The sequence below is a fragment of the Streptomyces sp. Wb2n-11 genome, assembly GCF_001049855.1.
In the GTDB taxonomy this organism is placed as follows: Bacteria; Actinomycetota; Actinomycetes; order Streptomycetales; family Streptomycetaceae; genus Streptomyces; species Streptomyces altiplanensis.
On the sequence record NZ_CVPB01000001.1, the window covers coordinates 6,557,446 to 6,672,788 of the forward strand.

The 115,343-nt window shown below is 72.6% G+C and carries 84 protein-coding genes and 13 pseudogenes (2 of these 97 only partly in view); 50 read left to right on the plus strand and 47 right to left on the minus strand.

Going from position 1 to position 115,343, the window contains the following annotated elements; genetic code table 11:
* From BN1555_RS30050 to BN1555_RS30075, 6 genes and pseudogenes are all read left to right on the plus strand, one after another.
* Positions 1–3,996 (plus strand): annotated as a pseudogene (locus BN1555_RS30050) (alpha-(1->3)-arabinofuranosyltransferase family protein); it begins 290 nt to the left of the window's first position.
* Between the two features lie 80 nt (positions 3,997–4,076).
* Positions 4,077–5,597 (plus strand): condensation protein, encoded by a 1,521-nt coding sequence (locus BN1555_RS30055; RefSeq protein WP_255306250.1) that lies wholly within the window; start codon positions 4,077–4,079, stop codon positions 5,595–5,597.
* Positions 5,594–6,388 (plus strand): class I SAM-dependent methyltransferase, encoded by a 795-nt coding sequence (locus BN1555_RS30060; RefSeq protein ID WP_255306251.1) that lies wholly within the window; start codon positions 5,594–5,596, stop codon positions 6,386–6,388. The genes BN1555_RS30055 and BN1555_RS30060 overlap by 4 nt, the downstream gene beginning before the upstream one ends.
* A 3-nt stretch (positions 6,389–6,391) precedes the next feature.
* Entirely contained in the window at positions 6,392–7,297 is a 906-nt protein-coding gene (locus tag BN1555_RS30065) for a DMT family transporter (protein ID WP_255306252.1), read from the plus strand.
* Positions 7,294–7,539 carry a Trm112 family protein gene (locus BN1555_RS40770; protein WP_255306253.1) on the plus strand — a complete coding sequence of 82 codons (246 nt, stop codon included), beginning with the start codon at positions 7,294–7,296 and terminating at the stop codon, positions 7,537–7,539. Before BN1555_RS30065 ends, BN1555_RS40770 begins: the two co-directional genes overlap by 4 nt.
* A gap of 750 nt (positions 7,540–8,289) precedes the next feature.
* Positions 8,290–10,532: pseudogene (locus BN1555_RS30075) on the plus strand (serine/threonine-protein kinase).
* Positions 10,533–10,673: 141 nt separating this feature from the next.
* Here BN1555_RS30075 and BN1555_RS30080 read toward each other — a convergent pair.
* The 5 genes from BN1555_RS30080 to BN1555_RS30100 form a co-directional block, all read right to left on the minus strand.
* Entirely contained in the window at positions 10,674–12,773 is a 2,100-nt protein-coding gene (locus BN1555_RS30080) for a serine/threonine-protein kinase (protein WP_093802285.1), read from the minus strand.
* Positions 12,770–15,091, minus strand: coding sequence for a protein kinase domain-containing protein (locus BN1555_RS30085; protein ID WP_093802286.1), 2,322 nt, complete (start codon positions 15,089–15,091; stop codon positions 12,770–12,772). Before BN1555_RS30085 ends, BN1555_RS30080 begins: the two co-directional genes overlap by 4 nt.
* 3 nt (positions 15,092–15,094) lie before the next feature.
* Positions 15,095–15,988, minus strand: coding sequence for a protein kinase family protein (locus tag BN1555_RS30090; RefSeq protein WP_255306254.1), 894 nt, complete (start codon positions 15,986–15,988; stop codon positions 15,095–15,097).
* A gap of 275 nt (positions 15,989–16,263) precedes the next feature.
* Positions 16,264–16,833 (minus strand): hypothetical protein, encoded by a 570-nt coding sequence (locus BN1555_RS30095; RefSeq protein WP_093802288.1) that lies wholly within the window; start codon positions 16,831–16,833, stop codon positions 16,264–16,266.
* Between the two features lie 167 nt (positions 16,834–17,000).
* A complete protein-coding gene (locus BN1555_RS30100; protein WP_093802289.1) occupies positions 17,001–19,694 on the minus strand; it encodes a cellulose binding domain-containing protein in 2,694 nt (897 codons plus the stop codon).
* A gap of 577 nt (positions 19,695–20,271) precedes the next feature.
* Here BN1555_RS30100 and BN1555_RS30105 point away from each other — a divergent pair.
* Positions 20,272–21,996, plus strand: coding sequence for a glycoside hydrolase family 6 protein (locus tag BN1555_RS30105; RefSeq protein ID WP_093802290.1), 1,725 nt, complete (start codon positions 20,272–20,274; stop codon positions 21,994–21,996).
* 227 nt (positions 21,997–22,223) lie between these two features.
* Positions 22,224–23,231 (plus strand): LacI family DNA-binding transcriptional regulator, encoded by a 1,008-nt coding sequence (locus BN1555_RS30110; protein WP_093802291.1) that lies wholly within the window; start codon positions 22,224–22,226, stop codon positions 23,229–23,231.
* A 69-nt stretch (positions 23,232–23,300) separates the two neighbouring features.
* On the opposite strand, the gene BN1555_RS30115 is transcribed toward BN1555_RS30110, so the two are convergent.
* From BN1555_RS30115 to BN1555_RS30145, 7 genes and pseudogenes are all read right to left on the minus strand, one after another.
* Entirely contained in the window at positions 23,301–25,241 is a 1,941-nt protein-coding gene (locus BN1555_RS30115; protein WP_093802292.1) for a rhamnogalacturonan lyase, read from the minus strand.
* A gap of 108 nt (positions 25,242–25,349) precedes the next feature.
* Positions 25,350–26,054: a glycoside hydrolase family 12 protein gene (locus BN1555_RS30120; RefSeq protein ID WP_093802293.1), complete on the minus strand. Its 705-nt coding sequence runs from the start codon at positions 26,052–26,054 to the stop codon at positions 25,350–25,352.
* A 107-nt stretch (positions 26,055–26,161) separates the two neighbouring features.
* A complete protein-coding gene (locus BN1555_RS30125; RefSeq protein ID WP_255306255.1) occupies positions 26,162–28,111 on the minus strand; it encodes a beta-galactosidase in 1,950 nt (649 codons plus the stop codon).
* Positions 28,108–30,318 carry a sialidase family protein gene (locus BN1555_RS30130; protein WP_093802294.1) on the minus strand — a complete coding sequence of 737 codons (2,211 nt, stop codon included), beginning with the start codon at positions 30,316–30,318 and terminating at the stop codon, positions 28,108–28,110. The genes BN1555_RS30125 and BN1555_RS30130 overlap by 4 nt, the downstream gene beginning before the upstream one ends.
* A gap of 139 nt (positions 30,319–30,457) precedes the next feature.
* Complete coding sequence (locus BN1555_RS30135) at positions 30,458–31,375, minus strand: carbohydrate ABC transporter permease (RefSeq protein ID WP_255306256.1); 918 nt, start codon at positions 31,373–31,375, stop codon at positions 30,458–30,460.
* A gap of 8 nt (positions 31,376–31,383) precedes the next feature.
* Entirely contained in the window at positions 31,384–32,493 is a 1,110-nt protein-coding gene (locus BN1555_RS30140) for an ABC transporter permease (RefSeq protein ID WP_255306257.1), read from the minus strand.
* A 29-nt stretch (positions 32,494–32,522) separates the two neighbouring features.
* Positions 32,523–34,201: pseudogene (locus tag BN1555_RS30145) on the minus strand (extracellular solute-binding protein).
* A 276-nt stretch (positions 34,202–34,477) separates the two neighbouring features.
* Between BN1555_RS30145 and BN1555_RS30150 the strand changes: the two are divergent.
* The 3 genes from BN1555_RS30150 to BN1555_RS30160 all read left to right on the plus strand — a co-directional run bounded on the left by BN1555_RS30150 (position 34,478) and on the right by BN1555_RS30160 (position 40,557).
* Positions 34,478–37,336: a glycoside hydrolase family 3 C-terminal domain-containing protein gene (locus BN1555_RS30150; RefSeq protein ID WP_093803745.1), complete on the plus strand. Its 2,859-nt coding sequence runs from the start codon at positions 34,478–34,480 to the stop codon at positions 37,334–37,336.
* Positions 37,333–39,591, plus strand: a complete 2,259-nt coding sequence (gene yicI, locus BN1555_RS30155; protein ID WP_093802296.1) for an alpha-xylosidase — start codon at positions 37,333–37,335, stop codon at positions 39,589–39,591. Before BN1555_RS30150 ends, yicI begins: the two co-directional genes overlap by 4 nt.
* A 414-nt stretch (positions 39,592–40,005) precedes the next feature.
* The gene (locus BN1555_RS30160) at positions 40,006–40,557 is read left to right on the plus strand and encodes a DoxX family protein (protein ID WP_093802297.1); all 552 of its coding nucleotides are present in this window, start codon (positions 40,006–40,008) and stop codon (positions 40,555–40,557) included.
* Between the two features lie 116 nt (positions 40,558–40,673).
* Here the strand turns inward: BN1555_RS30160 and BN1555_RS30165 are convergent, their stop codons facing one another.
* A complete protein-coding gene (locus tag BN1555_RS30165; RefSeq protein ID WP_093802298.1) occupies positions 40,674–43,865 on the minus strand; it encodes a cytochrome P450 in 3,192 nt (1,063 codons plus the stop codon).
* A 140-nt stretch (positions 43,866–44,005) separates the two neighbouring features.
* Between BN1555_RS30165 and BN1555_RS30170 the strand changes: the two genes are divergently transcribed.
* Entirely contained in the window at positions 44,006–44,683 is a 678-nt protein-coding gene (locus BN1555_RS30170) for a PAS domain-containing protein (RefSeq protein ID WP_093802299.1), read from the plus strand.
* Positions 44,684–45,024: 341 nt separating this feature from the next.
* Positions 45,025–47,650, plus strand: a pseudogene (locus BN1555_RS30175) (SpoIIE family protein phosphatase).
* Positions 47,651–47,820: 170 nt separating this feature from the next.
* Here the strand turns inward: BN1555_RS30175 and BN1555_RS30180 are convergent.
* A complete protein-coding gene (locus BN1555_RS30180; protein ID WP_093803746.1) occupies positions 47,821–48,102 on the minus strand; it encodes a WhiB family transcriptional regulator in 282 nt (93 codons plus the stop codon).
* Positions 48,103–48,243: 141 nt separating this feature from the next.
* Between BN1555_RS30180 and BN1555_RS30185 the strand changes: the two genes are divergently transcribed.
* Positions 48,244–49,428 carry a zinc-dependent alcohol dehydrogenase gene (locus tag BN1555_RS30185; protein ID WP_093802300.1) on the plus strand — a complete coding sequence of 395 codons (1,185 nt, stop codon included), beginning with the start codon at positions 48,244–48,246 and terminating at the stop codon, positions 49,426–49,428.
* A 172-nt stretch (positions 49,429–49,600) separates the two neighbouring features.
* On the opposite strand, the gene BN1555_RS30190 is transcribed toward BN1555_RS30185, so the two are convergent.
* The 5 genes and pseudogenes from BN1555_RS30190 to BN1555_RS30210 all read right to left on the minus strand — a co-directional run bounded on the left by BN1555_RS30190 (position 49,601) and on the right by BN1555_RS30210 (position 53,506).
* Positions 49,601–50,554, minus strand: coding sequence for an NAD(P)/FAD-dependent oxidoreductase (locus BN1555_RS30190; protein WP_218058210.1), 954 nt, complete (start codon positions 50,552–50,554; stop codon positions 49,601–49,603).
* A gap of 126 nt (positions 50,555–50,680) precedes the next feature.
* The gene (locus BN1555_RS30195; RefSeq protein WP_255306258.1) at positions 50,681–51,526 is read right to left on the minus strand and encodes a D-alanyl-D-alanine carboxypeptidase family protein; all 846 of its coding nucleotides are present in this window, start codon (positions 51,524–51,526) and stop codon (positions 50,681–50,683) included.
* Positions 51,527–51,830: 304 nt separating this feature from the next.
* A pseudogene (locus BN1555_RS30200) lies at positions 51,831–51,965 on the minus strand (biotin carboxylase N-terminal domain-containing protein); the annotation flags it as partial.
* Between the two features lie 299 nt (positions 51,966–52,264).
* Entirely contained in the window at positions 52,265–52,999 is a 735-nt protein-coding gene (locus BN1555_RS30205; RefSeq protein WP_093802302.1) for an HAD family hydrolase, read from the minus strand.
* Between the two features lie 24 nt (positions 53,000–53,023).
* On the minus strand, positions 53,024–53,506 hold the full coding sequence (locus BN1555_RS30210; RefSeq protein WP_093802303.1) for an Lrp/AsnC family transcriptional regulator: 483 nt from the start codon (positions 53,504–53,506) through the stop codon (positions 53,024–53,026).
* A gap of 352 nt (positions 53,507–53,858) precedes the next feature.
* Here BN1555_RS30210 and BN1555_RS30215 point away from each other — a divergent pair, with 352 nt between their 5' ends.
* From BN1555_RS30215 to BN1555_RS30230, 4 genes are all read left to right on the plus strand, one after another.
* Positions 53,859–55,214: an ABC transporter substrate-binding protein gene (locus tag BN1555_RS30215; RefSeq protein WP_093802305.1), complete on the plus strand. Its 1,356-nt coding sequence runs from the start codon at positions 53,859–53,861 to the stop codon at positions 55,212–55,214.
* A 79-nt stretch (positions 55,215–55,293) separates the two neighbouring features.
* Positions 55,294–56,127 (plus strand): rhamnogalacturonan acetylesterase, encoded by an 834-nt coding sequence (locus BN1555_RS30220; protein WP_093802306.1) that lies wholly within the window; start codon positions 55,294–55,296, stop codon positions 56,125–56,127.
* Positions 56,128–56,443: 316 nt separating this feature from the next.
* On the plus strand, positions 56,444–57,964 hold the full coding sequence (locus tag BN1555_RS30225) for an FUSC family protein (RefSeq protein ID WP_093802308.1): 1,521 nt from the start codon (positions 56,444–56,446) through the stop codon (positions 57,962–57,964).
* Between the two features lie 158 nt (positions 57,965–58,122).
* A complete protein-coding gene (locus tag BN1555_RS30230) occupies positions 58,123–59,172 on the plus strand; it encodes a lactonase family protein (RefSeq protein ID WP_093802310.1) in 1,050 nt (349 codons plus the stop codon).
* A 117-nt stretch (positions 59,173–59,289) separates the two neighbouring features.
* Here BN1555_RS30230 and BN1555_RS30235 read toward each other — a convergent pair whose 3' ends face one another.
* A complete protein-coding gene (locus BN1555_RS30235; protein ID WP_093802311.1) occupies positions 59,290–60,216 on the minus strand; it encodes a sirohydrochlorin chelatase in 927 nt (308 codons plus the stop codon).
* Positions 60,217–60,227: 11 nt separating this feature from the next.
* Entirely contained in the window at positions 60,228–61,328 is a 1,101-nt protein-coding gene (locus BN1555_RS30240) for an N-acetylglucosamine kinase (RefSeq protein WP_255306259.1), read from the minus strand.
* Between the two features lie 406 nt (positions 61,329–61,734).
* Here BN1555_RS30240 and BN1555_RS30245 point away from each other — a divergent pair, with 406 nt between their 5' ends.
* Positions 61,735–62,412 (plus strand): uracil-DNA glycosylase, encoded by a 678-nt coding sequence (locus BN1555_RS30245; protein WP_093802313.1) that lies wholly within the window; start codon positions 61,735–61,737, stop codon positions 62,410–62,412.
* A gap of 263 nt (positions 62,413–62,675) precedes the next feature.
* Here BN1555_RS30245 and BN1555_RS30250 read toward each other — a convergent pair whose 3' ends face one another.
* Positions 62,676–63,761, minus strand: coding sequence for a WD40/YVTN/BNR-like repeat-containing protein (locus tag BN1555_RS30250; protein WP_093802314.1), 1,086 nt, complete (start codon positions 63,759–63,761; stop codon positions 62,676–62,678).
* Positions 63,762–63,972: 211 nt separating this feature from the next.
* Here BN1555_RS30250 and BN1555_RS30255 point away from each other — a divergent pair, with 211 nt between their 5' ends.
* The 3 genes from BN1555_RS30255 (at position 63,973) to BN1555_RS30265 (ending at position 68,251) form a co-directional block, all read left to right on the plus strand.
* Positions 63,973–65,043: a hypothetical protein gene (locus BN1555_RS30255; RefSeq protein ID WP_093802316.1), complete on the plus strand. Its 1,071-nt coding sequence runs from the start codon at positions 63,973–63,975 to the stop codon at positions 65,041–65,043.
* 129 nt (positions 65,044–65,172) lie between these two features.
* Complete coding sequence (locus tag BN1555_RS30260; RefSeq protein WP_255306260.1) at positions 65,173–65,574, plus strand: hypothetical protein; 402 nt, start codon at positions 65,173–65,175, stop codon at positions 65,572–65,574.
* A gap of 121 nt (positions 65,575–65,695) precedes the next feature.
* Positions 65,696–68,251 (plus strand): alpha-L-arabinofuranosidase C-terminal domain-containing protein, encoded by a 2,556-nt coding sequence (locus BN1555_RS30265; protein WP_093802318.1) that lies wholly within the window; start codon positions 65,696–65,698, stop codon positions 68,249–68,251.
* A 119-nt stretch (positions 68,252–68,370) separates the two neighbouring features.
* Here BN1555_RS30265 and BN1555_RS30270 read toward each other — a convergent pair whose 3' ends face one another.
* The 3 genes from BN1555_RS30270 to BN1555_RS30280 all read right to left on the minus strand — a co-directional run bounded on the left by BN1555_RS30270 (position 68,371) and on the right by BN1555_RS30280 (position 71,619).
* Positions 68,371–69,345: a hypothetical protein gene (locus BN1555_RS30270; protein ID WP_093802320.1), complete on the minus strand. Its 975-nt coding sequence runs from the start codon at positions 69,343–69,345 to the stop codon at positions 68,371–68,373.
* 112 nt (positions 69,346–69,457) lie between these two features.
* On the minus strand, positions 69,458–70,471 hold the full coding sequence (locus BN1555_RS30275; protein ID WP_093803750.1) for a zinc-dependent alcohol dehydrogenase: 1,014 nt from the start codon (positions 70,469–70,471) through the stop codon (positions 69,458–69,460).
* A complete protein-coding gene (locus tag BN1555_RS30280) occupies positions 70,471–71,619 on the minus strand; it encodes a mandelate racemase/muconate lactonizing enzyme family protein (protein WP_093802321.1) in 1,149 nt (382 codons plus the stop codon). The genes BN1555_RS30275 and BN1555_RS30280 overlap by 1 nt, the downstream gene beginning before the upstream one ends.
* 224 nt (positions 71,620–71,843) lie before the next feature.
* On the opposite strand from BN1555_RS30280, the gene BN1555_RS30285 reads away from it, so the two are divergent.
* The 4 genes and pseudogenes from BN1555_RS30285 (at position 71,844) to BN1555_RS30300 (ending at position 75,144) form a co-directional block, all read left to right on the plus strand.
* Positions 71,844–72,614: an IclR family transcriptional regulator gene (locus tag BN1555_RS30285; protein ID WP_093802322.1), complete on the plus strand. Its 771-nt coding sequence runs from the start codon at positions 71,844–71,846 to the stop codon at positions 72,612–72,614.
* The gene (locus tag BN1555_RS30290) at positions 72,611–73,474 is read left to right on the plus strand and encodes an SMP-30/gluconolactonase/LRE family protein (protein WP_255306261.1); all 864 of its coding nucleotides are present in this window, start codon (positions 72,611–72,613) and stop codon (positions 73,472–73,474) included. The genes BN1555_RS30285 and BN1555_RS30290 overlap by 4 nt, the downstream gene beginning before the upstream one ends.
* Positions 73,475–73,579: 105 nt before the next feature.
* Positions 73,580–74,676 (plus strand): annotated as a pseudogene (locus BN1555_RS30295) (NADH:flavin oxidoreductase/NADH oxidase).
* A 111-nt stretch (positions 74,677–74,787) separates the two neighbouring features.
* Positions 74,788–75,144 carry an ArsR/SmtB family transcription factor gene (locus tag BN1555_RS30300; protein WP_093802324.1) on the plus strand — a complete coding sequence of 119 codons (357 nt, stop codon included), beginning with the start codon at positions 74,788–74,790 and terminating at the stop codon, positions 75,142–75,144.
* Positions 75,145–75,168: 24 nt separating this feature from the next.
* Here the strand turns inward: BN1555_RS30300 and BN1555_RS30305 are convergent, their stop codons facing one another.
* Complete coding sequence (locus BN1555_RS30305) at positions 75,169–76,533, minus strand: FAD-dependent oxidoreductase (protein ID WP_093802325.1); 1,365 nt, start codon at positions 76,531–76,533, stop codon at positions 75,169–75,171.
* On the opposite strand from BN1555_RS30305, the pseudogene BN1555_RS41710 reads away from it, so the two are divergent.
* Positions 76,514–77,227 (plus strand): annotated as a pseudogene (locus BN1555_RS41710) (DUF6214 family protein); the annotation flags it as partial. The gene BN1555_RS30305 and the pseudogene BN1555_RS41710 sit on opposite strands and share 20 nt — an antisense overlap.
* 38 nt (positions 77,228–77,265) lie before the next feature.
* Here the strand turns inward: BN1555_RS41710 and BN1555_RS30315 are convergent.
* On the minus strand, positions 77,266–77,949 hold the full coding sequence (locus tag BN1555_RS30315) for a DUF305 domain-containing protein (protein WP_093802326.1): 684 nt from the start codon (positions 77,947–77,949) through the stop codon (positions 77,266–77,268).
* Between the two features lie 159 nt (positions 77,950–78,108).
* On the opposite strand from BN1555_RS30315, the gene BN1555_RS30320 reads away from it, so the two are divergent.
* Positions 78,109–79,596: an LVIVD repeat-containing protein gene (locus BN1555_RS30320; protein WP_093802327.1), complete on the plus strand. Its 1,488-nt coding sequence runs from the start codon at positions 78,109–78,111 to the stop codon at positions 79,594–79,596.
* On the opposite strand, the pseudogene BN1555_RS30325 reads toward BN1555_RS30320, so the two are convergent.
* The 6 genes and pseudogenes from BN1555_RS30325 to BN1555_RS30350 all read right to left on the minus strand — a co-directional run bounded on the left by BN1555_RS30325 (position 79,584) and on the right by BN1555_RS30350 (position 83,981).
* Positions 79,584–80,224: pseudogene (locus BN1555_RS30325) on the minus strand (TetR/AcrR family transcriptional regulator). The gene BN1555_RS30320 and the pseudogene BN1555_RS30325 sit on opposite strands and share 13 nt — an antisense overlap.
* A gap of 138 nt (positions 80,225–80,362) precedes the next feature.
* Positions 80,363–81,058: pseudogene (locus BN1555_RS30330) on the minus strand (HAD family hydrolase).
* Positions 81,055–81,696 carry a phosphatase PAP2 family protein gene (locus BN1555_RS30335; protein WP_255306262.1) on the minus strand — a complete coding sequence of 214 codons (642 nt, stop codon included), beginning with the start codon at positions 81,694–81,696 and terminating at the stop codon, positions 81,055–81,057. Before BN1555_RS30335 ends, BN1555_RS30330 begins: the two are co-directional and overlap by 4 nt.
* Positions 81,697–81,844: 148 nt before the next feature.
* Complete coding sequence (locus BN1555_RS30340) at positions 81,845–82,786, minus strand: M56 family metallopeptidase (RefSeq protein ID WP_093802329.1); 942 nt, start codon at positions 82,784–82,786, stop codon at positions 81,845–81,847.
* A gap of 83 nt (positions 82,787–82,869) precedes the next feature.
* Entirely contained in the window at positions 82,870–83,490 is a 621-nt protein-coding gene (locus BN1555_RS30345; RefSeq protein WP_093803752.1) for a DUF5134 domain-containing protein, read from the minus strand.
* 104 nt (positions 83,491–83,594) lie between these two features.
* On the minus strand, positions 83,595–83,981 hold the full coding sequence (locus BN1555_RS30350; protein WP_093802331.1) for a VOC family protein: 387 nt from the start codon (positions 83,979–83,981) through the stop codon (positions 83,595–83,597).
* 68 nt (positions 83,982–84,049) lie between these two features.
* On the opposite strand from BN1555_RS30350, the gene BN1555_RS30355 reads away from it, so the two are divergent.
* Entirely contained in the window at positions 84,050–84,601 is a 552-nt protein-coding gene (locus tag BN1555_RS30355; RefSeq protein ID WP_093802332.1) for a GNAT family N-acetyltransferase, read from the plus strand.
* 50 nt (positions 84,602–84,651) lie between these two features.
* On the opposite strand, the gene BN1555_RS30360 is transcribed toward BN1555_RS30355, so the two are convergent.
* Positions 84,652–85,335 (minus strand): glycerophosphodiester phosphodiesterase, encoded by a 684-nt coding sequence (locus BN1555_RS30360; RefSeq protein ID WP_093802333.1) that lies wholly within the window; start codon positions 85,333–85,335, stop codon positions 84,652–84,654.
* A 342-nt stretch (positions 85,336–85,677) separates the two neighbouring features.
* Between BN1555_RS30360 and BN1555_RS30365 the strand changes: the two genes are divergently transcribed.
* From BN1555_RS30365 to BN1555_RS30385, 5 genes and pseudogenes are all read left to right on the plus strand, one after another.
* Entirely contained in the window at positions 85,678–87,075 is a 1,398-nt protein-coding gene (locus BN1555_RS30365) for a DUF6421 family protein (protein ID WP_093802334.1), read from the plus strand.
* Positions 87,076–87,101: 26 nt separating this feature from the next.
* A complete protein-coding gene (locus tag BN1555_RS30370; RefSeq protein WP_093802335.1) occupies positions 87,102–87,869 on the plus strand; it encodes an SDR family NAD(P)-dependent oxidoreductase in 768 nt (255 codons plus the stop codon).
* A complete protein-coding gene (locus tag BN1555_RS30375) occupies positions 87,848–88,951 on the plus strand; it encodes a threonine aldolase family protein (protein ID WP_176710176.1) in 1,104 nt (367 codons plus the stop codon). Before BN1555_RS30370 ends, BN1555_RS30375 begins: the two co-directional genes overlap by 22 nt.
* A gap of 79 nt (positions 88,952–89,030) precedes the next feature.
* The gene (locus BN1555_RS30380) at positions 89,031–89,630 is read left to right on the plus strand and encodes a transglutaminase domain-containing protein (protein WP_093802337.1); all 600 of its coding nucleotides are present in this window, start codon (positions 89,031–89,033) and stop codon (positions 89,628–89,630) included.
* A gap of 21 nt (positions 89,631–89,651) precedes the next feature.
* Positions 89,652–90,222, plus strand: a pseudogene (locus BN1555_RS30385) (B3/4 domain-containing protein).
* 16 nt (positions 90,223–90,238) lie between these two features.
* On the opposite strand, the gene BN1555_RS30390 reads toward BN1555_RS30385, so the two are convergent.
* Positions 90,239–90,961, minus strand: a complete 723-nt coding sequence (locus BN1555_RS30390) for a lysophospholipid acyltransferase family protein (protein WP_093802338.1) — start codon at positions 90,959–90,961, stop codon at positions 90,239–90,241.
* Between the two features lie 226 nt (positions 90,962–91,187).
* On the opposite strand from BN1555_RS30390, the gene BN1555_RS30395 reads away from it, so the two are divergent.
* From BN1555_RS30395 to BN1555_RS40775, 6 genes are all read left to right on the plus strand, one after another.
* Positions 91,188–91,514, plus strand: a complete 327-nt coding sequence (locus tag BN1555_RS30395; RefSeq protein ID WP_093802339.1) for a TlpA family protein disulfide reductase — start codon at positions 91,188–91,190, stop codon at positions 91,512–91,514.
* 47 nt (positions 91,515–91,561) lie between these two features.
* On the plus strand, positions 91,562–92,125 hold the full coding sequence (locus BN1555_RS30400; protein ID WP_093803754.1) for a flavin reductase family protein: 564 nt from the start codon (positions 91,562–91,564) through the stop codon (positions 92,123–92,125).
* A gap of 201 nt (positions 92,126–92,326) precedes the next feature.
* Entirely contained in the window at positions 92,327–93,112 is a 786-nt protein-coding gene (locus BN1555_RS30405) for an electron transfer flavoprotein subunit beta/FixA family protein (protein ID WP_093802340.1), read from the plus strand.
* Positions 93,113–93,175: 63 nt separating this feature from the next.
* Positions 93,176–94,150 carry an electron transfer flavoprotein subunit alpha/FixB family protein gene (locus BN1555_RS30410; protein ID WP_093802342.1) on the plus strand — a complete coding sequence of 325 codons (975 nt, stop codon included), beginning with the start codon at positions 93,176–93,178 and terminating at the stop codon, positions 94,148–94,150.
* A 162-nt stretch (positions 94,151–94,312) separates the two neighbouring features.
* On the plus strand, positions 94,313–95,611 hold the full coding sequence (locus BN1555_RS30415) for a DUF6986 family protein (RefSeq protein ID WP_093802343.1): 1,299 nt from the start codon (positions 94,313–94,315) through the stop codon (positions 95,609–95,611).
* 285 nt (positions 95,612–95,896) lie between these two features.
* Positions 95,897–96,679, plus strand: coding sequence for a hypothetical protein (locus BN1555_RS40775; RefSeq protein ID WP_255306490.1), 783 nt, complete (start codon positions 95,897–95,899; stop codon positions 96,677–96,679).
* Here BN1555_RS40775 and BN1555_RS30425 read toward each other — a convergent pair.
* On the minus strand, positions 96,636–97,679 hold the full coding sequence (locus BN1555_RS30425; protein ID WP_093802345.1) for a LacI family DNA-binding transcriptional regulator: 1,044 nt from the start codon (positions 97,677–97,679) through the stop codon (positions 96,636–96,638). The genes BN1555_RS40775 and BN1555_RS30425 overlap by 44 nt on opposite strands.
* A 164-nt stretch (positions 97,680–97,843) precedes the next feature.
* On the opposite strand from BN1555_RS30425, the gene BN1555_RS30430 reads away from it, so the two are divergent.
* Positions 97,844–98,803: an ROK family protein gene (locus BN1555_RS30430; RefSeq protein ID WP_093802346.1), complete on the plus strand. Its 960-nt coding sequence runs from the start codon at positions 97,844–97,846 to the stop codon at positions 98,801–98,803.
* 83 nt (positions 98,804–98,886) lie between these two features.
* On the plus strand, positions 98,887–99,390 hold the full coding sequence (locus tag BN1555_RS30435) for a tetratricopeptide repeat protein (RefSeq protein WP_218058211.1): 504 nt from the start codon (positions 98,887–98,889) through the stop codon (positions 99,388–99,390).
* Here BN1555_RS30435 and BN1555_RS30440 read toward each other — a convergent pair.
* Positions 99,360–99,569 (minus strand): hypothetical protein, encoded by a 210-nt coding sequence (locus BN1555_RS30440; RefSeq protein WP_093803757.1) that lies wholly within the window; start codon positions 99,567–99,569, stop codon positions 99,360–99,362. The genes BN1555_RS30435 and BN1555_RS30440 overlap by 31 nt on opposite strands.
* A gap of 264 nt (positions 99,570–99,833) precedes the next feature.
* Here BN1555_RS30440 and BN1555_RS30445 point away from each other — a divergent pair, with 264 nt between their 5' ends.
* Positions 99,834–100,871, plus strand: coding sequence for an NUDIX hydrolase (locus tag BN1555_RS30445; protein ID WP_093802348.1), 1,038 nt, complete (start codon positions 99,834–99,836; stop codon positions 100,869–100,871).
* Here BN1555_RS30445 and BN1555_RS30450 read toward each other — a convergent pair.
* A complete protein-coding gene (locus BN1555_RS30450; RefSeq protein WP_093803758.1) occupies positions 100,830–101,543 on the minus strand; it encodes an MBL fold metallo-hydrolase in 714 nt (237 codons plus the stop codon). The two genes, BN1555_RS30445 and BN1555_RS30450, sit on opposite strands and share 42 nt — an antisense overlap.
* Positions 101,544–101,625: 82 nt before the next feature.
* Positions 101,626–102,990: a dipeptidase gene (locus BN1555_RS30455; RefSeq protein ID WP_093802350.1), complete on the minus strand. Its 1,365-nt coding sequence runs from the start codon at positions 102,988–102,990 to the stop codon at positions 101,626–101,628.
* 164 nt (positions 102,991–103,154) lie between these two features.
* On the opposite strand from BN1555_RS30455, the gene BN1555_RS30460 reads away from it, so the two are divergent.
* The 3 genes and pseudogenes from BN1555_RS30460 to BN1555_RS30470 all read left to right on the plus strand — a co-directional run bounded on the left by BN1555_RS30460 (position 103,155) and on the right by BN1555_RS30470 (position 106,055).
* On the plus strand, positions 103,155–104,369 hold the full coding sequence (locus tag BN1555_RS30460) for a geranylgeranyl reductase family protein (protein ID WP_093802351.1): 1,215 nt from the start codon (positions 103,155–103,157) through the stop codon (positions 104,367–104,369).
* Positions 104,370–104,668: 299 nt separating this feature from the next.
* A pseudogene (locus tag BN1555_RS30465) lies at positions 104,669–105,414 on the plus strand (sensor histidine kinase); the annotation flags it as partial.
* Positions 105,415–105,425: 11 nt separating this feature from the next.
* On the plus strand, positions 105,426–106,055 hold the full coding sequence (locus BN1555_RS30470; RefSeq protein ID WP_093803759.1) for a response regulator: 630 nt from the start codon (positions 105,426–105,428) through the stop codon (positions 106,053–106,055).
* On the opposite strand, the gene BN1555_RS30475 is transcribed toward BN1555_RS30470, so the two are convergent.
* The 4 genes from BN1555_RS30475 to BN1555_RS30490 form a co-directional block, all read right to left on the minus strand.
* Positions 105,995–106,273, minus strand: coding sequence for a DUF6332 family protein (locus tag BN1555_RS30475; protein ID WP_369689002.1), 279 nt, complete (start codon positions 106,271–106,273; stop codon positions 105,995–105,997). The two genes, BN1555_RS30470 and BN1555_RS30475, sit on opposite strands and share 61 nt — an antisense overlap.
* A gap of 356 nt (positions 106,274–106,629) precedes the next feature.
* Complete coding sequence (locus BN1555_RS30480; protein WP_093802355.1) at positions 106,630–107,364, minus strand: maleylpyruvate isomerase family mycothiol-dependent enzyme; 735 nt, start codon at positions 107,362–107,364, stop codon at positions 106,630–106,632.
* 31 nt (positions 107,365–107,395) lie between these two features.
* Positions 107,396–107,743 (minus strand): SCO4225 family membrane protein, encoded by a 348-nt coding sequence (locus tag BN1555_RS30485; protein WP_093802357.1) that lies wholly within the window; start codon positions 107,741–107,743, stop codon positions 107,396–107,398.
* Between the two features lie 72 nt (positions 107,744–107,815).
* Positions 107,816–109,042 carry an MFS transporter gene (locus tag BN1555_RS30490; RefSeq protein WP_093802358.1) on the minus strand — a complete coding sequence of 409 codons (1,227 nt, stop codon included), beginning with the start codon at positions 109,040–109,042 and terminating at the stop codon, positions 107,816–107,818.
* A 108-nt stretch (positions 109,043–109,150) separates the two neighbouring features.
* On the opposite strand from BN1555_RS30490, the gene BN1555_RS30495 reads away from it, so the two are divergent.
* Both BN1555_RS30495 and pip read left to right on the plus strand, forming a co-directional pair.
* Entirely contained in the window at positions 109,151–110,383 is a 1,233-nt protein-coding gene (locus BN1555_RS30495; protein ID WP_093802359.1) for an ROK family protein, read from the plus strand.
* Positions 110,380–111,351 carry a prolyl aminopeptidase gene (gene pip / locus BN1555_RS30500; protein WP_093802361.1) on the plus strand — a complete coding sequence of 324 codons (972 nt, stop codon included), beginning with the start codon at positions 110,380–110,382 and terminating at the stop codon, positions 111,349–111,351. Before BN1555_RS30495 ends, pip begins: the two co-directional genes overlap by 4 nt.
* Positions 111,352–111,726: 375 nt before the next feature.
* On the opposite strand, the pseudogene BN1555_RS40780 reads toward pip, so the two are convergent.
* Positions 111,727–112,032: pseudogene (locus tag BN1555_RS40780) on the minus strand (TetR/AcrR family transcriptional regulator); the annotation flags it as partial.
* Positions 112,033–112,129: 97 nt separating this feature from the next.
* Here BN1555_RS40780 and BN1555_RS40785 point away from each other — a divergent pair.
* Positions 112,130–112,402: pseudogene (locus BN1555_RS40785) on the plus strand (SHOCT domain-containing protein); the annotation flags it as partial.
* Between the two features lie 25 nt (positions 112,403–112,427).
* On the opposite strand, the gene BN1555_RS30515 reads toward BN1555_RS40785, so the two are convergent.
* Both BN1555_RS30515 and BN1555_RS30520 read right to left on the minus strand, forming a co-directional pair.
* Positions 112,428–112,955 (minus strand): ATP-binding protein, encoded by a 528-nt coding sequence (locus BN1555_RS30515; protein WP_176710177.1) that lies wholly within the window; start codon positions 112,953–112,955, stop codon positions 112,428–112,430.
* A gap of 166 nt (positions 112,956–113,121) precedes the next feature.
* Complete coding sequence (locus BN1555_RS30520; protein WP_093802364.1) at positions 113,122–113,457, minus strand: hypothetical protein; 336 nt, start codon at positions 113,455–113,457, stop codon at positions 113,122–113,124.
* 271 nt (positions 113,458–113,728) lie between these two features.
* Here BN1555_RS30520 and BN1555_RS30525 point away from each other — a divergent pair, with 271 nt between their 5' ends.
* Entirely contained in the window at positions 113,729–114,862 is a 1,134-nt protein-coding gene (locus BN1555_RS30525; RefSeq protein WP_093802365.1) for an L-cysteine desulfhydrase Cds1, read from the plus strand.
* A gap of 47 nt (positions 114,863–114,909) precedes the next feature.
* Here the strand turns inward: BN1555_RS30525 and BN1555_RS30530 are convergent, their stop codons facing one another.
* A protein-coding gene (locus tag BN1555_RS30530) for a DeoR/GlpR family DNA-binding transcription regulator (RefSeq protein ID WP_093803760.1) crosses the window boundary here: on the minus strand, positions 114,910–115,343 show its 3' portion. The gene runs 406 nt beyond the window's last position; the window shows 434 of its 840 coding nt (coding positions 407–840); the start codon falls outside the window, past its right edge; it ends in the stop codon at positions 114,910–114,912.

The following is a 115,343-nucleotide window of genomic DNA, read 5'->3' on the forward strand; positions in this document are numbered from 1 at the left end:
CGCGTTCATGGACCTGCTGCGGGTTCCGGTGTGGCTGGCCGAGCGGCTCTGGCTGTCGATCATCGTGACCGCCGCCTTCTGGGGTGCGCTCAGACTCGCCGAACGGCTGCGCGTGGGTGCGCCCGCGACCCGGGTCGTCGGTGCCGTGGTCTACGCGCTGTGGCCCACCTTCACGATCGTCATCGGATCGACTTCCGCCGCCGCGCTGCCCGGCGCCCTCCTGCCCTGGGTGCTGCTGCCGCTGACCTCCGCGACGCTGAGCCACCGGATGGCCGCCGCGCGTTCGGCCCTGCTGATCCCCTTCATGGGAGGCGTGAACGCCGCCTCCACGCTGGCCGCGCTGCTGCCCGTGGGGCTGTACCTGCTCGGCCGCCCGCCCGGCCGGCGCCGGCGCGCGCTGCTGGGCTGGTGGATACCGGGCGTTGTGCTGGCCACCGTCTGGTGGGTGGCGCCGCTGCTCCTGCTCGGCATCTACGGCGAGGACTTCATGCCGTACGTCGAGCAGGCCGACACGACCACCGCCACCATGTCCGCGACCGAACTGCTGCGCGGCGCCGGTAACTGGGTGGCCTATCTGAACTTCGGCGAGGCATGGCTGCCGGCCGGCTGGACCGTCGCGACCTCCGTCGTCACCGTCCTCGGTTCGGCGTTCGCCGCGGCGCTGGGGCTGGCGGGCCTGGCCCGGCGGGACCTGCCGGAGCGCCGCTGGCTGCTGCTGACCGTCCTGGCCGCCGTTCCGATCACGCTCGCGGGATACGGCGGAGCCTTCGGCGGTCCGTTCCACGGTGTCGTCCAGGACTGGCTGAACGGGCCGCTCAAGCCGTTCCGCAACATCTACAAGTTCCAGCCGGGACTGGCGCTCGCGCTCGCTCTCGGACTGGCCCATCTGACGGCCGTGCTCTCCGTGGGCAGAGGTTCCCGCGCACCCCGCGGTCGGCGCCGGGTGCCCGCGGCCGCGGCGTTGCTGGTACTGCCCGGCCTGGCGCTCCCGTACGTCAACGGCTCGATCCTGCAGCCGGGGGCGTTCACCAAGCTGCCGACCCACTGGGAGCGGGCCGCCGGCTGGCTCAAGGCCAACGCCCCCGACAGCCGGGCACTGGTCGTTCCGGCGACGGCGCACGGCATCTACACCTGGGGTTCCCCCATCGACCAGCCGTTCGACGTGCTGGCCGAGACCCCCTGGGCCCAGCGTGACTTCGTCCCCTTCGGTACTCCCGGAGCACGCCGTATGACCGACGCCGTCGAGCAGGCGCTGCTGTCCGGCAGCGAGGTTCCGGGCCTCCGGGCGTACCTGGCGCGGGCCGGCATGCACGAGGTGGTCGTCCGCAACGACCTCGACCCCGACCAGATCGGCTACGTCCCGCCGCAGACGGTGAAGCGGACCCTGGAGTCGTCCGGCTACCGCAAGGTCACCGGGTTCGGCCCGCTGGTGACCGGCGGACGCATCGCCGCCGACACCCCGCTCCAGGTGCAGGGGCTCTACCCGCGGCTCCAGGCCGTGGAGATCTACCGGCCGCAGGACCGCGACGCGCGGCCCGGCAGGGTCGGTGTCTCGGCCGTGGCCGACACGGCCGTCGTCAGCGGCGGACCCGAGGCGCTGCTCCAGCTGTCCGCCGACCCCTCGATGGCCGGGCGGCCGGCCGTACTGGCCGGGGACAGGCTTCCCCGGGGAGTCGTCGCGCCGGTGAAGGCGGTCGCGGACGGGCTGCGCCGAGCCGACACCCGGTTCGGCCTGGTGAACAACAACACCTCGTACACCTACACGGCGGACGAGCGCAATCACTCCGGCAGTCTGCAGAACCCCGGGGGAAGCCCCAGCAGATCCTGCCGCGGGAGGGCACCGGTCATCAGACGACGGCGGTGCTGCGCGGCGCCGAGTCCGTGACGGCGTCCAGCAGTGGCAACTGGCTGTTCCACCTGCCGCAGTACGACCCTGTGAACGCCTTCGACGGCAACCCGGACACCGCGTGGGCCGAGGGCAGCCCGGGCAGGCCGGCCGGCCAGTGGCTCAAAGTGGATTTCTCCCGGCCGACCGACATCCCGGCCTCCATCCAGCTGACGCCCCTGCCGGGCGACGCCATGCGCGCGGCGCCCACGCACGTGCGGATCGAGACCGACCGCGGTTCGGCCGAAAGCCCGCTGCAGACGAACGGTCTGCCGCAGACCGTCAAGGCTCCGTCCGGCGAGACGTCCTGGATGAAGATCACCGTCGTTGCCGCGCAACAGGCGCGGCCGGGCCTGTCCGGAGCCGGATTCTCCGAAGTGTCGGTCCCGGACGTGCAGGTGACACGCATGCTGGTGCTGCCTGCCGACGCGGAGCGCACCGACGCGGCGGCGAGCGTGTACTCCCTGCACAGGGGCACCGACGCGGGCGGCTTGTCGCCCGTATCGGCCGAGGCGGGACTGCACCGGCGGTTCAGCACCCAGGAACCGGGCGAGTACAAGGTGTCGGCGCGGGCCGTCGCCGTAGCCGGCGGCCCGTTGGACGAACTCCTGGACCGTTCGGCTCCCGGATCGAAGAACCGGGTGACGGCCTCCGTGGACTCCACCAGCCGCAACGGCACGTCTCTCAGCGCCCGCAACCTGGTCGACGGTGATCTGACGACCGCCTGGACAGCGGGCGACCGGCCGGTCGTCCACCTGAGCTGGCCCGGGAAGAAGAAGATCGACGAGATCATCCTCGTGCCCGCGGGCGGGGTGTCCACCCGGCCCGAGCAGGTAACGATCAGCTCCCCGCACGGCGCCGCCGTGGCTGACGTGGACGAGAACGGACGGGTCCGCTTCCCTGCGGTCAAGACGAACCGGCTGGACATCACCATCAGCAGGGCCGCCCCGCTCACCGTCCACAATCCGGTGGCGAACGCGCAGTTGCAGCTGCCGGTCGGGCTGAGCGAGGTGCATGTTCCCGCACTCGCCGATCTGCGGGTGCCGCGACCCAAGCCGTCCGCGCGCTTCTCGCTGCCGTGCGGTGAGGGCCCGGACCTCGCTGTGGGCGGTGTCCTGCACAAGACGAAGGCCTCCGGACTCGTCCGGGACCTCACCGAGCGGCGTCCCGTCACCGTCGCCCTCTGCGCGGGGGAGGAGAAGGGCGGCACCCTGGAACTTCCGCGCGGCGACCACGAGGTGGAGGCGGGTGACGCGGGGCCGCTGGCGATCACCGACGTCACGCTGACCCGGGGCACTCCACAGGAGACGGCGGGAGCGGCGGGTCGCGAGGCCACTGTCACCAGGTGGACCGACGACAGCCGGACCGTCTCGGTGTCGGCCGGCGCCGGCGAGGCCACGTACCTGCGGACCTACGAGAACGCCAACGACGGCTGGAAGGCCACCCTGGACGGCACGGAGCTGCAGTCGGTGCGTCTTGACGGCTGGCAGCAGGCCTGGGTGATCCCGGCCGGGGCGTCCGGCACGGTGACCATGGAGTTCGAACCCTCCACGGCGTACCGGGCAGCCCTGACCGGCGGTGCGATCGCGCTCGCAGGGCTGGCCGCCCTGGCCTTCGTGGGCCGCCGGCGCGACGCCGGTGGAACCGGCGGGAAGCTGCCCGAGCCGGCGGCTCCGGGGATGCTGCTCGGGACGGTGGCGCTGACCGCGGTCGTCGCGGTGGCGGCCGGGCCGCTGGCCCTGGTCGTGCCCGTACTCGCTGTGGCGGCGCGGATCCGTCCGGCCGTTCTGGTGCCTGCCGCGGCGGCGGCGATGGCCGCAGCCGGCCTCGTCGCGGCCCTCGGCGCCGGGGAACCGGTCGCCGCGGGGGAGGGCGCGTTCAGCGGCTCCGCGCAGGTGCTCGCGCTGGTGGCCCTGTCCGCCGCGCTGGTGACGGCGGTGAGGCCGGTGTCCGTGGACGCCGGGCGCGAACAGGACGACGGGCACGAGGACCACGACGTTTCCGAAGCGCCGGAAGCCGGACCGGTGGTCACGGCCAGGCCGCGAAGCACCGGCGACGGGCACCGGTCCGAACCGCCCCTTCGGCGGCCGGAAGGCGGTGGCCCCTCGTGATCGCGCCGTGGGCCGCCGCCGGGAGGGGGACCGCACCCCCTCCCGGCAGGGTCCGGATTCCCTTTCCGACCCCCGACGAGGTGTCGCGGCACTGCCTCAGCGACGACGAGCCCGAGAGCGTACACATCGAGGTCCACCTGCCCGGACGGCTGGACCCGGCACGGCTGAGGGCCGCCTTCCGGCAGGCGCTGCTGGCGCACCCCAGGGTGCTGATGCGGGAAGTACCCGGCCGTCGGCACCGGCGGTCCTTCGCGTGGGAGCTGACCGGTCGGCCGGACAGTGATCCGGTGAGGTTCGCGGGGCGGGGCCCCGACGCGTTGGCCAGGGCCCGGGCCCGCGCCCTGAGCGAATGCCCGCCGCTCACCCTGTCGCCGCCGATGCGCCTGGAAGTCGTCGAGGCGGACAAGGGAACGGCCGTCCCGGAGCCGTCGGCGACGGGCGTGGCTTCCGAGACCGGGACCGTGCTGCTGCTGACGACGCATCACACGGCCCTCGACGCGCCGTCGGGGCTGCGGGTGCTCGCCACGACCGCCGAACAATACGGCGGCGTGGCCGGCCCCCCGGTCACCGGGCGAGTCCGGCCGGGGCGCTCGGGCCCGGCTCCGAGCGGGACCGGCCGCACCGTACGTACGCGCCCCGTGCGCGTCGCGCCGGACTCCCGTCCCGGGCAGGTACGTGCCCGGGACGTGGGCAACGGCATGCTGCAGGCGGACCTGCCCGTTCCGCGGCGTGCGGCGCGGAACGGAGGACTCCAGCCCTGGACCGTCAACGACCAACTGCTGGTCGCCGCATCACTGATGGTGGGCCGCTGGAACGTCTTGCAGGGCCGGCCGGCCGGTCCGGTACGGATCACGATGCCCGTGGACGACCGGCCGCGCGGCCCGGAGATGCCGATGGGCAACGGCACCCGGCTTGTCGAGGTGGCCATGGCCCCCGAGGACCCGCGCGACACGGACCTGCTGCTCGGCGAGCGGCCGGACCCGGCAGCCGTGGACCGGTTGCTGCGCACCACGGCTCGGCGCACCCACGCGCTGAAGTCGGCCCGTGGTGCCCCCCTGGGTGCCGGGGCGGGTCTGCTCACCGCACCGCTGCTACCGGTTGGCATCCGGGGCGTGCTCACCCGTGGCGCACGGCGGGCGGCGGCGTCCTGGACGTCGACGGTGCTGGTCACCAACCTCGGACGCGTGCCGTACGCGCTGGACTTCGGCGACGCCGGCCGGGCGACAGCCGTGTGGTTCTCCGCACCGGCGCGGATGCCGCGCGGGCTGAGCGTGGCGGCGGCTTCCACCGGCGGGCGACTGCATGTGACGCTGCGCTGGTCGCGGGCGCTGCTCGGTGACGCGGCCGGCGCGGACCTGGTGGGCCTGTTCCAGGAGTCGCTGTCGAGGACGTCTCTCACCCCGGCCGGGGCGGATGCTCCGGGGGCGGGGCGGGGAGCCGGAATCCGGGAGGCGGACGCCACCGCCGCGGACGCCGAGGCGCCCGCGGACCGGAATCAGACATGGCCCCCGGGCGGGCCGTACCCCCGCGACCCACCGCATCCGGACCCGACACCACGTGGAGCCCGCTCCACCCAGGACAACCAGAAGGGGCCATCATGACCCTCTCCGCCGGCGGCTCCGCGGCACACGGGAAGCCGCCCGAGCCGGCGGTGACTTCGCCGGGCCGGCCGGTCCCCGGGCTGCGGGACTTCTACGAGAACCCCGCCGTTCCCGTCGCCTCCGGGGAAGCCCGTACCCTGCGCCAGGCCCGGATGCTGGCCGATGCGCTCGGCCCCGCGGGGCCCGGCCGCCCGGCCGCCACCGTGCTCGACGTGGGCTGCGGGGACGGCTCGGCCGGCGCGACCGCGGCCCGCGTCCTGGACGGGCACCGCGTCGTGGGGATCGACTGGTCGCAGGACGCGCTGCGCCGGGCGGCGCCGCGCCTGAGCCAGGTCGTCCGCGGCGAACTGACCGGCAGCGGGCTGCCGTTCGCCTCCGGCAGTGCCGACGCCGTGCTGTTCAGCGAGGTCGTCGAGCACCTTGTCGACCCCGACAGCGCCCTCGACGAACTGCGCAGGGTGCTGCGACGCGGTGGGCACCTGATGCTCTCGACGCCGAACCTCGGCGCCTGGTACAACCGCGCCCTGCTGCTCGCCGGAGTCCAGCCGGTGTTCTCCGAGGTGAGTCTGCGCCGCATCCACGGCAGACCGGGCAGGGAGGTGGTGGGTCACCTGAGGCTGTACACGGCGCGTGCGCTGCGCGAGTTCGTGGCGGCGTCCGGGTTCGAGGTGGTGGCGGTCGCCGGTGCGCCGTTCCACGGAGTACCGCGCCCGCTCCGCCCGCTGGACCGCCTGGCCTGCGGGCTGCCGTCCCTCGCCTCCATCCTCCTCGTGCATGCGAGAAAGGTGTAGTCCGTGGTGTGGGGTGTGGTCGCCGCGCTGGTGGCGAACGTCCTGTACAGCACCGGCTTCGTCCTGGAGAAGCGGGCGCTGGCCGGCATGCCGCCGCTGAGCGCCGCACAGCCGGGCCGGGCCCTCGTCCTGCTGGCCTGCAGGCCCTTGTGGATCTGCGGGGCCACGGCGCTGGCCCTGGGGTTCGCCGCGCAGCTGGCCGTCTACCGCACACTGCCGATCGCCGCCGCCCAGGGCTTGTTCCTGTCCGGTCTGGTCCTCCTGCTGGTGCTCTCGTCGGTGGTGCTCGGTGAGCGCCCCTCCGGCCGTGAGCGGCGTGCGGTAGGTGTCATCGGTCTGGCGCTGGTGATGGTGGTGGCCTCGCTGCACGGGACCAGCGAGGAGATCAGCCGCAGCGCGCCCACAGGCATCCTGCTGGCACTGTGCGTGCCGACCCTCGTGGCTGGGCTGGTGCTCTACACGGCCGCGGAGCGGCGCGCCCGCCGGCGCCATCGGCAGCCGACGACCGGGCTGGCCTACGCGGTCGCGGTCGGTCTGATCTACGGCGTCAGCTCGCTCGCCGTCAAGGGCGTCTCCGGGCACCTGGACACCTCGGACCTCCCGGGCTCCGTGCCAGCCCTGCTCGCCACCCCGTACCCGTACCTCCTCCTGCTGACAGGGAGCAGCGGACTGGTGCTTTCGCAGACCGCGCTGCAGCGCTGCCGGGCGTCACTGATCGTGCCGGTGTGCTCGACGGTGACCTGCGTGTTCACGATCGTGAGCGGCACGATCGCGTTCGACGAACCGCTGCCCGAGGACTCGTTGCGGCTGTTACTGCGTCTCGGCGGCACCTTGCTCGCACTGACGGTCCTGCTCATCCTGCCGCGACACGACGCGGACACCCCCACCTCCGAAGGAACCCGTTCATGAAGCCTGACAGCCCGCTGCTGAAGATTCTCGCCTGCCCGCTCGACAAGGGCCCGCTGATCCTCGAGGAGGCCGGGGGCGCCCTCTACAATCCGCGCCTGCGCCGCCGCTATCCGATCGTCGACGGCATTCCGCAACTGCTTCCTTCCTCCGGTGTGCCCGCCGTCGAAGAGGAACCCACCGTCGGGAACAGGCATGACGTGTCCGCCGGACCCTCCGACTCCGCCGGCGGGGACCGCGCCTAGCCGCTCCCGGACGCCGCGGGACGAGCCGTGCCGGCGTTTCGCCGCCGACGGCCGGACGGGCCACGGCGATCCCTGCCGCCTCTGCGGCGCCGGTGTGCGAGCGACCGGCCGAGCGCCGCACCATCCACCGGGTCCACCAGGCCGGCTCCGGCACGAACGGGCCGGCGGTCGCAGGTGGAAGAGGGGTGGGAGTACGGCCGGGGTTGTCCTTGCGGAGGTGGGTGGGCACCAACAAGGGAAATCCGAACCGCCAGGTCCGGCTGGGCCTCCTCGGCCAGGTGCGGCGCTGGGACAGCAGACGGGGGTCCGGCCGCACCGAAGGACCGGCACGCGTCGGTGCCGCAGGGTGGGCGAAGGCGGCCGGCGGGTTCTCCGTCTGCTGGTGGTGCACGGGGCACCGGCCGGCCGGCCGGGCGAAGCGGCGGCTGCCGAGCCGTTGTGAGCGATGGTCCGGGAACGGCCCTGGACTCGGTCCGCCGGCGAAGAGGTCGCCGGCCCTTCTGCTCCGGCCCGTGCCGGCGGGGTTCCGCGTGGGGCGACGGGCCGCGGAGTGCGGTGTTTCCACGACACGGTGAAGCCCGTCGTGCTCCTCTCGGCGGGGCTTCGTCGTGGGCGGCACGGAAGCGGCCCCGGCCTCCCCGTTCGTCACCCGCTTTGCTCTGCCGTACCGCCCTGTGGCTAGTTTGTGTGCAGGACAGGTACGCAGGCCCGTGGTGGCAGAGGTGCACGGGGGACGGAAGGTCGGGAAGAGTGTCGCTGCGCGTAGGTGACCCAGCCGAGATCGGCGGCTATCCGCTTGAGGCGCGGCTCGGCTCGGGGGCATGGGTACGGTGTTCCTGGCCCGTACGAGTTCGGGGCGGCCTGTCGCGATCAAGCTGATCCACCAGCAGTTCGCGGGGGACGACGAGTTCCGCATCCGTTTCCGGCAGGAGGTGGCGGCCGCGAGACGGGTGAGCGGCGCGTTCACCGCCGCCGTGGTCGACGCCGCCCCCGAGGCCGAGCAGCCGTGGATGGCGACGACCTATATCGAGGGGCACACGCTCGCCCAGCGCATCGCCGCGAAGGGCCCGCTGGACGGGGCGGAGCTGAAGAGGCTCGCCATCGGTCTGGCGGAGGCGCTGCGCGACATCCACCGGGTGGGGGTCGTCCACCGTGACCTGAAGCCCTCGAACGTCGTGCTCTCGCCCGAGGGGCCGCGCGTCATCGACTTCGGCATTTCGCGCGCCGTGGACCAGCAGACGCTGACGATGACAGGGCGGGTCATCGGTACGCCGCCCTTCATGTCGCCGGAGCAGCTGCAGGCGCCGCGTGGTGTGGGGCCGCGGTCCGATGTCTTCTCGCTGGGGACGCTGCTGGTGTACGCGGCGACGGGCCACGGGCCGTTCGACGCGGACAGCCCGTACATGACGGCGTATCAGGTGGTGCACGAGGAGCCGTCGCTGGGCGCCGTACCGACGGCTTTGCGCGCGGTTGTCGAACCGTGCCTGGACAAGGAGCCCAAGGAGCGCCCTTCGACGGACGAACTCCTCGTGCTGCTGCGGGACCTGCCGGCCGACCTCGGCGGGACCGACGCGAACGGGGCCGGAGCGGGCCGCACCCGCGACATGATCACCCAGCATCACCTCGCGACGCGGGCCACCCCGGTGCCGGCTGCCCCGGCCACCGCCCCGGCCGGTCCCGGTACAGGGAGCACCGGCACCCCCGTCGGCCGCCGCCCGCGCAGCCGATGGCGGCCCGTGCTCGCGGCCGCGGTCGCGATGGCGGCGATCGGCGGGGGAGTCGCCGCGCTGAAGGCGGACGGCTTCGGGGAGAGCGGCGGCGGCGACAAGGGAGGCAGCGTCGCGGCGCCGGGTGCGGCACTTCCGCACGGCTTCGAGCCGTGGCGCACGACCGTGCGGGGCGGTCGCCAGGACATCCCCGACGAGCTGCGTTGCGTCGCGAGCGGCGACGCGTTGTTCTGCGGGGGCGGCGGTGTGGTCGCGACCCGCATCAGGACCCTGGACGGCTCGCGGGCGTGGACGGTGAAGAGCCCGGGCGTCCCCGTCCAGGGCATGCACCTGGTGGGCGCCACCGACGACACGGTGCTCGGTTACCGCTTCGCCGCCCAGGACGCCCCGCAAGGCCCTTCCAGTGAGGTGGTGGCCATCGACGCGGACAACGGCCGGGAGCTGTGGTCCGTGCCGTCCGGCGCCCAGTCGCAGGCCGTCACGGGCCGGACCCGGGACGCCGTTGTGGTCGGCTCCGCCGTCGTGACGGTCGACGCTTCCCACTCCCGCTTCGAGGCCCGGGAAGCGCGCAGCGGTGAGGTCACCTGGACGACGTCGTTCCCCGAGGGTACGCAGTGCGCTCCCGTCCCGGCGGGCCCACGGCTCCTCGCGATGTGCGCGACGGACGCGGAGGTGGACGCCTCAGGAGTGCGCCACCCCACCCTGTATCCGGTCGACCGCGCCTCGGGGACACTGGGCGGGCCCATCGCGGTTGACGGCCCCGTCGTGCCGATGGGCGTCGCCGACGGCAGGCTCGTACTCCTTCAGGGACACGTGGAGGGAGCGGCGCTGGTCGGCTACGACGGGGTGGCGCGGGTCGACCCGGCCTCGCGGAAGGTCACGTACTCCCGGCTGGCCAGGACATTCGCGGGGACGCCCGGCATGGCGGACGGCACCGTCTACGTGAGCGGGCAGACCGGTCTCGTCACGGCGTTCGACGCCGCGACCGGCCGGAAGAAGTGGTCGCGGCAGACGGCCGTGGAGGGCGCGTCGGGTCCCGTGGCGGGAGCGGGCGCGGTGTATTTCAGCTCGGCCACCGGCCGGGTGGTCGCGCTGTCGCCGCACGACGGCGAACCCCTGTGGACCACAGATCCGCAGGCCGACGGTCTGACGGGCGAGCAGGGCGCGAGCGCGCGCGTGACCGTCGCGGGGCGTGCGGTGGTCGTGGCCGCGGCCAAGAACACTCTCTTCGCCTTCGACGCGCAGAAGCCGCCGACGTCGGGCTGACCCCGGCGGCCACCCCGCTTCGGCGTCCGGTCCGGGAGCCACCGCTCCCTCCGCGCCCACCGCGCGTCAGTCAACGGCACGACCGGGCCAACGACCGGATGATCCGGACGGAACGTCCAGGTGCGGCGGCCGGCGGGCGGCTCAGAACACCGGCAGGGCCGTCAGGGAGTGCGAGTCGTGGAAGAAGACGCGGTTGCCGCCGGCCGCGAGGCCCCAGCGGCTTCCCTCGCCCTCCCTGTACACCATGCGGGGGTAGCCCGTCGTCAGGTCGAGGCCGCTCACCTGCGGCGAGAGCTCGTCCGTGTCGACGGTCCAGACGCCGGAGCCCTGGGCCCGCAGGGGGCCGTTGCCGCTGCCCATTCTCCAGACGTCCTTGCCCGTCCTGGGGTCCAGGCGCTTGGGCCAGTTGTCGTGGGCGGCGAAGAGCATGCCGGGATAGGCCGTCGGGCTGCGCCAGGGCTGAGGGTTGCCGAGATAGTCCTCGCCGGCGGGGACCGACCACCGTTCCTTCCCGTCGCCGATGTCCAGCGCGGCCAGCGTCCGGCCGCCCAGGTAGACGACGCCGTCCTGGTGCGCGGGACGCAGGACCTCGTCCGACTGCTCGGGACGGTCCCAGACCTTGCTGCCGTCGGTGGTGTCGACGGCGAGGACGTCGCCCTCGGCCGTGCAGAGGACCAGGCGGCCGGCGGCCGCGATGCCCAGCGGGTGCACCTTCGTGCGGAGGTTCACGGTGACCGGGGCCGTCCAGCGGATCTTCGCGTCGGAGCGGCCGACGGAACGCAGGCGGCCGTCCCGGGTGGCGACGTACACCGCCTCGCCGTCCTCCGCCAGGAGCGTGCGCGCATCGGCGCGGGCGGTCCACTTGGGGGCGCCGGTGGAGGGTACGTACGTCCGTAGCGTGCCCTTGGCGTCGACCAGGGCCACGAGGCGGTCGGACAGGGAGAGGTAGCGGCCCGACGGGACGGCGGCCGGGGCCCGCCAGCGCTGCTTGCCGGTGGCCATGTCGAAGGCCGCCACTCCGCCCGCCTTCGCCCCGATGACGACCACGTCGCCCACGGGCAGGGGTGCGGGTGTGTCCGCCGCGACGACCGGCAGGGGGCCCCACAGAGGCTTCGGGGCTTCGCCGACGATGTACTTGCCCTTGTCCGGGTCGAGCGGCTCCGCCTCCTCGGCCTGCACGGCCGGAGGGATGCCGAAGGGGTCCGACGCCCCCTTTCCGTCGGTGCCGGTGCCCGCTTCGGAGCTGTCCCGCAGCCACCACCACGCCCCCGCGCCGCCGCCCGCCACGAGGACCGTGCCGCCCGCCGCGAGAGCGGTCAGCGCGCGGCGGCGGGAAACCGGGCGGGGCCCGTCGGCCATGGTGGTCGCGCGCTGGACATCCGTCTCGCGCGTCTTGATGCCGGCCGCCAGCGGGCCGCTCCGCCAGACGCGGTCCGCGCCCTTCGGCGGTGAGAAAGCCGCCGCTATCTGTCCGGGAGCCGGGCGCAGGTCCGCGTCCTTCGCCAGGCAGGGGGTGATCAGGGACCGGAGTTCCGCGGGTACCTGGCTCAAGTCCGGTTCACCGTGCACCACTTCGTACTGCACGGCCGCCACATGGGCTGCGTCGAAGGCGCGGCGGCCGCTCGCCGCGTACACGAGGACGGCGCCGAGCGAGAAGACGTCGGCGGCCGGGCCGACGCGCCGGCCGAGGACCTGTTCCGGGGCGCCGTAGCCGGGCGTGACGGGGGTCTGGCCGGTGGTGGTGAGAGTCAGGCCGTGCTGGGGGCGGGCGATGCCGAAGTCGATGATGCGCGGGCCCGACGACGTCAGCACGATGTTCGGGGGCTTGAGGTCGCGGTGGATCAGACCGGCGGTGTGGATGTCGTAGAGCGTACGGGAGAGCGCGTCGGCCAGGGCGCGTACCGTCGGGCCGTCCATCGGGCCGTACGCGCCGACGGCCTCGTCGAGCGTCGGACCGGCCAGGAACTCGGTGGCGATCCACGGGCGCCCGCCCTCCGTCTGCGCGCCCAGCACCCGCGCCACGCCTCTGCTGGTGACGGCCTTCGCCATCTCGGCCTCGCGTACGAACCGCTGCGCGAGGTGCTGGTCGTGGGCGAGTTCGGGGCGCAGCACCTTCACGGCGGCGGGGCGTCCGGTGCGGTCCTGTCCCAGGTAGACCTTGCCCATGCCGCCTTCGCCGAGTACGCCGAGGAGGCGGTACGGGCCGAGGCGGATCGGGTCACCGGTACTGAGGGGCTTCATGGCTGCGCTTTCCAGAGGGTTGTCGGACGTGACGGACGTGACGAGGGGCAGCCTGCTGCCGGGGCCACCACGGGCCGGCTACTCCAGGGGTACGCCGAGATCAGCGGGCCACCGAGGGCGAAGACGACCCGGGCGCGCTCATGGGCGAGGAAGCGGGTCCCGGAGGTCTTGTAGGTGGCGGTCGTCGTATGCGTGGAGACGTCGATCCGCCGGAGGCCCGAAGGCCCCTTGCTGTACACGTACTTCCTGCCTGCTGCCGGGGGATCGGTGAGGTCCGCCCGCGCGCCCTCCCCGCCCTTCTCCTCCCAGCGCACCCGCCCGTCGGCCGCACCGACGGCGACGAGTCCCCGCTTGTCCTGCACGGCGTACACCACACCGTCCTTGAGGGACGGCGGCCCGAAGGAGGCGTCCGGGCGGCTCCTGGCGAGGGTCCAGGCCTCCTTGCCGTCGGCCAGACGCAGGGCGCGCAGCGGGCCGAAGCCCAGATAGACGTGCCGGTCGTCCACGGTCAGCAGGTTCCGGACCAGATCGGGCTCGGTGTCGGTCGCGGGGGCGGACCACAGGGGCCCTCCGGTACGGGAGTCGTGCACCGTGAGCCGGACCTTCCCGGCGGACGTCTCCTGGAGGAGCACCAGCCGGTTGCCGACGACCCGGCCCGCGAGGAAGTGCGGGCTGTCGGTCTCCTCCTTGCGGGGCGGGAGGGGGCGGCGCCAGCGCTCCGCGCCCGACCGCATGTCGACGGCCACCAGATACCAGGACTGGCCGTTCTGGTAGCCACCGCGTTTGTATCCGCCCGTGCCGCCGACCAGATACAGCATGCCGTCGGCGCAGCAGACCAACTGGCCCTCCTTGTGCAGGACGTTGAAGTCCGGGAAGGTCTGCCGGGGCTTGGCCGTCTTGCCGGTGGCCGCGTCGACCGAGTCGACGACCAGGGGTTTGACCTGCCCCTCGACGCCGAAGAACTCGTGGTCGGGGATGCGGAAGATCTGCTTGCCGTCCGTGGTGACGCGCCACGCGTCCTCGACGTCGCCGGTCGTCCAGGCGCCCTTCCCGGTCTTGGGGTCGACGGCGGCCAGCCCCGTGCCGATCGTCAGCAGGACGTGGTCGCCCAGGACGGCCGGGAAGGGGTCGGCCGCCGGGTAGACGCGGAGGGTGAGGTCGTCCACCGGGGGGATCTGAACCTGCCAGAGGTAGTCGCTCAGCGGCTTCTCCGAGGCGGTGGGGGAGGCGGAGGTACTGCTCCTGGCCGGTTCCGGTCCATCCCCCGTCCTGCCTCCCGGGTCCTTCGGGCCGAGCCACGCCCACGCGCCCGCCCCCGCCGCCGCGACGCCGAGGACCGAACTCCCGCCCACCGTCAGGAGTCTGCGGCGGGTGAGGGCCGGGGCGCCGGAGGCCGGGCCCCGGGTGGTCCCCTCCGGTGCGGGGAGCCGGTAGGGCTGGTACTGCCAGACCTCCGTCGCCCTGCGCCCGATGTCCGCGAGCAGGAGGTCCGGCAGGTGGTCCGCGAACTCGCCGTGGCCGTCGTGGAGTCCGGCGGCGAGCTGGGCCGTGGTGGGGCGCTGGGCGGGGTCCTTGGAGAGGCAGCGGATGAGCAGGGGGAGGAGCGGGGGCGGTACGTCCGCCAGGTCCGGCTCCGCGTACCGGACGCGGTAGAGCAGGTCCGCGGCCTGGCCGGTGCCGAAGGGGCCGCGGCCCGTGGCGGCGAAGGCCAGGACGCCCGCGAGGGCGAACACGTCGCCCGCCGGGGTGTGTTCCTGGCCCGTGGCCTGTTCCGGGGACATGAAGGCGGGGGTGCCCGTCGCTGCTCCCGTACGCGTGAGGCGTTCGTCGCCGGCCGCCTGGGCGATGCCGAAGTCGATGATTTTGGGGCCGTAGGCCGTGAGCATCACATTGGACGGCTTCAGGTCGCGGTGGACGACGTCCGAGGAGTGGAGTTGCGACAGGGCCCCGGCCAGGGCCGCGCCCAGCGCGCGGACCGAGGGCTCGGGCAGGGGACCGCAGAGGGTGACCGCGTCGTCGAGGGGCGGGCCCAGGACGTACTCGGTGGCCAGCCACGGGGTTTCGGCGAGCGGGTCGGCGTCGACGACCGTCGCTCCGTGGTGGCCGCCGATGATGCGGGCCGCGTCTGTCTCCAGGCGGAAGCGGGTGCGGGAGGCCGGGTCCGAGGCGATGCCGGCGTGCATCGTCTTCAGCGCGACCGTGCGACCGCCGGCGGAGCGGGCCAGGTAGACCGTGCCCATGCCGCCGCTGCCCAGGCGGGCCGTCAGGCGGTACCCGGCGATCCGGGCGGGGTCGTCGTGGGTGAGGGGGGACAGCATCGGTCAGGACGTCCTGGGGGGCAGTGGGATGCGGAGTTCGGCGGCGAGCACTTTCGCGGACTGGTGGGCCACCGCCGCCACCACCCGGCCCGGCAGCCAGCCGGGTGCGAGGAGCGACGCGGCGGAGCCGGGCACCGGCGAGGCGGGGGCGGACGAGGACGGGGAAAGGGAGTGCAGGACCTCGGCGGCGGTGGGGCGTTCCGCCGGGTCGCGTGTCAGGCAGTGTGCGATCAGGGAGCGCAGGGATTGGGGGAGTTCGGCACGGTCCGGGACCGTGTGACCCGTCGCGGCGTACGCCAGGACCGCGCCCAGTGCGTAGAGGTCGCCCGGCGGGCGCGGGCGGCCGCCCGATGCCTGTTCCGGTGCCAGGCAGCCCGGGTCAAGGCCCGGGAGACCGGTGCGCCGGACGCCGTCCGGGGCCGCCGCGCGGGCCGCGCCGAAGCAGGCCAGACGCGGGCCGTCCCCGGCGAGGAGCACGGCCGCGGGGGACAGGCCGGCATGGGTGATGCCCGTGGCGTGTGCGCCCGCGAGCGTTTCGGCCAGGGCCGCGCCCAGAGCTCGTACGGTGCGCTCGGGCAGGCGGCCGCCGTGGACTGCCAGGGCCACCGGGAGCGGCAGCGCGGGGAGGTACGGCGAGGCGTACCAGGGGGCCGCGGACGGGGGCGAGAGTTCGGAGACGGGGGAGACCCAGGGGCCCAGCAGGCGGCGGGCCGCGTCGGCTTCGACGAGGAAGCGTCCGGGGTCGGCCGTTTCGAGGGGGGAGCTGATCAGTACCGTACGGTCGCCGTCCGCGCTGCGCGCGACGAACCGGCGCTGGGGCACGGGCGGTGTGCCGGGGCCGACTGGATCAAGGCGGGTGATCAGGTGGTACGGGCCGATCCGGCGCGGGGTGTCCACGCGCGGTCGTTCTGTGTGTGCTCGTTCCACCTGTGGATCCCCCGGGCCGGTCTGAAGTATCAGGAGCCTACTCATGCGGCCGGTCCCGCCCGGAGGGTGGTCGGCCCGGCTTACCCGGGGAGGGTGTGCCCGGCGGGCCCACGGGGCAGGTCCCCGGCCGCACCAGGAAATAGGCACGCGCCTGCGCGGGCCCGGCTTCCGTGGGCCGTACGGAAGCCGGGCCCGCGCAGGCGCGTGGCCCGAAGCCGCCGGCGCGGGGCGGCCCGGAACCCGTCTCACATGTGCCGGCCCATCGGCGGCATCATCTTCTGCATCATGCCCTGGTGCTGCTGCGAGGGGCGCTGCTGTTCCCCGTGCAGGGCGTTGAGGATCAGCAGGCCGCCGGTCGTCGCGGGCACCGCCCACTGCATCCACGCCAGGTGGCGCTTGGCCTTCTCCAGGTCGACGGGGTGCTTGGCAGCCTTCTCGGTGTTCTCGGGGTCCGAGGAGGACGCGAGTTCCACCTTCTTGCCGAGCAGCCGGGCGTACGCGGTGGCGGCCAGTGCCGCACCGGTGAGAACCGTCTTGGCCAGGGTGGAGGCCGCCACACCCTGCTGGGTCGCGACGCGGGCGGAGTTGGCCGCCAGCAGGCCGCTGCCGCCCACCAGGTGGACCGCGATGGCGGCGGCGTTGACCGGCGTCCATTTCGCCCAGCCGCTACTGGCGATCCGCGCGCCCGCGGCCTCGGTTCCACCCTCGGACACGGCGGCGCCGTTCAGTCCTACGGCTCCCATCAGCGAACCGCCGAACCAGGCGGCCAGACCCAGATCGTGCATGCTGCGCAGGACGGTGTTGCGTTCCGACATCTGAAGGCTCCCTGGGGCAGAAGGTCTCGACGGCGCCTGTCCGCGACATCCTGATCACGCTCACACACCGCACGGGTCGTCGCCACAGCAGGAGTGCGAACGGATGAACCTTCGGCGGGCACACCGGGGGCGCGTGCGCGTGCGCCCCCGGCCCTGTCGGAGCGGTGTCAGCCGGTGGTGCAGGCCTTGCCCCCCTGGGTGAATGCCGCGGGTCGGTCATTGGCCCCCGACCAGCTGCCGGTGAACCCGAAGCCGACCGACGCGCCGGGTGGCACCTTCGCGTTCCAGCCCAGGTTCCTCACCGTCACCGCCGCGCCCTCCTGTGCGTACGAGGCGTTCCACAGCTGGGTGACCTTCTGGCCGTCCGGGAAGGACCAGCCCAGTGACCAGCCGTCCCAGGCCGTGCCGCCGCTGTTGGTGAGGGTCGCCTCGGCCTGGAAGCCGCCGGACCACTGGTTCGTGATCCTGTAGGTGACGGAGCAGGTGCCCGGGCCCGGAGGGTCGCCCGGGACACCGGGACCGCCGGAGTCCGCCGTGTCGCCGTACACGATGCCGCGGCCGTTGGTCCCCACGTACACCCGCCCGTAGACCCGGGGGTCACCGGTGACGGCCGCGCCGGTCCACCCCCACTGGTGGGCGTCGTCGTTGATACGGGTCCAGCTCGCTCCGGCGTCGGTGGAGCGGAAGATGCCGCGTACGCCGCCGATCTTCGCGCTGGTGTAGAGGGTCTGGTACGAGGCGCCCGGCGCGGCCTTGCCGAAACCGATCGTGTCGGCCTCGGTCACGCCGGTCAGCTTGGTGAAGGTGGCCCCGCCGTCCGTCGAGTGCCACAGCCCGTACGCGCCCCCGGCCGATCCGCCGGCCAGCCAGATGTCGCCCTTGGCGCCCGGCACCGCCTTGAAACGGACGCTGCCGTCCGTGGGCAGTCCGCTGGACGCCTTCGCCGTGAAGGTCGCACCGCCGTCCGAACTGACGTAGAAGACACCGGACTTGAAGCCGTAGAACGTCTTCGGGTCGACACGGTCGGACTCCACCACCGCGTCCGCCGGCAGGCCGGTGGACGCGGTCCAGGAGGAGCCGGACCCGGTCTGCACCCCCGCGCCCTGCGGGCTCCACACGAACCGGCCGCCGTCGGCGGACACCGCGACCGTGCCGCCGCCGGTCACGCCGGCCGGGTCGCTTCCCGCCTGCCAGGTGGTGCCGTTGTCCCGGGAGAAGGAGACGTGCGGGCCCGCTTCGGCGTTGCCCACCCGTACCACCGTGTCCGGCTCGGACTCGGCGAAGTCCAGGCTGGTCGTGGTGGAGAAGTTCGGCGACTGGTACATCAGCGCCGGCACCTTGGTGACGTCGGTGTGGCGGAAGCCGCCGATGTCCCCCAGCGCGCTCAGCAGCGGTGCGCCGGACGGCGGCGCGGCGAGGTCGTTGACCGCGGTCTCCTCCAGGCCCCGCACCATCGGCTCGACGGTGAACTTGCCGCCGGTGTCCCACGCGCCGAGGTTCTCGGTTCCGTAGACCGTCGCGCCCGTCCCGTACATCATGCGGTCCGAGTCGAACGGGTCGATCTCCAGGGCCTCGGTCATCCACCCCAGCTTCGGGCTCTGTTCGGGCGGCGCGGGATTCGCGCCCCAGGACAGCCACGGCACGGACGAGACGTCCATCGTGTAGCGGTTGGCGCGCTCTGGATACGAGGAGTAGGACCAGGCCGTCGTCCAGGTGGCGCCCCGGTCCGTGGAGCGGAAGATCTGCGTGTCCGGCCACCAGGAGCTGTAGCCCGTCACCATGACGGTGCCCGGGCGCTGCCGGTCGATGCTCAGCCCGCTGAAGCCGTAGTGCGTGTCGGCCTCGGCGACCGGGCTGATGTCCTTCCACTCCCCGGTCCTCGTCGCGTACCGCCACACCTGGCCCTTGCCGCCGTCGTACGGTCCGCCCGTGTCGCTGTAGGGGAGGTAGAGGTAGCCGTTCTCGGCGTCGAGGACGCCCTTGTGGGCGAGCAGACCGGTGGGCTGGCCCGCGAGCCGCGACCAGGTCGCGCCCGCGTCGGTCGAGCGGTAGACCGTGTTCTCCTTGTCGGCGACGCCCACGTAGACCGTCCTGGTGGCGCTGCCCGGCGATCCGGTGGACTCGTCGAAGGTGACCCAGACGATGCCCTGGTTGTCGGAGGCGTACCCGCTCGTGTCGGACGGGTCCTGCCGGTAGTTGCCGGGGTTGGGGAAGGCGGTCACCTGCGACCACGTGGCGCCCGAGTCCGTGGAGCGCCACAGGCCCTTGCCGCTGGGCGCGCCGAGGTAGAGCACGCTGTTCTTGTGCGGGTCCACCGCGAGGCGCTCGCCCATGCCGCGCCCCGGCATGTTGCCGCCCAGTTTGAACGGCAGACCGGTCTTCTTCCAGCTCGCGCCCCGGTCGGAGGAGCGCAGTACGGCGCCGTTGCCCGGGTCCCAGTCGTTGGTGTACGTGCCCACGGCCGCGTACACCTTGTTCGGCTCGACGGCGTCGGAGGCGATGCTGACGACGCCGGTGTGCCCCCAGTCGTCCCAGCCCACCGAGTCCAGGAGCGGTGTCCACGTCCGGGTGTCCTGCTGCCAGCGGTAGGCGCCGCCGATGTCGGTGCGGGCGTAGGCCAGGTTCTTCTCGGTGCGGTTGAAGACGATGCCGGGAACGAAGCCGCCGCCGTCGATCCGCACGTTCTTCCAGGTGTAGGTGTCCGCGGCCACCGCCGCGGCCGGCCTGTCCGCGGCGGCCCGGCCCGCCGGTTCGGCAAAGCCCGGTGGCGCGCCGGCGAGGAGGCCGCCGGTCAGGGCCGGCAGGGCGAGCAGGACGGAGAGCAGGCGCGCTCTGCCCGGCCGTGGCGCAGGGGATCGCATGGGGGGTGTCCCTTCAGTGGTGCCGGTGGGGCCCGGAACCGGTGATGACGTGGAGACGGGTGCGACTCCGCCGACCGGAGTGGAGTTCGGTCCTGTCGTGCTGCTCACTCCGTCGGCGGAACAACAAGCTGCGAACCAGTGGGAGCGCTCCCAGAGTGGAGAGAGGAAGCAAGAGGGGTCAAGGGGCTTGAAGAGTCGAACTAATTCGATAGATGAATACGTGAACTCCTCTGTTGCTTGACGGAACTTGCCGCTAGCTTCAAAACACCAGTGGGAGCGGTTCCATCAGTCGACGCGTCGGTGACGGCGTGTCAGAGCTGCAAGGAGTCGCTCATGTGACGCCCCCCGCATTCACCCGCACCGCTTGTCGGTGCCGCTCTCGCCCCGCCTTCGGTGGCGAGCCGGAGCACGATGCTCACGCCTGTCGCCGCTCCGTGGCCCGACGTGCACGGACCGGCGTACCCCGGTTGGCCCCGAACACCTGGAACCCCTCCTTCGGGCCGCCGCTGATCGGCAGATGTGACGGCACACCGATGCGCCGTCAGGACCTTGGACGACTCGACAGACAGGACCCGAGATGAACCGCACACGAATCGCGTTACTCGCCGCGCTCGCGCTGGTGTCCGGAACGGCCGGAACCGCCATGGCGACGATGCCCACGGACACGGGCGCGGGCGCGTCCGCCGTCCCCTGCACCGTCGACTACAAGGTGCAGAACCAGTGGGGCGGCGGGTTCAGCGCCGCCGTCACCGTCACCAACCACGGCTCCGCCAAGAACGGGTGGGCCGTGAAGTGGTCGTACGCCGGCGACCAGAAGGTCACGCAGGGGTGGAACGCCAGGATCAGCCAGAGCGGCGCCCAGGTCACCGCCGCCAATGAGGGCTACAACGCCTCGCTCGCCACGGGCGGCTCGGTCAGCTTCGGCTTCAACGCCACCCACAGCGGAACCAACGCCCTGCCCGCCGCCTTCACCCTCGACGGCGTCACCTGCAACGTCGACGGAGGCGGCCCCGGCCCCGGCCCCGGCCCCACGGATCCGCCCGTGCCGGGCACCCGGGTGGACAACCCATATGCCGGTGCCAAGGGGTACGTGAACCCGGAGTGGGCCGCGAAGGCCGCCGCCGAACCGGGCGGCGGCGCCGTAGCCGGCCAGCCCACCGGCGTCTGGCTCGACCGGACCGCCGCGATCGAGGGCGTGGGCACCGGCATGGGCCTGCGCGACCACCTCGACGAGGCGCTCAAGCAGAAGGGCACCGGCGAACTCTACGTACAGCTCGTCATCTACAACCTGCCGGGACGTGACTGCGCCGCCCTCGCCTCCAACGGTGAACTCGGCGCGACGGAGATCGACAAGTACAAGAGCGACTACATCGACCCGATCGCGGCGATCCTCGCCGACCCGAAGTACGCCTCCCTGCGGATCGTCACCACCGTCGAGATCGACTCGCTGCCCAACCTCGTCACCAACGTCACACCGCGCCCCACCGCCACGCCGAACTGCGACGTCATGAAGGCCAACGGCAACTACATCAAGGGGGTCGGCTACGCCCTCAACAAGCTCGGAAACGCACCCAACGTCTACAACTACGTCGACGCCGGGCACCACGGCTGGCTCGGCTGGGACGACAACTTCGGTGCCTCCGCCGACCTGTTCAAGCAGGCGGCCGCGGCCGAGGGCGCCACGGTCGGCGACGTCCACGGGTTCATCGTCAACACCGCCAACTACAGCGCCCTGAAGGAGAACAACTTCACCATCGACGACAGCGTCAACGGTGTCTCGGTCCGCCAGTCCAAGTGGGTCGACTGGAACCGCTACACCGATGAGCTCTCCTACGCGCAGGCCATGCGCAACAAGCTCGTCTCGATCGGCTTCGACACCAAGCTCGGCATGCTGATCGACACCTCGCGCAACGGCTGGGGCGGCAGCGCCCGTCCCGCCCAGCCGGGGCCGAAGACCAGCGTCGACACCTATGTGGACGGTGGCCGCTACGACCGCCGCATCCACCTCGGCAACTGGTGCAACCAGGCGGGTGCCGGGCTCGGCGAGCGTCCGCAGGCCGCGCCCGCCGCGGGGATCGACGCGTACGTCTGGATGAAGCCCCCGGGTGAGTCCGACGGCGCCAGCAAGGCGATCCCCAATGACGAGGGGAAGGGCTTCGACCGGATGTGCGACCCGACGTACACCGGCAACCCCCGGAACAACAACAGCATGACGGGTGCCCTGCCCGACGCTCCGCTGTCCGGCCAGTGGTTCTCCGCCCAGTTCCAGCAGCTCCTGAAGAACGCCCATCCGGCACTGTAACGTCCGGAGCACCGGTGCGGCGTCCCTCCTCAGGGGGGGCGCCGCACCACCGCGCCTCCGTCCCCGTGCGCCCTGGACGGGGGACAATAAGTCGAAGCGCTTCGACTCACCCTCTGGACAGCTCTGAAGTGCCCCTCTAAGGTCGGAACCAGTATCTGTCACTGACACTGCGGCAGCCGGAGGCGAAGCGTTTCGCCACCCCGGCCGCCATGTTCGGGAGTTGTCCAATGGTCACCCTCGCCGAGGTCGCCCGCCACGCCGGAGTCTCGGCCAGCACGGTGAGTTACGTCCTCAGCGGCAAGCGCTCGATCTCCTCCGCGACGCGCCTGCGCGTCGAACGCAGCATCCAGGATCTCGGCTACCACCCCAACGCGGGCGCCCGGGCCCTGGCGAGCAGCAAGTCCAACATCATCGCGCTGATGATGCCGCTGCGCACCGACATGTACGTACCCGTGATGATGGAGATCGCCGTCGCCGTCGCCACGACCGCGCGCACCCACGGGTACGACGTGCTGCTGCTGACCGGCGAGGAGGGCGCGCCCGCCGTACGCCGGGTCACCGGCAGCGGGATGGCGGACGCCATGATCCTGATGGACGTCGAGCTCGACGACGACCGGCTGCCGCTGCTGCGCAAGAGCGGGCAGCCCGCCGTGCTCATCGGTCTGCCCGCCGAAACAGTCGGGCTGACCTGCGTGGACCTCGACTTCGTGGCGACGGGTGCGCTCTGCGCCGAGCACCTGGCCGGCCTCGGCCACCGCGACATCGCGGTGATCGGCGAGGCGCCCGCCGTCTACGAGCGGCACACCGGCTTCGCCGAGCGCACCCTCGAAGGGCTGCGCGCCCGCGCCCGCGAGCTGGACCTGCGCCTGCTGCACCGCCCCAGCGACGGCGGGTACGACGCGATGGCCGCGACCCTCGCCCGGATCTTCGACGAGCGGCCCCGCACCACCGGCTTCGTCGTGCAGAACGAGTCGGCCGTCGAGCCGCTGCTCGCCCTGTTGCGCCGGCAGGGCCGGGCGGTCCCCGAGGACGTGTCCGTGGTCGCCGTCTGCCCGGACCCGGTCGCGGTCCATGCCTCCGTACGGCTGACGTCGGTGGCCATCCCGGCCCAGGAGATGGGGCGGCGGGCGGTGGAGCACGTTGTCGCCAAGCTGAACGGGCACGGCACGGACGGCATCGAACTGCTCGCCCCGGAACTGACGGTGCGGACCAGCACGGGGCCCGCCCCCGCCTGACCCGCACCGGCCCGGCCCGTACTGGTCTGACCTGTACCGTCGGTTCCGGTCAGTTCCGGGCTTCCTCCCTCACTTGGTGCCGAGGTAGTAACTCACCTGCGGAGGCTGGTTGTAACCGGTGTTCTGCCATGCCACACCGAGTCGGTAGACCGGGTCGCTCATGAGCGTCGGCAGGCGGTACTCGGTGGAGTGCGGGGTGGTGTACAGCCGCAGAGCGGTGGAGTCGGCGTTGCGCCACAGCATCTCCTCGCGCCAGTCGCCGAGGAGGTCGGCGCTCAGCGAGGGGTTGCCCTTGGTCCAGTTGTTGGACCGGGCGTCCTGGTCGTACCAGATGCGGGTGAGCTCACTGTCGCCGTCGTACTTCAGCACCTGGCCGTAACCGGAGCCCGCCGAACCCGACCAGCGGTGGTCGAGGAGCTCGCGGTGGGCATCGCCGTCCCACCAGATCGCGGAGTTGTACGAGGCGCCGCCGCCGAAGGCCGGGACCGTATCGCTGATCCTGGTGCCGTCGGCGGCGTGGAGCCCGCCGCCGCTGGACCAGCACTCGGCCCCGGCGTGGCCGCGTGTCAGGTCCGCGCAGATGCCGCGGCCGACGTCGGTTCCGGTCCTGCCGCCCCACAGGACCGTGCCGGTCTTCGCGTCGTGCATCTCGTAGCCGTACGCGGAGCCCGTGTGCTCGTGCACGTTGAAGGACTCCAGACCGGGGCGGGCCGGATCCAGGTCGCCGACGTGCAGCGCGTCACCGTGACCCAGCTTGGTCGTCCACAGCCCGTAGCCGTTGTCGTCGACGGCCATCGCCCCGTAGACGATCTCGTCCTTGCCGTCCGCGTCCACGTCGGCGACCGCGAGATTGTGATTGCCCTGCTGGTCGTAGCCCTTGCCCGCGTTGGTGGAGCTGTTGCTGTCGAACTTCCAGCGGCGGGTGAGGTCGGTGCCGTTCCAGTCGTACGCCGCCAGCGCGACGCGCTCGTAGATGCCGCGGCTGAAGATCATGCTGGGCCTGGAGCCGCTGACGTACGCGGTGGCGGACAGCAGCCGTCCTTCCCTGTTGCCCCAGGTGTCGCCCCAGTCGGAGACCGCGCCCCGCGCGGGCTCGAAGGGGACCGAGTCCATGACCCTGCCGGTCTGCCCGTCGAAGACCGACAGGAACTCGGGGCCGCTCAGCACCGCGCAGTCGGCGGACAGGTGCGAGGCCCTCGCGTCGCCTATGACGGTGCCGGCGGAATCCTTCGACCCGTCGGACGTCCGGACCGCCATCTCGGCCCTGCCGTCACCGTCGTAGTCGTACACCTGGAACGAGTCGTAGTGCGAACCGCTGCGCACGTTCGTGCCGAGGTCCACGCGCCACAGCCGCTTGCCGCTCAGCTCGTACGCGTCGTAGACCGTCGGGCCCGTGCAGGTACCGGAGTTGGCCACGTCGGTGGCGTTGGACGGCACCCATTTCAGGACCAGCTCGTAGGCGCCGTCGCCGTCCAGGTCCGCCGTGGAGGCGTCGTTGGCGGCGTAGGTGTAGGCGACGCCGTCGCGGGTCGTGCCGCCCGGCGGCTTGTCGAGGGGGATGTCGAGACGGCCGGAGGCCCATACGCCGGCCTTCTCGCCCGGCTGCTCCACACCGCCGACGACGGCCCGGAGCTCGTACGAGGAGCCGGTGCTTCCGGCCGTGTCGAGGTAGTTGGTCTTCTTGGTCTGCTGGATCAGCGTCCCGCCGCGGTACAGCTTGAAGGACACGTCCTCCGTGTCGCTGCCGAGCATGCGCCAGGTGACCAGGACGCCTCCGCTCGCGGGGACGGCGACGGGCCCGCGGTCGAGCTTCTCGGCCACGCGCGCGGCGGCCAGGGCGGTGGTGGCCTTGTTGGCGGGCCGGGACATCTCTCCGGCAGCTCCGGCAGCTCCGGCGGACTGGCTGACGGTCAGGGCGCCGGCGGTCGCGACGAGCGCGGTGGCGAGCAGTCCCGCGGTCTTCATGACGCCTCGGCGGCGCCGGCGGGCGAGGTGGGCGGATCCGGGCATGGAGTCGTCCTCGTCGTGTGGGGGAGGGGGAGGAGGAGATGCGCAGCCGGGCCGCCGCGGCCTTTGGAAAGGCTGCCGCGGCGACCCGGTGCCCGCGGGATGCGGGGATCAGCTGGAGGAGACCGTCAGGTTGTTGGTCCGGAAGTCCAGGCCGCCCGGCGAGCCGCTGATCTCGTAACCGAACTGGACGTCACCGATGGTCTCGTTGCCCATCCAGCGCTTGGTGTCCTTGATCCACTTCAGGACGGGCAGGATGTTCACGGTGCCGGAGGCGGAGTCGGAGGTGCGGAGGAAGGAGAAGACCTCGTTGGCACCGTTGTTGCCCTTGTACGTGGCCCAGGTGTGGCCACCGAGGGTGACGGTTCCCTGGTACGAGCCGAGGGCGCCGACGTTGCCGTTGTGGTTGACCCAGAGCATGATCTCGTAGTCGTAGTCGGTGTCCCAGATGTCGTACGACGTGTTGTAGTCGCCCGACGACGGGACGGTGACGTTGTAGCTGCTGGAGAGCGAGGAGAGGGCGGTGATCGACTTGCCGATCACCTTCTTGGAGTTGGGGTAGGACTTGATGCCGCTGGTGGCCGGGTGGTCGGCCCAGACCCCCCATGTGGTGCCGGAGTTGGCCCACACGCACTGGCTGCCGGCGCCGGATCCCCAGATGTTGTTGTAGAGCGTGTAGCCGTTCAGGCTGGTGTTGCCCCACTTGTCGCAGGTGTTCCAGACGGCGGCGTGGGCGGGGGCCGACGCGAGGCCGACCAGGCCGGTGAGGGCCAGTGCGGGGGCGAGAAGGGCTGTGACGAGCGTGCGACGTGCCATGGGTGTTCCTTTCCATGGGTGGGGGGACGCGCTACCGCGTGGTCAGGGGGACCACACGGGGGTTCGGGGATGTGTGGGAGGTGGCGGGGAGGAGGGGGAGGGAAGGGCTACGGGCGGAGCACCGCCACGCCGTAACGGGCCAGCATCAGCGAGCCCTCGATCGAGGCGCCGCTGAGCAGGTCGTCGTGGCTGCCGGGCAGGCTCACCGTCACCGGCTCGCGCCCGTGGTTCAGCAGGAAGAGGAGTTCGCCGCGGCGTACGGCCTCCACTCCGGCGGGGAGACCGGTGAGCGGAGGCCGTACGCCGGCTTCCCGGGTGACGCGCGCGAGCAGTCCACGCAGCGCCTCCGGCTCGGGGAGGGTGGAGACGTACTGCGCGCGGCCCTTGCGCAGGACGGCCGGCAGACCGTCGAGTTCGCCACCCTTGTAGCGGACGAGTGTCTCGGCGTCCGCCGCGGCTTCCAGTTCCTCGGACCACAGCGTGCCCCGGAAGCCCTCGCACTCCACCGTCTCGTCCGCGTCCAGCGGCCACCACTCGTGGACCGTGCGGATGCCGAAGAGCTCCCTCAGGCGCGGGTCCATGCCACCGGGGCGGATGCGGTCGTCCTCGTCGGCGGCTCCCGTGTGGAAGCCGCACACGAGGGTGCCACCGTCGCGCACGTACGCCAGGAGGTTGTCGATCGCGGCGTCGGTGAGGAGGTAGAGGTGCGGGACGACGACCACGGCGTACCCGCCCAGCGCGCCCTCGGGACGGGCGAAGTCGGTCGCGACGCCCTCCTCCCACAGGGCGCGGTGCCAGGCCCGCACGACCTGCGGGTACTCGACGCGGACCGAGGGGCGGCCCTCCTGCTGGTCGGCCCACCAGGACTCCCAGTCGTGCAGGATCGCCACCTGGGAGGGGGAGTGGGTGCCGGTGACCGCGGGGGCCAGCCGGGCGAGTTCGGCACCGAGGCGGCCGACCTCCCGGAACGTACGGCCGTGCTCGCCCGCGTGGCTGACCATTCCGGAGTGGTACTTCTCCGAGCCCTGCCGGGACTGCCGCCACTGGAAGTAACAGACGGCGTCCGCTCCGCGGGCCACGGACTGGAGGGAGAGCAGGCGGTTCAGGCCGGGCGGCTTCGGGTGGTTGACGCCGCGCCAGTTGACCGGGCCCGCCGCCTGCTCCATCACCATCCAGGGGCCGCCCGCCTGGGAGCGGGTCATGTCGCCGATCATGGCGTTGTACTGGCCCGCCCACGGGTCCTTGGGGTCCGGGTAGATGTCGACCGAGACGATGTCCTCGTGGCGGGACCACTTCCAGGCGTCCTGGCCCGTCCAGAACGGCATGAAGTTGGTGGTGACCGGGATGTGCGGGGTGTGGCGGGCGACGATGTCGCGCTCGGCGAGGTAGCACTCCAGGAGCGCGTCGGACGTGAAGCGCTTGAAGTCGAGCCCCTGGGCCGGGTTCTTCATGTACTGCGCGCGGCGGGGCGGGAGGATCTCCTCCCAGGAGTCGTAGCGCTGGCTCCAGAAGGCGGTGCCCCAGGCCTCGTTGAGGGCGTCCGTCGAGGTGTACTTGGCGCGCAGCCAGTCACGGAAGGCGCGGGCCGCCTCGTCGCCCCAGTCGTGGGTGCAGTACTCGTTGTTGATGTGCCACATGGTGAGCGCCGGGTGGCTGCCGTAGCGGGCGGCGAGGTCCTCGGTGATGGCGGCCGCGTACCGCCGGTAGACGAGACTGGAGTGGGAGAACTGCTGGCGGGAACCCCACCAGACGGTCCGGCCGTCCTCGTCGCGCGGCAGCGTCTCGGGGTGCAGCTTGCCCATCCACGGCGGCGGGGAGGCGGTGGGGGTCGCGAGGACCACTCCGATGCCGTTCTCGTGCATCAGGTCCATCAGGCGGTCCAGCCAGCCGAACTCGCGTGCTCCGGGGCGCGGTTCGATCTTCGCCCAGGAGAAGACGCCGAGGGTGACGGAGTTGACGCCCGCCTGCTTCATGAGGCGTACGTCGTCGGACCAGACCTCCTCGGGCCACTGCTCGGGGTTGTAGTCGCCGCCGAAGAGCAGCCGGTCGTCGATCACCTGGGGTCTCCGTACTGGATGCCCCGGCCGTTGGTGCCGAGGTAGACGCGGCCGTGGATCCTGGGGTCGCCGGTGATGGTCTCGCCGGTCCAGCCCCACTGGTGGGCGTCGTCGTTGATGCGGATCCAGGTCTTCGCCCCGTCGTCGGAGCGGTAGACGGCGGTGAGGGCGTCCACGGACCCGACCTGGTAGACCGCCGGGTACGAGGCGCCGTGAGCGGCCCTGCCGAAGCCGAGGTTGTACGAGGCCCGGCAGCTGGTGACCCGGGTGAAGGACGCGCCGCCGTCCGTCGACCGGTACAGGCCGTTCCCCTTGGCGGACAGCCACAGGTCGCCGCTGCGTCCGGGGGCGGCCACGATCTTGAACTGGGCGTCGCCGGACGGCAGTCCGGCCGCCCGGGCGGTGAAGGTGCGACCGCTGTCCGTACTGGTGTACAGGGTTCCCGCGTCGGAGTCGTACGCGTAGAAGAGCGTCGGGCGGACCGGGTCGGCGACCGGTGTGGCGCCCTTCGGGAAGGAGGGGACCTCGGACCAGGTGGCGCCGTTGTCGGCGGAGCGGTACGCGGGATGCCTGGTTCCGTCCCAGTGGACGAAGGACCACAGCAGGGTCTTCCCGTCGGCGCTCACGGCGATCGGCCCCGGCGCACTGGTGGCGAGGTCCGGCTGCGCCGCGAAGGGCGCCCAGGTCCGGCCGCCGTCGCGGGAGTACGCGCCGTTGCCGTGGTCGCCCCAGCCGGCCCGCACCACGTACGAGGGCCTGAGCGCGGCCTGGGCGAGCCCGGTGGCCGACCCCATGACGGGGTTCGACGCCATGCCGCGCGAGGGGGAGGCCGTCAGCCGCTCGTGGTACATCACGCCGAGGTCCCCGAGCCCGCTGATCAGATGCGCCTCGCCGGCCGGGGGCGAGATCAGCTGGCGGACGGCGGCCTCCTCCAGGCCCCGGATCTGCGGTGCCCAGTGGACGAGGTCGCGGGTGCCGAAGAGGGTCGCGCCCGTGCCGTACACGATGTGCTTCGAGTCGTACGGGTCGATGGCGACGGTCTGGATCCACCAGCCGAACTTGGGCTTGTCCTCACCCCACTTCAGGTAGGGGGTCTCGGAGACGTCGAGGACGGCGGTGTCCTTGAGGGAGGTCCAGGACTTCCCGCCGTCGGTGGAGCGGAAGAGGGTGTCGACCTCCGACCAGCGGTTGTTGGTCGACACGACGACCGTGCCGGAGCGGCGCGCGTCCACCGCGAGACCGCCGTAGCCGAAGGCGCCGCCCTCCCGCACCGGGGTGACGTCCGTCCACCGGCCGGTCACGGTGTTCAGTTTGTGGACCGAGCCGCCGGTCTGGTTGTTGGGCCCGGGGCCGTCGGCGTACGTGACGTACAGGGCGCGGGTGCCGGTGTCGTACGCGGCGTGGATCGGCACCTTGGCGGTCTCGCCGGCCGGCTGCCCGGGTACGGCCACCCAGCCCGCGCCGGTCCTCCGGTACAGGTTCGCCGCGCCGCCGTCGCCCCAGCCGGCGTACACGGCCCGTCCCGCGGCGGCGAGGAAGGTGATGCCCTGGCCGGAGGCGGACGGCGTGGCCGGGAAGTCCGCCGCGGCCCAGGTGGCGCCGCGGTCCGTCGACCTGAGCAGGCCGTCGTGGCGGGTGCCCAGCCACAGGGTGTCGCCCGCGCCCGGATCGACGAGCAGGCGCTCACCGGTGCCGCGGCCGTCCTCGTTGGCGCCGAGCTTGACCGTCAGGTCGGCGCGGGACCACGTGGCGCCCCTGTCGTCCGAGCGGAGTACGGCGCCGTATTCGCTCCAGGGCTGGGAGTACGTGCCGAGGGCGAGGTAGAGGCGGTCGGGGCGGGCGGGGTCGACGGCGATCGCCTCGACGCCCAGCAGGTTCCAGTCGTCCCAGCCGAGGTGGTCGGTCAGCGGGGTCCAGGTGCCGGTGGTGTCGGACCACCGGTACGCGCCGCCGATGTCCGTACGGGCGTAGGCCAGCCCCTTCACTCGGGGGTGGAAGAGCACACCGGTGATGAAGCCGGTGCCGCCGATGACGGCGTTGCGCCAGCGGTACGGCCGGGTGCCGGCGGCCGCGCCGGCGGGGGTGGGCTTCGTGGCGGACGCGGCGTGGGCGGCGCCCGGGGCGGCGGGCAGCGCGGTGAGCGCGGCCGCGGCCGAGGCGCCGGCGAGCAGGGAACGCCTGCTGGGCGTGCGCGGCGTTTCCGGCATGGTGGTCTCCTTCTTGCGGGCAGGAGGGGGAGAGGGGGCACGAGTGGTGGGTGCCGCCGCGCGCGGGCGGTTCAGGTGCGCTCGCGCGCGGCGGCGGTCCGGAGTCCCGGCCTCGGGAGCCGGGGGCGGGGCAGGGCCGTCAGCCCTTGACCGCGCCGGTGAGCATGCCTTGCTTGAAGTGCTTCTGCACGAAGGGCGAGAGCACCGCGACCGGCACGAGGGCCAGCACCATCACCGCCATCTGGATGGCGAGCGGCGACAGCTGCCCGGTGTTGATGACCTGCGCCAGGCCGGTGGGCCGGGTCTGCTTGATGACCAGCTGCTGCATGATGTTCTGGAGCGGCAGCATGTCGGGGTCGCTGATGTAGATCGAGGCGTTGAACCACGCGCTCCAGTAGCCGACCGCGTAGAAGAGCGTGATCACCGCGACCACCGCCCGCGAGAGCGGCATGACGATCTGCCAGAGGATGCGGAGGTCTCCGGCTCCGTCGATGCGGGCGCTCTCGATGAGTTCCTGCGCGGTGCTCATGAAGAACGCGCGCAGCACCAGGATGTTGAAGACGTTGAGAGCGCTCGGCAGGATCAGCGACAGATAGGTGTCGGTGAGCCCCAGGCCCTGCACCACCAGGTAGGTGGGGATCAGCCCGGCGCCGAAGAACATCGTGGCGATCAGGAACACGAGGATCGGCCGGTGGAGCACGGACCCGGTGCGCGAGAGGCCGAAGGCGCAGAGCACGGACACCGTCATGCTGAAGAGCGTGCCGATGACGGTGACGCCGACGCTGACCAGCGCGGCGCGGGTGACCTGGCCACCGCTCAGCAGTTCCTGGTAGGCGATGAAAGTGATGTCCCGGGGGATCACCACCAGGCCGCCGGTCTCGGTGATCGTCTTCGCCGAGGACAGGCTGGTGACGATCACCACCCAGAGCGGGAAGAGCACGCCCAGGCAGACCAGGACCAGCGTCACCCCCTTGGTGGCGAGCCCCGCCCGGCTGGGTTCCTCCTCCCACGCCGGGCGCAGCCGGCCGCGCACGAAGCGGCCCTGTGCGGTTCCCATGAGCGCGCTCATCGCTTGTACACCCCCTGCTCGCCCATCAGGTGGGCGACCTTGTTGGCTCCGAGCACCAGCAGGAGGCCGAAGACGCCCTTGATGATCCCGACGGCGGCCGCGTAGCTGAAGTTGCCGTTCTGGATGCCGATGTTCCAGACGTAGGTGTCCAGGACTTCGGCGGCGGTCGGCCCGACCGCGGTGCGCTGGAGGAGGATCTGCTCGAAGCCGACCGTGAGCGCGTTGCCGACCTGGAGCACCAGGAGCAGCGCCACGACCGGACGCAGGGCGGGCAGGGTGATGTGCCACATCCGCCGCCAGCGGTTGGCGCCGTCCATCGCGGCGGCTTCGTACAGGTCCGGGCTGACGGCGGCCAGCGCGGCGAGGAAGACGATGACCCCCCAGCCCGCGTCCTTCCAGACCATCTCGAAGGTGATCAGGAACTTGAACAGACCCGGGTCGGTCATGAGGTCGAACCCGCCGTGGCCGTGGTCGCGCAGCGTCTGCGCCACCAGGCCCGCCCCGCCGAACATCTGCTGGAAGATCGTGACGACCAGGACCCAGGAGAAGAAGTGCGGCAGGTAGAGGATCGCCTGGGCGACCGCCCGCACCCGGGGACGTACGAAGCTGTTGATGAACAGCGCGAGCAGGATCGGGACCGGGAAGAACAGCGTCAGCTGGATCAGGAAGATCGCGAGGGTGTTCCTGAGCGACTGCCAGAACAACCGGTCCTCGACCATGTGGCGGAAGTGTTCGATTCCGACCCACGGGCTCTGCGCGATCGCCTGGAGCGCGTTGTCCGCGATGTACGGGTCGTAGTCCTGGAAGGCCACGACATTGCCGATCAGCGGCACGTAGTTGAAGACCAGCAGCAGCAGGAGGGCCGGCACGACCATCAGCAGCAGGGCGCGGTCCCGCCGCAGCCGGTGCCGCAGCGTGATGCCGCCCACCGTCCTGCCGGAGCCGGGGCGTTCCCCCTCGGTGCCTGCCCGCTCCCCGCTCCGGCCGGTTTCCTCCCCCTCGTCAGGTGGCGGCTGCGGCGTGTCGCCGCGGTCCGCCCGGGTCACCCCCGTGGTGCTCTCCCCGGGAGCGACCCCCGGGTCCTTGGCCGAAGTGCTGTGGGCCATCGTGTCTCCTCGGTGCCGCGCGGCGCTGGTCAGATGGCCGAGCTGCCCGTCTCGTCGAGCAGCTTCATGTACCAGTCGCGCAGCTCGTCGCCGCCGCCGGACTTCCAGTCGGAGACCGCCCGCTGCATGTCACCGATCTTCTTGCGGCCGCGCACGATGTCCTTCTCCAGGTCCTCGAACTGGCTGTTGAGCTCGGTGTACCGGTTGGGCTCCTGGATCTGCATGCCGTAGAAGAGCGGCTTCCTGAGGTGCGCCCCCATGCGCTGCTGCCACCCGGTCATGCCCCTGACCACGTCGGGCTGGTCGGGATAGGCGAGGAAGGGAGCGGGGGACGCGATGTACTCGTACGTCCCGAAGACCTCGTTGTTTCCCTTGCCGTTCTTGGTGAGCACCCCGTTCTCGAGGGTGTGGTGGACACCCTCGACACCGAACTGCCGCAGCCGCTGCTCCTTCGAGCCGTACGGCGCGGCGGTGAAGTTGGCGAGCGCGAGGACGTCGCGGACCGTCTTCTCGTCGGCCTTCTCGTTGACGAAGCACCACATGTTGGAGGGCGCGGCCGCGTAGAGGGTGGGCTTGCCGCCGTCGTGGGCGAAGTAGTCCATCGCCGCCATGGCGAACTTCTTGTTCTCCACGCGCTGGACCGCGGTCTTCCCGTACCAGTCGGACAGGTCGGCGTTGTACATCAGGACCTTGCCGCCGGCGAAGAGGTTGCCGATGTCGCCGCTCTCGGACTTGGCGTCCGGATGCACGAAGCCGGCCGAGTACAGCGACCGCGACCAGTCCAGGGCTTCCAGGAACTCGGGGTCTCGTAGCGGTTGACCAGCTTGCCGTCGACGAGCTGCCAGTAGTGCGGCTTCTCGGGCAGTACGCCGAAGAAGGCGTAGGCCGCCCAGGTCATGTCACCGCAGGCCCAGACCTTGCTCTTCGGAGCGTTGAGCTCCTTGCAGAGGTCGTAGAACTCCTTGGTGGACTTCGGAGCGGTGAGCCCCTTCCGGTCGAAGAGGTCGGCGCGGTAGAACGCCGCGATGTTGGGGGTGTCGGCCCCCGGCATCGGCAGCCCGCGCAGCTTGCCGCCGAAGACCGACCGCCGCCAGGCCGGGGTGGGGATCGCGGCGAGGTTCGGGTACTCCTTGACCTTGTCGCCCGACAGGTACGGGCCCAGGTCGGCGAACTTGTTGCTGACGGCGCTGGGGATCTTCCCCATCAGCTCCCAGCCGGGGATGACGACCGCGTCCGGTATGGAGCTGGAGGCGAGGACCGCGCCCAGCTTCTGGCCGTAGGAGGCACCGTCCTGGTTCTGCCACTTGACGCGGACACCGGCCCCTTCGTCCATCGCCGTCCAGTACGGATTGCCCGCCTGGGGGGACGTGCCGTAGATCGGCGACATGATGGTGAGCTCGCTGCCCCTGCCGAGCTTCTTCGGGACCGACACGACGAGCTTGTCGGCGGACAGTGCGGTGGTGAAGCCGGCCGCGGAACCGTTCCTGCTGGGGAAGTCCGGGGTGACCAGGGACGTCGCCGCGTAGGCGGGGAGCAGGTCCTTCAGTTTCTTCCCCGTTGTCGTGCCCTCGTTCTTCGACCCGCCGCCGCCCCCGCAGGCGGTGAGCAGCGGCATGCCGCCGGCCACCGCCACCGCGGCGACCGCGGTGGACGAGAGGAGGCTTCTCCGGCTCAGGGCAGAGCGGGAGGGTGGGGAGTTCGGCGTCATTGCGTCAACCCTTCGTGGCGCGCCTGGACACACAGCGGTAACCGCCGGTCGGCTTTCGAAGCGCTTCAATGTTGCTGCGAGGTTAAGTGAAGCTGCGGGCCGGAACAAGGCTCGATACGCACATTCTTCGGTCAGGGCACAGAAGTGGTGTAGTCCATTCGTCGCTTGAGGTGGCCGTGATGCGCGGGTGTGAGTCCTTGACACGCGAACCGTCGAGCACCGAGCATCGAAGCGCTTCGAAGATTTCTTCCTCCAGTGCCACAAGGGGATATGTACGTGACGACAAGCCCGCCACCGTTCCGCGACCCCGCTCTTCCCTTCGGCAAGCGCATCGACGACCTGCTGGCCCGCCTGACGCTCGACGAACGCATCGCGATGCTGCACCAGTTCGCACCCGCCGTGGAACGGCTCGGCATCGGCCCCTTCCGCACCGGACAGGAGGCCCTGCACGGTGTCGCCTGGATGGGGCCCGCGACGGTCTTCCCGCAGGCGGTGGGGCTCGGAGCGAGCTGGAACGAGGACCTGGTGCGCAGGGTCGGCGAGGCGGTCGGCACCGAAGCGCGGGCCATGCGCTCCCGCGACGACCGCGTCGGCCTCAACGTCTGGGCGCCCACCGTGAACCTGCTGCGCCACCCGCTGTGGGGCAGGGGCGAGGAGGGGTACTCGGAGGACCCCGTGCTCACCACGGCGATCGCGGTCGCGTACACCAGGGGCCTGCGCGGCGACCACCCGGTCTACTGGCGCACCGCGCCCGTCCTCAAGCACTGGCTGGCCCACAACAACGAGACCCTCAGGGACACTTCGTCCGCGTCGGTGCGGCCGCGCGTGCTGCACGAGTACGACCTGCGCGCCTTCCGGGGAGCCGTCGAAGCGGGCGCGGTCGCCGGGGTGATGCCCGCGTACAATCTGGTCAACGGCCGTCCCAACCACGTGTCGCCCCATCTGTCCGAGCACTTGCGCACCTGGACCGACGAGGAGCTGCTGGTGTGCTCCGACGCCGGCGCGCCCACCAACCTCGTCGAGTCCGAGAAGTACTTCGACACCCACGAAGAGGCCACCGCCGCCGCGCTCCGCGCCGGCGTGGACAGCTTCACCGACCACGGCACCGACGCGTCGGTCGTCACCGGCCGGATCCGCCGCGCCCTGGAGCAGGGGCTGCTCTCCGAGCCGGACATCGACACGGCGGTACGCCGCCACCTCTCCGTCCGGTTCCGGCTCGGCGAGTTCGACCCCGGTCTCGACCCGTACGCGGGCACCACCCTGCGGGACTTCGACACCGGTGAGCACCGGGCCCTCGCCCAGGAGGCCGCCGAGCAGGCGATCGTGCTGCTCAAGAACGACGGGATGCTGCCGCTCGCCGAGGGCACCCGGATCGCGGTCGTGGGACTGCTCGCCGACGAGTGCAAGACCGACTGGTACAGCGGCTCGCTGATCCGCCGCTCCACGGCACTCGACGGCCTGCGCGAACGCTTCGGCGCCGAGAACGTCACCTTCGCCGAGGGCGTGGACCGGGTCCGCCTGAAGTGCTCCACGGGCTGGCTCCAGGTGCCCCGGGCCCCGGCGGGCGGCGAGGAGCGGGCGGTGGAAGGCGCACTGGACCCGGCGCTGCTCACGGGCCGTACCGACCTGCCGCCCCTGACCACGGGGTCCGAGCCCACCGAACTCGCCCTGATCGACTGGGGCGGCGGAACGCTGACGCTGCGCGCCCCCGACGGCCGGTACCTCTCGGCCGGCGCCGACGGATTCGTCCGCGCGTCCGCCGACCGGCCCGGAGGATGGGTGGTCCAGGAGACCTTCACGCTGGAGAGCCGGGGGGAGGAGTCCCTCCTCAGGCACACGGGTACGGGCGGGTACGTCGGTGTCACCGCCGACGGCACGGTGGAGGTCGCCGCCGAGGGGGAGGGCTTCACGATCGAATTCCTGGAGCGGGGCGAGGAGGCGGTGACCCGCGCCGCGGCCGCCGCGGACGTCGTGGTCGTCGTCGCCGGAAACGACCCGCACATCAACGGGCGCGAGACCGAGGACCGTACGACGCTGGCCCTGCCGCCGCACCAGGAGCGGCTGTGGCGCGCGGCCCGGGACGCCAATCCGCGTACCGCGCTGGCCCTGGTCTCGGCCTATCCGTACGCGGTCGCCGACGCCCACGCCGAGCTGCCCGCGCTGCTCTGGAGCGCGCACGGCGGCCAGGCCGCGGGCACCGCGCTCGCCCGCGTACTGGCCGGCGACGTCTCACCGGCCGGGCGGCTGCCGCAGACCTGGTACGCGGCCGACGCCGACCTCCCGGACCTGTTCGACTACGACATCATCGGCTCCCGCCAGACGTACCTGTACTTCGGGGGCTCCCCGCTCTACCCCTTCGGGCACGGCCTGGGCTACTCGTCCTTCGCCTACGAGGACCTGGCGGCCGAGCGTGACGGGGATCTGCTCCACGTCGCGCTGACCGTCACGAACACCGGTCCCGTCGACGCCGGCGAAGTGGTCCAGCTCTACACCCGGGCGGTGGACCCGCCGGTCCTCCGGCCGTCCCGGCAGCTCGCCGCGCACCGCCGCGTGCACCTCGCCGCAGGGGCGGCACAGCGCCTGGAGTTCCGGCTCCCGCTGTCGGAGCTGGGGTTCTGGGACGTCGCCCACGCCCGCTGGGCCGTGGCACCCGGCACGTACGAACTGCTCGCCGGGGCCTCCAGCGCGGACATCAGGCTCACCGCGTCCGTACGGGCCGAAGGCGACCCGCTCGCCGCCAGACCCGTACGGGAGGCGGGCCTCGATGCCGCGTCGTACGACGAACAGCGCGGCACCGAGATCGTCGACCGCACCAGGACGTCCGGTGACGCCGTGACACCGGCCGACGGCGCCGACGAGGGACAACTGGTCTTCCGTGACTGCGACTTCGGGGAGGACGGCGTCCGTTCCGTCACCGTCGAGACGTCCGGTGGGGGATCCGTCGAACTCACCTGGGGCGCCACGGCCACCACCGTCGCCGTCACCCCGGCCGGCGGACCGTACGACTACGCGACCCGCACCGCCCCCTTCACCGCCTCCGGCGTGCACGACCTGGCCGTGCGGCTGCGCGGCTCCGTCCGCCTGGCACGGCTCACCTTCCCGTCCGCACCGAATCCGAGGAACACCACTCGATGAAGTTCACCGACGGCTTCTGGCTCATGCGCGACGGCGTACGGGCCTCGTACGCGACCGAGGTACGCGATCTGCGCGCGGGCGACGACCACTTCACGGCGTACGCGTCCGTCAAGCGCGTACGCGACCGCGGCGACACCCTCAACTCCCCGCTCATCACCGTCGAATGCTTCTCCCCGGCCGAGGGCGTCATCGGCGTCCGCACCACCCACCACGCCGGCCGGGCGCACCGCGGCCCCGACTTCACCCTGCCGGGCGCGCAGGTGGAACCCGGCGCCGGCAAGGTTCGCCGTGAGGCGGACGTCACCGAGCTGACCAGCGGACCGCTCACGCTGCGCCTGAACACCGGCGCCGAGGCACCCTGGGGCCTGGAGTTCCTCGACGCCGAAGGGCAGCGGCTGACGGCCGTCGAGCGCCGGGGCACCGCCTTCGCCACCACCCCCGACGGCGCCCACCACATGATCGGGCAGCTCGCGCTCGGCGTCGGCGAGCACATCTACGGCCTCGGCGAACGCTTCACCCCGTACGTCAAGAACGGCCAGAGCGTCGACGTCTGGCAGGCCGACGGCGGCACGAGCAGCGAGCAGGCGTACAAGAACATCCCCTTCCACCTCTCCTCGCGCGGCTACGGCGTCTTCGTCAACCACCCCGGCAAGGTGTCGTACGAGATCGGCTCCGAGTCCGTCGGACAGGTGCAGTTCAGCGTCGAGGACCAGTCGCTGGAGTTCTACGTCGTCGCGGGGCCGACGCCCAAGGACGTGCTGCGCCGCTACACGGCGCTGACCGGCCGCCCCGCGCTGCCCCCGGCCTGGTCGTTCGGGCTGTGGCTGACGACCTCCTTCTGCACGCCGTACGACGAGGAGACCGTCACCTCCTTCGTCGACGGCATGGCGGAACACGACATCCCGCTGAGCGTCTTCCACTTCGACTGCTTCTGGATGCGCGAATACCAGTGGTCGGACCTGGAGTGGGACCCGGAGGTCTTCCCCGACCCGGAGGGCATGCTGCGCAGACTCGCGGAGCGCGGCCTCAAGGTCAGCATGTGGATCAACCCCTACATCGCCCAGAAGTCCGCGCTGTTCGCCGAGGCCGCGGCCCGGGGCTTCCTGGTACGGCGCCCGAACGGCGACGTCTGGCAGTGGGACCTGTGGCAGCCGGGCATGGCCCTGGTGGACTTCACCCACCCGGGCGCGCGCGCGTGGTACACGGACAAGCTGCGCGTCCTCCTCGACCAGGGCGTGGACTGCTTCAAGACGGACTTCGGCGAGCGCGTCCCCACCGACGTGGTCTGGCACGACGGCTCGGACCCGGAGCGGATGCACAACTACTACACGCACCTCTACAACAGCACGGTCTTCGAACTCCTGGAGAAGGAGCGGGGCCCGGGCCAGGCGGTGCTCTTCGCCCGTTCGGCGACGGCCGGAGGGCAGCAGTTCCCGGTGCACTGGGGCGGCGACTGCTTCGCGTCCCTGGGCGCCATGGCCGAATCCCTGCGCGGCGGTCTGTCCCTGTCCCTGAGCGGCTTCGGCTTCTGGAGCCATGACATCGGCGGCTTCGAGGGCACACCGGAACCGGAGGTCTTCAAACGCTGGCTCGCCTTCGGGCTGCTGTCCTCGCACAGCCGGCTGCACGGCAACGTCTCGTACCGCGTGCCGTGGGCGTTCGGCGAGGAAGCGGTGGCGGTCGCACGCAAGTTCACGCTGCTCAAGCACCGCCTGATGCCGTACCTCTACGGCGTCGCGGTCGAGGCGCACCGCACCGGCGTCCCCGTGATGCGCCCCATGCTGCTGGAATTCCCCGACGACCCCGCCTGCCGCACCCTGGACCGCCAGTACATGCTCGGTCCCGACCTCCTGGTGGCCCCCGTCTTCACTGCCGACGGAGACGTCGAGTTCTACCTCCCCGAAGGAGCCTGGACGCACCTGCTGACCGGTGAGACGGTCCAGGGGCCGGGGTGGAGGCGCGAGGTCCACGGTTTCGACAGCCTGCCGCTGTACGTGCGCCCGGGGGCACTGCTCCCGCTGGGCTCCGACGACCGGCGCCCCGACGGCGACTGGCTCGACGACCTGACGCTGCTCGTGACCCCGGACACGGACGGCGCCGTGGTCACCGTCCCCGACCTGGAGGGACGCCCCGCGGGCGTCTTCCGCGCGGTGCGCGAGGGCGACGGGGTGCGGGTCACGGCGGAGGGCTCCCAGCGGGCGTTCCGGGTCCAGGAGGCGGGGACGGGCCTCCTGCCTCGGACCGGCCCGCGATGAACGGCCCGCCACGGCGGCGGCACGGCGTTGCCGGCCCCGGCCCCGGCCCCGGCCCCGGCCTCGGGGCCGGCTGTGCCGCCGCGCCGGCCGGTGCCGGCGCCCGTGTGTACGTGGCGGCGGGCGTCCGGCCGCGTCCGGCCTCGTGGGCACGGTCTGCCCCGTGCTTCTTCGGGCGCGGGGACGCCGTGACACCGGCCGGCGCCGGCCGGTGTCACGGCGTCCGGAACGCGAGCGACCCGGCGTCGCCGGACCCGTCCGCGTACCGGAACCGCAGGAACGCGCCGCTCGGCGGTGTCCCCGGCCCGCGCCGCCGGACGCGGCGCGCCGTGGCGCCGCTCCGCGGGCGGGGGAGCGGCCGGTATCCACCCCTGACGCACACGCGTGCCCCGCCCGGATTCGGGGCACGCGCTCAGCATGCCGATTCTGAGGAAAGCCGCACGCCCCCTGCTCGCCTCCGTCTTCCTCTCGGGCGGACTGCGCACCTTCCGCGACCCGCACTCCGTGCTCTCCGCCGCCGACCCGGTCGTCCAGCCCGTCACGGACCGGATCCCACAGCTGCCGGACGACACGGTCCGGCTCGTACGGATCAACGGAGCCGTCCAGCTGGGGGCCGGCGCCCTGCTCGCGACGGGCCGCCTCCCGCGCGCCGCCGCCCTCGCGCTGGCGGTCTCGCTCGTCCCCACGACCCTCGCCGGGCACGCCTGGTGGAAGACCGAGGACCCTGACGAGCGGGCCCGCCAGCGCACCCAGTTCACCAAGAACCTGTCCCTGCTCGGCGGGCTGCTGATCGCCGCCGCGGACACGCACGGGAAGCCGTCACTGGCCTACCGTTCGCGCGCCGCGGCCTCTTCCGGCCGTCGCCGCGCCCGCCGGGCCGGGCGCGAGGCGGGCGCCGGCGTCTCCGGTGCGGTGCACGGTGTACGCTCCGCGGCCGCCTCGGTGGGAGACCGGCTCCCGGTCGGCTGACCCGGACGCCGGACGCCGGACGCCGGACGCCGGACGCCGGACGCCGGACGCCGGACGCCGAACTCCGCGCGAAGGCGCCCCGGCACCGGGGGACCCCGACTGCCGGGACGGGACGGTCAGCCCGCCGCGTACACGTCCTCGATGTAGCGGCCGGAGGCGGTCAGTTCGCGCAGCCACGCCTCGGATTCCTGCGGAGAGGCGCCCGTGCGCGCGCCGTGCAGGTCGCGGAACGCGGCCCGCACCCCGGGCGCCATCCGGCTGCCGTCGCCGCAGACGTACACCCGCGCACCGGCCCGCAGCAGCTCCCACACCTCGTCCGCCTCGGCGGCGATGCGGTGCTGGACGAAGCGGTGGCCGTGCTCGGGCCGGGCGCTGAAGACGGGGCGTACCCGGACGGCACCGGCCTTCTCCGCGGCGGCGAATTCCGCGGCGTGCAGGAAGTCGCCGTCGGGGTCGTCGCAGCCGAAGTAGAGCCGTGCGGGCGTGGTCGCGCCGGCGGCGACGCGGTCGGCGACGGCGCCGCGGAAGGGCGCGAGGCCGGTGCCGGCCGCGACCATGATGACGGGGGCGGGGTCGGCCGCGTCCATGCGGAAGACCTCGCGGCAGGGCTGGACGCGGGCCAGGACGGTGTCACCGGGCCGCAGGGTGTGCAGGTGCGTCGAACCGGTGCCCCCGGGCAGCAGCGAGACCATCAGGTCGGCGTGGCGGGGGTCGGCGGCGGGCGACGACGAGACGGAGTAGTGCCGGGTGCGCATCGGCGGCAGCAGCTTCAGGACGACCGGCCAGGGCAGGGCGCCGCGCAGTGCCGGGTGGGCCTCGACCAGGTCGATCACGGTGCGCGGATCGTCCTCGGCGAGGGCTTCCAGGGACGCCCGCTCGGGCGGGCACGGGTTGTGGGAGGCCAGCAGGGCGGCCTGTCCGGCGGCCGGCCGTGCGCCCAGTTCCAGGTGGTACGTGAGGAGCTGACGTATCGTCAGGGGACGGTCGACCGGGAGGGTGTCGCGGCCGGGGCGGTCCGGGCGCAGCGCCAGGACGGCGTCCGGGTCCGCACCGAGGGCGCGGGCCGCCCGCTCGACCGCGGCGGGCGCGTTGGCCGGAAGTACGGCGAGGTGGTCGGCGGTGCGGTAGGCGACCCCGTCGGGCAGCGCGATCCGCAGGAACCGCTTGGGCCGGGGCCAGTCCCGGGCGGTGAGGTCGTAGACCTCCGTGACGGTCATCGAGGCGAGGCCGTGCCGGGCGGCGAGCGCGTCCAGCGGTCCGCCGGTGATCTCGGTGACGGTGTAACCGGCGTCCCCGGTTTCCCCGGCGGTCGGTGCGCCGGCGCTCGCGGGGTCGCCGTACCGCGCCAGCAGCCGTGCGCGCAACGCCGCCGTGAACTCCTTGACGGTGCCGCCGAGGTCGCCCGAGGCGTCGGCCTCGGCGCGCTCCAGCAGGCGCCGGCCGCCCAGCGCACCGAGCCGGTCGTCGATCAGCTTCGGCACGTGCTGGTACGTCGCGGCCCAGTTGCGGTCGCCGACACCGAGGACGGCGTACGGCACGCCGGCCGCGGCCCCTTCGGGCGCGGCGCCCAGCCACCGGACGAAGGCGGTCGCGTCGTCGGTGGGCTGCCCGTTGTAGGAGGCGGCGACGATGACCACGGGACGATCGGTGGGCAGCCCGCCGGCGAACGCGTCCAGCGGTGCCACGTCGGCCGAGAAACCCAGACCGGCCGCCTCGTCGGCGAGCCGCTCGGCGAACTCGCGGCAGGTGCCGTAGTTGGTGCCGTGCAGCACCAGCAGCCCGGTGCCCTGCGGGACGCGGGCCGGCAGCCCTTCCGCGGGGCCGGCCGCCGTGCCGTCCGCGGCGGTGGCGCCGCCGCCCGGGAGCACGGCGAGCGCGGCGCGGGCCGCGGCCCGGTCCCCGGGCGTACGGGCGGCCAGGGTCAGCGTGAACCCGTCGGGCTTGAGGGTCAGCGTCTCCTTGACGCGCAGCAGGTAGTCGGTGTGGTCGATCAGACGGTAGCGGTGAACCAGGAGCGCGAGCAGCATGGTCGCCTCGTGCAGCGCGAACTGCCGCCCGATGCAAGCACGTTCACCGGTTCCGAACGGCTTGTACGCGTGCGGTGAGCGCGCCGCCTCGGCCTCCGGGCCGAAGCGGGCCGGGTCGAACATCTCGGGATTGTCGCCCCAGGACGGATCGCGGTGCAGCATCGGCGTGAGCACCGTGACCATCTCCCCGGCCCTCACCGGGAAACGACCGCCGATCAGGGTGTCCTCGCGGGCCTGGCGGCTGAAGGCGGCGGCGGTCGGCCACAGGCGGAGCGCCTCGTTGAGGACCTGCCGGGCGAACGGCAGCCGGCCGACGTCCTCGAAGGACGGGTCGGGGGCCGCCTCGTCGCCCCACAGCTCGTCGGCCTCGCGCTGGGCCATGCGCAGCGCGACCGGGTCCTTGAGCAGGTAGTACAGGGCGAAGGAGAGCGCGCCCGAGGTGGTCTCGTGGCCGGCGATCAGGAAGGTGATGATCTGGTTGCGTACGTTGGCGGGATCGAGAGCGGGGCCGGGGCGCGTCGTACCGTTCCCGTCCTCCCCGGCGCCGAGCATCAGGCCCAGCAGATCGTCGTCCCCCGTCTCACCGCTCGCGGTCCGGGCGGCGACGACCTCGTCGACGACGGACGCGAGGTACTCCGCGTCGGCGCGGAACGCCGCGTCCTGCGCGCGGTGGTCGGCGCCGGGCCTGCGGGCGAACTTGGTCATGCTCCACTGGAGACAGCGCACCATCGACTCGACGAACGGGTGCGGGGTGTCGCGTGCGAACGATTCGAAGTCGAATCCGAAGCCGGCGAGCCCGATGGTGTCCAGCGTCATCCTGGTCATGTCGTCCGCGACGTCGACGGGTGAACCGTCGGCCGCCCGCCGGTCCCAGCGGGCCATCACCCGGCGGGCGACCTTCAGCATCGCCGGGTGGTAGGCGCGCATCGAGCCGAGCGCGAAGGCCGGCATCAGGATCTCGTGCGCCTTCGCCCAGTTCGGCTCGTCGTTGTACGCGGTGAACAGGCCGTCACCGGCGAACTCCCGGACGTTCTCCAGGACGACGGACACGCCCTTGGCGAAGCGGCTCTCGTCGGCCACCTCGGTGACCAGGTCCAGCGAGGAGACGAACAGCGTCTCGTGGCCGTTGAACCTGCGCTTGAAGACCGGACCGTGCGTCCGGGCGAGGTCCATCGCCTGTTGGAGGGGCGTCGTGGTGAGTCCCGTCGCCGAACTGTCGGCGACCGGGATCGTGTCCTCGGGAGCGAGTTCGTCGGGGCGGGGCGCGATGGTGTCGGTCATGTCTCCAGCGTCACCGGGCCGGTGTGTGCGTCATGACCGGGCGGCTACATGATTGTGCAGTGGTTTGTCGCTGCGGGCTCTTGCGCGCGGACCGCGGAAGAAGCAGGGAAGAAGCAGGGGAAGAAACGGGAGAAGGAGCAATGGACAACGGGACGGCGGGCGGCGCGGCGGAACCGCCGGGAACGGCCGGAGCAGCAGGAGCAGCCGGAACGGCCGGTCCCTGGCGCAACCACTTCCTGATCCTGCTGGACCGGATTCCCCTCCCCGTCGCGGTGTGCCACGCCTACGGCGAGGTGCTGATCGCCAACCCGGCCATGGCCGCGCAATGGGGCACGGTTCCCGGCCGGCTGCGCGGCCGCAACCTGCTGGACCTGTTCAGGCCCCGGGACGGGGCCCAGGTCGAACGGCTGACCGAAGCGCTGCGGCTGGGGAACCGGTCGCGCTACCCGCTGGAGGTGCGCTGGCGCACCGGACCCGGCGAAGCCGAGCGGGAAGGGGAACTGACCGTCGATCCGGTCGGCGACCCCTCGTTGCGGCCGCCCGCGCTGCTGGCGCTGCTGCGGATCCGCGACACCGGCCCGCCGCCCGCGCCCAAGGGCCGGGCGAGCCCCGTGGAGGCCCGGATCCTGGCGCTGGCCGCCGGGGGCGCCACCACGGCGTCGATCGGCGCGGCGCTGGGGCTCACGGTGGACGGCGTCAACTACCACCTCACCCGGCTGGCCCGTCGCTGGCGGGTGCAGGGCCGCACCGCGCTGGTCGCCAGGGCGTACGTACTGGGCGTGCTGTCCCCGGGCAGCTGGCCGCCGACCCCAGCCTGAGCCGCCCAGCCTGAGCCGCCCAGCCTGAGCCGCCCGGCCGTCCGCATCCGGGCCGTACGCACCCGTTCGTACCCGCCCGGCCGGCACGGTCCCGGTCGTCTTCGCGCACGAGAGTGGCCCGGCCCGCCCCACCGCCGTCGCCGGAGCCGCACCAATGAGGCAAGAATGGCCTTATGGGCGGATTCAACCGGATCGGGGTGCAGCTCCGCGGAGCCGGCCGGCGGCCGCACCGGAGCGGCGGCGGGCGACGCCGCGGCCACGGGGATTCCGCACCGCCCGGCCGGAACGGGCCGCCCCGGCCGCCGGGCCCGCGCTTCCGGTCCCTCTTCGGCGTACGCAGTGTGGCCGGGCAGGTGTTCCTGCTCCTGCTGGTCTTCGTCGTACTGCTCATCGCCGCGGCAGTGGTGTCCCAGGTGTTCCAGGCGCGGCGCGACAGCATGGACGAGGCCGGCCTGCGCACGCTCGCCGTCGCCGAGACGTTCGCCCATTCCCCGGCGATCCTGCCCGCGCTGGACAGCGGAGATCCCACCGCCGCCCTCCAGCCGTGGGCCGAGGAGACCAGGAAGGGAGCGGGCGTCGACCTCGTCGTCGTGTACTCACCGGACGGAATCCGGTACACCCATCCGGACCCCTCCCTCATCGGAGACCAAGTGAAGGGTCCCGGAGAACCTCCGGCCGAGCCCGTCACGCGGATCACGGAGACGGCCGCGGGATCCTCCGTGATCTCCGTGTCCGCCGTCCGCCGGGAGGACGGCTCGGCCGCCGGCTCGGTGATGGTCGGGATCACGGTCGACCGGATCCAGGGCGCGGGGGCCGCCAGCTGCCGGTCCTCCTCGGTTCCGCCGCCGTGGCGCTGGTACTGGCCTCCGGCGGGGCGGTGCTGGTCAGCCGGCGCCTGCTGCGGCAGACCCGCGGCCTGGATCCGGCCGAGCTGGCCCGGCTGTACGAGCACCACGACGCGGTGCTGCACGCCGTCCGGGAAGGGGTCCTCATCATCGGCGACGACGGGCGGCTGCTGCTGGCCAACGACGAGGCGCGCCGACTGCTGCGCCTGCCCGCGGACGCCGAAGGCCGCGCCGTGACGGATGTGGGTCTGGACCCCGCCGTCGCCGCACTGCTGGCCTCCGGCCGGGGCGCCACGGACGAGCTCCGCAGGGCCGGTGACCGCCTGCTGGCCGTCAGCCTGCGGCGCACCGGCGAGTACGGCGGGCCCCCCGGAACCGTCGCCACCCTGCGGGACACCACCGAGCTGAGAGCCCTCGCCGGAAAGGCCGAAGGCGTACGGGAGCGCCTGCTCCTGCTGTACGAGGCCGGCACGCGCATCGGCACCACCCTCGACATCACCCGGACCACGGAAGAGCTGACCGAGGTGGTGATCCCGCGGTTCGCCGATACCGCCACGGTCGACCTGGCCGAACCCGTGCTGCGCGGAGAGGAGCCGGCAACCGGCCCCGGAACGGTCACGAGAATGCTCCGCACGGCCGTCTCCGGCCTGAGCCCGTACCCTCCCTTCCGCCCGATCGGCAGCGTGACCGGCCTCGCCCCCGACAGCCCGCCGGCCACCGCGGGCATGCGCAATGGCCGCGCGCTCCTGGAAACCGATGTGGCGACGTCGGAGACCTTGCGCCGGCGCGATCCCGAGCGCATCGAGCAGCTCCTCGCGTACGGAGTCCACTCACTGCTCTCGGTGCCGCTGCACGCGCGCGGCGTCGTCCTGGGGGTGGCCAATTTCTGGCGCTCGCGGAACCCGGAACCCTTCGACGAGGAGGACGTGACCTTCGCCGAGGAACTGGTGGCCCGGGCCGCCGTCTGCGTCGACAACGCCCGCCGCTACACCCGCGAGCACGAGACGGCGGTGGCGCTGCAGCGCAGCCTGCTGCCCAGCGGTGTGCCCGAGCAGGACGCCCTCGATGTCGCCTTCCGCTACCTGCCGGCGCGGGCCGGGGTGGGCGGGGACTGGTTCGACGTCATCCCGCTGCCCGGTGCCCGTGTCGCCCTGGTCGTCGGTGACGTCGTCGGGCACGGTCTGCACGCGGCCGCCACGATGGGGCGACTGCGCACGGCGGTCCAGAACTTCTCCACGCTGGACCTGCCGGCCGACGAGCTCCTCGCGCGCGTCGACGAACTGGTCGCCCGGATGGACCAGGAGGAGGGAGCCGGGCCCGAAGGCGCGGAGGTCAGCGGCGCCACCTGCCTGTACGCGATCTACGACCCGGTCACCGGGAACTGCTCCGTCGCCGGAGCGGGCCACCCGGGGCCCGCGCTGGTCCTGCCCGACGGCACCGTGGAGTTTCCCGCGATCCCCACCGGACCCCCCTCGGCCTGGGCACCCTGCCCTTCGAGGCGGTCGAACTGCACGTGCCGGAAGGCAGCCGGCTGGTGCTCTACACGGACGGCCTCGTCGAGGCGGGCAAGCGGGACATCGACACCGGCCTGGAGCTGCTGCGCACCAGCCTGAGCCGCCCCGGGCGCAGCCCGGAGGAGATCTGCGCCGACGTGCTCGAAGCGATGCTGCCCGCGCCACCGAGCGACGACGTCGCTCTCCTCGTGGCCGGTACGCGCCTCCTCGACCCGGACCGGGTCGCCGACTGGGACGTGGCGCCGGCCCCTTCCGCCGTCGCGGAGGTCCGCAAGGGAGTCGCCCGCCGGCTCGCCGACTGGGGACTGGAGGAGGAGGCATTCACCACGGAACTGATCCTCAGCGAGCTGGTCACCAACGCCATCCGCTACGGCGCCGCCCCGATCCGGGTCCGTCTGCTGTATGACCGCACCCTGATCTGCGAAGTCTCCGACACCAGCAGCACCGCGCCGCACCTGCGCTACGCGGCGACGACCGACGAGGGCGGCCGGGGCCTGTTCCTCGTCGCCCAGTTCGCCGACCGCTGGGGCACCCGCTACACCGACAACGGCAAAGTCATCTGGTCCGAACAGACGACGGGAACGGGTGAACCGGCGGTGAGCGGCTGAGTACGCCGCGGCTGCCGGGCCGGTGCCGCCGTCGGTCCCGGCGGTCCGGCGGGACGCCTGCGTACGCCCGTGAACGCCCTGCCGGAGCAGGTTCCCGCGCCGGTGACTTGGCTCCTGGCTCCCGTGGGCGCTTCAGTGAACGGGGGCGGCTTCGGCGGGCAGGGGCGGCTTCAGCGACGAAGGTGCCCGCTTCGGCCGGCCCGCGCTCTGGCCCGGTGCAAGGGGGAGCGTTCGTCCTCGCTCATCCCGCCCCACACCCCGCTGCGCTGTCCGGACCGCAGCGCGTAGGCGAGGCACTGCCGGGTCACCGGGCAGCGTCCGCACACCTCCTTGGCCGCGGCCTGCTCGTCCAGTGCGGGGCCTTTGACGCCCACGGGGAAGAAGAGTTCGGGGTCGGTGTCCGCGCAGGCAGCCCTGCGTAACCACCTCTGGTCCAGTGGCAGCCCATCCATGAGCCGCCGGGTGCCCGCCCCGCCCCGGGCCAAACCCGGCGCGCCCGGCCTCCGCCGCGTACGGCGGCCGAAGCCGGGCATGACGGCGGCCGGAGGGGGGACCCGGGGCGTCAGAGGAACTCGGTGACGAGGGGAGAGACCATGCGCGCACTGACCTGGCACGGAAAGCGGGACGTACGGGTGGACACGGTGCCCGACCCGGAGCTGAAAGAGCCGACCGACGTGATCGTACGCGTCACCTCGTCCGGCATCTGCGGTTCCGACCTCCACCTGTACGAGGTGCTGTCCCCCTATCTGGATCCGGGGGACATCCTCGGACACGAGTCCATGGGTGTCGTCGAGGAAGTGGGCGCCGGGGTGACCGCGCTCGCGCCGGGCGACCGGGTCGTGATCCCGTTCAATGTCTCCTGCCAGCACTGCTTCATGTGCGAACAGGGACTGCACTCCCAGTGCGAGACCACCCAGGTGCGGGAGCGCGGGACCGGCGCGGCGCTTTTCGGTTACACCAAGCTCTACGGCCAGGTCCCGGGCGGGCAGGCGGAGTTCCTGCGGGTACCGTTCGGTGACAGCCTGCCGGTCAAGGTGCCCGAGGGGCCGCCCGACGAACGGTTCGTCTACCTCTCCGACGTACTGCCCACCGCCTGGCAGGCCGTCGAGTACGCGGCGATTCCGCCCGGCGGCACCGTGACCGTCCTCGGTCTGGGACCGATCGGTGAAATGGCGGCCCGCATCGCCCTCCACCGGGGCGCGAGCCTGGTGATCGGCGTCGACCTGGTGCCGGAGCGGCTGAGCCGCGCGGGCGCCCGGGGCGTCCGAACGCTCGACCTGCGCAGTTACGGGAAGGGCCTCCCCGACGCCGTCCGCGATCTGACCGGCGGCCGGGGCACCGACTCCGTGATCGACGCCGTAGGCATGGAGGCCCACGGCGCACCCGTCGCCAAGGCCGCGCAGTGGGCGGCCGGCCTGCTGCCCGACCCGGTCGCGCAACGGGTGATGGAACACGCCGGGGTCGACCGGCTGCACGCCCTGTACACCGCGATCGACGTGGTGCGCCGGGGCGGGACGATCTCCCTGTCCGGTGTGTACGGCGGCATGGCGGACCCGATGCCGATGCTGACGCTCTTCGACAAGCAGATCCAGCTCCGGATGGGCCAGGCCAACGTGCACCGCTGGGTGGACGACATCCTGCCGCTCCTCGGTGACGAGGACCCGCTGGGGGTCGAGGGGTTCGCCACCCACACCCTGCCGCTGGAGGACGGGCCCCAGGCGTACAGGACGTTCCAGGCGAAGCAGGACGGCATGATCAAGGCCCTGCTCAAGCCGTGACCGGGGCCGAAGACGCCGTGGCGGACGGCGGGGCCGGGCCGGGGGAGGCCGCGAACCGTTCGGGTGACGGCGACGGGCGGCCCGGTCCGGCACGCGCCGAAGCCGAAGCCGAAGGTGAGGGGGAAAGCCCCCTGGGAGCGGGACACCCCCCAGGGGGTACGGACGCCCCCGGTCACCCTGCCCGGCGCCGGGCGGCGACCGCCCGGCGCGTCTCCTCGGCGATCAGGTCCGCGTTGAGCGCCACCCCGGCGCGCACGCCCGCGCCGGCGGCGCCGATGACCTGCTCGGTCAGGTTGGTGACGTTGCCGGCCACCCACACCCCCGGCACCGCCGTCGCCCCGGTCGCGTCGGCGGCGACGTAACTGCCGATGACGTGCCCGTCCTTCTCCTGCTCGGTCGCCTCCAGGCCCAGCGCGGTGAGGAAAGCGGCCCGTGCGGTGAAGCGCGGCGCGACCACGGCGGCCCGGCAGGGGAAGACCCTGCCGTCCTCCAGGGTCACCCCCGTGAGCCGGTCGTCCGTCACCTCCAGGCCAGCCACCCGGCCGTCCACCACGGCGATCTCGCGGGCGGCGAGCTGCTCGTACTCCTCGTCGCCCGGCTCGGGCGCGGTGTGCAGGAAGAACGTCACGTCCTTGCTCCACTGCCGCCACATCAGCGCCTGGTGCACCGAGAGCGGCCCCGTGGCCAGGACGGCGACCGGCTGGTCACGCACCTCCCAGCCGTGGCAGTACGGGCAGTGCAGCACCTCGCGCCCCCACCGCTCGGCCACACCGGGCACGTCCGGAAGCTCGTCGGCCAGCCCGGTGGTCACCAGCAGCCGGCGCGCCGTGACCGCCGACCCGTCCTCGAGTACGACACGGAAGCCCCCCTCGTCCAGGCGCTCCGCCGCCACGACGTTGCCCGTGACGATCTCCCCGCCGTAACCGGTCACCTCCGCCCGTCCCTCGGCCAGCAGCTGAGCGGGGGCCACGCCGTCGCGCGTCAGGTAACCGTGGGCGTGGGCCGCCGGCGCGTTGCGCGGCCGGCCCGAGTCGATCACCAGCACCGAGCGGCGGGCCCGGGCCAGGGTCAGGGCCCCGCTGAGCCCCGCGGCGCCGCCACCGACGACCACAACGTCAAAAGTCATGTGCAGTACCTCCCTTTCACCGGAGATACTGCGCCCGGACCCCGCTCGGTGGGAAACGTCCTTGCCGGTACGGCAAAAACGCCCCGACCGGAGATGATCCGGCCGGGGCGCTCTCACCGCGTGCGACTAGTCCTGCTCGGCTCCCGCCGGGAGCGTGCGCAGCTTCATCGACGTGCGCGTCTTGAACGCCCAGTCCAGCATCTTCTTGGCGTCCGTGTAGCGGTTGGCGTCGTTGAGGACGACCCCCACGACCGTGCGGTCGCCCCGCTTGGCGGCGAACACCAGGCAGGGGCCCGCGACGGAACCGGTACCGGTCTTGATGCCGATGGCACCGCTGTACGAACCGAGCAGCTGGTTCGTGTTGTACCAGGTGTAGACCCGGCCGTTGGTGGCCTTCTGCTTCGTGCTGGTCGCCTTCACGACCGCCCCGAACGTCGAGTTCCCGAGGGCGCGCCGGGCCAGCTTGGCCGAGTCGCGGGGCGTGGTCAGGTTGTTCCCGGCCCGCGAAACGCCGTCGAAGGAGTCGTACGTGGTGTTGCGCATCCCCAGGTCGGAAGCCTTCTTGTTCATCTTGGAGATGAACGACTTCGTACGGGCGGCCTGGGTGCTGCCCGTGCCGAACGTGTCGGCGAGGGCGTACGCGGCGTCGCAGCCCGACGGCAGCATCAGCCCGTACAACAGCTGACGGACCGTCAGCTTGTCACCCGTGCGCAGATCGGCCGTGCTCGCGCCGTTGCGCGCGACGTAGTCGCGGTAGCTCTGCTTGACGGTGATCTTCTTGTTGAGGTCGACCCCCCGGGTCTCCAGCACCACGACGGCGGTCATGACCTTCGTCGTGCTGGCCATCTGCCGCTTGGTGTCGGCGGACTTGCTCCACAGCGTCTTGTTCGGCTTGCTGTCGAGCAGGAACGCGCCCTTCGCGCTGACGGAAGGACCGGTGGCCGCCTGGGCGGTGGTGGTGGGTGTGATCACCGCGAATGCCGCCGTCGACGCGACCAGCGCCGTCCCCCACCGGCGGAATGATATGCCCCCAGTTTTCACGTATGGTGCTCCGTTTCCCTCGTTGTGTGAATACTGCCGAACGGCATGCTCGCATCAAGTCCGCCGCGCGGGAACGGTGGGGTATGTGTGAAGGGCCGGTAATCCGCCGCCTCGTCAGGTGCCGGCGAACGGGCGCCGCCCGCCGCTCGTTCCGATCCGCGACGGCCGTCGGCTCCTTGCGGCAGCCCAGGGGCGCCGTGCCCACCGGGCCATGCCGCCGGGTTCGCCGCTCGGCCGGTCGGACGCGCGCCGCGTCCGCGTCGTCCTCGGCGTGCACCGCCACGGTGCGCATGCCGGTTTCGGCCGCGGCGCGGAGGATCCGTACGGCGGTCTCCCCGCGACCGGTGACGAGTACGGCGGCAGATCCCATGGAGCCTTCCGGAGAACGAGCCGGAGAAATCGGCCGGAAAATCGGCCGGAAAAATCGGCGCCGCCATGCTCATCGGCATTGGCGTCAGCGTCCACCTGCTCGGAATCGGCGCCGCGCCGCGCCCTCACGTACCGAGGAGCACCTGACCGGTCCCCGTGCCCGGCGGTCCAGAGCCCGCCGGGCACGGAGACCGGACGCCGCCGCGCACCGGCTCGGTGAGCCGCCCGGGTCCGGGCCCGTCCCCCATTGGGCGGAGCGGATGCCCGCCGAACCCGCCCTGACCACCGGGGCCGGGACGGTCACCCACGGCGAACCCGGCGCGCACGCCGCCCGGCCGACGGGGCGGGCGACGGCGACTGCCCGAGCCAGTCGTACGCGGCCCGCGCCGTGAACTCGCTCTGGCCGCCGGGGAAGAGCAGCCCGGCCGTGGCGAACGCCGGGTCGTCCGCCGTCCCGCGCACATAGGGCACGGCGACGCAGCGCATGCCCGCGGCGTGCGCCGCCGCCGCTCCCGCCGGGGCGTCCTCCAGGACCACGCAGTCGGCGGGGGCGGCGCCGAGCCTGCGGGCGGCCTCCAGGAAGACGTCGGGCGCGGGCTTGCCGTGCGGGACCTCCTCGGCGGAGACGACCGCGGTGATCAGGGCGTCCAGGCCGGTGCCCGCGAGCACCGCCTCGATGGCGGCGCGGGAGGAGCCCGAGGCCACGATCGTCGGGATCCCCTCGGCGTGCAGCCGCTCCACGAACTTCCGCATCTCGGGGAACACCTCGGTGGCGGCGGCCGCCAGCTCCAGGTAGAGCCGGTTCTTCCCGGCGAGCATCTCGTCGAGCGGTGCGGTGATCCCGTACTGCTCCCGCAGGGCCGCCAGCGTCTCGCGGGTGCCGATGCCGATGAAGCGGGTGTGCTCCTCCCAGGTGAAGTCCGTGACGCCGTACTGGGCGAGCAGCTGCCGGCCGGCCCGGTAGTAGTTCGGCTCGCTGTCCACGAGGGTGCCGTCGAGATCGAAGACGACCGAGGTGCGGGGCGGGGTGCTCATGGCTCCAGCATGCCAAGCCGCCGGTCACCGCTGCTTCGCGGCCGCCCTGCCCACCGACTCGACCAGCGGGAGCAGCCGGTGCGGCACCCGCTCGCGCAGCGCCACCTCGGTCCGTGTCCGCACCACGCCGGGAATCTGGATCAGCCGCTGGATGACGTCCTCCAGGTGCCCGTTGTCGCGCGCCGCCACCCGCGTCAGCAGGTCGCCGCCACCGGTGATGGAGAACGCCTCGATGATCTCGGGCACGGCCGCCAGCGCGTCGCCGACCTCGTCCAGGTGCCCCTGGGTGACCTCGACGTGCACGAAGGCGAGCACCGGGTGGCCGAGCGCGGCGGGGGACAGGGCCGGGCCCGTGCCGGTGATCACGCCGTCGCGCTCCAGCCGGTCGAGCCGGGCCTGGAGCGTCCCGCGGGCGATGCCGAGGACCCGGGCGTACTCGCGCACGCTGGTGCGGGGCTGCTCGATGAGCAGTCGCAGGATGCGGGTGTCGAGCTCGTCCACCGCCATGTTCCGTTGATCTCCCTCCGGCGCGGACCTCCGTCTCTCGACTGTACCAATGGCCCGGTACCGGCGAGGTGCGCTGAGCCAGTGCGCTTCCCGGCCCTCCTCGGAGAAGCAGCCCCTCCGTACACGGGTGCGGCAGGTGTGCCAACCCCAACTCGCTGAAAAAGTACGGAACTTGTCGTGTGCGAAGCATTGACGAAACACAAGCGCGGTCCTAGTTTCATCGCGTCGTACTTCGTACGTCATATACGAGACGCGATACGTGAGATACGGAAGAGCGCCGATGCCCTTCGTCCCCAGGACGCCCTCCCCTGCCCGCGACCGACCGAATCCGGAGGAAGAACCGGCCACACGGATGAAGCACCACAGGGCGGGGAGGGCGGCCGTGGCGTCGCTGACCGCGGTGGTGCTGGCCCTGACCGCGACAGCCTGTGGTGACGACGGCAGTGGCTACAACAGCGGGAAGGAGGGTTCCGGCAAGGGCGGGATCACCTTCTGGGACAACAACGGCGGTGCCCGCACGGCGGTGTGGCAGAAGATCATCGACGCGTTCGAGAAGGAGAACCCGGACATCGACGTCACGTACGTCCCGGTCCCCCTCGCGGACGTGCAGTCGAAGTACGACAAGGCCATCGCGGGCGGCGGCCTGCCCGACGTCGGTGGTGTCGGCACGTCCTACCTCGCCGGCATGGTGGCGCAGGACGCGCTCGAACCGGTCGGCCGGCGGATCGAGGACAGCGGACTGCGGGGCAGGCTCTCGGAGAGCATGGTCGAGAGCGTCGCGTCGGCCGGGGGCAGGGGCGAGGAGCTGTACTCCGTACCGACCTCCGGGAACCAGGGCGTCCTCTGGTACCGCACCGACCTGTTCCGGGCGGCGGGTCTGAAGGCGCCCGGCACCTGGGGCCAGTTCTACAGCGCCGCCGAGAGGCTCACGGACACCGGGCGGAACGAGTTCGGCTTCACCCTGCGCGGCGGCGCCGGATCGGTGGCCCAGGCGCTCGACATGATGTACGCGCAGTCGGGCGTCGGCACCTTCTGGAACGGCGACAGGACCACCGTCAACCACCCGGAGAACGTCAGGGCGCTGGAGAAGTACGTCGGCCTCTACGAGAAGGTGACGCCGTCGGCCGACCTGAACAACGACTTCGCCGCGATGGTCGCCCAGTTCGGCCAGGGCGAGATCGGCATGCTGCAGCACAACCTCGGGTCGTACGCCGATCATGTGGAGGCGTTCGGCGAGGACGGGATCGACGGGTCCCCGCTGCCCCCGGCCACCGACGGCGGCCCGCGCACCGTCGTCTCCCACCCGGTCGACGGGCTCGGTCTCTTCAGGAGCAGCAAGAACAAGGCGGCCGCCTGGAAGTTCATCGAATTCGCCGCCTCGCACGAGATGAACAGCCTCTGGAACCAGGAGGCCGGCTCCATCCCCGCGAACAAGGACGCCATGGGCGACGCCTGGATCAACGAGGTCAAGCCCGTCAAGGCGGCCATGAGGTCGCTGAACGACCCGCGGACGGAGGTCGTTCAGCCTCCGTACCACTTGCCGGACTGGAACCACATCAGCAAGGCCGGCACCGAACTGGACTTCCAGGAGCTGCTGCTCGGCGAGGTCACCGCCCAGCGGTTCGCGGACACGCTGGCCGGCTTGCTCAACGAGTCCCAGGCGGAGTGGAAGCAGCAGCAGAAGCAGCGACAGCGACAGCGGCAGTAGCGACAGCGGCAGTGACGACAGCACCGAAGGGGCCGCACCGGCCCGAGAGCCCGAACACAGTCCCGGAAAGGCACCCGACATGCAGATGTCCCGCAGGCGGCTGGTGGCGGCGGCCGCCGCGCTGCCCCTGACCCTGGCCGTCTCAGAACCCGCGGGCGCCCTCACCCGTCCCGGCGGCGACAGGCATCCCCGCCGCCGCACGGTCCACATCGCCGGCGACTCGACAGCCGCGCAGAAGACGGCGGACGCGGCCCCCGAGACCGGCTGGGGCATGGCCCTGCCGGTCTTCCTCACGCCGCACCTCGCAGTCGCCAACCACGCGGTGAACGGACGCAGCTCGCGCAGCTTCGTGGAGGAGGGGCGTCTCGACGCGCTGTCCGGCGCGCTGCGCCCCGGCGACTGGCTCCTCATCCAGTTCGGTCACAACGACGCGAAGGACGACGACCGGCACACCGACCCCTGGACCACCTACCAGGACTACCTGAAGCGGTACGTGAAGGAGGCGCGCGACCGAGGGGCGCGGCCCGTACTCCTCACCTCCGTGGAACGCCGCAGGTTCGACGCCGGGGGCAGCGCCCTGCCCACCCACGGCGAGTACCCGGCGGCGATGCGCGCACTCGCGGCCGCCGAGGGCGTGGCGCTCGTCGACACGCAGGCGGCGAGCCTCGCCCGGTGGCAGGTACTCGGGCCCGAGCGCACCAAGGACCTCTTCCTCTGGCTCGGTCCCGGCGAGTCGCCCCACCACCCCGGGGGCAAGCAGGACAACACCCACTTCCGTCCCGCGGGCGCGATCGACGTGGCACGGCTGGTGGCCGCGGGGCTGCTCGGCCGCGGTGTGCTCACCCCGCGCCACGTCCGGCGGCTGGACGAGACGGTCCCGCCCGAATGGATCACCTGGCCGGCCGCCGGCTGAATCGCGGCCGGCCCGCCGGACACGCGCCGGCCGGCCGCCTCGGCGGCCGGGGACCGTCGCCGTCGCCGTCGCCGTCGCCGTCGCCGTCGCCGTCGCCGCTCCGGGACCGGGCCCCGGGCCCCGGAGCCCGGTCCCGGATCCGTGGTCCGTTGGCCTGCCTCGTGGCCGTGACCGACGAGCTTCGCTGAGCCAATGGCCCAGTAGTTCGTGGATCACTTGAGCCACTGGGGTCACAGGTGTTCTGATGGGGAGGTCGATGGCGCCGCGGACTCCGTGGCGCCTTTTTCATGCCGGGGTGAAGGCGGGGCGGAAAGCAGTGGTGAAGAGGATGTTCGTGGCGCCGGATCCCGGGTGGCTGCGGCTGCGCAGCGCCACCCGGTCCGTCCTCGGTATCGGTCTGGCGGTCGCCGTGTGCGGCCTCACCGGCCACACCCTCCCCGCGGTCATCACCGGCGGACTCGCCGCGCTCCTCGCCCTCTTCACGGTCACCGACGCGACGGTCCGCGGCCAGGCCGCCACCACCGCCCTGCTGCCCGTCGTCGGCTTCCCGGTGCTCGCTCTCGCGGCAGGACTGCACGACGTGCCGCTCCTGCGCGACGTGGCGTTCCTCGCCGTCGCCGGCCTCGGCGTGTACGCCCGGCGCTGGGGACCGCGGGGCCACTCCCTGGGCGTCTTCGCCTTCATGACCTTCTTCGTGGCGCAGTTCCTGCACACCGTGCCCGGGCAGCTGCCCGGCCTGTACTCCGCCGTCGCCCTCGCCCTGCTCGCCTCCTCGGGCGTCCGTTTCGGCCTGTGGTGCTACGAGCGGAGACTGCCGCCGCCCGTCGCCGCCCCGGCCCTGCCGGCCGGATCGGGCCTCGCCCGGATCACCACCCGCCAGGCGGTTCAGGTCGTCGTCGCGGGCGGGTTCGCCCTCGTGGTGGGCCAGGTCCTGTCCGAGGGGCGCTGGTACTGGGCCGTCGGCGCCGCCTGGTGGATCTTCGTGAACACCTCCTCGCGGGGCGAAACCCTGGTCCGCGGCTTCCGGCGCGTCCTCGGTACGGTCGTCGGCATCGCCGCCGGGCTCCTCCTCGCCCTGCCGCTGCACGGAGCGGTGGCCCCCACGGCCGCGCTCGTGGCGGTGTGCGTCTTCGGGATCTTCTACACCGCCCCGGTCTCGTACAGCTGGATGATGACCGCGGTGACGCTGATGGTGGCCCTGCTGTACGGACTGCTGGGGGTGCTGGAGCCGGGCCTGCTCGCGCTGCGCCTCGCGGAGACCGGTGTCGGCGCCATGGGCGCGGTGCTGGCCGTGGCTTTCGTACTGCCCGTCACGACGCACGCCGCGACCAACGCCTGGATCGAACGCGCCGTGCACAGCGTGCACGGCTGCACCACCGCCGCCGCGCGCCGCCTGGCCGGCGACCCGGACGCCGACCCGGCTCCGCTCGCCGCCGAGCTGGAGGTGGTACTCGGCCGGGTGCGGCTCTCCCTGGCCCCGCTCGTCCACCCCCTGAACCCGCTGCGCGGCCGCAAGGCCCGCGCCCGCCGGATCTTGGCCCTGCTGGACGACTGCGCCCGTGAGGTGCGCGGGCTCGCCTCGGTCGCGGCCGACCCGCAGGCGTCGCACGACGCCCGCCTGGCAGCGGCCTGCTGGCGCGTGGAGGCCGCCGTCGAGGCCTTGGTGCCGCCCGCCGGCCGGCCGGCCGCCGCGCCGGCGCCCAGGGTCCAGACATCCGTCGCCCACCACCCCGGTGCCGAGGCCGCGCTGCACCACCTGCACGGGCTGGAGAGGGCGCTCGCCGACCTCGCCACCCCCCTGCGCACCTCACCGCGCGCGCCGCTCGTCCCCTCGTAGGCGCCCGGACCGGGGTCCTGCCGGGGCCCCGGGCGCTCGCCCGCGCGAGGCGGCGAGCCGGTCCGGACCGGCTGCTAGCGTCTGCCCGGCAGAATGTGATCAAAGCTGTCACGGCTCTCGTGGCTGTGCGCGGTCAACTGGCGGAAAGGGGCTCCACGGTGAGCAGCAGCAACGAGGCCGGGCGGGCATTCATAGGGTCGTTCACCTCGGCAGGGGGGCGCGGGATCGTCGCCGCCGCCGTGGACCGGGAGACGGGCGCACTCACCGTACTGGGGGCGACCGACGCCGTCGCCGACCCGTCGTTCCTCGTACTCGCTCCCGGCGGCACGGTCCTGTACGCGGTGAGCGAGACCGAGGACGGGGCGGCCGCGGCCTTCGACGTGACCGGCGACGGCGCCCCGCTCCCGGTCGGCGCGCCGGTGGCCGTGGGCGGTGCCGCACCCACCCACCTCACGCTCGCCGGCGGGCACCTGGTGACCGCCAACTACGGCTCGGGCAGCGTCACGGTGCTCCCCGTCGGCGCGGACGGCGCGCCGGAGGAGGCCACCGGCGTCCTGCACCACCGCGGCAGCGGCCCACGCCAGGACCGCCAGGGCGGGCCGCACGCCCACCAGGTGCTGCCCGACCCCACGGGGCGGTGGGTGCTCAGCGTCGACCTCGGCACCGACTCCGTACGGGTCTGCGAACTCGCCGCACCCCCCGGGACGCTGCGCGTGCACACCGAGACCGCGCTGCGGCCGGGCACCGGCCCCCGCCACCTGGCCTTCCACCCCGACGGCAGCCACGCGTACGTCCTGGGCGAGCTGGAGCCGGCCGTCACCGTCTGCCGCTGGGACGCCGAGTCCGGAGTGCTCGTACCGCTCGGCGAGACCCCTGTCGTGGAGCCGGGCGCGGACGTGGCGACGTACCCCTCCGAGGTCGTCGTCGCCCACGACGGGCGCTTCCTGTGGGCGGCCAACCGCGGGCACGACAGCATCGCCGTGCTCGCGCTCGACCCGTCGGGGGCGAAGGCGGAGTTCGTGACGACGGTGGGGTGCGGCGGCCACTGGCCGCGCGATCTCGCCCTGGACCCCTCGGGGAGCAGGCTCTACGCCGCCAACGAGCGGTCGGGGGACGTCACCTGGTTCGACATCGACCAGGAGACGGGCATCCCGCGCCGGGCGGGCTCCGTCGAGGTGCCCGCGGCCTCCTGCGTCGTCTTCGGCTGACGCGCTGACACGCGCGGCCGGCACACGGCCGAGGGCCCGCACCGGTCGTCCGGTGCGGGCCCTCGGCCGCTCTCCCTCTCCCCGTACCGCGGTCGGCGTGCGGCAGGAGGGCTCTGCTCAGTGGACCGGCATGCCCTGCGCGAGCTGCTGCGGGGCGATGCCCAGAGCCGTCGTGTAGTGCGACAGGGCGAGCTTGCCGATCGCCGGGTAGGCGCCCAGCGGCTCGGCGGCCGCGCAGTCCGCCTCCTTGACGGCCGCGTCCAGGAGGCTGTCGGGAACCTCGGGGCCGATCACGTACGGCGCCAGGGCGAGCTGGGCCGAACCGGAACCGCGCAGCTGCTCCGCGACGGCGGCGACCGAACCCTCCTCGTCCAGCGCGGCGGCCATCACCGGTACGGCGAGGCGCGCGGCCAGCAGCATGCCGGTGATGCCGGCGGCCTGCACGGCCTCGTCGCCGCCCACGGTGGCCAGGATGATGCCGTCGGCCGCGGTGGTGACCGTGAACAGCCTGGCGCGGTCGGCGCGGGCCAGACCGGTCTCGGAGAGGCGCACGTGCAGGGCCTCGGCGAGCAGCGGGTGCGGGCCGAGGACGTCGGTCAGCTCGACGGCGGTGCGGCTGTCCATGACGGCCTGCCGTATGCGGCGCATCAGGGCGTTCTCGGGGCCGGCGAGGAGCGGCACCACGACGGCGGCCGGTCCCTGCGGCTCGGCCGCCTCGCGGCCCGCGGCGAGCGCCTGCTCGTAGCGGGCGGTGCGCTCGGCGGCGGTGTGCGCGAGGACGCTCTCGAGCGTGGGGTACTCGTCGTCGTCGCCGTCGAGGTAGCCGATCCTGGCGACGAGGCCGGGCAGCTCGGAACGGGCGATGCTGACGACTTCCTCCGCCAGGCTGCGCGACGCGCTGCCCGGGGTGCCGGGGACGGCGAGGACGAACGCGGGCGCGCCCTCGGGCGCCACCACGGGTTCCGGCCGGCGGTGCCGTCCGGGCTGGCGGGGTCGCGGCATTCGTACAGGCAGGCCGGATGCGGGCCCAGTGGGGGAGCTCATGGCGCCGCATGCTACTGCGTTCGGGTGGTGTCCTGTTCGGGGAGGGGGCGTTCGAGCGGTGTCTGTGCCAGTTTGTCCCGTGAGTCGCCTCGACTTCGGCTACCCTGCTCCGCCGGTACGTGCAGCAGGCGTCCGTCGGCCGGCAGCCGCAGGCCCCGCCTGGTGAGCGAAGCGGCGACGCGCACGGCCCCCGCCAGCGGATCTCCCGCGGCCGGGACGGTACGCGCGTGCGGCAGCCGCTCGGCGAGCGCGGCCCGCAGGGGGACGAGCAGGGCGTCGCCCGTCTTGAGCAGACCGCCGGTGAACGCGACGTCGCACTCCCCGGACGGCGGGCAGACGGCAGCGGCGGCGTCGGCGATGTGCCCGGCCGCCTCCCGCAGGATGCCCGCCGCGACGGGGTCGGCGGGATCCGCGGCGGCGCAGCGGGCCACTTCCGGTGCGAACGAGGCGAGTACGGCGGGCCGGTCGGTGCGCGGGTAGAGCAGGCCGGGCAGTTCGGGCGCGGGCCCGAACACCGCTTCCACGCGGGCCAGCAGGGCGGGGGAGCCGCCGCGCCGCCCGTCGTGGGCGCGCATCGCCGCTTCGAGCCCGGCCCGGCCGATCCAGGCCCCGCTGCCGCAGTCGCCGAGCAGATGCCCCCAGCCGTCGGCCCTGCGCCAGGCGGACAGGTCCGTACCGAGCGCGATCAGCCCGGTTCCGGCCGCGACCACCGCACCCGGCCGCAGGCCGAGCGCTCCGGCGTACGCCGTGACGGCGTCGGCGGCCAGCGCGAGACGCCGTACCCCCAGCGCGCTCTCCAGCGCTCCGGGCAGCCGGGCGCGCAGATCGCCGCCGAGAGTCGCCATCCCGGCGGCGCCGACCGCGGCGGCGCCGATCGTGACGGGGGACGCGGCGCCGTCCCCGGCGCCGTCGAGGAGCGCGCGCGTCATGGGCAGCAGATGGTCCAGCAGGTGCGCCGCGTCGATTCCGGAGGGGCCCGTCCGTACGGGCTCACGCGACACCGCGGTCTCCGTGCGCCCGACGGCCCCGGTGTCCGAGGTGCTCGCGAGGGCCACCCGCAGCCCCGATCCGCCGGAGTCGACCCCCAGCACCCACGGCGTCACGGCAGCCACCGGCCCGCCGGCCGCGCCTCGGACGCCGGGGAGGAGCTGAACCCCATGGCGGCGCCGGTGAGTTGACGGCGCGGCTTCCCGAACGAGGGGGCCGGGCCGCGCCGATGGCGGGAGCCGGGCCGCCTGATCACCGGGCGCAACGGGTACCGCTGCTTTCCGGCGAACGCCTGCGTGACCCCATGAACCGTCTCCAGGAAGAAGAGGCAGTGACGGCGGCAGCCTATCCCGGGCCTGGTGCGCCCGGGCCAGTCGGCCGTCGGCCCCGGCACCGCACCGCATCGGCCCGGCCCGGCACCGCCACGGCCCCGGCACCGGTGGACCGGGACGGACCTGCCGGCCTCCACCCGGGCCCACGGTCGCCGCTGGGTGCGGGAGGGCGTCCAGTGCGCCAGTAGAGTGACATGCCGTGGCAGCACTACCGTTGAACGAACTTGTCGAGCCCGGGTGGGCGGAAGCGTTGCGCCCCGTGGCCGGGCGCATCGCCGCGATGGGCGATTTCCTGCGTGCGGAAATCGCGGCCGGCCGTACCTACCTGCCCGCCGGAGCACATGTCCTGCGGGCCTTCCAGCAGCCCTTCGACGAGGTCCGCGTCCTGATCGTGGGGCAGGATCCGTACCCGACTCCGGGCATGGCCATCGGGCTGAGCTTCGCGGTCGCGCCGGACGTCTCCCCTGTGCCCGGCAGCCTGGAGAACATCTTCAGGGAGCTGCACACGGACCTCGGGCTGCCCCGGCCCTCCAACGGTGATCTGACGCCCTGGACGCGTCAGGGCGTGCTGCTGCTCAACAGGGCACTCACCACGGCGCCCCGCAAGCCCGCGGCCCATCGCGGCAAAGGCTGGGAGGAAGTGACCGAGCAGGCCATCCGCGCTCTGGTGGCCCGCGGCAAGCCGCTGGTCCCGGTGCTGTGGGGGCGTGACGCCCGTAATCTGCGGCCGTTCCTCGGCGGCCTGCCGGCGATCGAGTCCGCCCATCCCTCTCCCATGTCGGCGGACCGCGGTTTCTTCGGTTCACGGCCCTTCAGCCGCACCAACGAACTCCTGGTCCGCCAGGGGGCCCAGCCGGTGGACTGGCGGCTGCCGTAGGGCAGCCGCCCGGTGTACGGGCTGTCCCTTCCCGGTCCGGGGCCCTTCCCGGTCCGGGGCCCTTCCCGGTCCGGGGCCCTTCCCGGTCCGGGCGCGCTGGTCTGCTGCTGCGGCCCCGAAGGGCTGCCGAAGGCCGTTGAGGAGCGCTGCGCCGGCCGGCCGCCCGGCGCCCCGCGCCCGAGAACTTCGACCCGCACGGCCCGGACGGGGCCTTCGGGGCCGAACCGGTCCGGAGCGGCGTCCCGGTGGCCGGCCCGCGTCGGTCAGCCGACGGCCGCAGCCCGTACGCACAGCACGTCCGGCAGGTGGGAGGCGAGCAGTTGCCAGCTGTCCCCGTCGTCCGCGCTCGCGAAGAGCTCGCCGTTGCGATTGCCGAAGTACACCCCCGCCGGATCGGCGTCGTCCGTGCAGAGCGCGTCGCGCAGCACCGTTCCGTAATGCGGCTCCTGCGGCAGTCCGGCCGACAGCGGCTCCCAGCTCCGGCCCGCGTCCCCGGTCCGGTAGACCCGGCACTTGTTTCCGGCGGGCACCCGGTCGGAGTCCGCGGTGATGGGGAAGAGGTACGCCGTGTCCGCGCGGTGCGGATGCGACGCGGCGGCGAAGCCGAACGTCGAGGGCAGCCCCGCCCCGATGTCGGACCAGTTGGCCCCGGCGTCGTCACTGCGGAACACCCCCCAGTGGTTCTGCAGGTACAGCCGGTCGGGGTCGGCCGCGTCCTGGACGATCTTGTGTACGCACTGGCCGAACTCGGGGTCCGGATCGGGCAGGAACACCGCCGACACCCCCTTGTTGGACGCCGCCCAGCTCGCCCCGCCGTCCAGCGAGCGGAACACCCCGGCCGTGGACACCGCGACCGTCACGGCCCGGGTGTCACGCGGATCGGTGACGACCGTGTGCAGCCCTTCGCCGCCACCGCCCGGCACCCACTGCGAGCGCGTCGGGTGCTCCCACAGCGGCCGTACGAGCTCGAAGGACTCGCCGCGGTCCTCGGACCGGAACAGCGCGGCCGGCTCCGTGCCCGCGTACACCACGTCGGGCGCCTCGGGCCCCGCCGGGTGCAGCTGCCAGACCCGCTCCAGCGACGCGCCGGTGAACTCCGGGAACTTCACGGCGGGCCGCTTCGGTTCGGCCCAGGTCGCGCCCAGGTCGTCGGAGTGGAAGACCGAGGGGCCCCAGTGCGCGCTGTCCCCGCCGGCGAGCAGTCTGGGCACCGCACCGCGGGTGTCGATGGCGAGCGAGTACACCGCCTGCGCGTTGAAATGCGGTCCGTCGAACTCCCATACGCCGCCGCGCCTGCGGCCGGTGAAGAGTCCTTTGCGTGTTCCCACGGTGAGCAGTACGTCGGTCATGGCCGACACCTCCAGGACGCCGTTGTCTCGGACACGGGCCAGTGTGCACCCGCTCACTGACAGTGGCCCTCGAAGCGGGCGTCGCCGCAATTCGGGCGGCACGCCGGGCGCCCCGGCCCCGCGTCGCCCTCCGGCCGGAACCGGACGGTACGGCGCGGTCGTGGTAGCGGGGGGAAGTGATCAGGGGTACCGAGGTGAGGGGAGTGCGCCGGTGACCGGTGCGACGGTACGGATCGACGGGGACAGCCTGCTGCTGCCGGGCGGGGCGCGGGTGCGTTTCGTACGTACGCTGCGTCTGCCCGAGAAGGGGACGCACCCGCTGCCGCCGGGCCTGGGCGGCTTCCCGCTGCGCAGGGTCGAGGACTACGCCGGCACGGTGCCCCCGGAGTGGTCGGCCAGAGGCGGCGTCATGCTGCCCGTGCGTCTGCGGGAGGCGATGTGGCTGAGCTTCGCCGGGACCGCGGAGCCGGGCGCCCTCCGGGTGGGGGCGGGGAAGGTCTGCGCGGTGTCGGGGAAGCCGTGGAGCGGCGGGCTGTCACGGGACCCGCAGAACTACCTGGTGCTGCCGCGCCAGCCGTGGCTCGACGGGATCAACTCCGGGACGGGCACGGTGCGGCAGTTCGTCGCGGTGCCGCTGGGGATGGGCGCGACCGTGGAGGGCCAGGTCACCGGTGAGGAGAAGTGGGGCGGGCTGCAACTGCAGGCGTGGCCGCTCAAGGACGGCCCGCTGGCGGCGTGGCGGGAGCAGCAGAGGCGGGCGGCGGAGCATCCGGTCCCGGGGGAGGGCCACGGTCCGACGGCAGGGTACGGCATGGCGGCCCCCGGGGCCGCCGCGCCGCCCCCGGCCCTGATGTCCGCCGGGCCCGGCAGCGGGCCGGGCGGCGCTCCCCGGCCCCGGGCGGCGGCGATGGGGCTCGGCGTGGGCGGCTCCATGCGCCAGGAGGTCTACAAGGACGACCGGCCCGCTTCCGACTGGGCCGACGAGCCGTCCGGCCGGGTCTTCGTCCACCTGGTGACGCCCCCTGAGTGGCGGCGCATCACCGGCGAAGAGCCTCCGCCGTCCCCCGTGGACCGGGCCGCGTACACCCGGGCGGGCCTGCCCTGGTTCGACTACTACGACGCCGACGGCGAGGACTTGGCGGCCACGGACACCCTGGGCGGGGTGAAGCCGGTCGGCGAGTGGCTGGGCGAGGACCACACGCCGTGGCAGCAGCCGTCGCCGCACCAGGTGAAGCCGCTCGGTGACGCACCGGGCAGGCCGGTGGCCGACGGCGACTGGTAGTGGCCGGGGCCCGGGGAGCGTGCCCACGACCCGCAGGTCCGGGGACCGGGAGCCGGGGGATCATGGAGGGCGTTCCCGAAGCGCCCGCCGGCACGGTCACGGCGGGCACGCACGCCCGAGGAGAGAAACATGCCCGACATCCGCATGCACACCGCCCCGGACGGCCCGGCGGCCCTCGTCGAGGTCGCCCCGGGACCGTCCGTGAACGCGGAGGCGGGGCAGATCCACATCGGTGCGCGGGGCAGTGCGTACGTCCCCCTGGTCGCCACCCCCGCGCAGGCCCGGGAGCTGGCCACGGCGCTTCTGCGGGCGGCCGACGCGGCCGAGGCGCAGGCCGAGGACACGCACCCGACCGTCAAGGCGGGCGAGCTGCGGCGCGGTGACGTACGCAGCGGGGAGCGCACGATCACGGTGGACCGCGTCAGGACCGACGGCGGCACCGTCCACGTCACGTGGACGTCGGACGCCGGGCGCCGCTGGACCCAGGGCTACCCCGCTGACGCGGACGTCAGCCTCCGGCGCCGCGCGTAATCCGTCACGAAAGAATTTCCTCATGATGCAGAGGAGTTGACCTTCTGCGGGCGCCTGCCTATGTTCTCGTTCGGGATTGTGGTCAATGTCCGATATTTCGAACGAGACATCAGGAGCCCAGATGCAAGGTCCGAGAAGGCCCGGACGCGGTCTCGCCGTCGCGGCCGTACTCACCGGTCTGACGGCCGCACTCGTCGTCGCACCCACCGAAGCCCCGGCCGCGGCGGAAGCGGCCGACTACTCGATCGACGTCGACCCGGCAGGGACCGGGCCCGCGATCGACGACTCGATGTACGGCGTGTTCTACGAGGACATCAACCACGCCGCCGACGGCGGCCTGTACGCCGAACTCGTGCAGAATCGTTCCTTCGAGTACGACCGCGTCGACAACCGCGCGTACACCCCGCTGACCGCCTGGAGCGAGACCGCGAGCGGCGCGGCGACCGGCACGGCGCGCGTCGTGGACGACGCCGGGCGCCTGAACGAGCGCAACCGGCGCTACCTGCGGCTCGACCTCAACGGCGACGGCGACGGCAGCGGCGGCCGCTTCGGCATCGCGAACTCCGGCTACAACGCGGGGATCGCCGTGCAGGCCGGCAAGAAGTACGACTTCTCGGTGTGGGCGCGCACCGACCGCGCGGGCGGAACGCCGCTCAGCGTCGAACTGCGGGACGGTTCCACCCAGTTGGCGAAGCCCCTGCGCATCACGGCACGCGGCGACCGCTGGGCCAAGTACACCGGAACACTCACCGCCCGCACGACCGGCGAGGCCGGCCGGCTCGCCGTCACCGCCGGCGGCAGTGGCACCGTACGGCTCGACATGGTCTCGCTCTTCCCCCGCGACACCTACAAGGGCCGGCCGAACGGCCTGCGCAAGGACCTCGCCGAGAAGATAGCCGCCCTGAAGCCCGGCTTCCTGCGCTTCCCCGGCGGCTGCCTGGTCAACACCGGCAGCCACGAGGCGTACGAGGCCCCGAACTTCGAGCGCAAGCGGTCCTATCAGTGGAAGGACACCGTCGGGCCGGTCGAGGAGCGGGCGGTGAACGCCAACTTCTGGGGCTACAACCAGACCTACGGCCTCGGTTACTACGAGTACTTCCAGTACGCCGAGGACATCGGCGCGATGGCCCTGCCCGTCGTCCCCGCCCTCGTCACCGGCTGCGGCGAGAACAAGGCGACCGACGACCCCGCGCTGCTCCGGCGCCACATCCAGGACACGCTCGACCTCATCGAGTTCGCCAACGGGCCCGTGTCCTCCCCGTGGGGCAAGAAGCGGGCGCGGATGGGCCACCCCAGGCCCTTCGGCCTGACCCACCTGGAGGTCGGCAACGAGGAGAACCTCCCCGACGAGTTCTTCGCGCGCTTCACCGAGTTCCGCAAGGCCATCGAGGCGAAGTACCCGGACATCACCGTCATCAGCAACTCCGGCCCCGACGACAGCGGCACCATCTTCGACCGCGCCTGGCAGCTGAACCGCGACGCCGATGTCGCCATGGTCGACGAGCACTACTACAACAGCCCGCAGTGGTTCCTGGAGAACAACGACCGCTACGACGCCTACGACCGCAAGGGCCCCAAGGTCTTCCTCGGCGAATACGCGTCCCTGGACAACCGCTTCTCCAACGCCCTCGCCGAAGCCGCCTTCATGACCGGCCTCGAACGCAACGCGGACGTCGTCAAGCTCGCCTCGTACGCCCCGCTCCTCGCCGACACCAACGACGCGCAGTGGCGGCCCGACATGATCTGGTTCGACAACACCGACTCGTGGGGCAGTGCCAGCTACGAGACGCAGAAGCTCTTCATGAACAACGTCGGCGACGAGGTGGTACCGAGCCGCGCGTCCGGCACCCCCGCCGTCAGTGGCCCGATCACCGGCGCCGTCGGCCTGTCCACCTGGGCGACGGCCGCCGCGTACGACGACGTGCGGGTCACGTCGGCGGACGGCGAAAGCCTGTTCACCGACGACTTCTCCGGTGGTGACAGCCGCTGGACGAAGGCGGCCGGCACCGGCTCCTGGTCCGTCCAGGACGGTGCGTACGTCCAGTCCGACGCCGCCGCCGAGAACACCCTCGTCACGGCGGGCGACGCCGCCTGGCACGACTACGACCTGAAGCTGAAGGCCACGAAGAAGTCCGGCAAGGAGGGCTTCCTCGTCGCCTTCGGAGTCAAGGACACCGGCAACTACTACTGGTGGAACCTCGGCGGCTGGGGCAACACCCGCTCCGTCGTGGAGAAGGCCGCGGGCGGCGCCAAGCAGACGCTCATAGAGCGCGGTACGACCATCGAGAGCGGCCGTACGTACGACATCGAGGTCAAGGTGCGCGGCCGGCAGGTGACCCTGTTCCTGGACGGGAAGGAGTGGGGCAGCTTCACCGACGACAAGACCGCCGAGCCCTTCCGCCAGGTCGTCACCCGCGACAAGGCGACCGGCGAGCTCATCGTCAAGGTCGTCAACGCCCAGGACGCCCCCGCCCGTACGGAGATCGACCTCGGCCGCCACGCCGACGTGGCGTCCAAGGCCCGGCTGACCACGCTCCAGGGCGACCCGGACGCGGTCAACACCTCCACCGACCAGCCGATCAGGCCCCGCAGCTCCACTCTCGAGGGGATCGACGACACCTTCACGTACACCTTCCCCGCGAACTCCGTCACCTTCATGCGCATCAAGACCGGCTGACACCCGGCCCGACGCAGTCCGAAGCCCCCTGCCGGAACCTGATCCGGCAGGGGGCTTGTGCGGTGTGCCGTTCCCCGACGACCCCTCCGTACACGCGCTCACCCGCGCGTCATGACGGGTCAGTCCTTCTCGGAGGCGGTGATGGGGAACCGGTGGAGAGCCCCGGGCAGCCGGGAGCCGAGCGGGGACATCCCGCCGTCCGCGCCGTGCCGGGCGAGCAGATCGAGCACGAGACGCCCCCGGCGTACGCGCTCACGGGCGCCGGCCAGCGCGGTGTCGCGCAGCTGGGCGCCGTACGGATAGATGCCGGGGGACTTCGAAAGCCCGAACTTGAGGTAGAGCGGTGCGCCGCGCCGGATCAGCTCCGCCGCCTCGTACATCCGGATGTAGCCGCCGAGATCGTCGGGTGCCTCCACGTAGAGGTCCATGGGGGCGCGGCTGACCCGGCGGATCTCGGTGAAGTGGGCGAGGGTGAGGTCGGAGGGGATGTTGACGGAGTCCGCCCCGAGCCTCTCGTACACGGCGTACGAAGCCGGATTGACCGGGCCGATCAGCGCGGACACCTTGAAGGTGGTGTCGGCGGGCAGCAGCCCGTCGGCGCGCAGCCGGTGCAGCGTCCACAGCACGCCCTCGTCGGCGACCAGCAGGCACCTCACCCCCAGCGCCGATGCCCGCAGGGCGTCTTCGACACAGCCGGCCAGGGCGTCGTGGCCGCGGGCGCGGAGCCCCGCGCCGCCCGAGTCGGTGCGGGTGGCCGCGCCGGTGTCCCAGGTGCCGCGCGGCCCGGTGAACAGGCAGAGCTCGATGCCGCGTTCCGCGCAGGACTCCACCATCTCGGTGATGTCGGCGTCGGTGAGCATCCAGATGCCGCTGCCCTGGCTGATGCGGTGGACCGGGACGTCGAGGCGCGAACTCTCCTTGAGTACGACGGCGAGCGCCTCCGGGCCCTCCACCGAGGGCACCTCGGTGCGCCAGGTGCCGCCGTCGGGGAACGCGTGCGGGGAGGAGTCCGCGGGGTTGTCGTCCGGTGTGGCGTGGCCGATGCGGGCGAGGGCGTCGGCGCCGGGGCGGCGGGGGGCTGACGGGGCTGTCACGGGACTCCTTGGTTCGGCATCTCGGTCAGGATTCGGTTCATGGCGCACACCTGCGCGCCGGTCACTGCCGGCCGGCTCCGGCCGCGCCGGGAGAGGAAAGGTCTCCGGCCGCTCACGACGGCCGCAGCAGCACCTTCCCGGTCTTCGGATCACCGCCCCCGACCAGCGCCACCGCATCGCCGAACCGCTCCAGCGGGAACTCGTGGGTGATCAGCGGACGCGGATCGATCAGCCCGGTGCCGAAGGCCCGTACGGCGAAGGCCCAGGCCGACGACGGCGCCCCGAAGACGGACCGCACGGTCAGCTGGCTCAGCGACAGATGCACCAGGTCGATCCCCGTCGCACCCGCGGTGAAGATCCCGGTGAGGATCACCCGGCCGCCGCGGCGGGCCAGCAGGCAGGACGAGGCCGCGGTGGAAGGCGCCCCGGCGGTCTCGACGACCAGGTCGTAGCGTCCCGCGAGGTCGTGCGTCTCCTCGGGCGTACACGCGTGGGTCGCCCCGAACGCCAGTGCCTGGACGGCCCGTTCCATGCGCGGGTCGAACACCGTCAGCTCACCGGGGCTGCCGGCCGCCAGCAACTGCACGGCCAGCAGCCCGAGCGTGCCCGCGCCCACCACGGCCACCCGCTCGCCCGCTCCGGCCTGTCCGGCCCGTACGGCGGAGGCGACCACGGCGGCCGGCTCCAGGAGCGCGGCGGCCCGCAGGTCGGCGTCGTCGGCGAGCGGATGCAGCAGCCGGGCGGGCACGACGACATGGTCGGCGAAGGCGCCGGGCCGGGTGAAGCCCGTCTCGTCGTACCCCGACGCGCACAGTGACGTGTCGCCGCTGCGGCACCGCTCGCAGACGCCGCAGGACCGGAATCCCTCGGCGACGGTCCTGCGTCCGAGGAGCCCCGCGTCGACCCCCTCGCCGACCGCCTCGACGGTCCCGGACCACTCGTGCCCCGGAATCACCGGATAGCGCACGTACGCCGCGTCGCGGTGACCGTCGTACACCTCGCGGTCGCTCATGCAGATCCCGGCGGCGGCGACCCGCACCACCACCTCTCCGGGGCCCGGTCCGGGCGGAGGCCCCGTGACCAGCCGGTGCGAGCCGGGCCGCTCGACGACGACCGCGCGGCTGATCACTTCGGTTTCCTCTGCTCCCAGCCCTCGGCCCACAGGTCGAACCTGGCCTGCTGCTGCGGGAATTCGTCCGCCGCAGCCGTGTCGAGCTCGACGCCGAGGCCGGGCGCGTGGGAGACCTCGAAGTAGCCGTCGACCACCTCGGGCGCTCCGCGCACCACCTTCTTGATCTCCGCGTCGGCGAAGTCGTTGAAGTGTTCGAGGATCTTGAAGTTCGGGGTGCAGGCGGCCAGTTGGAGGCTCGCCGCGGTCAGTACGGAACCGCCCACGTTGTGCGGGGCGATCTGCACGTAGTGCGTCTCGGCGGTCGCGGCGAGCTTCCTGGTCTCCAGGATGCCGCCGATGTGTCCCACGTCCGGCTGGATGATGTCGGCGGCCTGCGACTCGAACAGTTCGCGGAACTCGATCCGGTCGTGGATGCGCTCGCCGGTGGCGATGGGCATGTCCACCTTGGCGGCGACCTTCTCCAGCGCCTTGAGGTTCTCCGGCGGGACCGGCTCCTCCAGCCAGGCGGGCTCGAAGGGCGCCAGCTCGCGGGCGAGCCGTACGGCCGTGGCGGGGGAGAACCGTCCGTGCATCTCCAGCATCAGCTCGGTGTCCGGGCCGATCGCGTCCCGTACGGCCTCGATCAGCGACACCGCGTAGAGCGTGCCGGCGTGGTCGAGCTCGTAGTGCCCGGTTCCGAACGGGTCGATCTTCAGCGCGCGGTAACCACGCTCGACGACCGTCTGCGCGGCCTTGTGGTACGCCTCGGGGGTGCGCTCCGTGGTGTACCAGCCGTTGGCGTACGCCTTGACCCTGTCGGAGACCTTTCCGCCGAGCAGCTGCCAGACCGGCACGCCGAGCGCCTTGCCCTTGATGTCCCAGCAGGCCATCTCCACGACCGCGATGCCCGACATGACGATCTCGCCGGCCCGTCCGTAGTCGCCGTACTTCATCCTGCGGACGAGATCCTCGACGGCGAAGGGGTCGGATCCCGCGATGTGGTTGGCCTCGGCCTCGCGGAGATAGCCGAGCAGCGCGTCGGTGCGGCCCAGCATCCGGGTCTCACCGACACCGGTGAGACCTTCGTCCGTACGGACGACGACATAGGTGAGATTGCGCCAGGGTGTCCCGACGACGTGCGTGCTGATTCCCGTAATGCGCAAGGCGGTTGCCCCTTGGAGGTGTTCGAGATTTCGTTATGCGTTCGAAATTCTGGCGTGACCGTAATCAGCCGGTCCTCAGGGTGTCAATGGCCTGCCGCCGTCCCCGCGTCGCCCGCGCGCCGTCCCTGCGTGGACATTGCCGGGCGAACGAACCTGCGGCTAGCCTGTGTTCGTCATACCGGTCAATGGCCGGAGTTTCGAACAGAAGAGGTGGGTGGCCGATCGTGGGACGACTGGTTCCGGCGGTGACCAGGTCGCTGGACATACTCGAGCTGTTCCTGGAAGGGGACGGCACGCTGTCCGCGCCCGATGTCACGCGCAAGCTCCAGCTGCCGCGCACCACGGTGCACGAGCTGCTCACCACGCTCGCCGCGCGCTCCTACGTGGTGCCCGTGCCCGACCAGCCCGGCCGCTACCGGCTCGGTGTGCGTACGTACCAGCTCGGCAGCCGGTACGCGGAGCAGCTCGATCTCGCCGCCGAGGGGCAGCAGGTGGCCCGGGAGGTCGCCGAGACCTGTGACGAGACCGTTCACGTCGCCATCCTGGAGGACACGGACGTCATCTACATCGCCAAGGTGGACTCGACGCACGCGGTCCGGATGGTCTCGGCCGCCGGCCGCAGGCTGCCCGCGCACTGCACCTCCGTCGGCAAGATGCTGCTCGCCTCGCTGCCGCAGACCCAGCTCGATGCCCGCATCGAAGGCCGTGAATTCGTTGCCATGACCCCCAACAGCATTACCGATCCGGGGGAGTTGCGCACCGCACTCGCGAGGATCCGGGAGCGCGGGCTCGCCTTCGAGCACCGGGAGTCCAACCCGGACGTGAGCTGCGTGGCCGCCCCGGTGCGGGACAGCGCGGGCCGGGTCGTCGCCGCGCTCTCCATCTCCGTACCCATGATCCGGTGGAGCGAGGAGCGGGAGGCCGAGCTGTCCGAGCTGGCGGCCAGGGGCGCGACCGACCTGTCGGTCCGCCTCGGTCACCGGGTCCGCCCGTGAGCCCGGTCGCGAGGCCGTCCGCGCGGCCGGACGTCGCGGTGCGGGAGCGGGCGTCGCTCGGCGAGGGGCCGACCTGGGACGCGGCGGCGGGCCGGCTGGTCTGGGTGGACATCCTGTCCGCGCGCATCCACACGTACGACCCGGCGAGCGGCCGTCGTACGGTCATGGACGCCGGACAGCACGTCGGCGCGGCCAAGCCGCGAGCGGGCGGCGGCCTGGTCGTCAACCTCCGCGACGGGATCGGTCTGTACGGGCCCGACCTGGCCTTCTCCTGGCTGGTGCGCGACCCCGTGCCGGGCCGCCGCGGCAATGACGCGGCCGTCGCCCCCGACGGGGCGCTGTGGGCGGGCACCATGCGCTACGACGAGGAGCCGGGGGGCGGGAGCCTCACCCGGGTCGCACCGGACGGCACGGCCGTGCGGGCGCTGACCGCCGCCGTCAGCAACGGCACGGACTGGAGTCCCGACGGACGGCTCATGTACTACGTCGACAGCCCCACCCGCGGTATCGATGTCTTCGACTTCGACGGCCGCGAGGCCGTGAACCGGCGCCGGCTCGCGGAGATCGAGACCGGTGCCGGCTTCCCCGACGGCCTGACCGTCGACGCCGACGGCTGCGTCTGGGTGGCGCTCTGGGACGGCGCGGCGGTCCGCCGGTACACCCCGGACGGGCGGCTCGACCGGGTCGTCGCGCTGCCCGTGCGCCGCCCCACGGCCTGCGCCTTCGGCGGCGCCGGCCTGGGTGACCTGTACGTCACCACGGCCCGGACCGGCCTGGCCGCCCCGCACCCGCTCTCCGGTTCGCTGCTGGTGCTTCCGGGTGCGGGCCGGGGGCTGCCCCCGACGCCGTTCGCCGGCTGAGGCGCGATTGTACGAGAGACCTCGTAGTTTGACGATCGACGTAGTACGGTGTGTATCGTACTAAGCGCAGTCGGTCCGGCTGCACCAGTCGAAACGGAGTCCCTCGTGAGCGCCCTCTTCGAGCCCTACAGCCTGCGATCGCTGACCATCCCCAACCGCGTCTGGATGGCGCCCATGTGCCAGTACAGCGCGGAGGTGTTCGGGCCGAACGCCGGTGTCGCGCACGACTGGCACTTCGCCCACTACGCCGCCCGCGCCACGGGCGGCACCGGCCTGATCCTGGTGGAAGCCACGGCGGTCAGCCCCGAGGGCCGGATCAGCCCGGCCGACCTGGGCATCTGGAACGACCGGCAGGTCGAGGCGCTGCGCCGCATCACCGCGTTCCTGGAGAGCCAGGGAACGGTCCCCGGCATCCAGCTGGCGCACGCCGGGCGCAAGGCGTCCACCGACCGCCCCTGGCGCGGCGGCGCCCCGATCGTCGCGGACCCCGAGGCCTGGCAGCCCGTCGCGCCGAGCCCGCTGCCGTACGACGAGGGCCACCCGGCGCCCGCCGAACTGTCCACCGGGCAGATCACGGAGATCGTCGGACAGTTCGCGGACGCGGCGCGGCGGGCCCTCGCGGCCGGGTTCAAGGTCGCCGAGATCCATGGCGCGCACGGCTACCTGATCGGCGAGTTCCTCTCCCCGCACAGCAACCACCGCACCGACGCGTACGGCGGCTCCTTCGAGAACCGCACGCGCTTCGCCCTGGAGGTCGTGGACGCGGTGCGCGCGGTGTGGCCCGAGGACCTGCCGCTGTTCTTCCGGATCTCGGCCACCGACTGGCTGACCGAGAACCCGAGGACGAGCGGGACGGCTGGACCGCCGACGACACCGTCCGCTTCGCCCGTGAGCTGCGGGCGCACGGGGTGGACCTGCTCGACGTCTCGACGGGCGGACTCGCGCCGCGGACGCGGATCCCCGTCGGCCCCGGCTACCAGGTACCGTTCGCCGAGCGGGTCCGCACCGAGGCGGGGCTGCCCGTCGCCGCTGTCGGCCTGATCACCGACCCGGTGCAGGCCGAGAAGATCCTGGCCGACGGCCAGGCGGACGCCGTACTGCTCGGCCGGGAACTGCTGCGCAACCCTTCGTTCGCCCGTCACGCCGCGCGCGAACTGGGCGGCGAGGTGCACACGCCCGACCAGTACCACCGTGCGGTCTGAGCGTCTTCCCGTGAGCGGGGCCGCGGTCCGGTCGGCCCCGCCCGCAGGTCGGTCCGCATCGAATTACGATGAGTGTCGTACAATGGTGCTCCCGGACGAACTGGAGACGCCGTGAACGCCGTTACGACGAGTGCGCGTGAACTCGCGCATCCCACGCGCGACGAGATCCGCCTCGAAGGGGTGCTCCACGCGCTCTCCGACCCCATGCGACTGCGCATCGTCCGCGAGATGGCGGTGGCCGAGTCCGAGCTCTCCTGCTCGTACTTCACCCTGCCCGTCACCAAGTCCACGACCACCCACCACTTCCGCGTACTGCGCGAGAGCGGTGTGATCCGGCAGGTCTACCGGGGAACGGCCAAGCTCAACGGGCTGCGCCGTGAGGACCTGGACCTGCTCTTCCCCGGCCTCCTCGACCGCGTCCTCGCGGCGGCCGCACTGGAGGCGGACCGACTCGGCACCGACGGCTGACGCCGAAGGACGCGCGGCGGGCCGTCAGGCCCCGCCGTGCGCGGCGGCCAGCAGCCCCGCCCAGTCGTGGAGCTTCACCGACCGGCGCCCCAGGGAGACGCCCAGCGCCGCCTCCGCCGCCTCGATCGCCCGCCAGCCGCTCCACACGACCGGGCGGATCCCCGACTCCCGCAGTGCGTCGAGCGGGTCGTCCACGAGCGGGCGCAGGGCGAGCGCCGGCGCGTCCGCGAGGAGCGACGCCACCGTCTCCTTGGCGCACGGCCGGTTGGTGCCGATGACGCCCGTCGGGCCCCGCTTGATCCAGCCCGCCACGTACTCGCCCGGCGACGGGACGCCCTCCCGCAGGACGCGACCCCCGGCATGCGGCACCGTCCCGCTCCCCGGGTCGAACGGCAGGCCGGCGAGCGGCGCCCCCCGGTAACCGACCGACCGCAGCACCAGCTGCGCCTCCACGTCCTCGTACGTTCCCGTGCCGCGTATGCCGCCGCTGCCGTCGGGCACCGTGCGCTCGAAGCGCACCCCCGCCGCCCGCCCGCCTTCCTCCAGCACCTCCACGGGCCGCAGGAAGAACCGCACGTGGATACGGCGCGCCCGCCCCCCGGAACCGCCCGCGGCGGCCCAGGCCCTCAGTACCTCGACATTGCGCCGGTTCACGGCGGGAAGGGCCGAGGCCACCGCCGACCCCGGGTCCGCGTACGCCGGGTCCAGGGCGAGCTCCTCGGGCCGTACGACCACCGCGGCGTCCGGCAGGGTGCCGAGCTCCCGCAGTTCCTTGGTGGTGAACTTCGCCTGCGAAGGGCCGCGCCGGCCCACCATGTGCACCTCGCGCACCCGGCTGCCCGCCAGCATGTCGAGCGCCGGCTGCGGCACATCGGTGGCCCGCAGCTCGTGCGCGCCGCGCGCCAGGATGCGGGCCACGTCCACCGCCACGTTGCCCACCCCGATCACGACGGCCGAACGCGCGCCCAGCATGAAGCCGCGCCCGGACGCGTCCGGGTGGGCGCTGTACCAGGAGACGAAGTCGGTGGCCGACCAGCTCCCGGGCAGGTCCTCGCCCGGAATGCCGAGCCTGCGGTCCGTCGCGGCCCCGACGCAGTAGACCACCGCGTGGTAGAGATCCAGCAGCCGCGCGCAGGACAGCCCGGCCGTTCCCACCTCGGCGTGGCCCACGAAGGTGATCCGTTCGTCCTCGAGCACGGTGCGCAGGCTGTTCTGGAGCGACTTGATCTTCTCGTGGTCCGGTGCGACGCCGTAGCGCACCAGCCCGTACGGACAGGGCAGCCGGTCCAGTACGTGCACCCGCACATCGGGCACCGCGCTCTGCTGCACCAGGGCCTGCGCGGTGTAGACCCCGCTGGGGCCTGAACCGATGACTGCGACTCGAAGCACGGCGGGGGCTCCTTCCCGCGAAGGTCTCCAGCATGGCATCGAACGGCGGGCCGGGGGAGGTGTCCGCCCCCGGGCCCGAACGGTGCGGGAGACCCTCCACCGGGTGCCTTGCGTCGTACACGCTGCGCGCCGTGGCGGGCCGGGGGCGGGACGGGGTTACGTTTCCACCGTGCTGGAAAGTGCTTTTTTTGACGTCAACAACCATTATGAACCGAATGCGGCGGCGCCGGTATGGCCCGTACGGGGCCCGGAGGGCCGCGCCGCCGACGCCGTCTCCCCGCCCCGGCCCGCCTGGTTCAACGTGCGGCTCACCTTCGCCGACGGCGCCGGGATCTACGTACTCGCCACGATGTCGGCCGGGCGGATCACCGTCGAGGAGGTGTGTGCGGACCTGCCGCTCGACGGCTTCACGGTGGCCGCGGAATGGGTCGGGGAACCGGCCGGCGGCGCCTGCCGGGTGGCCGTCGAGGCCCCGCGTACGCCCGCCGTCGCGGCGGACGGGCCGCAGCCACCGCCCGTCGGGCGCGCCCGCCCGTCCTGGCCCGGCGGCAGGGCGGGCCGGCGGATCGCGGCTCAGGCGTACCGGGCCGCCCAGCAGGCGGGGCGGGACCCGGTGCTCGCGGTGATGTGCGCGACGGGGCGCAGCCGCCGCAGGTCGCTCAGGCTGATCGCGGGCGCGCGTGACGAGGGCCTTCTGTCCCCCGGCACAACCGCCGCTAGAACCGGGGGCGTTCACATCATGTCGCGCATCCGGCCGATCTCGGCGCTCTGCTGCGCGAGCACATCGGTCGCCATCTCCTCGACCTGGACGTTGTTCCCCTGCGAGAGGACCTCGGTCGCCATGCCGACCGCCCCCTCGTGGTGAATGACCATCAGTTCCAGGAAGAGCCGGTCGAACTCCTCACCCCTGGCCGCGCGCAACCGCGCGAGCTGTTTCTCCGTGGCCATCCCCGGCATCGAGGCGTGGTCGTGGCCGCCCCGGTGCTTCTTGCCGCCGTTGTTGTCGAGCCAGCCCCGCATGGCGCCGATCTCCGGCCCCTGGGCCGCCGCGATCCGCTCGGCGAGCCGCTTGACCTTCGCCGACGCGGCGCGCTTCGGTGCGAGTTCCGTCATCACCAGCGCCTGGCCGTGATGCTCGATCATCATCCGCGCGTACGAGAAGTCCGCCCCGTTGGGGGAACCGTCGGGCAGGGCCTTCTCCGCCTCCTCCGCCGACATGGTCTTCGCCGGCTCGCCCGGCTTGCCCGGCGCGACCACCGAAGGTCCGGCGGCCGCCTTCGCCTTCGGCGCCTCCTCGCTCCCCGCGTCGCAGGCGCCGAGCCCGAGTACGGCGATCGCGACCGTCGTCGCCACGCACGAAAGACTGCGGACGCGTGCGGAGCTGCGGCGGATCAACACGGCGACCTCCTGGGGCATGTGGGGTGGTTGGTGTCTGTTCTTAGCACGCTTGTGCACACGGATGATCAAAAACTTTCATTACGTCTTCGTTGCCATCTGTTGAGATGCGCATGCAAACGACGATACTGCCGGGGTGTACGAACCGTTCAACTACGAACGGATACAAGGGAGGACGCAGTGACCTCGTTGCACATCACCCGCGTGCGGCGCAGACGTCTGGGCGTGGCGGCAGCCGCGGCCGGGCTCTTCGCCACGCTGCTGACGGCCGGTCCCGCGGCCGCGACCCCCGACCCGGGAGACGCGCCCGCGAAGAAGAAGAGCCTGCCCACCTCACAGCAGGCCGAAGCCAGGGCCGCCATCGAGAACGGCGAGATACCCGGCGTGGACGAGATCGTCCACAGCGAGAACATCGAACACGTGGTGAACATCCCCAAGGACGCGATCAAGGGCACCAACTCCGACCTGGCGTTCCAGGGGAAGTACGCCTTCGCGGGCAACTACGACGGCTTCCGGATCTTCGACATCAGCAACCCGAGGGCCCCGAAGACGGTCTCCCAGGTCCTGTGTCCCGGTTCGCAGAACGACATCTCCGTCTCCGGGGACCTGCTCTTCCTCTCCACGGACTCCTCGCGCAGCGACAACTCGTGCACGAGCACCTCGCAGCCCGCGACGGAGAAGTCCTCCTGGGAGGGCATGAAGATCTTCGACATCAGCGACAAGAGCAACCCGCGGTACGTGGCCGCCGTCGAGACCGCGTGCGGTTCGCACACGCACACCCTGGTGCCCGAGGGACGCAACGTCTACGTCTACGTCTCCTCGTACTCGCCGAGCGAGACGTTCCCGGACTGCAAGCCGCCGCACGACGGCATCTCCATCATCAGGGTGCCGCGCCGCGCCCCGGAGAAGTCCGAGGTCGTGGGCTTCCCGGTGCTCTTCCCGGACGGCGGAAACCCGGGCGCGCCCACCAACCCGGGCGTCTCCAAGACCACCGGCTGCCACGACATCACCGTGCTGCCCTCGAAGGACCTGGCCGCCGGTGCCTGCATGGGTGACGGCATCCTCTTCGACATCGAGGACCCGGAGGAGCCGAGGGTCATCGACCGCGTCCAGGACAACGTCAACTTCGCGTTCTGGCACTCGGCGACCTTCAACCAGAAGGCCGACAAGGTCGTCTTCACCGACGAGCTCGGCGGCGGCTCCGCCGCCACCTGCAACGCGGCCACGGGCCCCCAGCGCGGTGCCGACGGCATCTACGACATCACCGGCAAGGGCGACAAGCGCAAGCTGGTCTTCAAGAGCTACTTCAAGATCGACCGCCACCAGGCCGACACCGAGAACTGCGTCGCCCACAACGGCTCGCTGATCCCCGTCAAGGGCAAGGACATCATGGTCCAGGCCTGGTACCAGGGCGGCATCTCCGTCTGGGACTTCACCGACTCGGCCAAGCCCGAGGAGATCGCCTTCTTCGAGCGCGGCCCCCTCAGTACGACCACCCTGTCCACCGCCGGGTCCTGGTCGGCGTACTACTACAACGGCTACATCTACTCCAACGACATGGCCAAGGGATTCGACGTCCTGAAGCTCAACGACAAGCGCACCGACGGCGCCCAGAGGGTGCGGCTGAGCGAGCTCAACGTGCAGACGCAGCCCGACTACCGCCGCTGATCCACCCCGTGCACGAGCGTGCCGCCGGGCGGTTCTCCGCCCGGCGGCACGCCGAGCTCCCAGTTCAGCCCGTACCGCTGGAACAACTCGGCCCGCAGGCGCGGCAGCGGCATCGGCGCCCCCGGCAGCAGCGCGGCGAACACCGCGCCCATCAGCAGCGCGCGCAGCAGCGGGTAGTCGGCGTCCACGTCCCGTGACCCATGGCGCACGACAGCGCCCCGCAGCAGCTCCGCGAGCCGCTGCTGTTCGGGGCACTGCACGAAGCCCTCCGCCTGGAGGATGCCCGCCATGTGCGTGCGCATGAGCACCGGCTGGTCGCACGCGAGCCTCAGTACGGCGTCGATCGCGCGGGCCAGCAGCTCACGGCCGTCCTCGGTGCGCGGTTCGCGCTCCAGGGCCGCTTCGAGCGTCCGGTGCATCAGCCGGTGCACGGCCGACTGCAGCAACTGGCGTTTCCCGGGAAAGTAGTACGAGACCAGTCCGCGCGCGGATCCGGCCCGGTCCGCGATGTCGCCGAGCGTCGTCGCCTCGTACCCCCGCTCCCGACGAGCTCCACCGTGGCCTGCAGCAACCGCTCACGGGAACGGCGGCGCAATTCCTCATTGACCGATGCGCTGCGCGGAGACATCTTGATAACTCCTGTGTTGACTGGCCGGTAGCCAATATACTCAGTGCTCCCACGACAGGCGCCTTGCCGGGCCTGCTCCGTGGGCTTGTCGTCCGCATCCGGCGGCGCGGGGGACCGCCGGATGCGGACGCTTTTCCGTCAGTGCACCCGTGCGAGCACCGGGCGCAGCCCCGCGGGCCGCTCGTCGGCCGGCAGATGGTCCACGAAGTGCACCGCGCACCCCAGTGCCGCCGCGCCGCCGTCCGCGCGGCGGTCGTCGCCGACCATCAGGACATCGCGCGGAGCGTGGCCGAGCGCCTCGCAGGCGGTTTCGAAGAGCCGCGGGTCCGGCTTCTGGACGCCGTGCTCGTACGACAGGACGTATGCGTCCACCTACACGTCCAGGCCGTGCGCGCGCAGCACCGGTCGCAGGTCCCACCCGATGTTGCTGACCACCGCGACGCCGACGCCCCGCCGCCGCAGCTCGCCGAGCACCTCGGCGGCGTCCGGGTACGGCTGCCAGGCGGCCGGCGTCATGTGGCGGTCGTACAGGGCGTCGTACAGGCGCGCGTCGGGGAGGGCCACCTCGCGGGCGAGTCCCGTGTACGCGGCGCGGTGCCGCTCCGCGCTCTCGTCACGGGTCGCCCACAGGCCGGCCAGATGCGGCGGCACCCGCTGCGGGGCGGGCCCGCCGGGCAGCGCGCCGGCCGCCTCCAGCCGCTGTACGTACCGCGCGAAAGCGTCCGGGGACACGGCCACGCCCGTCTCGTCCAGAACGGTGCGCAGCCACACCTTCGTGGGTTCGACCCTGAACAGCGTGCCGGAGAAGTCGAAGAGCGCGCCCTTGACCGTCACGCGGACGTTCCTTCCCGGGAAGCGGTCAGGCGACCGTACGCCATCACCGAGAGCGCCACCACGGCTGCTCCCAGCAACCAGCCGCCCAGCACGTCGGACATCCAGTGCACGCCCAGATACATCCGGGTGACGCCGACGCCGACGCAGGACACCGCTGCGGCGACGAGCACGGCGGTGCGCGGCCCGCTGCCCGCTCCGCGCAGCCTGAGCAGCCACAGCAGCAGCCCGCAGGTGACCACGGCTGTCATCGCGTGGCCGGACGGCCAGGCCGCGAAGTGCGCGGTGTCGACCGGATCGGGCCACTCGGGACGCTCACGGCCGACCGCCGCCTTGAGGCCCTGCTGCACGAGCGAACCGACCGCACTGGTCGCGGCGATCCACAGCGCCAGAAGCCGCTCCCCCTGCCACAGCAGCCACGCGAAGACCACGGCCACCAGCGCGCGCATCGTCCACGGGTCCCACACCCAGTCGGACAGGATTCGGTTGGTGCGCGTGATGCCGGGCTCACCGACCGCCGAGCGGTGCAGGGCGTCCCCGACCGAGCGGTCGAGCGACATCAACGGCCGCCACTCGAACGCGACGAGCAGCAGAAGGGCGACCGAGAGGGCCGTGCAGACAAGGGCCGTGCGTACCGGCACGGGGAGGACGGGACGGGAGGACGGAGCCAGTCGGGGGAGTGCATGAGAAGATCCTTGCCCACAGGCGCCGTCACAAGCCATCCCCGGGCGGGAAGGGCTGCCGCAATGCCGGCGCCGCCTCCGTACGCAGGCCGCCCCCGTACGCCGGCTACCCCAGCGCGCTGAGCCCCGGCACGAACGCGACCAGCAGCGGTACGGCCGGAACGAGCGAGGCCGCTGCCGTCAGCCGCAGCCGGCGGCCCGCGGTGAGGCGGGGGGCCGCGGTCAGCAGCCGGTCGACGCGCTGCGGCAGCCCGGTGTGCGAGGAGGCCGGGCCCGGCCCGAACACGCCGCGGTCCTCGTTGAGTTCCACCAGGGCGAGGGCGATCGTCAGCCGCCCGAAGCGCCGCGAGGCCACGTCGTCGGCGGCCAGTTCCACCAGCCGGTGCATCTCGCCGCGGAACGCCGCGAACACGGGAATCTGCGGGAAGCCGGTCGCCAGAGCGGACGCGCAGTGCAGCAGCCAGTCGTGCCTGGCCCGCGCGTGCCCCTGCTCGTGGGCGAGTACGGCGTCGAGCTGCCGCCCCTTCAGGCGCCGCAACGCCGCCGTCGTGACGACCAGTCGCGGGGCCGCGCCCCCGGGCAGCCACCACGCGTCCGGGCGCTCTCCCTCCAGTACGACCAGCCGGTCGGCGCCGGGCTCCTCGCCGGGCAGCAACGGGAAGCGTACGAGCAGATCCGCGCGCCGCTGCCCACGCCGTACGCGCGCCCTGCGGATCTCCCGGATCAGCATCGCCGCGGTCCAGGCCCCTCCGCACGCCAGCAGCACCGCGATGACGGCGGACCACGGCCCGTACGCGGCAAGGGCGTACGCCTCCACGACGCCGTGCGGGGCGGGGGCGAACACGTGACCCCGTACGGCCTGCCAGGCGGCGGCCGCGCTGAACGTCATCGAGAGGCCGAAGCACAGCAGCACGGCGGCCACCACGCACTGCCACACCCACAGGGCCACCACGGGTTCGCGCTCCCGCCAGTCGGCGCGCGACAGGAGCCGCGGGGCCGCGACGGCGGCGACGACGCCGAGCAGCAGAAGTGCCAAGGAGAGCGTCATGGGCCCAGCCTATGAGTGCGGCCCTACTCACGGGTATGGCCTTGCGCGTCAAGTGACGCAGGCCACGGTTTCGCCGTGGCGTCTCACAAGGTGACGAGCATCGCGATCATGCCGATGCCCATCGAAACCCGGCAGGCGAGCACCAGCTCGGGCCGTGCGCCCCAGGGGACCGCCCCGCCGCCACCGCCCGAGCCGCCACCCGCGCCGCCGTTCGCCCCCGTTCCCGCGACGGTGCCCCCCGCTGCCGTGGCCCCCGGCATCAGCTTCACCCCCGAGCGCAGCACGTACGCGGCGTAGTACAGCAGCAGTGCGCCGGTCAGCAGCGGGACCCCGCCGGCGGCGTACCCGGAGGGGTGTCCCGTGTGCGCGGGACCACCGCTTCCCGGCGCCATCGCCAGCGCCATGTAGACCATGGCCAGCGAACCCACCAGATGGTGCACGTGATGCGCGCTCCCGCGGGTCTGCCACAACGCCCGCAGCGCCGCCCCGCCGAACACCCCGGCGTACAGCATCCATCCCCACGCCGGCGGGGCGAGCACCGCGGCGGGCACCGCCATCGCCGCCATCCCGAATCCCATCAGGGCGTCGCCGCCCGCCTCTTCACGGTGTTCCCCCCCGCCGCTGCGCAGCCGCAGCAGGCAGTACGCGCCGGTCGCCGCGCACAGGGCCACGAGCAGCCAGCCGGACATCGCCGGTCCGTGCACGGTGTACCTCCCCGTCGACGGTGTCGTCCCGTCGATGCCCGCCGCCGCCGCGCCGTACGCGAGCGCACGGGAGTGCACGGGGGTTCACGGGGAGCGCGCCGGGGTCAGGGGCGGTAGCGCAGCGGATGGTCCGCGGGCACCTCGACGACGGCGATGCGCACGCCGTCGGGGTCGGCGAGCCACATCTCGACCAGGCCCCACGGCTCCTTGACCGGCGGCCGCAGCACCTCGACGCCGCGCGCCGACAGTTCTTCGTACGCCGCGGCGGCGTCCTCGACCTGGAGCCACAGCTGGAGGCCGGGGGAGGGAGGGGTCCCGGAGCGCCCGGAGACCTCCAGGAAGCCGCCGCCCAGGAAGTACACCGTCCCTCGCTCGGGCCCCGTGCCGAACTCGCGGTAGACGGCGAGCCCCAGCGCCCCGCCGTAGAACGCGCGGGAACGCTCCGGATCCGTGGGACGCAGAAGAGTCCTGCTGCTCAGTACCTGCACCATGCACCGGGACCTTAGCGCGCATTAAGCTCGGAGCGCCCGACCGCCGCACAGATCCGGAGAGCACTCCCATGGAGACCACCCCACGTCCGGCCGCCGCCGAACTCACCTTCCGCGACGCGACGGAAACCGATGTGGACGCGCTCGTCGCGCTCATCGAGTCGGCGTACCGGGGCGACGCCAGCCGGTCGGGCTGGACCACGGAGGCGGACATCCTCGAAGGGCAGCGGACCGACCCCGAGGGCGTCCTCGACGTGGTCGAGTCACCGGACAGCCGGCTGCTGGCCGTCGAGCGGGACGGTGCGCTGGTCGCCTGCTGCCAGCTCGAACACCGGGGCGAGGCCGCCTACTTCGGCATGTTCGCGGTCCGTCCTCAAATGCAGGGCGCCGGCCTCGGGAAGGCGATCATCGCCGAGGCGGAGCGGACGGTGCGCGAGGCGTGGGGTGCGCGTGAGATGCACATGACGGTGATCTCCGTACGGGAGGACCTCATCGCCTGGTACGAGCGCCGCGGCTACCGCCGCACCGGGAAGACGACCCCTTTCCCGTACGGCGACGAGCGCTTCGGCATTCCGCAGCGCGACGACCTGGAGTTCGAGCTGCTGGTGAAGCGGCTGGGCTAGGGGCTACGTCCGGGGCGGGCCGGGAACGGCGCCGCCGGGCACGCTCGCGCTCACGCGGTGAAGCGGCCCGTGCGGCGGATCTCCGGGTAGTCGGTCGTCGCGCCGTCCAGCTCCAGCGCCCGCACCAGCCGCAGCTGCTCCTGCGTGTTCACCACCCAGCCGATGACCCGCAGTCCCTCGGCGTGCGCGCGCTCCACGGTCTCCAGGGTCAGCCTGCGGATGTTGAGTGCCAGCGTCGCCGCGCCCACCGCCTTGGCGCGGTCCACCACGTCGTTGCCGTAACGGCCGGCGATCAGCACGGTCCGTACACCGGGGACGAGCGAGGCGATCTCCGCCACCGCCTCGTCGTGGAACGACGACACCTCCACGCGGCCCGCCAGATCGCGCCGGAGCATCACCGCGGCGAGCGCCCGCGCCGCCGCGGTGTCCTTGATCTCGGCCTGGAGCGGTGACCCCACGGCGTCGAGGACCTCCTCGAAGACCGGGACGCGCTCGCCCTGCCCGGCGTCGAGCGCCCGCAGCTCCGTGAGGGTCAGGCCGGCGATCGCACCCCTGCCGTCGGTCGTACGGTCCACCTCGGCGTCGTGCATGATCACGAGCGCGCCGTCCTTGCTCAGGTGCAGGTCGAGCTCGATGGCGTCCATGCCGGCCTGTTCGGCGCGGACGAAGGAACGGAGGGTGTTCTCCGGCTCGACACCCATGACCCCGCGATGACCAATGGTGAGGAAACTCAAGACAGTCCCGCTTCCGTCGACAGGGGCTCCCGGGCAGCCTAACGGCCCGCTTCCCCGGAGGAGCTCGTCCCGAACGGCGAAGCGGAGCGCTCCCCCGGGCTCCGGCGACCCCTTGGGCCAGGCCGGTGAACAGGAGGATGACAAGGGTCGGCACGGGTACTCACGCTGTATGGCTATCAGAGGAAGGAGGTGAGAGAAGCGAGCGCCGGTAAGGGGTCGGACAGGAAGAACAGCGGCGATCAAGGGGGCTCGGCAGGATAATTTACTGGACCTGCTCTTGAATGGAAGAGTCGAAGACCTATACGGTGCCTTGACGCGAGGTTCTCCCGTGAAGGAAGTGACATGACGGAAATTCTTGTGCAGGACACAGTCGCCGACGGCATATCCGGTGCCCGGCGCGTGGTCGAGCACCCGGCCTGGCCCGAGCTCAAGAATGCCGTGGAGGCGATCCGGCCCTGGCAGTCGGCGGACGGGTCCATAGATTTCGGCGCCGAGGGCGCACCGGCGCCCGCCGAAGCGGAAGCCGCCGTCAGCCGTGTGATCGGCGCGGTCGAGGAGCTCTCCCCTCTGGTCGGGCATGACGCCGCGTACCACCGGGCCCTCGTGGCCGATCTCCGCAAGTGGGTCGCCGGCGGCTTCACGGTCCCCGACTTCCTGGACTCGCTGTTCGCCTTCCAGCCCGCCCAGGGGCGCGCCGACGGCCGCCAGCACCTGGTCGTCTTCCCCATGTACACGCAGAACGGCAACCCCGACCGCAACCTCGAGGCGGTCGTCCTGCGCATGGTGTGGCCCGAGTGGCTCGCGGAGCTGGAGAGCACCCGTTACGACAACCCGCTGTTCCTCGGCATCACCTTCGAGGACTTCACCGCCGGGTACGACACGCACTCCGCCGTCCTCTTCCCCGAGACGATCGCCGTCCGCGAAGCCCCCGAGCGCTTCTCCTGGGGCGGCATCTTCTGCGACCGCGAGGCGGCCCGCTTCCGTCGCGTCACCGAGGCCGCGGTGGACATCCTCGGCCTCGAACTGCCGGAGGACATCCGCGCGATGGTCTCCGACCAGGACCGCTGCGAGCAGGCGTTCGTCCTCTGGGACATGGTCCACGACCGTACCCACAGCCACGGAGACCTGCCGTTCGACCCCTTCATGATCAAGCAGCGTCAGCCGTTCTGGATGTACGGCCTGGAGGAGCTGCGCTGCGACCTCACCGCCTTCAAGGAGGCCGTGAAGCTGGAGGCCGAGGGCAACGCACACGGCCGTGACGTCCAGTACGCCGTGCTGTTCGACCGGATGTTCCGCTTCCCGGTCAGCGGTGACCGCGTCCGCAACTACGACGGTCTCGGCGGCCAGTTGCTCTTCGCGTACCTGCACAAGCACGACGTGGTGCGCTGGACCGACAACACGCTGAAGATCGACTGGGAGCGGGCCCCGCACGTCACCAACCAGCTCTGCGCCGAGATCGAGGACCTCTACCGGGCCGGCATCGACCGCCCCAAGCTGGTCCACTGGTTCGCGGCGTACGACCTGGTCTCGACGTACCTCGCACCGCACCCCGGATCGCGCTGGGCCAAGGGCCCCGACGCCCTGGATCTGTCGCTGCCGCCGCGCAAACTCGTGGACGATGTGCTTCCGGACGAGTTTCCGCTCAGCATGTTCTATGAGGCGCTTTCCAAGAAGTTGAAGAACGTGATCGCCTCCACCCGGGGGATCACCGCGGCGAGTGCCGAGCGGGTGGCCGCGTGAGCCCTCGCGCCCAGGAGGCGACGACCATGACGAACGGCATCAGCAACGGCAACGGCGGAGCGCTGGAAGGCGCTGTGGTCGCGGTGGCCGGAGCGGCGGGACCCGCCGGCCGCGCCGCCCTGCTCAGGCTGGCCGAGGCGGGCGCGACCGTGGTCGGCGCGGACGCGAACGCCGCGGGCCTCGCCGAGGCCGTCGACGCCGCGCGGTACGCCCACGGCGGCGCCACCGTCGTCGGCGACACCGTCGATCTCCTCGACCCCGAAGCCACCCGCGACTGGGCGGACAAGACCGAGAAGGAGTTCGGCCGGATCGACGGCATGGTCCATCTCGTCGGCGGCTGGCGCGGCAGCGCGACCTTCGCCGAGACCAGCCTCGCGGACTGGGACCTGCTGGAGAAGCTGCTGATCCGCACCGTCCAGCACACCTCCCTCGCCTTCCAGGCCCCGCTCCAGCGCAGCGACCGCGGCCGCTACCTGCTGATCAGCGCGGCCGGTGCTTCCCAGCCGACGGCCGGCAACGCGGCGTACGCCGCGTCCAAGGCCGCGGCCGAGGCGTGGACCCTGGCTCTCGCCGACGCGTTCCGCAAGGCGGGGGGCGATGAGGGGCCGCGCAGCGCGGCTGCCATCCTGGTCGTCAAGGCACTGGTGCACGATGCGATGCGCGCCGAGCGCCCGAACGCGAAGTTCGCGGGCTTCACGGACGTCAAGGAGCTGGCCGATGCCATCGCCGGAGTCTGGGACCGGCCCGCCAGGGAAGTGAATGGACAGCGCCTGTGGCTGACTCCCAAGCCGTGAACCCGGATCCGGCGAACGCGGCGAAGACCGACGCGCGCCGGCACCACGACCCGCGGGTGCGCGGTTTCGCGAGCGACAACTACGCGGGCGCCCATCCCGAGGTGCTCGCCGCGCTCGCGCTCGCCAACGGCGGCCACCAGGTCGCCTACGGCGAGGATGCCTACACGGAGAACCTCCAGCGGATCGTCCGCAGCCACTTCGGCGGGCGGGCCGAGGCGTTCCCCGTCTTCAACGGGACCGGCGCCAACGTGGTCGCACTCCAGGCGGTCACCGACCGGTGGGGCGCGGTCATCGCAGCCGAGACCGCGCACATCAACGTGGACGAGGGCGGCGCCCCGGAGCGGATGGGCGGCCTGAAGCTGCTGACCGTACCGACACCGGACGGCAAGCTCACCCCCGAGCTCATCGACCGGCAGGCGTACGGCTGGGAGGACGAGCACCGCGCGATGCCGCAGGTCGTGTCGATCACCCAGAACACCGAACTGGGCACGGTCTACACGCCGGACGAGATCCGGGCGATCTGCGAGCACGCGCACGAGCGCGGGATGAAGGTGCACCTCGACGGGGCCCGGGTGTCCAACGCCGCGGCCTCGCTCGACGTACCGATGCGGACCTTCACCAACACCGTGGGCGTGGACATCATGTCCTTCGGCGGAACGAAGAACGGCATGCTGTTCGGCGAGGCGGTCGTCGTCCTCGAACCGGACGCGGTGCGGGCCATGAAGCACCTGCGCAAGCTGTCCATGCAGCTCGCCTCCAAGATGCGCTTCGTGTCCGTGCAACTGGAGGCGATGCTCGCGCGCGACCTGTGGCTGCGCAACGCGCGCCACGCCAATGCCATGGCCCAGCGGCTCGCCGACGGCGTCCGCCAGGTGGACGGCGTCGAGATCCTCTACCCGGTGCAGGCCAACGCGGTGTTCGCGCGGCTTCCGCGCGATGTCAGCGAGCGTCTTCAGAAGCACTACCGCTTCTACTTCTGGGACGAGGCCGCCGGCGATGTCCGCTGGATGTGCTCCTTCGACACCACCGAGGACGACGTGGACGGCTTCGTGCAGGCGCTCAAGGAAGAGATGACCAGGTAGCACGCGCACGACGTATAAGTATGCGACCGGCTGGAAAGTCATTGACTTCCGGCCGGTCGCGTACTTACGCTCGGCCGCCATGGAGCTGATCCGGGAAAAACCTGATCTGGCCGACTACTTGGCCGCAGACGACGCCATCGACCATGGGCATCCGCTGGTGCGCGAGACCGCGGCCCGGCTGCGCGCCGGAGCGAGCGACGCATGCGCATACGCCGAAGCGGCCTACGTATTCGTACGCGACACCATCCCGCACTCCCAGGACGCGGGCGACCCGCGCGTCACCTGGCGCGCCTCGGACGTGATCGCGCAGCGCACCGGGATCTGCCACGCCAAGGCCCACGCCCTCGCGGCGCTGCTGCGCGCCGAGGGGGTCCCCGCCGCTCTGTGCTACCAGCGGCTCACGGACGACGACGGCTCGAACCCCGTGATCCACGGACTCGTCGCGGTCGGGCTTCCGGGGTGCGGCGGCTGGTCGCGGCAGGATCCGCGCGGCAACAAGCCCGGCGTGGACGCACGGTTCTCCACGGACGGCGAGCGACTGGCCTTCCCCGTGCGTCCGGAGCTCGGCGAAGTGGACTATCCGGAGCTGTACGCCGCGCCGCATCCGGCCGTCCTGCGCGCTCTGCGAGCCGCCCCGGACCGGCCGTACCTCTGGCGGACGCTCCCCGGCGCCCTCTGAGAGCCCCGAGGCAGGACGGGCGTGACACCCGCACTTTCCGTGTCGGACGAGGTGCGCGCCCTCGCCCCCGCTTTCACCCACCTCGCCGTCGAGGTCCACGGCCCGGTGCGCGGCGTACACGGCCTTCGGCACCAAGCCGTCCCGCAACCGGAACTCCGCCGAAGCGCTCGCCGAGCGCGCCCGGTCGGACACGCCGGACTGCCGCGGATCAACCGGCTCGTCGATCTCGTCGCGCACCCCGTTCCCGTCGGGGAGAGGACCCGGGCCGCGGCAAGGGCACCGTGCGGCTCGTGCGGTCCACCGGTGAGGAGCCGTTCGCCACGGTCGCGGGCGGCGAGGAGGCCGTCGGGCACCCGGACGCGGGAGAGGTGGTCCGGCGCGACGACGAAGGCGTCACATGCCGGTGCTGGAACTGGCGTCAGGGCGTCCGTACGCGGCTGACCGAGGAGTCCGTCAGCGCCGTCTTACTGCTGGAGGGGAGGGCATGGCTTCCGTGACGCTCGGAGAGCTCGGGGCCGCGGGGGCCGAGCTCTCCGAGTCGCTGGAGAAGCTGAGCTCCGGGGTGCGGATCACGGTCCGCTCCCCGGAGTGAGAACCGCGGGGTGCGGTCAGCCGGCCCCGCGCACCTGCGCCGCGGTCGGCGCCGTACCTCCGAGGTGTGCCGGGACCCACCAGGTGTCCTCGGCGTTCTTCGGGTGCACGGGGTACGCGCGCTGGGCGGCTTCGAGCAGCTCCTGCACCCGGCCGCGCAGCCGGCGCGTGATCGCGCCCGCGAACTCGTCCACGGGCGCGTCCATCGGCTCGCCGACCCGGATCGTCACGGGGATGTGGTTGCGGCCGAAATTGCGCGGCCTGCCCTTGGTCCAGATCCGCTGGGTGCCCCACAAGGCCATGGGGATCAACGGAACGCCGGCCTCCTGGGCCATGCGGGCGGCACCCGACTTGAAGCTCTTGAGCGTGAACGACTCGGAGATCGTCGCCTCGGGGAAGACCCCGATGATCTCGCCCGAGCGCAGCGAGTCGAGGGCGTGCGCGTACGCCGCCTCGCCGCGCTTGCGGTCCACCGGGATGTGCTTCATGCCGCGCATCAGCGGTCCGGAGATCTTGTGGCGGAAGACCGATTCCTTCGCCATGAAGCGCACCAGGCGCTTCTGCGGCAACGCGCCGAGGCCCGAGAAGATGAAGTCCAGATAGCTGATGTGATTGCTCACCAGCACGGCACCACCGGTGCGGGGGATGTTCTCAGAACCCTGCGTGTCGATCTTCAGGTCCAGCGCCTTGAACAGGGTACGTGCGGCACCGATGACCGGTCGATAGACGAGTTCTGCCATGTCAGGGGGGACCCTTCTGTGCCCGGGGGCTTTCCCGGTGGAAGCTACGCAGCCGTAGGTTTAGCGGCGTTGGGCAGATCGTGCCCCATGAACGGCCGAGTAGCCAGTCCTGGGATCCTTCATGCGCGAGATTCTCGTCACGTACGGAAACATGAGGAATCGTCTTCCCGTGGTGAACGCTGGATAGGGAGACGCGGGGAAGAGACCGAGATCGACGGAGGCGAAGGTGCCGGGGCACGACGGCGGTACACGACTGGGCGCGGCCGAACTGGGTGCGGAGCCGGGGGAGCGCGCGACGCTCGTCCAGTTCTCCAGCGCGTTCTGCCAGCCCTGCCGCGCGACGCGCAGAACGCTCGCCGAAGTGGCGGGCATGGTCGAGGGCGTCGCCCATGTGGAGATCGACGCGGAGGCGCGACTCGATCTCGTACGCGAACTCGGCATCCGCGCCACGCCCACCGTGCTCGTGCTCGACCGGGACGGACGGATCGTGCGCAGGGCCTCGGGGCAGCCGCGCCGGGCCGATGTCATCGCCGCGCTCGGCCGCGCCGTATGACCTCCTCCCGCCCGCACCCACCGCAGAAGGACACCAAGGACAACTCCATGACGGCTTCACCCGGACTCGGCATTCCGCTCCCGACGCAGGCCGGTGGCCTCCCGGCGCAGGCCCGTGAGGTCCCGGCGCAGGCCCATGGGGCCTCCTCCGACCTGCTCCGTTCGGTCTTCCGGCGCCACGCCGCCGGCGTCGCGGTGATCACCGCGCAGGGATCCCGTCCCGTCGGCTTCACCGCCACCTCCCTCAACTCGGTGGCTGCCGAACCGCCCCTGATCTCCTTCGGCGTGGGCACCGGCTCGTCCAGCTGGCCGGTGCTGGCCGAGGCCGAGCACATCGGCGTCCACATACTCGCCGAGGACCAGCGGGACCTGGCGGCCACGTTCGCCCGCAGCGGCGCCGACCGTTTCGCGCCGCCCACCCGGTGGCGTACGGGGCCCGAGGGAGTGCCCGTGCTCGACGGCGTACTGGCGTGGCTGGTGTGCCGGGTGGTGGCCCGTGTGCCGGCGGGGGACCATCGAGTCGTACTCGGACAGGTCGTCGCCGGGGACCCCTCGGGCAGCGGTCGGCCGCTGCTCTACCACCAGGGACGCTTCAACGCCCTGAGGGACTGAGGGTTCCCGCACCCGCCGATTACGCAGCGTTGGCAAGGTCACAGTTCAAAGCGCTTGCTCAGTGGGCAGGCAGTGGATGTACTGACGAGTAATATTCCAGTCGGAGCGGGGGTCCACCCCGACCGGAATCCGCCCCTTCAGGCGCCTATGCTGCCTGCAACGAGGCAGTCAAGAAATAGACGATGCAGTAGGAGAGCCGGCGTGAGCTTGAGGATCGTTGTCTGTGTGAAGTACGTGCCCGACGCCACCGGCGACCGGCACTTCGCCGATGACCTGACCGTCGACCGCGACGACGTCGACGGCCTGCTGTCGGAGCTCGACGAGTACGCCGTCGAGCAGGCGCTGCAGATCGCCGACGAGGCGGACGACGCGGAGATCACCGTGCTGACGGTCGGTCCCGAGGACGCCAAGGACGCCCTGCGCAAGGCGCTGTCCATGGGCGCCGACAAGGCCGTCCACGTCGAGGACGACGACCTGCACGGCACCGACGTCATGGGCACCTCGCTCGTGCTCGCCAAGGCCATCGAGCAGACCGGTTACGACCTGGTCATCACCGGTATGGCGTCGACCGACGGCACCATGGGCGTTCTTCCGGCGGTCCTGGCCGAGCGCCTGGGCGTCCCGCAGGTCACGCTGCTCTCCGAGGTCTCCGTCGAGGACGGCGTCGTCAAGGGCCGCCGCGACGGCGACAGCGCGAGCGAGCAGCTCGAGGCGTCCCTGCCGGCCGTCGTGTCCGTGACGGACCAGTCGGGCGAGGCCCGCTACCCGTCCTTCAAGGGCATCATGGCCGCCAAGAAGAAGCCGGTCCAGTCCCTGGACCTGGACGACCTCGGCATCGACGCCGACGAGGTCGGCCTCGAGGGCTCCTGGACCCAGGTCGACTCCGCCACCGAGCGCCCGGCACGCACCGCGGGCACGATCGTCAAGGACGAGGGCGAGGGCGGCAAGCAGCTGGCCGAGTTCCTCGCGGGCCAGAAGTTCATCTAAGTCCGCGCGTCCTTCGAACGCCCCCAGATTCTTCGCACTCGCCACTCGCAGGAGAGCATTCCCATGGCTGAAGTTCTCGTCTACGTCGACCACGTGGACGGCGCCGTCCGCAAGCCCACCCTTGAGCTGCTGACGCTCGCCCGCCGCATCGGCGAGCCCGTCGCCGTCGCTCTCGGCAACGGCGCCGAGGCCACCGCCGCGGTGCTCGCCGAGCACGGCGCCGTCAAGGTCCTGACCGCCGACGCCCCCGAGTTCGCCGACTACCTCGTCGTACCGAAGGTGGACGCGCTCCAGGCCGCGTACGAGGCGGTGTCCGCCGGCGGCTCCCTGGCCGCCGTGCTCGTGCCGTCCTCCGCCGAGGCCAAGGAGATCGCCGCCCGCCTCGCGGTCCGCATCGGCTCCGGCATCATCACCGACGCCGTCGACCTGGAGGCCGGCCAGGAGGGCCCGGTGGCCACGCAGGCCGTGTTCGCCGCCTCGTACACCACCAAGTCCCGTGTCTCCAAGGGCACCCCGGTCATCACCGTCAAGCCGAACTCGGCGCCGGTCGAGGCCGCCCCGGCCGCGGGCACCGTCGAGGCGCTCACGGTCTCCTTCGGCGAGAAGTCGACCGGCACCAAGGTCGTCTCGCGCACCCCGCGCGAGTCCACCGGCCGCCCCGAGCTGACCGAGGCCGCGATCGTGGTCTCCGGCGGCCGCGGTGTCAACGGCGCCGAGAACTTCCACGTCATCGAGGAGCTGGCCGACTCGCTCGGCGCCGCCGTCGGTGCCTCGCGCGCCGCCGTCGACGCCGGCTGGTACCCGCACTCCAGCCAGGTCGGCCAGACCGGCAAGTCGGTCTCCCCGCAGCTGTACATCGCGTCCGGCATCTCCGGCGCGATCCAGCACCGGGCCGGCATGCAGACCTCGAAGACGATCGTCGCCATCAACAAGGACGCCGAGGCCCCGATCTTCGACCTCGTCGACTACGGCGTGGTCGGCGACCTCTTCACGGTCGTTCCGCAGCTGACCGAAGAGGTCAAGGCCCGCAAGGGCTGACCTGCGCAAGTCCTACCGCGCCGGAAAGCGCCGGGGCCGTGTGGTGATCTTCACCGCGCGGCCCCGGCCGCTTTCCGGAGACCATTGACGCAGGTCGTGACCGGCCATTAACTTCGCTATGCGGATTGTTGATTCCGTGAAGCGGAAAACTGGAGGGTTGGAATGGGTCAGCAGGAGAAGGTGGCGACAAGCCTCGCGGGCGCGGTCAGCGAGGGCATCAGCGCCTCCCTCGTACCGGTCGACGAGGAGCTTGCCCGCCGTTACCCGGGAGACCCAGGCACCCGCCAGCCCGTACACACGGTCTACGTACCCGGCGACGTCTTCGCCGCCGACACCGTGCGCACGTGGGGCGACCGGGCGCTCAAGGCGCTCGACGAGCACGCCCCGGACGCCGCCTCCTTCGCCGCGGTCCTCGGCCTCTCCGACGACCTCGCCGAGCCGGTCTACGACCGCGTACGGGCCAAGCTGGAGCGCGAGCCCGTCGAGGACCTGCGGGTCGACTTCGAGGACGGCTACGGCGGCCGCACCGACGCCGACGAGGACGCGCACGCCGCCCGTGCCGCCCGGCTGATCAGCGAGGCGTACGCCGACGGCACGGCCGCCCCGTACATGGGCATCCGCATGAAGTGCATGGAGGCCGCCGTACGCGACCGCGGCATCCGCACCCTCGACATCTTCCTCACCGGCCTGATGGAGGCCGGCGGCCTGCCCGACGGGCTCGTCCTGACGCTGCCCAAGGTCACGTACCCCGAGCAGGTCACCGCGATGGTGCGCCTCCTGGAGGAGTTCGAGAAGGCGCGTGGCCTGGACGCGGGCCGGATCGGCTTCGAGATCCAGATCGAGACCAGCCAGTCCATCCTCGCCGCCGACGGAACCGCCGCCGTGGCCCGGATGATCGACGCCGCCGAGGGCCGCGCCACCGGCCTCCACTACGGCACCTTCGACTACAGCGCCTGCCTCGGCGTCAGCGCCGCCTACCAGGCCAGCGACCACCCGGCCGCCGACCACGCGAAGGCGATCATGCAGGTCGCCGCCGCCGGCACCGGCGTACGCGTCTCGGACGGCTCCACCAACGTCCTCCCCGTCGGCCCCAGCGAGCACGTCCACGAGGCCTGGCGGCTCCACTACGGGCTCACCCGCCGCGCCCTGGCCCGCGCCTACTACCAGGGCTGGGACATGCACCCGGCGCACATCCCGACCCGTTACGCCGCGGTGTTCGCCTTCTACCGCGAGGGCTGCGAACAGGCCGCCGCGCGCCTCGCCGCGTACGTCAACCAGGCCGGCGGCGACGTGATGGACGAGCCCGCGACCGCCAAGGCGCTCAGCGGCTACCTGCTGCGCGGCATCGACTGCGGCGCCCTCGACACCGCCGAGGTCGCCCGGCTCACCGGCCTCACCCGCGCGGACCTCGACGGCTTCGCGTCGCCGCGCCGCGGCGACCTCACGGCCACGGCCCAGTGATCAGGAGCTGATTCAGGGCCTGATCCGCTGGGCCGTCCACCGCATGACCCCGACGGGCGGCGCCGGATGCCGGGCCGCTTCCTCCGCCGTGCCGAGCTGTCCGCGGGGCCCCGCGCTCTGTACCCCGTCTCAGTCGGAACAGAGGAACGGGGCAGCGGTGGCTACGGGGGAGAACGAGCGGTTGGCCGGCCGCTACCGGGTGGTCGAGCAGCTCGGCAGAGGCGGCATGGGCGTCGTCTGGCGCGCCGTCGACGAGGTGCTCGGCCGCGAGGTCGTACGGATTCGGTGCCCGCAGGGCAGGCGGAGGTGGCGGGGGAGGGGAGCGCCTCGCCCGGCAGCCTCGGCCGGATGCCCGCGGGGGACGAGCCTTCCGCCACGAAGAAGCCGGCCGGCTCCGGGCCCGCCGGGCAGGAAGCCGAGAAGAGCCCGCGACCGGACGCGGAGGCGCCCGCAGGCGATGACGACGGCGACGGCGGCAAGGACTCCGGCGGCTCGGGCGACGGCAAGGGCACCGGCTCGGACGACGGCAAGGACGACGGCGATTCCGGTACGGCGGATCCCGCCGACGGCGCCGACACCTCGGGCGGCCCGGGCCGTTCGGGCGGTACGGCGGCCGGCGGCTCCGGCGACGACGGCTCGGCGACCACGGCCGACGGCGGGAACGGCCCGGAGGAGCCGGTCCAGGAGCCCGCCTGCCACAGCATCGGCGCCGGCAGGCACAACTGCGCGGTCTGGCAGGCCGCGCAGTCCTACACGGCGTCCGGCGCCGGGGCCGGTGTGCTGAACGAGGGCACCAACTACTTCTACTGCCGGCAGAACCTCGGCCGCAGGGAGACCTCGGGCCAGTGGGCGAACGTCCGGTGGGCCAGGACCGACGACGACAGCGGGAACACCGGTGTCTTCGTCAGCGACGTCTACATCAGGGGCGGCGGGAACGACAAGCCGGTGCCCGGTCTGCTGAGGCCGCGCCGGACCGGGCCCGGCGGACCGGCCCCGGGTCCGCCCCCGGGTGGCCGGACCGGGCTCAGGGCGTCCACGGCGGGATCTCGCCCGAGCCGCGCGCGATGAGGCGCGTCGGGAGTTCCACGCGCGCGGGCGGGTCGCCCGCGCCGTCGAGGCGGCGGAAGAGGCGGTCGGCCGCGGCGCGGCCCAGCGTGGCGGCGTCCTGCGCGACGACGGTGAGGCCGGGCCGGAGCAGGTCGGCGAGTTCGATGTCGTCGAACCCGACCAGGGCGACCGGGTGCTCCCGGTCGGCGAGGACCCGTACCGCCGTCACCGTCACCCGGTTGTTGCCCGCGAAGATCGCGGTGACGGGCTCGGGGGCGTCCAGCATCGCGGTGACCGCGTCCCGCACCCGCTCGGGAGCCGTGGGACCGAGCGACACCCAGGCGTCGTCGGCCGGCAGCCCGGCCTCCTCCACCGCGGCGTAGTAGCCGCGGAGCCGCTCGTTGGCCGTGTGGATGCGCGGCTGGTCGCCGATGAAGCCGATACGGCGGTGGCCGTGCCCGATCAGATGGGCCACGCCCTCCCGCGCGCCGCCGAAACTGTCGGAGAGCACCACGTCCGCGTCTATCTTCCCGGCAGGGCGGTCCACGAAGACGGTGGCGACGCCCGCCGCGATCTCCGGCTCCAGGTAGCGGTGGTCGTCCCCGGCCGGGATCACGATGAGACCGTCGACGCGCCGGGCGCAGAGCGCGAGTACCAGCTCCTGTTCGCGGGCGGGGTCCCCGGCGCTCGATCCGTTGATGAGGAGGGCGCCGTGGGCGCGGGCCACTTCCTCCACGGCGCGGTTCAGCGGCCCGTAGAACGGGTCCGCGAGGTCTTCGAGGACGAGGCCGATGCTGGCGGTGCGGCCCTTGCGCAGGACGCGCGCGCTGTCGTTGCGGCGGAAGCCCAGCGCATCGATCGCCTCCTGGACACGCTGTTCGGTGTCGGGTGTGACGCCCGCTTCGCCGTTCACGACGCGGGAGACCGTCTTGAGGCCGACTCCGGCGCGGGCGGCGACGTCCTTCATGGTCGGCCGATTGCCGTAGCGGGGTTCGGGGCGGCGGCTTTCGGTCTCGGCCACGGTGCGCTGTCCTGTCCTCGTCGGTGCGGTGTCCGGCATGCGGGGCGTGCTCGCCGGTGTGCGAAGGGTGTGGTGTCGAGCATAGGGCCTGGACAACGTTGTCATGTGAATGGAGACTTGCCCTGACCTGCTGCCACCCCCTGCCCGCTGGAGATCAGACACCGATGCACACCGACCTCGTCGCCGCTCTCGACATCGGCGGCACCAAGATCGCCGGAGCGCTGGTGGACGGTGACGGCCGGATTCTCCTGCGCGCGCAGCGGCCGACGCCCGCGCGCGAGGACGCCGAGAGCGTGATGCGTGCGGTCGGCGGGGTGTTCGGCGAGCTGACCGCCTCCCCGTTGTGGGAGCGCGCCACGGCCGTCGGCATCGGCAGCGCGGGACCGGTGGACGCCTCCGCCGGTACGGTCAGCCCGGTCAACGTCCCGGGGTGGCGCGACTTCCCGCTGGTCGAGCGGGTACGCCGGGCGGCAGGAGACCGGCCGGTCACCCTGGTCGGCGACGGCGTGGCGATGACGGCCGCCGAACACTGGCAGGGCGCGGCCCGCGGGTACGACAACGCGCTGTGCCTGGTCGTCTCCACGGGCGTCGGCGGCGGCCTGGTCCTGGACGGGCGGCTGCATCCGGGCCCGACGGGCAACGCGGGCCACATCGGTCACATCAGCGTCGATCTGGACGGCGACCTGTGCCCGTGCGGGTCGCGCGGCTGTGTCGAGCGGATCGCCAGCGGTCCCAACATCGCGCGCCGGGCGCTCGACCAGGGCTGGCGGCCGGGCGCGGACGGCGACACCACCGCCGCCGCGGTGGCCGCCGCCGCCCGGACCGGGGACCCGGTCGCCGTCGCGTCGTACCGGCGGGCGGCCCAGGCCCTGGCCGCCGGAATCGCCGCGACCGCGACGCTGGCCGAGATCGAGATCGCCGTCGTCGGCGGGGGAGTGGCGGGCGCGGGCGACGTGCTCTTCGCGCCCCTGCGCAGCGCTCTGCGTACGTACGCCACGCTCTCCTTCGTGCAGCGGCTGAGGGTCGCTCCGGCCCTGACCGGAACCGACGCGGGCCTGGTGGGCGCGGCGGCCGCCGCCTCGCTCGGCGGACGGCCGGGCGAGGCGGCGGCGTACGCCGGCTGACGCCCCGGCCGGCACGACCACCCGGCCGGTCAAGACGCCGCCCGGCCCGTGACCGGTCCCACCGGCCGTTGTAGCTTGGGCCGGTGAACGGTGACCACGAGCGGGACACAGCGCTGGCGCAAGCGGTACGGCTGCGGGAGGAGGGCCGGGCCGCCGAGGCCCGCGGCCGGCTGGTGACGCTGGCCGAGCGGTATCCGCGGGACGCCCGGATCGCCTACCAGACCGCATGGGTGCACGACGTGCTCGGCCTGGAGAGCGAGGCCGTCCCGTACTACGAACGCGCCCTGGACCTCCCCGGCCTGCCGCAGGAGGACCGCCACGGCGCCTTCCTGGGCCTGGGCAGCACCTACCGCGTGCTGGGCCGCTACGAACCGGCCCTGCGCACCCTGCGCAGCGGCCTGGCGGAGTTCCCGCACGACGCGGCCCTGGAGTCCTTCCTCGCCATGGCCCTGTACAACACCGGTCAAGGCCGTGAAGCCGTACGGACGCTGCTCAGGGCCCTGGCGGCCACCAGCGGCGACTCACGCGTGCGGAGCTACCGCCGCGCGATCGAGCACTACGCCGACGACCTCGACGCCACGGAGTAGCCGGCCGCCCCGGCTTCCGCCGCCCGCTCCGCCACGACCACCAGGAACGCGTCCGACTCCAGGTCCATCACGACCTCCGCCGGGCACCCCTCCGCGCGTCGTGCCAGGGCGAACTCCTCGGCCGGCCGGCTGCCGCGCGGGCCTCCGGCCGGGAACTGTTCCAACACCATGCGACTCATGCCGCACCCCGCTCCCATGACTGCTGAACTCTTGCTCCCGTTGCCCCAACGAGACTCCGCACAGGTGCGTCACGGTTCCCCGTTCGGGCCGGGCCTTCTCCTGTACGGTCCGACGCCACCCGTGCCCCGTGCGGTTGCCTCCGGCATGCGACAGCAACGGCACGGTTGTGTGCCCAAACGGTCGCGGGCACGATGCGGTGACCCGGGGTTTCCGTGGCGGTGTGTCGCGGACGAACCACTGGGGGCTACGGAAGAGGGGGAACCGTGATCGTCTGGATCAACGGTGCGTTCAGTGCGGGCAAGACCAGTGCCGCGCGCGAACTGATCGATCTGATCCCGAACAGCACCTTCTACGACCCCGAACTGATCGGCGGGGGACTGCGCCACCTGCTGCCGCAGAAGCGGCTCGCGGAGGTCGGCGACTACCAGGACCTCCCCATCTGGCGCCGCCTGGTCGTCGACACCGCGGCCGCGCTGCTCGCCGAAGTGGGCGGCACACTGGTGGTGCCCATGACGCTCCTGCGTCAGGAGTACCGCGACGAGATCTTCGGCGGTCTCGCCGCGCGGCGCATCCCGGTGTGCCATGTGCTGCTGTCGGCAGACGAAACGATCCTGCGCGAGCGGATCGCCGCCCGCGAGAAGTGGGCGGACGATCCCGAAGGGAGCGAGCGCGTACGGCAGTGGGCGTACGAGCACATCGAGCCGTACCGCGCCGCGCTCCCCTGGCTCGCCGGCGACGCCCATGTCATCGACACCAGCGGACTGACCGCCGCCGAGACCGCCGTACGGATCGCCGACGCCGTACGGACCGGGGCCGCCGGGAACTGCGAGATCGTGCAGACCCCCGCCCCCACCGCCGAAACCCTCGCCGCGGGCGTGCTGCTCTTCGACGAGGCGGACCGGGTGCTGCTCGTCGACCCCACCTACAAGCCGGGATGGGAGTTCCCTGGCGGTGTCGTGGAGCGGGGGGAGGCGCCCGCACGCGCCGGCATACGCGAGGTCAAGGAGGAGATAGGGATAGAACTCGTCGACGTGCCCAAGCTGCTGGTCGTCGACTGGGAGCCGCCGCGGCCGCCCGCCTTCGGCGGTCTGCGGCTGATCTTCGACGGCGGCACGCTCGACAGCGCGGCGGCCGGGCGGCTGGTGCTGCCCGGCTCCGAACTGCGCGGCTGGCGCTTCGTCACCGAGGAGGAGGCCGCCGGCCTGCTGCCCCCCAACCGTTACGAGCGGCTGCGCTGGGCACTGCGGGCCCGCGAGAGGTCAGCCGTGCTCAACCTGGAGGCCGGAGTCCCGGTCGGCTGATGCCCGCAGAACGGCAGCCGTGCCGTGCGTCAGCGGGTCGCCGTGGCCGAAGCAGGCGACGCCGGGGGCGAGCGCCGCCAGGCGGCGGAAGGACTCCAGGGCCCGCTCGCGGTCGGTGTTGAACACGCCCAGCATGACCTGGCCGACGCCGGCGACGCAGTCGCCCGTGAACAGCACGCCGTGGTGCGGGAGATGGACGGCCATGCTGCCGTCCGTGTGGCCGGGGGCGTGGACGGCCCGCGCGCCGTCGCCGAAGCCCAGCAGGTCGCCGTCCTCGGCCTCCCGGTCCACCCGGGTGGCCGGGGCCGGCTCCACCGCCAGCCCGTGGGCGTACAGCGGACGCTCCCAGTCCAGCAGCACGGGCTCGGGCACCGGCTGCTCGCCGCGGATCACGGGCGCGTCGAGGCGGTGCGCCACCACCTCGGCGCCGTACCGCCGCGCCAGTTCCCCGGCGGCGCCGACGTGGTCGCGGTGGCAGTGGGTGAGGACGATCCGGCGGATGCTCTCCGGGCGCAGGCCCAGGCCCCGTACCGCCTCTTCGATGTCCGCCGCCGCGTCCTTGTGGCCCGCGTCGATCAGGGTCAGTTCCTCACCGTCGCGCCAGAGGTACGCCTGGCCGATGGGGAAGCGGAACATGTGCAGGCGGTCGGGGAGTATCTCGACAAGGTCCATGCGGCGAACGTACGGCGGGCCGGCCGTCCGCCGCACGAGTCTACGCTGTCGGCGATCTCCGCTCCGCGCGTAACCGGTCCGATCAACCCTGCTTCGAGCGCGCGTAGTTGACGAGGAACAGTGCCTCGGCGACGGACATCCGCTCCAGTTCCCCGGGCGAGACACTCTCGTTCACCGCGTGGATCTGCGCCTCGGGCTCGCTGAGGCCGATGAGCAGGATCTCGGCCTTCGGGTAGAGGGCGGAGAGCGTGTTGCACAGCGGGATCGAGCCGCCCATGCCGGACGTCTGCATCTCCTCGCCCGGGTACGCCACGCGCATCGCCTCCGCCATCGAGGTGTACGCCGGGCTGCTGACGTCCGCCTTGAACGGCTGGCCCTGGCCCACCTGCTCCACCGAGACCCGCGCGCCCCACGGCGTGTGCGCCAGGAGGTGCGCGGTCAGCAGCTTCGTCGCCTCGGCGGCGTCCTGCCCCGGCGGCACCCGCAGGCTGATCTGCGCCCGCGCGCTCGCCTGGAGGGACGGCGTCGCGCCGACCACCGGCGGGCAGTCGATGCCGATGACGGTGACGGCGGGGCGGGCCCAGATGCGGTCGGCGACCGAGCCGTGGCCGATCAGCCCGACACCGTCGAGGACGCGCGCGTCCTTGCGGAACTCCTCCTCGGGGTACTCCAGGCCCTCCCACGAGGAGTCGGCGGTCAGCCCGTCCACCGTCGTGGAGCCGTCCTCCGCGCGCAGCGAGGCCAGCAGCTGGATGAGAGCGGCCAGCGCGTCCGGGGCGGCGCCGCCGAACTGTCCCGAGTGCAGGTTGCCCTCAAGGGTGTCGATCCGCACGCGCAGCATGGTCATGCCGCGCAGCGTCGCGGTGACCGTCGGCAGGCCGACGCGGAAGTTGCCGGTGTCGCCGATGACGATCGTGTCGGCGGCCAGCAGCTCGGGGTGCGCCTCGGCGTACTGCTCCAGGCCGCCCGTGCCCTGCTCCTCCGAGCCCTCCGCGATGACCTTCACCGAGACCGGGACGCCGCCGTTCGCCTTGAGGGCGCGCAGCGCGAGCAGGTGCATGATGAGGCCGCCCTTGCAGTCGGCCGCGCCGCGCCCGTACCAGCGGCCGTTGCGCTCGGTCAGCTCGAAGGGCGGGGAGACCCAGGCGGACTCGTCCAGCGGCGGCTGCACGTCGTAGTGCGCGTACAGCAGAACGGTCGGAGCGCCTGCCGGGCCCGGCAGGAAGCCGTAGACCGACTGGGTGCCGTCGGGGGTGTCGAGCAGCGCGACGTCCTCGAAGCCCTCGGAGCGCAGTGAGTCGGCGATCCAGACCGCGGCCGCCTCGCACTCGCTCTTCGGGAACTGCGCGGGATCCGCCACCGACTGGAAGGCCACCAGATCGGCCAGCTCCGTCTTCGCGCGGGGCATCAGTGAGGCGATGGTCTCGGCGATCGGATTCGCGTTCATGGGCACGCTCCTCGTGGGTGCGACGTTGTTGTACGTATATGCGTTCGTACGGGGTATGCCGACAAAAGCACGCCCGATCCTCCCACAGCGAGATCGGCGGCTCCCGCGCCGTAGGATGCGTCAGCAGTACGGACCACTGGGCGGATCAGGAGCAGAAGCACATCGTGAGCAGCGAGAACGCAGACGCCGGACGTGAGCGCGAAGAGCCGGTGTGGGACGTCGTGGTGGTCGGTGCGGGGCCCGCCGGGTCGTCGGCGGCCTATGCGGCCGCGGTCGCGGGGCGGCGCGTACTCCTTCTGGAGAAGGCGGAACTGCCCCGTTACAAGACCTGTGGCGGCGGCATCATCGGACCGTCGCGCGACGCGCTGCCACCCGGCTTCGAACTCCCGTTCAAGGATCGCGTGCATGCCGTGACGTTCTCGCTGGGCGGGAAGCTGACGCGGACACGCCGTTCGAAGCAGATGCTCTTCGGCCTCATCAACCGGCCGGAGTTCGACGCCGGGCTGGTCGAGGAGGCGCGGAAGGCGGGCGCCGTGGTCCGTACCGGAGCGTCGGTCGCGCGCGTCGAGCAGCACGGCTCGGCCGTGCCGGACCGGCGCACGGTGGCCGTGGTCCTGGCGGGCGGCGAGACGGTGCTCGCCCGTTCGGTGGTCGGCGCGGACGGCAGCGCCGGCCGGATAGGGGCGCATGTCGGGGTCAAGCTCGACCAGGTGGATCTCGGCCTGGAGGCGGAGATCCCGGTGCCCGCGACGGTCGCCGAGGACTGGGCGGGGCGGGTGCTCATCGACTGGGGGCCGCTCCCGGGGAGTTACGGCTGGGTGTTCCCCAAGGGGGAGACGCTGACGGTCGGCGTGATCTCGGCGCGCGGTGACGGCGCCGCCACCAAGCGGTACCTGGAGGACTTCATCGCCCGCCTCGGGCTGGCCGGCTTCGAACCCGCGGTGTCCTCCGGGCACCTGACGCGGTGCCGCAGCGACGATTCGCCGCTTTCGCGCGGCCGGGTGCTGGTGTGCGGGGACGCGGCGGGGCTGCTGGAGCCGTGGACCCGGGAGGGCATCTCCTTCGCGCTGCGGTCGGGGCGGCTCGCGGGGGAGTGGGCGGTGCGGATCGCGGAGTCGCAGGACGCCGTGGACGCCCGCCGCCAGGCGCTGAACTACGCCTTCGCCATCAAGGCGGGGCTGGGTGTGGAGATGGGTGTCGGGCGGCGGATGCTCGCGCTGTTCGAGCGGCGGCCGGGGCTGCTGCACGCGGCCATAACCGGGTTCAGGCCGGCCTGGAAGATGTTCGCGGGGATCACGCGCGGTTCGACGACGCTGGCCGAGATGGTGCGTACGCGCCCCGTCGTCCAGCGCGCGCTGAGTGCGCTGGACCGGTCGTGAACCGCAGACCGTAGGCCACGGGGGCGCGGCCCGGCGGTCAGGCCGCGGGCGCCGTCCCCTTCGCCGCGCCCGGCAGCAGCGACGGATCCTGGCACAGCACCGCTGGTGCGGGGAGCGCAGGGCCGGGCCCGCTTCGGCCTGCGGGCGGCTCCGGCGGCGGGCCCGGGCGGCCAGGTACTCCGCGGGGAGTACGTGTGATCACGCCGCCCGGCTGACGCCCCGGCCGCCGCCCGCCGTCTAGCGTGGCCGGTATGGAAGCGCAGCGGAACGGTGGCGCGGCGGTCCCCCCTGGCAGCGGGGCGGGTCACGTCCTCGTCCCCCACTGGCTCTACAGGCGGCTGCCGCCCGCCGGGGACGACGCCGCGCCCTGAGGCCAGGAACTGGTCGTCGCCGCCTGGGTGGCGGCCATCGGCACCGCCTCGGAACGCGTACGCAGGGAGCAGTGGGCCCGCGAGCGCGTCGAGCGCCAGGCCGCCGAGAAGCGGCGCGCCGACGAGGAACGGCTGCGCATCGCACGCGAACTCCACGACGTACTCGCCCCCAGCATCTCGGCGATCAGCGTCCGGGCGGGCGTGGGCCTGGCCCTGCTCGACTCCGATCCCGAGCAGGCCCGCAGTGCTCCGACCACCACCAAGGCCGCCGGCAAGGAGGCGCTCGGCGAGGTCCGGCAGGTCCTCGACACGCTCCGCACGCCGGGCGACGCACCGCGCTCCCCGGCGTCCGGGCTCGACCGGCTGCCCGAACTCGTGGAGCAGGCATCGGGAGCCGGCCTCACCGTGGAGATCACGACCGAAGGGGCACCGGCCGCCCTGCCGCCCTGCCGCCCGGCACCGATCTGGCCGCCTTCCGGATCGTCCAGGAGGCTCTGGCCAATGTCGTCAGGCACTCCGGCTCCCGTACCGCCCGGGTCACCCTCGGTTACGCGCCCGGCCGCCTCGGCCTGCGCGTCGACGACGAGGGCCCGGTCACCGGCGGCAGCGGCAACGGCCTGGTGGGCATGCGCGAGCGCGCGGCCTCCCTCGGTGGCACGATCGAGGCCGGGCCGGCTTCCGGGCCCTGCTCGCCGCGCAGCCCGGCATCGAGGTCGTGGGGGAGGCGGCCGACGGCGAGGAAGCGGTGCGCCTGGTGCGGGAACTGCGTCCCGGTGTCGTACGGATGGACATCCGCATGCCGCTGCCCGACGGGCTCGCCGCCACCCGCGGGATCACCGGCGACGCGTCGCCGGACGGCGTAAAGGTGATCATGCTGACCACCTTCGAGCTCGACGAGTGCGTTTTCGAGGCGATCCGCAGCGGGGCATCGGGGTTCCTCGTCAAGGACACCGAGCCGGAGGAGCTGCTGCGGGCGGTACGGGCTGTGGTGCACGGGCACGCGCTGCTGTCGCCCGGTGTGACGCGCAGGCTGATCGCGGAGTTCGCGGCCCGTTCCAGGGAACCGTCCGGGAGCGAGGCGCTGGGGCAGTTCACCGAACGGGAGCGGGAGGTGGTGGCCCTGGTGGGCATCGGGTTGTCCAACGAGGAGATCGCCCGACGTCCCGTCGTCAGCCCGCTCACCGCGAAGGCGCACGTCAGCCGCGCCATGGTGAAGCTCGGCGCCCGCGACCGGGCCCAACCGGTCGTACTGGCCTACGAGTCGGAGCTGGTACGGCCGGGCTGGCTGGGCTCAGTCCCGGGCGCGCCCCGGTAGCCCCACAGCACGTGCACGACCCGCAGGACGAAGACGACCACCGCCAGGGCGCCCCCGGCGACCAGCATGACCCTGCTCAGGGCGGGGGAGGCGCCGAGGAGGTACCAGGGGCCGGTGACGGCCGCGAAGGCGACGCCCGCCAGGACGGCCGCGCTCAGCAGGGCGTACCCGATCTCGACCGTCATCGCGTCGCGCTGTGCCTGCGTCCTCGTCACCACGTCCCGAAGTCCCACACCGTGCGCGGCCGGCGGGCAAGAGGCACCCCGTCGGCCGCGCACGGTGGAGGGACCGGCGGCGGCGCCGGCGCCGGCGGCGCGGATGGCGAGGGTGCGGCGCGCACCGCGGCCCGGAGCTCTCGTCCCGCACCCGCCTGAGCCGGAGCGCGCTCTCCTGGCTGACCGGGTGGCTGGAGAAGGACGGGCCGGCCCGTCGCGGGATGCGCGGTGGGGACCGCGGGGGAGTGCGGGCGGTGCTCACCGACGCGGGCCGGGCGCGCCACGCCGGGGTCCGGCCCCTCCGGCGCGCGGTGCTCGCGCGGACGCCGGCGGGCCGGGCCGGGCAAGGGCGGGCGCGGTCAGACGGCTGACTTCTCCTGCCACAGGCGCGCGAGCGCGTCGTCACCGGACACGGTGAGCACGGAGAGCGGCAGCCTGTTCCAGAGGGCCAGGCAGAGCTGTCCGGCGGGCCCGCTCAGCTCGCAGTCGGCGGGCCCTTCGCCGTCCCGCTCCGTGCGCGGCGGGCCGTCGGAGAGCCGCACCGTCCATACGTCACCCGAGTCTGTCGCCCGTATGCGCAGAACGCGCGGCTCGTCGGTGCGCACCTGGCTGCGGTCGCGGGCATGGAATCCGCGGAGCAGTTCGTCGACGCCGTCCGCCGCGAACTCCGGCCTCGACGGGGACGGCCCGGTGCCCAGTGCCGACTCCGCGTCCGCGCGGTGGACCGCCGTCTCGTGCGCCTGGCGCCGGGCCCAGAAGGCGAGCGGCGACGGCGCGGGCAGGAAGGTCCAGCACTCCAGGTCCTTGGGGGCCGTGTTCAGCGCGGCCACCAGCAGGCCGTGCCCCTCCCGGAACCAGTGCAGCAGTGCCTCCCCGTCCGGACCGGGCCCGCTTTCCAGGGGGCGGCGCTCCGCATGGCCCGCTACGACATAGGACGTCGCCCACCGGTGGACCGCGCCCGTGTGCCGCAGCAGGTCCCGCACCTGCCAGTCGGGGCAGGTGGGCACGAGGGCGTCCGGGCCCGCCTGTTCGGCGGCGGCGGCCATCAACCGGCCTTGCTGGTCAAGCGTTTTGATGAACTCGGCAGTCTCCATGCGGCAGATTGTGTCAGCCGCCGGGCGGGGGTCAGGCGCCCTGTGGACGGACGGGGCGCGAGACGCCGCGGAGCAGCCGGAGGAACCAGCCGAGTGCGAACGACTGGATGAGCACGGAGACCGGCAGGGCGACGTACAGGAACCACGCGGACTCGCTCACGCTCCCCCCGAAGAGGTCGCCGCCGATGAAGAAGGCGAAGACCGTGGGCGCGCTGAGCAGGAACAGCCACACTCCGGCGAACGAGCCGTCCTCGTGGGTGACGAAGAGGGTGTCGGCCGTGACGAACACCGCGGTCGCCGCGACCAGGCCGAGGTAGACCAGCGAGGCGGGGTTGCGGAACGTCAGGTGTGCGGCGGTGTGCAGCTGTCGAGCGGCCATGGCGGTCTCTCCGTCCGGTGGGTTGCCTCCCAGGGTGCGCCCGCGGAGCCGGGTCCGCCTGAGTACGCCTACTCAGACGGGGCCGCCCGATGACGCGTTCCGGGCCGAGTACCCCAGGAACACGGAGACGGCGGCCAGTACGGCCACTGTCGTCAGGGCGACGGGAAGGGACAACCAGTCGGCGAGGAAACCGATGACCGGCGGTCCGACGAGCATGCCGCCGTAACCGAGCGTGGACGCTGCCGCGACACCGCTCGGCCCGGCCAGCTCACCGGCCCTGGCGACGGCCACGGGGAAGATGTTCGCGAGGCCGAGCCCGGTCACGGCGAAGCCGAGGAGCACCAGCCAGGTGGTGGGCGCGAGCGCGCCGAGGAGCATGCCCGCAGCGGCGAGCGACCCGCCCGCCACCAGGGTGCGGGTCTGGCCGAGCCGTTCGAGCAGTGTGGTGCCGCTGAGCCGGCCCGCCGCCATGGCCAGCGCGAAGAGGGAGTACCCGGCGGCGGCGACGCCCGGGTGGGCGTGGAGGTCCTGCTGGAGATGGAGGGTGCCCCATTCCGCGAGCGCCCCTTCGCCGTACGCCGTGCACAGTGCGATCACGCCGAAGAGCGCGACGGCCTTTCGGGCCGTTCCCCGGAGCGGTCGCGGGCCGTTCTCCGGCCGCCCCTGGAGGCGTTCCGGAGAAGGCACCCGGTTGCGCAGCAGTACGGGAGCGGCCAGGGCGGTCACGACGAGCCCGATGCCGGTCAGGCCCAGCAGATGGACGGTGGGGGAGAGGTGGGCGGCGACCAGGCCGCCCAGCCCGGCCCCGGTCATGCCGCCGAGGCTGAAAGCGGCGTGGAAGCTCGGCATTACCGGGCGTCGCATGGCCGCGACCAGATCGACCGCGGCACTGTTCATCGCGACGTTGATGCCACCGTACGAGGCGCCGAAGACCAGCAGCACCAGACCGAGTGCGAGCGTCGAGTGCGTCTGCGCGGGCAGCGCGATGCTCAGGGACAGCAGTACGCCGCAGGCCACGGTCACCGGGTGATTGCCGAAGCGCCGGCAGAGCCGCCCGGTGAGCATCATCGTGATCACCGCACCCCCGGACACCCCCAGGAGGGCGAGGCCGAGGTCGCTCGCGGAGGCCCCCGTCTGCTCCTTGATGGCGGGGATGCGGACCACCCAGCCGGCGAAGAGGAAGCCGTCGAGGGCGAAGAACACGGTCAGCGCGGTACGGAGGCGGGACAGGGAGACTGCGGCGGTGTCCCCGCCCCGGCCTCCGGGAGCGGCCCTCCGTAGTTTGTTTATTTGCGGCACAAAGTCAGCATAGGGGGCGCGTCCCGATCCGTACAAGGCGGGCGACGGCGCCGCGGACCGGCGGAGCCGGGCCCGGACGATCTTTCCCGGCATGGGAGACTCGCCCCCATGAACGGGAAGGCGACCACCATCAGAACGAGGCTGGAGAGGGGCCGGAGCGCGCTCGGGCCCGCTCTGGAACTGGTGCACACAGGACGGGCGCCGACCCGTGCCGTCCTCACCGCCGAACTCGGCGTCACCAGGGCCACCGCCGGCGCGGTCGCCGCCGAACTGGAGTCCCTGGGGCTGATCCAGGTCGACTCCCGGCCGGGCGCGGCGGCCGGCTCGCAGGGCCGCCCCTCGCACCGGCTGGCCGTCAACGACTCGGGCCCCGTCGTCCTTGCCGCGCAGATCCACGCCGACGGCTACCGCGCGGCGCTCGTCGGCCTCGGCGGCCGGACCGTCGCGACCGCGCCCGGCTGCGAGACGGTCTCCGCCGACCCGGCGCAGGTCATCGGGGCGGCGGTCGAGGCCGGCGCCGGACTGCTGCGCGAGAGCGGCCGTCGCTGCGTCGGCGCGGGCCTCGCCGTGCCGTCGGCCGTCGCCGAACCGGAAGGCACCGCCCTCAACCCGCTGCACCTCGCGTGGCCCGCGGGCTCCCCGGTCCGCGACATCTTCGCCGAACAGGTACGCGCGGCGGGCATCACGGGCCCCGCCTTCGCCGGCAACGACGTCAACCTCGCCGCACTCGCCGAACACCGCCACGGAGCGGGACGCGGCGCCCAGCACCTCCTCTGCGTCGCCACCGGCCACCGGGGCGTCGGCGGCGCACTGGTCGTCGACGGCCGCCTGCACACCGGCAGTTCGGGCCTCGCCCTCGAAGTCGGCCACCTCACGGTCAACCCCGACGGCCGCCCCTGCTACTGCGGCGGCCGCGGCTGCCTCGACGTCGAGACCGACCCGCTGGCCTTCCTCACCGCGGCCGGCCGCCCCCCGGGGCCCGAGGTCCCGCTGCTCCAGCAGTCCCGCGAACTGCTGCGCGGGAAGTACGACGACCCCGCGGTCCGCAGAGCCTGCGAGGAGCTCGTCGACCGCCTCGGACTCGGCCTCGCCGGACTCGTCAACATCCTCAATCCCGACCGCATCATCCTCGGCGGCCTCCACCGCGAACTGTTCGACGCCGACCCGGAACGGCTGCGCGCCGTGGTCGCCGACCGCAGCCTCTGGGGACGCAGCGGCGGCGTACCCATCCTGCCGTGCGCGCTCGACCACAACAGCCTCGTGGGAGCGGCCGAGCTGGCGTGGCAGCCGGTGCTCGACGATCCGCTCGCCGCGCTCGCGAGCGCGAAGGGAACGGCGTGACCGGCCGCTATCCGCCCATCGACCCCTACGACCAGGGCATGCTCGACGTCGGCCACGGCAACCTCGTCCACTGGGAGGTCTGCGGCAATCCCGGGGGCAAGCCCGCGCTCGTCGTCCACGGCGGCCCCGGCTCCGGCTGCGCCCCCGGCGTACGCCGCTCCTTCGACCCGGAGCGCTACCGGACCGTCCTCTTCGACCAGCGCGGATGCGGCCGCAGCACGCCGCACGCGAGCGACCCCGCCACCGACCTCACCCACAACACCACCCACCAGCTGGTCCGCGACATGGAACGGCTGAGGGAACACCTGGGCATCGACCGCTGGCTGCTCTTCGGCGGATCCTGGGGTTCCACGCTGATCCTCGCCTACGCCGAGGCCCCTCCGGACCGCGTCTCGGAGATCGTCATCTCCGGTGTCACCACGACCCGCCGCTCGGAGATCGACTGGCTCTACCGGGGCGTCGCACGGTTCTTCCCCGAGGCGTGGGAGCGGCTGCGGGCGGGCGTTCCCGGGAACGCCCGCGACGGCGACCTCGTCGCGGCGTACGCACGGCTCGTCTCGGACCCCGACCCGGACGTACGGGCCAGGGCGACCGCCGACTGGTGCGCCTGGGAGGACGCGGTGCTCTCCCTGGAGCCGAGCGGCGGCGCCCACCCCTACGGCGGCCTCCCCGACGCCGCCCGCACCGCGCTGGTGCGCCTCGCCTCCCACTACTTCGCCCACGGGGCCTGGCTGGACGAAGGGCAGTTGCTGCGCGACGCGGGACGGCTGGCCGGCATCCCGGGCGTACTGCTCCACGGCCGCCACGACCTCAGCAGCCCGTACGGCACCGCCTGGGAACTCGCCCGGGTCTGGCCGGACGCGGAGCTGACCCTCGTCGAGGACGCGGGGCACAAGGGCAGCGAGACGATGCGGGCACTGGTGATCGGAGCACTCGACCGGTTCGCGGGACGCCGGATCAGCCGCTGAGCCACTCGGCCCCGAACGCGCGCCGCGTTTGCACGACCGACCGACCGGTCGGCCGCCGGACCGCCGGAAGACGTCGGACCGGGCTCGCGCCGCCTCCGTGTCGTCGAGTTCCCGGCCGGACAACCGAGGCGTACGCAGAAAGAGGAGGGTCCTGGGCGTCGCGGACGCCCAGCCCGGTCGCGGGAACGTCCCCCGGGACGGTGCGGACGAAGCTCGCCCCTGCCTGCCCCGACCGAGCCCGGCGCGTTCCGGCGCGGACAGGTGCAGCGCCCGGAAGGGGTCGCCGGCCTCCTTCGGGGCGTCCTGTGCCCAGAGCGCGAAGTGCAGCACCTCCCAGTGCCGGGGGTCGATGGCCACGGCGGCCGCCACCCCCCCTTCGACGAGTCCGGCGAGCCGCCCGCGCAGCCAGTCGAGGGTCTCGTCGACCGGCGCCCGCAGCGCGTCGTCGGCGATGACGTCCGGATCCATCGTCAGCCGCCCGACGGGACAGCCGCGCAGCACGTCGCGCTCGCGCAGCAGATACGCCGAGATCCGCCCGTACGCCGGCCCGTCACCGCCCAGCCCCCTCTCGGCCGCGGCCCGCATCTCCTCGGCCGTACGCCGGATCGCGGCCAGCGCCAGGTCCGGCTTGCCCGTGAAGTGGTGGTACATGCTGCCCTGGCCCGCACCCGCGCGCTGCCGCCGGCCGTACGACGACCGGGCCCCCCTCCCGGAGCGACGCTCGTAGCACCGCACGACGAGACGCACGACGAGACGAACAGCGAGGAGCCGACCCGATATGAACACCCTGGCGCACGAAGGACCCGGCCCGCGGATCCTCCTCTTCCCGCTGCCCTGGGCGGTCGTCGTCCTCGGCGTCGTCACCGTGTTGCGCCGCACCGGCGTATGGCACGGAGGGACCGGGCGACGCGGACCCGGGCAGGAGCGGGCGCCGTACGGCGAGAGCCCGCCGATCGCGATGCCCGGCCGCCGCTTCGCCTCCGGTGGGACCGACGAGGAGGAGTACTGGCGCCGGCTCTCCGTCCTGGACGGGCAGTTCGGCCGTACCGCGTGGTATCACCACGCGGTACGGCCGGTCAGCCCACTGCGGCGGGCCGGACGGCGGGTACGTGCGTCGAAGGGGCGGCTTCGGGATCGGCCCCGGTGCGCGGGAGCGGTCCGTCGGTCGTCGCCCCGCGCACGGGACGCTCCGGCAGCGTCGCGGCGGGGAACGGCGTGGGCAGCGTGAACCACACGACCTTCCCGGCGTCGCCCCGCGGGCGCACGCCCCAGCTTTCGCTGACCGCCTCGATCAGAGCGAGACCGCGCCCGCTCGTCTCGGACGCGCCGGCCTCACGGACCGTGGGCGGGCGCGGATCGTGGTCGTGGACGGACACCGTCAGGCGGTCGAGCAGCAGCTCGATCTCCACGGTGCACCTCTTGTCCGGCTCTGCGTGCCGGTGGACGTTGGCCAGCAGTTCGGTGACGCCGAGCGCCGCCGGCTCTATCAAGGAATCGAGATGCCAGTAGCGCAATTGCGCCGATACGATTCTGCGGACCTGGCCGATCCGCGACGGCAGGGCCTGGAGCTCCACCGTGCAGTGCCTGCTTGGCTCGCTGATCACGGCTGCGACTCCCCGAATAGGTCCGGAAGAAGACGGAGAACGGATCCAGCAGTGGCTGTCTGCTGTCTGGTCCGGCGGGGCTGGTTCTCAGCGTAACCGCCGCTGCACCCTGAGTGATGTGAGACCAGGGTTACCCAGGTGGTGCCGCCGCGCAACTCGCATGTCATCAATCCCGCGCGTCCCGTACGCCGCGTGCGCTCCGCGCGCCGCGGACCGCATCCAGGAACTGCCCGGCCAGCTCCTCACCGTCCTTGGTGTGGCCCTGCTGCCCCATGGTGAGCCGGTACCGGGTGCCGTTGACCCTCGCCACCGTGCTGTCGTCCCCGGCGTACCAGGGCTTCTCCGCGGTCACGGAGCCCAGCGGCGCGCTGTCGATCTCCCGGCCGTTGCTCGTCAGCAGGACCAGCCTGCCGTTCTGGACCAGTACCTGGCCGGCCTTGGTCAGTGAGCGGGGCCAACGCCCTATCCGTACGCCCGTAGCGTTGAACTCGGGCTCCGCCATGTCACTTCGCCCCCTTCGCACGGTTTCCTGATGGGCAGTCTGCACAAACCCGGGCCCGCGCACCAGAGTCCCTCGGTGACCGGCCGGCGGGGCGCGAGACCGTGAGCCACTTCCGCGCCGTACCGCCCGGCCCCGCCCCACAAGCCATCCCTATGGCTGCCCAAAGTCAACGTTTGTGCAGGTGAGAGGCATAAAGTGCCAACTGGGGGACCGGAGTTCCCGGAGCGGAAACCAGCTGCCCCGGGGGACGCTATGACAAGGAGTGGCCCACATGAGCACCGCTGACCAGGCACGTACCGGCAACGCCGTGGCGACCATCGACGTGGACCGCAGCGATCCGGAGTACCGGGCCTGGCTGAAGGAGGCCGTCCGTAAGGTCCAGGCGGACGCCAACCGCTCCGCGGACACGCACCTGCTGCGCTTCCCGCTGCCCCAGGAATGGGAGATCGACCTGTACCTCAAGGACGAGTCGACCCACCCGACCGGCAGCCTCAAACACCGGCTCGCCCGCTCGCTCTTCCTCTACGGCCTGTGCAACGGCTGGATCAGGCCCGGCAAGCCCGTGATCGAGGCGTCGAGCGGCTCGACCGCCGTCTCGGAGGCGTACTTCGCGAAGCTGATCGGCGTGCCCTTCGTCGCGGTGATGCCCCGCACCACCAGCCCCGAGAAGATCCGGCTGATCGAGTTCCACGGCGGGCAGTGCCACTTCGTCGACGACTCGCGGAAGATGTACGAGGAGTCGGCCGCCCTCGCGGCCCGGACCGGCGGCCACTACATGGACCAGTTCACCTATGCGGAACGGGCCACCGACTGGCGCGGCAACAACAACATCGCCGAATCCGTCTACCAGCAGCTGAGGCTGGAGCGGTATCCGGAACCGGCCTGGATCGTCGCGACGGCCGGGACGGGCGGCACCTCGGCGACCATCGCGCGCTACGTCCATTACATGCAGTACGACACCCGTATCTGCGTACCCGATCCGGAGAACTCCTGCTTCTTCGACGGCTGGACCAACGGCGACCCGCTCGCCACGAGCGACTGCGGTTCGCGCATCGAGGGCATCGGCAGGCCCCGCATGGAGCCGAGCTTCGTGCCCGGCGCCGTCGACCGCATGATGAAGGTCCCGGACGCGGCGAGCGTGGCGGCCGTACGGGCGCTGGACGGGGCCATCGGCCGCAAGGCGGGCGGTTCCACCGGCACCGGACTGTGGAGCGCGCTGAAGATCGTCGCGGGAATGGTCGCCGAGGGGCGCAAGGGCAGTGTCGTGACGCTGATCTGCGACCCCGGCGACCGCTACCTCGACAAGTACTACTCGGACGCCTGGCTCGCCGAACAGGGCCTGGACATCGCTCCGTACAGCGCCGCGATCGACCAGTTCCTGGCCAGCGGCACCTGGCCGTGCTGAACGTTCCGGTGCAGGCCCGGGCGCACGCTCCGGCCGTCGGCGGTCCCTCAGACGCCCGCGGTGTCCGGGGACTCGCCCGCGACCACCAGACCCGGGAGATGCTCCGTGATCTCCCCACGGGTCCGGGCGGACAGACCGCCGTCCGTCACCAGGGTGTCGACCTCCTCGAGCGTCGCGAACGAACTCAGCCCCACCGTGCCCCACTTGGTGTGGTCCGCGACCACGACCACCCGGCGCGCGGACCGCACCAGCCGCCGGTTCGTCTCCGCCTCCGCCAGATTCGGCGTGGAGAGCCCCGCCTCGGCCGAGATCCCGTGCACCCCGAGGAAGAGCACGTCGAAGTGGAGCGAGCGGATCGCCTGGTCGGCGACCGGACCCACCAGTGAGTCCGACGGCGTCCGTACGCCGCCGGTGAGCACCACCGTGGCCGAGCCGGGGCGCGGCCCGCTCCCGCCGCCCGCGCGCTGAGCGGTGTGGAACA

Bases quoted from the DNA above. Each gene is read 5' to 3' on its own strand.
- BN1555_RS30060 (WP_255306251.1), top strand. From the start codon at position 5,594: ATGACCCTCTCCGCCGGCGGCTCCGCGGCACACGGGAAGCCGCCCGAG.
- BN1555_RS40770 (WP_255306253.1), top strand. From the start codon at position 7,294: ATGAAGCCTGACAGCCCGCTGCTGAAGATTCTCGCCTGCCCGCTCGAC.
- BN1555_RS30080 (WP_093802285.1), bottom strand. From the start codon at position 12,773: ATGAAGCCCCTCAGTACCGGTGACCCGATCCGCCTCGGCCCGTACCGC.
- BN1555_RS30085 (WP_093802286.1), bottom strand. From the start codon at position 15,091: ATGCTGTCCCCCCTCACCCACGACGACCCCGCCCGGATCGCCGGGTAC.
- BN1555_RS30095 (WP_093802288.1), bottom strand. From the start codon at position 16,833: ATGTCGGAACGCAACACCGTCCTGCGCAGCATGCACGATCTGGGTCTG.
- BN1555_RS30100 (WP_093802289.1), bottom strand. From the start codon at position 19,694: ATGCGATCCCCTGCGCCACGGCCGGGCAGAGCGCGCCTGCTCTCCGTC.
- BN1555_RS30105 (WP_093802290.1), top strand. From the start codon at position 20,272: ATGAACCGCACACGAATCGCGTTACTCGCCGCGCTCGCGCTGGTGTCC.
- BN1555_RS30110 (WP_093802291.1), top strand. From the start codon at position 22,224: ATGGTCACCCTCGCCGAGGTCGCCCGCCACGCCGGAGTCTCGGCCAGC.
- BN1555_RS30115 (WP_093802292.1), bottom strand. From the start codon at position 25,241: ATGCCCGGATCCGCCCACCTCGCCCGCCGGCGCCGCCGAGGCGTCATG.
- BN1555_RS30120 (WP_093802293.1), bottom strand. From the start codon at position 26,054: ATGGCACGTCGCACGCTCGTCACAGCCCTTCTCGCCCCCGCACTGGCC.
- BN1555_RS30130 (WP_093802294.1), bottom strand. From the start codon at position 30,318: ATGCCGGAAACGCCGCGCACGCCCAGCAGGCGTTCCCTGCTCGCCGGC.
- BN1555_RS30135 (WP_255306256.1), bottom strand. From the start codon at position 31,375: ATGGGAACCGCACAGGGCCGCTTCGTGCGCGGCCGGCTGCGCCCGGCG.
- BN1555_RS30140 (WP_255306257.1), bottom strand. From the start codon at position 32,493: ATGGCCCACAGCACTTCGGCCAAGGACCCGGGGGTCGCTCCCGGGGAG.
- yicI (WP_093802296.1), top strand. From the start codon at position 37,333: ATGAAGTTCACCGACGGCTTCTGGCTCATGCGCGACGGCGTACGGGCC.
- BN1555_RS30160 (WP_093802297.1), top strand. From the start codon at position 40,006: ATGCCGATTCTGAGGAAAGCCGCACGCCCCCTGCTCGCCTCCGTCTTC.
- BN1555_RS30165 (WP_093802298.1), bottom strand. From the start codon at position 43,865: ATGACCGACACCATCGCGCCCCGCCCCGACGAACTCGCTCCCGAGGAC.
- BN1555_RS30170 (WP_093802299.1), top strand. From the start codon at position 44,006: ATGGACAACGGGACGGCGGGCGGCGCGGCGGAACCGCCGGGAACGGCC.
- BN1555_RS30180 (WP_093803746.1), bottom strand. From the start codon at position 48,102: ATGGATGGGCTGCCACTGGACCAGAGGTGGTTACGCAGGGCTGCCTGC.
- BN1555_RS30185 (WP_093802300.1), top strand. From the start codon at position 48,244: ATGCGCGCACTGACCTGGCACGGAAAGCGGGACGTACGGGTGGACACG.
- BN1555_RS30190 (WP_218058210.1), bottom strand. From the start codon at position 50,554: ATGACTTTTGACGTTGTGGTCGTCGGTGGCGGCGCCGCGGGGCTCAGC.
- BN1555_RS30205 (WP_093802302.1), bottom strand. From the start codon at position 52,999: ATGAGCACCCCGCCCCGCACCTCGGTCGTCTTCGATCTCGACGGCACC.
- BN1555_RS30210 (WP_093802303.1), bottom strand. From the start codon at position 53,506: ATGGCGGTGGACGAGCTCGACACCCGCATCCTGCGACTGCTCATCGAG.
- BN1555_RS30215 (WP_093802305.1), top strand. From the start codon at position 53,859: ATGAAGCACCACAGGGCGGGGAGGGCGGCCGTGGCGTCGCTGACCGCG.
- BN1555_RS30220 (WP_093802306.1), top strand. From the start codon at position 55,294: ATGCAGATGTCCCGCAGGCGGCTGGTGGCGGCGGCCGCCGCGCTGCCC.
- BN1555_RS30235 (WP_093802311.1), bottom strand. From the start codon at position 60,216: ATGAGCTCCCCCACTGGGCCCGCATCCGGCCTGCCTGTACGAATGCCG.
- BN1555_RS30250 (WP_093802314.1), bottom strand. From the start codon at position 63,761: ATGACCGACGTACTGCTCACCGTGGGAACACGCAAAGGACTCTTCACC.
- BN1555_RS30260 (WP_255306260.1), top strand. From the start codon at position 65,173: ATGCCCGACATCCGCATGCACACCGCCCCGGACGGCCCGGCGGCCCTC.
- BN1555_RS30265 (WP_093802318.1), top strand. From the start codon at position 65,696: ATGCAAGGTCCGAGAAGGCCCGGACGCGGTCTCGCCGTCGCGGCCGTA.
- BN1555_RS30315 (WP_093802326.1), bottom strand. From the start codon at position 77,949: ATGCCCCAGGAGGTCGCCGTGTTGATCCGCCGCAGCTCCGCACGCGTC.
- BN1555_RS30340 (WP_093802329.1), bottom strand. From the start codon at position 82,786: ATGACGCTCTCCTTGGCACTTCTGCTGCTCGGCGTCGTCGCCGCCGTC.
- BN1555_RS30350 (WP_093802331.1), bottom strand. From the start codon at position 83,981: ATGGTGCAGGTACTGAGCAGCAGGACTCTTCTGCGTCCCACGGATCCG.
- BN1555_RS30355 (WP_093802332.1), top strand. From the start codon at position 84,050: ATGGAGACCACCCCACGTCCGGCCGCCGCCGAACTCACCTTCCGCGAC.
- BN1555_RS30365 (WP_093802334.1), top strand. From the start codon at position 85,678: ATGACGGAAATTCTTGTGCAGGACACAGTCGCCGACGGCATATCCGGT.
- BN1555_RS30370 (WP_093802335.1), top strand. From the start codon at position 87,102: ATGACGAACGGCATCAGCAACGGCAACGGCGGAGCGCTGGAAGGCGCT.
- BN1555_RS30380 (WP_093802337.1), top strand. From the start codon at position 89,031: ATGGAGCTGATCCGGGAAAAACCTGATCTGGCCGACTACTTGGCCGCA.
- BN1555_RS30390 (WP_093802338.1), bottom strand. From the start codon at position 90,961: ATGGCAGAACTCGTCTATCGACCGGTCATCGGTGCCGCACGTACCCTG.
- BN1555_RS30400 (WP_093803754.1), top strand. From the start codon at position 91,562: ATGACGGCTTCACCCGGACTCGGCATTCCGCTCCCGACGCAGGCCGGT.
- BN1555_RS30410 (WP_093802342.1), top strand. From the start codon at position 93,176: ATGGCTGAAGTTCTCGTCTACGTCGACCACGTGGACGGCGCCGTCCGC.
- BN1555_RS30415 (WP_093802343.1), top strand. From the start codon at position 94,313: ATGGGTCAGCAGGAGAAGGTGGCGACAAGCCTCGCGGGCGCGGTCAGC.
- BN1555_RS30430 (WP_093802346.1), top strand. From the start codon at position 97,844: ATGCACACCGACCTCGTCGCCGCTCTCGACATCGGCGGCACCAAGATC.
- BN1555_RS30440 (WP_093803757.1), bottom strand. From the start codon at position 99,569: ATGAGTCGCATGGTGTTGGAACAGTTCCCGGCCGGAGGCCCGCGCGGC.
- BN1555_RS30450 (WP_093803758.1), bottom strand. From the start codon at position 101,543: ATGGACCTTGTCGAGATACTCCCCGACCGCCTGCACATGTTCCGCTTC.
- BN1555_RS30455 (WP_093802350.1), bottom strand. From the start codon at position 102,990: ATGAACGCGAATCCGATCGCCGAGACCATCGCCTCACTGATGCCCCGC.
- BN1555_RS30480 (WP_093802355.1), bottom strand. From the start codon at position 107,364: ATGGAGACTGCCGAGTTCATCAAAACGCTTGACCAGCAAGGCCGGTTG.
- BN1555_RS30485 (WP_093802357.1), bottom strand. From the start codon at position 107,743: ATGGCCGCTCGACAGCTGCACACCGCCGCACACCTGACGTTCCGCAAC.
- BN1555_RS30495 (WP_093802359.1), top strand. From the start codon at position 109,151: ATGAACGGGAAGGCGACCACCATCAGAACGAGGCTGGAGAGGGGCCGG.
- BN1555_RS30520 (WP_093802364.1), bottom strand. From the start codon at position 113,457: ATGGCGGAGCCCGAGTTCAACGCTACGGGCGTACGGATAGGGCGTTGG.
- BN1555_RS30525 (WP_093802365.1), top strand. From the start codon at position 113,729: ATGAGCACCGCTGACCAGGCACGTACCGGCAACGCCGTGGCGACCATC.